We start from the raw sequence: 115,343 nt of genomic DNA on the forward strand, positions 1-115,343 counted from the left end.
TCACCACCCTCGAACACCACCTCGCGAAGCGGCCGGTCCAGATGACGGTCCAGCTCCGCACACACAGCGTCGAAGGCGTCCGCGAACACCGGATACGCCCCGTACAGCTCACGGCCCATACCCGAGCGCTGCGCACCCTGACCCGAGAACAACACCGCCAGACCACCGGGCGCGGTAGAACCAAGCACCACCCGGTCCCCGATGACCACCCCACGGTGATTCATCACCGCACGCGTCGTGACCAGCGAGAACCCGACGTCCACCGGGTTCCGATCCGCGGCGAACGCCGACAAGCGCTCCACCTGCGCCGAAAGACCCGCCTCGGACTTCGCCGACACCACCCACGGCACCACCGGCAACGACGAGGTACCTGCCACGTCCGCCGTCTCCGCCTCAGGAGCCTGCTCAAGGATCACGTGCGCGTTCGTGCCACTCACACCGAACGACGACACGCCCGCCCGTCGGCGCTCCCCCGTCTCCGGCCACGCCACCGACTCCGTCAGCAGCCGGACGTCGCCGGATTCCCAGTCCACCTGAGGCGTCGGCTCGTCCACGTGCAGCGTCTGCGGCAGCACACCGTGCCGCATCGCCATCACCATCTTGATCACCCCGGCCACACCAGCGGCTGCCTGGGTGTGGCCGAGGTTCGACTTGATCGAACCGAGCCACAGGGGCCGGCCCTCCGGACGCTCCTGCCCGTAGGTCTCCAGCAGGGCGTGCGCCTCGATCGGGTCGCCCAGCTTCGTCCCCGTGCCGTGCGCCTCCACCGCGTCGACCTGCGAGGCGTTGAGGCCCGCGCTCGTCAGGCCCTGCCGGATGACACGCTGCTGCGAAGGCCCGTTCGGTGCCGTCAGACCGTTCGACGCACCGTCCTGGTTCACCGCAGAGCCCCGGACGACCGCCAGGACCTCGTGACCGTTGCGCCGCGCGTCCGCCAGCCGCTCCACCACCAGGACGCCGACACCCTCCGACCAGCCGGTACCGTCGGCGGTCGACGAGAACGACTTGCACCGCCCGTCGCCTGCGAGGGCGCGTTGACGACTGAAGTCCACGAAGGTGCCGGGCGTCGCCATGACCGTCACGCCGCCCGCCAACGCCATCGTGCACTCGCCCTTGCGCAGCGACTGCACCGCCAGGTGCAGGGCGACCAGCGACGAGGAACACGCCGTGTCGACGGTGACGGCGGGGCCTTCGAGACCGAAGGTGTACGCGACTCGGCCCGAGACGACGCTGCCCGAGTTCCCGATGCCCAGGAAGGCTTCCACGCCCTCGGGCACTGCCGCGAGACGGGCCGCGTAGTCGTGGTACATCAGCCCGGCGAACACGCCCGTACGGCTGCCGCGCAGGGTGGCCGGGTCGATGCCGGCCCGCTCGAACGCCTCCCAGGAGGTTTCGAGGAGCAGCCGCTGCTGGGGGTCCATCGCGAGCGCCTCGCGCGGCGAGATCCCGAAGAATCCGGCGTCGAATTCACCCGCATCGTGAAGGAATCCGCCTTCCTCCGTGGCGGATTTCCCGTCCTGACCGGAGTCGGGCTCATAAAGATTGCCGAGATTCCAGCCGCGGTCGTCCGGGAATGCGGAGATACTGTCGGCGCCGGTGGCGACGAGTTGCCACAGGTCCTCGGGGCTCGCCACTCCACCCGGATACCGACAGCTCATTCCCACAATCGCAATGGGCTGCTGATCCTGGGCCTCGATGTCGCGGAGGCGCTGTCGCGTACGGCGCAGGTCTGCGGTCGTACGCTTCAGGTACTCACGGAGCTTCTCTTCGTTGTCCACTCAACCCAACCCGTCGCGGCGGCCAGCAGGTGAATTTCGACCCACCGTCAAAGGTCCGTCAACACGGAAATCGGCTCAGCGTCAGCGCGATTTCCTTACGGTTGTTTCGCGGTGCCGCTCATCCGAAGCACTCCGCAGCACTCGAATTGTTCCCCTTACTCGGGGAATCTACGGGGGCTCCGTAGAACCGGACAACCCCTAGGGGGTTGGCTCAGCCCCCTACCCCGAAGTCCCCCTACCCGGAATGCGCGCCACGGGCGAGGAGAACGGCACCGCGTAGGGACGACAGGCCGCCGAGCGCGGCGGCGCGTACCTGGGCGACAGGGTGGCCCGGCCGGGCGAGTGCGTGCGCTCGTTCGGCCACGGTGTCGGCGAAGCCGGGCAGTCCGTCGGCGAAGCCGCCGCCGATCACGGCCAGTGAGGGACGTATGAGCTCGTTGAGGTTGACGATCGCCACGGCGAGGGCGTCGCAGCTCTCTCCGATCGCCGTGACGGCCCAGTCCCGCTCGTGCCGCAGTCCTTCGGCGAGCTCGGCGAAGCCGACGGGCTCACCACGCAGGTGGCCGGCCCGGCTCAGGGTGGCCGGTCCGGAGGCGACGGCCTGTACGCACCCGCGGCGTCCGCAGCCGCACCTCGGTCCCTTGGGGTCGACGATCACGTGGCCGACCTCGCAGGAGCCTCTGGAGGTTCCGGGGCAGAGGCGTCCGTCAAGGACGATCCCGCCACCGATGCCGGTCCCGACACCGACGTAGACGACGTCCTGGCAGTCAGCTTCGTCCGCCTCCGCGAGGGCGGCGAGGTCTCCGTCGTCCGCCCAGAGCACGGCACTTCGAGGGAAGAGCGAATGGAGCGCGGCGCGAAGGTCCAGTCCCGTCCAGCTGGGGCGGCCCGGCCAGGTGGTCACCAGGCCGTCCGGGCCGACGGTCGCCGGCATGGCGACGCCGACGGCCTCGACGGGCTGCGGAGCGTCGTCGAGCAGCGCGCGGACGTTCCTGGTGAGAGCTTCCAGGTCGTCCGCGACACTGCTCGTCGGGGGCCAGGGGAACACCGCGCTGCGAGCGGTTGTCCCCCCGTCGGTCCGCAGGGCGACCTTGGTGCCCCCGACGTCGATTCCGAGAACGGTCACGCCGGCGAGGCGACGACGTCGAGGGTGAGGATCAGGTAGCGGGCGGTCATGCCCTTGTCGGCGGTGATACCGAAGGCGTACCGGTCGATCTTCGTCGTGGCGCGGAAGCTGATCCCGTCCGGCCCGCTCCGGGACTGCTCGATGAGGAGTTCCACCGGCCGGGTCGTGGCGCGGACGGTCAGTTCGCCGTGCAGGGTGTACGAGCCCTGGGCCTCGCGTACCGCGTCGGAGGTGAACGTGATGTGGGGGTGCGTCGCGGTGGCCAGGTACTTGTCCGAGCGTACGACGTCGTCCCGTGTTCCGTTGCCCGTGGTGAAGCTGTTGGCGTCGATGACGGCCGTCGCGCCGGATTCCGCGGCTTCGTCCGCGACCCGGATCTGGCCGCTGAGGACGGAGAAGGAACCGTCGACGCCCGCGAGGCCGAAGACATGTCGGGTACGGAAGGCGATGCTGCTGCGGCCGGGGTCGATGGTGTACGTGCCGGGGGCCGGCACGGTCAGGGCGTTCGCCTCTGTCTGGGACATCTCACTACCTCTGCAGGGGGTTCGGGTGGGGCGTGCGGAGAAGGGGAATGGACTTCAGCCGCAGTCGAGTTGGACTCGTTCAGTCTTGACCACATCACTGCGGAGATCCACAGGCAGGTCCTTTCGGCGTTTCACCTTGAGCTTGCGGTAGACGCGGGTGAGGTGTTGCTCGACCGTGCTCGCGGTGATGTGGAGCTTGCTCGCGATCTCGCGGTTGGTGCAGCCCATGACGGCCAGCGAGGCGACGCGCCGTTCCGAGCCGGTGAGTGAGGGGATCCCGTCGATGCCGGCGGAAGCCGTGTCGGGGCCGTTCAGGTCGCCCGTGGTCGCGAGGAGTTCCTTCGTCAGTGGACGGGCGTCGCACAGGTTGGCCACGTGCCAGGCCCGCCGGGAGACCATGCGGGCCCGCCGGTACTCCTCGAGCTCGTGGTGGCTGCGACTGAGGTCGACGAGGGCTCTGGCCTGCTCGTAGCGGTCGCCGCAGTCCTCCAGCAGATCGAGCGCCTCCGTGAGCAGTTCGGGACGTCTGGCGGCGGGGCTCGTCGCCGCGAGGAGCCGCAGGGCGGAGCCACGGGCGCGCGGTCTGTCCGTGCCCGCCCCGGCCAGCTGGTCGTGGAGGAGCCGCCTGGCCTGGTCCCGGTTGCCGAGGCGGAGCCATGCCTCCGCCGCGCCGGTTCGCCACGGTATGAGGGCCGCGGCGTCGAGGCCCCATGTGCGCAGGAGTTCGCCGCAGGAGATGAAGTCGGCGAGCGCGGCGTGCGGGTGATCGGTGGCGAGGTAGTAGTGGCCGCGGGCGTGGAGGTAGTGCAGCCCGTAGCGGCTCTGGAACATGGCGTCGGTCGCGGAGAAGGTGAGGTGCTTCGCGGCTTCCTCGTAGTGGCCCATCCTTGTCAGGGCGAGGACGAGGCTGCCCAGCGGGAAGCCGATCGCGACGCCCCACGCCTGGGGCGGAAGCTGGGTCAGAGCCTGTCGCGCGTGCTCGGCCCCCGCTGCCAGGTCGCCCTGCCTGACGTCGATCTCGGCACGTGTCGCGTAGGCCATCGCCACCCAGACGGGGGCCTCCCGTGACCCCGCCTCGGCCAGCAGGTTCTCGCACTGTTCGGCCGCGCTGCGCAGGCGTCCCGCACAGATCAGGACGAGCAGGGCCAGCTGTACGGCTTCCTCGGTCCAGGGCGAGGTACGGCCCAGGCCCAGGCCGAGGCCGTCCAGGACCCGTTCGGCGCGGTCCGCGGTCGGCTCACCGGGCCCGTGGGTCAGCAGGCCTGCCAGTTCGGCGGCCGACCGCAGCCACGGATCGCCGCGGGGGTCGGCGAAGGTGGGGGTCCCGTCATCGGCAGGGACGGGCCCCTGGTGTCTGCGGGCGAGCTGGGGATGGGTGGCGGCCAGCCACAGTTCGGTGTTCCGCTTCGGTGCGGTCTGCGGCGTCCGGTCCGTGTCGGGCCGGGCTCCGCGGATCCGTTCGAGAACGGTCTCGGCCTCGCCCCTGCGTCCGTGCCAGAGCAGGTGCCGGAGCAGGACCAGCAGGTCGCAGTGGCCCAGTTGGCCGGTGCCCGCCGCCGCGGTCAGCGGGGTGAGATGACGCGCGGCCGCCGCGGGGTTGAGTTCCCATTCGGCCTGGGCCAGTCGTGCTCTGATGCCCGGCCGCTCCTGCTCGTCGCCGCAGGATCTGTGGGCGAGTGCGAGGCAGTCCGTCGCGAGCCGGGCCCTGCCCCCGAGCAGTGCCTGATCGGCGGCCTCCAGCAGTACCCGGACCGCCCAGGGGCCCTGGGTGTGCCTGGACTCCACGAGGTGGTGGGCGACGGTCATGGCCGACGCTCCCCGTGCGTGCATGAGCTGTGCGGCCCGGCGGTGCAGAGCCGCCCGGTCCGGGGCCTGCAGGCCGTCGAGGATGGTCGAGCGGGCCACCGGGTGGCGGAACACACCGTTGTCGGTCAGACCGGCCGCGTCCATGTGGTGGAGGGCGCGGCCGACCGCCTCCGTGTCGGCTCCGGCCAGTTGGGCCAGCTCCTTGACGGTCCCCTCCTCGTCGAGGACCGCGACGGCGCGAGCCACGTGCGCGATCGCGGGCTTGTCCCGGTACAGGCAGTTGAGCAGGGCCAGCCCATAACCCTGGGCACGTGCCTCACCCGCGATGTGATGGTCCTCGATGAGGGCGTGCAGGAGCAGGGGGTTGCCGCCGCTGATCCGGAAGAAGTCGTCCGCGTCCCACGGGTCCGTACCGTCCCCCGGGGGCTGCGGCGGGGCCTTGTCCTCCAGCTCGAAGGAACGGCCGGCGGGCCGGCCCCGGAGCACCTCGGCCACGCCTGCCCGGGTGAGCGGTGCCAGGCGCAGCCGGTGGAACTGCGACTGGCGTCGGAGTTCGGCGCGGAACGGGCTGTGCTGTGCCCCGAGTTCCGCGTCCTCGGTCAGGACGGCCAGGATTCGCGCCGATCCGATCCTGCGGACGATGTGGAGCAGGCAGTGCAGGGATGACTCGTCGGCGTGCTGGACGTCGTCGACCGCGATCAGTACCGGGGATTCCGCGGCCAGGTCGAGCAGTACGACGCCGAGGCCCTGGAAGATCTGGACGGCTTCCGGTTCGACGGTGTCGTGGTGGGTTCGCGACAGTGCGTCCGAAGCCGCCCCCTCCTTCAGCAGCTGTGAGGCGCGGTCCGCGATGTCCAGGGGCAGGCTGGCGCTGTGCAGCAGTTGGGTCAGGACACCGAAGGGCAGGGTGCGCTCAGCGCGCGAGCACGTCGCGCGGAGCACGACGACGTCACTCGACGCGCGCTCGGTGAACACCCGCAGCAGTTCGGTCTTGCCCGTGGTGACCGGCCCGTCGAGCACGACGACGTGCCCCCGTCTTCCGCGGCACTCGTCCAGCAGCCCGTCCAGATACCGCACATGCTCGTCACGCTCGACCAGATGCACCCTTCGACCCCTGCCCTTGCACGCTGTTGCTGTCCCAGCACGGCCCCTCGTCCGGGGCGTACTCAGATCGTCGGTTTCCGGGCGACCGCGATCACGTAGTCGATGGTGGCCAGCTCCTTCTTCAGCAGTTCCTGGTCACTCCAGTTCTGGCTGATTCCCTTGTACTGGGTGGGCGTGACCAGGTTCTTGTATTCCGGACTCTCGATCTTGTTCACCATGAACGTGCGGTACTGCTCCCAGACCCGGTCCCGGATCGAGTCGACGCGGTTCTCCTCGAAGCCGGCCTTCGCCAGCTTCTCGGCGTAGACCCCGGAGGTGTACCAGTTCTCCTCGTCGTAACTGAGGAGAATCCAGCTGAGCGCACGGGACTTGAGTTCCTTGCGTACGACCGCGTCGTGTGTCGGAAGGACGTCGGCGACGGCGAGTACGCCGCCGGGCCGCAGGACCCGGAAGGCTTCTTCGAAGAACGCGCTGCGCGGGTAGAAGTGAAATGCGGATTCGAGGGCGACCACCTTGTCGAACGTGTTGTCCGGGAAGGGGATGTCGGTGGCGGATCCCTGCTGGAATTCGAGTCGGTCCTCGAGTCCCTCCGCCTTGGCACGGGCTCGGGCGGCCTCTATCTGGTGCGGGGTGATGTTCAGGCCGTGGATCTTCTTGGGCTGCCTGTTGCGGACCCAGGAGAAGTCCTGGTCTCCGTAGCCGAATCCGAGGTCGAGCACGGTGTCGCCGGCCTCTATGCCGGCGGCGTCGCCCAGCCGGGTGGCGAGTTCCTCCGCGGCATCGTCGAGGCTGACGCATCCGTCGTTCCAGTAGCCGAAGTTGCAGTACGTGGTGGTGCGGTCCACGAACTCGAAACTGGGCGGCATGAACTGGTAGAGGCGCCGGGTCCGCTTGACGGGGTCACCCGTCGAGATCATCTGGATGAGCTTCCCGAACTGCTTGGCCGCTTCCAACATGGAGGTACTGCCTTTCGTGGGGTGGGTGGGGAGGTTCAGGTGGTGGTCCGGCCGAGACGGGCGCGCAGGTCGGCGATGAGCTCGACCAGGTCGTCGGGGCTGTGGGCGGCGCCGAAGAGGTAGAAGTCCGGGCGTACGAGCATGCCGATCGCACCGCCCGTTCCCGGGCCGGGCAGCCCGGCCAGGTAGGGCAGATAGAGGTCCTCGGTGTCGACGACCGCGTGTTCCCCCGCCTTCTCGGGCGCGGTCCCTGCGGGCAGGACCTGTACGAGGTGGCAGTCGAGGGTGTCGAGGAGGGCCAGGTCGGCGGTGCCGAGGAGCAGGCGCGGGTCCTCGGTGCAGAGCAGGACGAAGCCGGTGCCGACGACGTCGTCGAGGAGCCCCCGGGAGCCGCCGCGTGCCACCTCCGCCTGCGGGACGAGCGGGCCGGCCGATCGTGGGGCCCCCTCGGCGGTGGGGGCCCCGGTGCGCAGGAAACCGCCGCTGAGGGAGTCGGCCAGCGAGGGCCCGTCAGGGGCGGCCTGGGCCCGGCCGCCGCGGGCGCGCATACGCGCGGCGAGCATGAAGGCGTCACGCCCCGCCGCGGCGGCGCGGTCGGTCTGGCAGATGACGTTGCCCAGCGCGATCGACGTCTCGATGGCGGGCCGTACGTGTGCGCTGCGTTCGACGGTGTAGGTGTCGAGCAGTTCGTCGTCGGCACGGCCGTCCAGGACGAGGTCCAGCTTCCACGCCAGGTTGGCGGCGTCGCGGAAGCCCGAGCACATGCCCTGCCCGACGAAGGGCGGCATGACGTGTGCGGCGTCGCCGGCGACCAGCAGCCTTCCGGAGCGCCACTGGTCGGCACAGGTGCCCTGGGTGGTGTAGACGGCGTGCCTCTCGAGGGTGGCGTTGTCCGGAGTGAGGCCGAACAGCCCCAGCAGCTGCCACACGGTCGTCACCCGCCCGAGTTCCTCGACCGTCTCGCCGGGCATCCGCATGAACTCCCAGCGTCGGTGGCCGGGACCTGCGGAGACCGCGGTCCTGGGCCGTGCGGGGTCGCAGATCTGGAGGTTGTTGGGCGTGTACTCGCGTTTGTCGTGGGTGACGACGTCGCAGATGAGCCAGTCGTGAGAGAACCCGTAGTCGGTGACCGTCGTCTCGATGTGCCTGCCGACGAAGCTGTTTGCGCCGTCGCAGCCGATGACCCAACGGGCCCCGTACGTGTGCCGGTTGCCGTCGGCGTCCTCCGCGACGACCTCCACGTGGTCCTCGTGGCCGGTCAGTTCGACCGCGGTCCGTCCGCGGTGGACGGTGACACCGGGGAGTTCGGCGCCGCGTGCGGCGAGGGCGGCCTCCAGCCCGGGCTGGTACATCGACGTGGACTCGGGCCAGCCCGACGGGCTCTTCCCGGGCACCTCCATGTGGATCAGCGTCTGGCCGCGGGCGTTCTGCCACACGTACTCGCCGGTGGGTTCCCGGACGCAGTCGAGGCGGTCGGCGACACCCACGGAGGCGAGGATGCGGGCCGCCTCGCCGTCGTACGCGACGGCGCGGGGCATCGGATAGGGCTCCGGCCACCGCTCGACCACGGTGACCGTGCGGCCGTACTGGGCGAGCAGGATCGCCGCCAGCTGGCCCACCGGCCCGTATCCGACGATCAGCACATCGGAGTTCACCACGTCTGTATCTCCCTGAACGCTGCAGCGGGGACCCGAAACGGTGTTCAGGACGACCCCAGTTCCTTGTCGATGAGCCCGAAGATCTCGTCGTCGGAGGCCGTGTCGAAGTCGAACGCGTCGTCCTCGTCGTCGATGCGGCCCGCGGGCCCCCAGGTGGAGGTCAGCGCTTCCAGCCGCGACAGCCGCGCCATGAGCTCGGTCCGCAGCTCCTCATCGGGGTCCGCGTGTGCGAACGCCGCTTCCAGCCGGTCCAGTTCGTCGGCCAGCATCAGCGGCTGCGCACCGGCGGCCGGCGTGGCGGGCCGTTCCGGGCGGAGCCGCTCGGTCAGGCACCGGGCCAGCGCGAGGGGGGTCGGGTAGTCGAAGACCAAGGTCGCCGGCAGCCGGACCCCGGTGGCGCCGACGAGCCGGTTGCGGAGCTCCACCGCCGTCAGGGAGTCGAATCCGACGTCCTTGAACGCCTGGTCGGAGTCGATGGTCCCGGTGGAACCGTGACCGAGCACGGTCGCCGCCTCGGCGCGTACCAGCTCCAGCAGCGCGGACTCCAGATCCGCCGCGTCCAGGCCGGTCAGTTCCTCCGTCCGGACGCGTGCCGCGTCGAAGGCGCCACCGCGTGAGCTCTTACGGGTGGCGCGCGTCAGGCCGCGCAGCAGCGGCGGTACGGCGTCGGCTTCCGTGCCGTACGCCCGTAGGTCGAGCTTGGCGGGCATCAGCTTCGCGTGTCCCAGGCGCAGTGAGGTGTCCAGCAGCGCCATGCCCTCCCGTGAGGTCAGGGCGTCCATGCCGCCGCGCCGGCCACGTTCCAGTTCCGCAGTGCCGAGGGTGCCGGTCATGGTGGAGGCCTCGGCCCACAGTCCCCAGGCGAGGGACGTCGCGGGCAGCCCCTGGGTGTGCCGGTACTGGGCCAGGGCGTCCAGGTAGGCGTTGGACGCGGCGTAGTTGGCCTGGCCGGGTGTGCCGAGGAGGCCGGACGCCGAGGAGAACAGCAGGAAGACGGCCGGTCCGGTGTCCCGGGTCAGGTCGTGCAGGTGCCATGCCGCGTCGGCCTTGGGCCGCAGCACGGTGTCCAGACGCTCGGGGGTGAGCGCCGTGAGCACCCCGTCGTCCAGCACACCCGCGGCGTGTACGACACCGGTGAGGGGCCGTTCGGCGGGGATCGCCGCGAGGACGGCCGCGAGTGCCTCGCGGTCGGCGACGTCGCAGGCGGCGAACGTCACGTGGGCGCCCAGTGCGGTGAGTTCGGCGTCCAGGGCGCGGGCCCCGGTGCTGTCCCCGCCACTGCGGCTGACCAGCACGAGGCTGCGAACACCGTGTTCGGCGACCAGGTGCCGGGCGACCAGTGCGCCCAGGGTTCCGGTGCCGCCGGTGATCAGGACGGTTCCTTCCGGGTCCAGCGGCCGTCCCTCGGCCGGTGTCTCGGCGGGGACGCGTGCCAGCCTGGGCACCCGTGCCTCACCGGCCCGGACTGCGAACTGCGCCTCCCCCGAGGCGACGGCTCGCGGCAGGGCACTTCTCGAACAGACCTCGGCGTCGATGTCGGCGAGGACGATGCGGTCCGGGTTCTCCGACTGGGCGGCACGCACCAGGCCCCACACGGCGGCGGCGGCCGGGTCGGTGCCGGGCAGGCACGCGTCACGGGTGAGCACCACCAGCCGTTCGGATGCGGGCCGCTCCTCGTCCAGCCAGGACCGTACGGCGTGCAGAGCCCGCCCCAGCAGGTCCCGGACCCTGCCAGGGCCTTCTCCGGCCGGCGTGTCCGTGAGGTCGACGTACTCCAGGCGCTGTGACGGATCGGAGTGTTCGGGCACCGGCACGGACGGCCAGTCGAGGTGGAACAGCCGGTCGTACGTCGACGGCCCCGTGTGCGTCCGGTCGGCGGACACCGGGCGGAAGACAAGGGACTCGACGGACAGCACCGGCAGGCCGTCCGCGTCGGTGGCCTCCAGGGCGAAGGCGTCCGGACCCGCAGGGGTCACCTTGACGCGCAGGGCGCAGGCGCCCGAGGCGTGCAGGGTGACACCGGTCCACGCGAACGGCAGGAGGAGCGTGCCCTGTCCCATGCCGGCCAGTGCGCCGAAGCTCGCGGCGTGCAGCGCCGCGTCGAGCAGCGCGGGGTGGAGGCCGAACTGCCGTGCGTCGTCCTCGTGGTCCTTGGGCAGGGCGACCTCGGCGAAGATCTCCTCGCCACGGGTCCACACGGACCGCAGGCCCCTGAAGGCCGGCCCGTAGACGTAGCCCGCCTCCGCCATGGAGGGGTAGAAGTGCTGGGAGTCGACGAGCCCGGCGCCCCGGGGCGGCCACTCGGCGGAGAGGGGCAGCGGTTCCGTGACGTCCTCGGCCAGCAGGCCGCCCGCGTGTCTGGTCCAGGGGGCGTCGGGGTCCGCGTCGGCGGGACGGGAATGGACGCCCACGGGACGGCGGCCGGTCGCGTCCGGTGCGGACACCGCGACCTGCAGCTGCACGGCGGCGTGGTCGGGCAGCACGAGGGGGGTTTCGATGACGAGCTCTTCGAGCACCGGGTACCCGGCCTCGTCGCCCGCCCGCACGGCCGCCTCCACCAGCGCGGTGCCGGGCACCAGGACCTGTCCGCCCACCTGGTGGTCGGCTAGCCAGCCATGGGTGGACACGGACAGCCTGCCGGTGGCGAGCACCCCGTCGCTGTCCGGCAGCGTGACGGTGCCGCGGAGCAGCGGGTGGCCGGCGTCGGTGAGGCCGGCCGCCGCCGCGTCCGGTGTGGCACCGGCCGGGTTCAGCCAGTAGCGCCGGTGCTGGAAGGCGTACGTGGGCAGGTCGACCCTGCGTGATCCGCTGCCCTCGAACAGGGCCGCCCAGTCCACCGGCACGCCCCGGACGTGGAGCTGCGCGAGGGCGGAGACGACCGCTTGCGGTTCGGGCCTGTCGCGTCGCAGGGTCGGGACGGCGGCGACTGTGTCGCTGACGTCGCTGAGGCAGTCCTGGACCATCGCGGTGAGGACGCCGCCCGGGCCGAGCTCCAGGAAGGTGTCGACGCCCTGGCTGTGCAGGGTGCGTACCGCGTCGTGGAACCGCACCGGCCGCCGCACCTGGTCGATCCAGTGGTCCGGGTCGCACAGGACGTCGGAGCCGGTCGCTTCCGGGGTGCTGGTCGACACGACGGGGATGCGGGGCGCCTCGAAGCGGAGCTTCTCCACCACCGCGCGGAACGGGTCGAGCATCGGGTCCATCAGCGGCGAGTGGAAGGCGTGGCTGACCCGGAGCCTCCGGGTCTCGGTACCGCGCGCGGTGAACTGCGCCGCCAGCTCCTGAACAGCCTGCTCGTCACCTGAGAGCACCACGGCGGACGGCCCGTTGACCGCCGCGATGCCCGCCCGGTCCTCCAGACCCGCGAGCAGGGGCAGCACCTCGTCCTCGGACGCGGCCACAGCGATCATGGAGCCACCTGCGGGCAGGGACTGCATGAGTGCCCCGCGGGCGGCGACCAGCGCGCAGGCGTCGGCCAGCGACAGGACGCCGGCGACGTGTGCGGCGGCGATCTCACCGACCGAGTGTCCGGCGACGGCGTCGGGCCGCACACCCCAGGACTCCATCAGGCGGAACAGGGCCACTTCGACGGTGAACAGGGCCGCTTGGGCCGTCGCCGTCTGTTCCAGCGGCGCGGGGTCGCTTCCCAGGAGGACGCTGTGCAGTGGCCGTTCCGAACGGGGGTCGAGCTCCGCGCACACCGTGTCGAAAGCCTCGGCGAAAGCGGGGTAGGCGTCGTACAGTTCGCGCCCCATGCCGAGACGCTGCGCGCCCTGGCCGGTGAACAGGACGGCGGTCAGGCCACCCGCGTGCGTGCCCTGCACGAGGGGTGCGGCGCTTCGGCCGTGCGCCAGCGCGCGCAGCCCGGGCAGCGGGTCCTCACCGTCGCCGGCCACGAGGACCGCGCGGTGTTCCAGGTGCGAGCGTGGGGTGAGGGAGTAGGCGACGTCGGCGGGTTCGGGAGCGTCGGGCCGCTCCAGTACGGCCACCAGGCGTGCGGCCTGTGCGGACAGAGCCTCCGGGGTACGTGCGGCGAGCAGCCACGGGACGGCCGGCAGGGGCCTGCGCGCCTCGGGGGCGGCCGGTCCGCCGACGGGTGGCTGCTCCAGGATCACGTGCCCGTTGGTGCCACTGATCCCGAAGGAGGACACCCCGGCCCGCCGGGGCCGGTTCAGGTCGGGCCAGTCCCGTGCCTCGGTCAGGAGCTCCACCGCGCCCGAGGCCCAGTCGATGTGCGGAGAGGGTTCGTCGACGTGCAGGGTCCGGGGCAGTACGCCGTGGCGCATCGCCATCACCATCTTGATCACACCGGCCACACCGGCTGCGGCCTGTGTGTGACCGATGTTGGACTTGAGGGAGCCCAGCCACAGCGGCCGGCCCTCGGGCCGGTCCTGGCCGTAGGCCGCCAGCACCGCGTGTGCTTCGATCGGGTCGCCCAGCGTCGTACCCGTGCCGTGGGCCTCCACGACGTCCACTTCCGGCGCGGTGAGGCCCGCATCGGCCAGCGCCTGGCGGATGACACGCTGCTGGGACGTCCCGTTGGGCGCGGTCAGTCCGTTGCTCGCGCCGTCCTGGTTGATCGCCGTGCCGCGCACCACGGCCAGGACGGGGTGCCCCTTGCGGCGGGCGTCGGACAGTCTCTCGACGAGCAGGAGCCCGGCGCCCTCGGACCAGCCGGTGCCGTCGGCGGAGGCGGCGAAGGCACGGCATCTGCCGTCCGTGGAGAGCCCGCGTTGGCGGGAGAACTCGACGAAACCGTCGGGGGTGGCCATGACGGTCACCCCGCCCGCCATCGCCAGGTCGCATTCGCCCGAGCGCAGCGCCTGGGCGGCCATGTGTAGGGCGACCAGGGAGGAGGAGCAGGCGGTGTCCACCGTGACGGCGGGGCCTTCGAGGCCGAGGGTGTAGGCGACCCGGCCGGACAGCACACTGGCCGCGTTGCCGGTGACGAAGTACCCCTCGGCTCCGCGCCGGGCCGGGCTCTGCCCCGTGCCGTAGTCCTGGTGCATGGCGCCGACGAAGACCCCTGTACGGCTGCCGTGCAGGGCCGCGGGGTCGATGCCGGCCCGCTCCACGACCTCCCAGGCCGTCTCCAGCAGGACGCGCTGCTGCGGGTCCATGGCCAGCGCCTCGCGCGGCGAGATGCCGAAGAAGGCGGCGTCGAAGTCCCCGGCCCCGTACAGGAAGCTGCCGTGCCGCACGTAGGACTTGCCGGTCCGCTCCGGATCCGGGTCGAAGAGGTTCTCGACGTCCCAGCCACGATCGGTGGGGAAGTCGGACACGGCGTCGCCGCCGCCCTCGACGAGCTCCCACAGGTCCTCGGGCGAGGCGATGCCGCCCGGCAGCCGGGCGCTCATGGCGACGATCACGATCGGGTCGTCGTCGCGCGCCCCGCCGGGGGCGGCCTGCGCCGTGACGGCCTGTTCCCCGAGCAGCAGGCCGCGCAGATGGGCGGCCAGGGCGGTGGGGCTAGGGTGGTCGAAGACGATCGTGGACGGCAGGGCGAGGCCCGCCTCGGCAGCCAGGCGGTTGCGCAGGTCGAGTGCGGTCATGGAGTCGAAACCCTGGTCGCGGAAGGCGCGGGTCGCGTCCACGGCGGCAGCTCCGGAGTGACCGAGCACGGCGGCGGACTGGGCCCGCACGAGGTCGAGCACCAGCCTGTCGCTCCCGGGGCCGGTGAGTCCGGCGAGGGTCCCGGCCGGCCTCGGTGTGTCGTGCTGCTCCTTCTCGTCCGTCCTCGTGCCCCGCACCCCCGGCACATCGGCGATCAGCGGGCTGGGACGGGACATGGTGAACGCGGCGCCGAAGCGCTGCCAGTCCATGTGCGTCACGGACACGCAGGTGTCGTCGTTCTCGACGGCGCGTATCAGCGCCGAGACGGCGGTGGCGGGTTCCATCTCGCGGACACCCGCCCGGCGGAGCCGTTCGGAGGCCCCGTCGCGCGCTCCGAGCCCGATGCCGCCGCCCCAGGCGCCCCAGGCGACCGAGGTCGCCGTGCGCCCCTGGGCTCGGCGCCGCTCGGCGAGGGCGTCCAGGAAGGCGTTGGCCGCGGCATACGCGCTCTGGCCGCCGCCGCCCCAGACACCGGAGTTGGACGACATCAGGACGAACGCGTCCAGTGCGGCGTCCCCGAGGAGCTCGTCCAGGTGCGCGGCACCGGCCGCCTTGCCCGCGAGGACGCCGGCGAACTCCTCGGGTGTGGTGTCCGCGAGCAGGCTGTTCTGTCCCACGCCCGCGGCGTGCACCACCGCGGTGAGCTCCCCCGGCAACGACTCGAGGAGGAGGCGCACCGAGTCCCGGTCGGCGACGTCGCACGCGCTGAGGGTCACCTGCGCCCCCGAGGCGCGTATCTCGTCGGCCAGTCGCTCCGCCCCTGGTGCCTGCGGGCCGCGCCGGCCGGTCAGGACCAGGTGAGCGGCGCCGTCGGACGCGAGCCTGCGGGCGACCTCCGCGCCGACGCCTCCGGTTCCGCCGGTCACCAGGACGGTGCCGCGGGGGTTCCACGGGCGGACGGCGGGAGCGCCGCCCGTGGGCGCGGGCGTGAGGCGTCGGGCGAAGACCCCGGTCGGGCGGACGGCCAGCTGGTCCTCACCGTCCGTGCCGCTCAGGGCGCCGGCCAGCCGGCGCAGCGCCCGTTCGTCGAGGGTATGGGGCAGGTCCACCAATCCGCCCCAGCGGTGCGGATGTTCCAGTGCCACGACTCTGCCGAGTCCCCACACCATCGCCTGCGCCGGGCTGGTCTCCGGGTTGTCGGGACCCGTCGCGACCGCCCCGCACGTGAGCGCCCAGAGCGGGGCGTCGACACCGCTCGTCCCGAGGGCCGCCACGAGCGCGACCGTGGCGGCCAGGCCGGCGGTGTGTGCCGGGGATCCGGCCACGGCCCGTTCGTCGAAGGCCAGCAGGGAGAGCACTCCACTGATTCCGCCGGGCTGTGCGGCTTCCTCCCGGATGCGCGCGGCGAGCTCGCCCGCGTCGGTGTCCGGGGCGTTCACCTCCATCCGCACGCATACGGAACCACGGGTGCGCAGCCCGTCGAGGACACCGTTGGTGCGTTCGTCGGGACCGTTCGAGGCGGTGGGTGTCATCACCAGCCACCTGCCGGGCAGTTCGTCACGGGCGGAGCCGGGCAGGCGCTTCCAGGTCACCCGGTAGCGCCATGCTTCGCCGGCGGACCTCTCCCGGTGCTGCCGACGCCATGCGGCGAGCACCGGCAGCGCGTCGGTGACCGCGCCGAGCCCGTCGGCGTCGTCCTGGCCGCCCGCTGCCAGGGAAGCGGCCAGGGCCTCCAGGTCCTCGCTGTCGACGGCCTTCCAGAACGACGCCTCCAGGGGGTCCACCGGCGTTTCGGAGGCGTGGGTGCTCCGGTCCGACGACCCCTGCAGCCAGAAGCGGCGGCGCCGGAACGCGTACGTGGGAAGGTCGACGCCCGGACCCGACGACGTGGTCGGCCAGTTGACGGCCAGGCCGCGCACCCAGACCCCGGCGAGCGAGGTCAGCAGCCGCCGGGTGCCGCCGTCGTCCCTGCGCAGGGTGCCGACGACGGTGACGGCGCCGCCGCCCGCGTCCTCGGCGGTGGCCTGCACCGCCGGTACCAGGACGGGGTGTGAGCTGACCTCCACGAAGAACCCGAAGCCCTGTGCCAGGAGGGCGCGGATCGCCTCTTCCATCCTCACGGTCCCGCGGAGGTTGCGGTACCAGTAGTCGGCGTCCAGCTCGCGCGTGTCCATCCAGCGGTTGTGGACGGTGGAGTAGAACGGGATGTCCGAGCGGCGGGGGCCGATCGGCGCCAGTGCGCTCGCGAGGTCGGCCTCGATGCGCTCGACCTGGGCGGAGTGGGAGGCGTAGTCCACGGGGATCCTGCGCACCCTGACACCCTCGGCCGTCAGGTCTCCGGCCATGGCGTCCAGTGCCTCGGGTGCTCCCGCGACGACGACGGACGACGGCCCGTTGACCGCTGCGAGGGACAGCCGTGCCCCGTACGGGGCGCCGTCCAGCCACCTGCCCGCCTCCTCGGCGGACAGGGCGACCGACATCATGCCGCCCCTCCCGGCGAGATGTTGGGCGATGGCGCGACTGCGCAACGCCACGACCCGTGCCGCGTCCGGCAGGGAGAGCGCCCCGGCGATGCAGGCCGCCGCGATCTCGCCCTGCGAATGGCCGACGACCCCGTCGGGCTCGACACCATGGGACCGCCACACCTGTGCGAGCGAGACCATGACGGCGAACGACACGGGCTGTACGACGTCGACCCGGTCGAGGGTGGGTGCTCCGGGAACCTGCCGGACCACGTCGGACAGGGACCAGTCGACGTGCGGTGCGAGCGCTTCCGCGCACAGTGCCATGTGCTGCGCGAACACCGTCGACACGTCGAGGAGTTCGGCGCCCATCCCGGCCCACTGGGAGCCCTGGCCCGGCAGGACGAACACCACCTTGCCCTCGGTGTCGGCGGTGCCCGCGACGACAGACTTGGTGGGGCGCCCGGCGGCCACGGCGTCCAGCGCGGAGCGCGCCTCGTCGAGGTCGTCGGCCACCACGACTGCGCGCTGTTCGAGCGCGGCCCGGGTGGTCGCCAGCGCGTGGGCGACCTCGCCGAGTCCGAGTCGCGGACGGGTCGCGAGGTGCTCGCCGAGGCGCACGGCCTGGGCGGCGAGGGCCTGTCCCCCGCGCCCGGAGACCAGGAGCGGCAGGGGGCCGTGTCCCTCGCCCCCGCCCTTGTCACGTTCGCTCCCCCGGACGGTCTCGGGAACGTGCTCCAGGATGACGTGGGCGTTGGTGCCACTCACCCCGAACGAGGACACCGCCGACCGCCGGGGGCGTCCCGTCTCGGGCCAGTCGCGGGCCTCGGTCAGCAGTTCCACCGCGCCCGAGGTCCAGTCGACGTGGGGGGAGGGCGCATCGACGTGCAGGGTCCTCGGCAGCACGCCGTGCCGCATCGCCATCACCATCTTGATCACGCCCGCCACCCCTGCGGCGGCCTGGGCGTGCCCGATGTTCGACTTCAGGGAGCCCAGCCACAACGGGCGGTCCGCGGACCGGTCCTGCCCGTAGGTCGCCAGCAGTGCCTGCGCCTCGATGGGGTCGCCCAGGGTGGTGCCCGTCCCGTGCGCCTCGACGGCGTCCACCTCGTGGCCTTCCAGGCGGGCGTTGGCCAGCGCCTGGCGGATGACCCTGCGCTGCGCGGGTCCGCTGGGAGCGGTCAGGCCGTTGCTCGCGCCGTCCTGGTTGATCGCCGATCCACGCAGCAGTGCGAGCACGCGGTGCCCGTTGCGCTGCGCGTCCGAGAGGCGTTCGAGGAGCAGGACACCCACGCCCTCGGACCAGGAGGTGCCGTCCGCGGCCGCCGCGAATGCCTTGCACCTGCTGTCCGGTGCCAGGGCGCGCTGGCGGGAGAACTCGATGAAGGAGCCGGGCGTGGCCATGACCGCCGCGCCTCCGGCCAGCGCCATCGAGCATTCGCCGGACCGCAGTGCCTGCGCCGCCAGGTGCATCGCCACCAGCGAGGAGGAGCACGCGGTGTCCACCGTGATCGCGGGGCCTTCGAGCCCCAGGGTGTACGCGACCCGGCCGGAGACGACGCTGCCCGCGGTGCCCGTGCCGATGTAGCCCTCGACGCCCTCGGGGGCGTCGGTGCCGTAGTCGTGGTGCATGAGCCCGGAGAACACGCCGACGTTCTCGCCGCGCAGCGATGTCGGATCGATCCCCGCCCGCTCGAAGACCTCCCACGACGTCTCGAGGATGAGGCGTTGCTGCGGGTCCATCGACAGTGCCTCGCGCGGCGAGATCCCGAAGAAGTCCGCGTCGAAGTCACCCGCGTCGGGGAGGAAACCACCCTCGCGGACGTAGGTGGTGCCATGCCGGTCCGGGTCGGGGTCGTAGAGGGCCGCGACGTCCCAGCCACGGTCGTCGGGGAACGCCGTGACACCGTCCAGGCCGAGCTCGACGAGCTGCCACAGCTCCTCGGGGGAGGTGATTCCACCGGGCAGCCGGCAGCCCATGGCGACGATGGCGACCGGTTCGTCGGACGCCACTGCGGAGGGCGTCGGCGAGGTGACGGCCGGGGCGTCGCCGAGCAGCAGTGAACGCAGGTGGCGGGCGAGGGCCACCGGAGTCGGATGATCGAAGGCGACGGTCGCCGACAGGCGCAGGCCGGTGGCCCCGGTCAGTGCGCCCCGCAGCGCGACGGCCGCGACGGAGGTGAAGCCGAGTTCCTTGAACGCCCTGTCCGCACCGACGGTTGCGCCCTCCGGCAGGTCCAGCACGCGGGCCGCGTGGGCGCGCACGAGCTCCAGGAGCACCCGTTCCCGCTCGTTGTCCGCGACGGCCAGCAGTTGTTCCCGCAGTGCCGCGCTGCCGGCCTCGTCCGGGGCGGGCGCACGCGGGGTCAACTCGATGACGCCCCGCAGTGGCGCGGGGACCTCGTCGGTGTGCAGCGTCGCGGAGTCCAGCCGCATCGGCACCAGGACCGCGTGGTCCACGGTCCGGGCGGCGTCGAACATGGCGCGGCAGTCGTGCGCGGTCAGACGGCCGACGCCGGCGGGCGTCGCCGTCCCCGTGTCTCCGTCGTACGCCTCGGAGGGCCCCCAGGCCAGGGACAGCGCGGCGTGTCCGGCGGCACGGCGGTTCTGTGCCAGTCCGTCGAGGAAGGCGGCGACAGCGCCGTGTCCGGGTGAGTCGGCCGCACCGAGGAGACCGGCCGCCGAGGAGTGGAGGACGAAGGCGTCGAGGTTAGCGTCGAGGGTCAGTTCGTGCAGGTTCAGGGCTTGGAGTGCCGCCGTGCGCAGGGGGTCGTCCCCGGTTCCCGCACCTGCTCCCGGGGTGTGCACCACAGCGGTGAGGGGGCGCTTGATCCGGGTCAGTACGTCGGCGAGCGCCGCGCGCTCCGTGAGGTCACAGGCCGCCAGCACGACCCGGGCCCCGGCCCGGGTCAGCTCGGCCTCGAGCTCGACCGCGCCACGGTCGCGCGGGCCCTGTTCGCTGATCAGCAGGACGTGGCGGACGCCGTGCCCGATCACCAGGTGCCGTGCGGCCTCCGCCGCTGCGGTCCCGTCCGCACCGGTGATCAGCACCGTGCGCCGGGGGTCCGGCGCAGGTTCCCGTTCGCCGGGTGCGGGGGCGGCGGCACGGGTGAGCCTGGGCAGCAGAGCGATGCCGGAACGCACCGCGAACTGCGGTTCCGCGCCGGACAGCAGAGTGGGCAGCACCGCACCGGACCGCGCGTCGAAGACGTCCAGGTCGGCGAGGACGATGCGCCCGGGATGCTGCCTCTGGATGTCACGCAGCCGGCCCCACAGCGCTGCCTGCCACAGGTCGGGGATGTCCTCGTCGGACGCGGTGGCGACCGCCCGCCCGGTCGCGAGCAGCAGCCGGCCACCGCTGAACCGGTCGTCGGCCAGCCAGGCGTCGATGTGGTCCGTCAGCTCACGCACCACGCCGACGTCGTCGGCGGATCCCGCGACGGGGGCGAGCACCGTGACGTCCGGGGCCGCTTCACCGGTGGCGGACGGGGCGTCCAGCAGGGCCGTCGGACCGGAGTGCTGCGACACCAGCATGCCCTGGTCGATCAGTCCCGCGGTCAGCTCCTCCGTACCCGGGCCGACCAGCGCCCACCGGCAGGGGACCACGGGCGGCGGCGGTACCGAGGGCAGCGGGATCCAGTCCAGCCGGAACAACGACTCGTAGTGGCTGGCACCGGCCGCGCGCAGTCGCGCGGGCTGTTCGAGCAGGACGTGCCGGGTGATCTTGCCGGACGCCGTACGGGGCACCCGGGCGATCTCGTAGAGCTCCTCGGGCACCTTGTAGTACGAGAGTTCCTTGCGGCACGCCGCGAACAGAGCCTGCGGGTCCAGCCCTTCGGGCCCGGGGACCAGGCAGGCGACCGGCACCTCACCGAGCGTCTCGTGCGGTCGGCCGACGACGGCCACGTCCGCCACGCCGGGGACCCCTCGCAGGACCTCCTCGATCTCGCCGGGGTGGATGTTCTCCCCGCCGCGGATGATGAGTTCCTTGATGCGGCCGGTCACCGTGAAGTAGCCGGCCGCGTCGCGCCGGGCCAGGTCGCCGGTGCGGTACCAGCCGTGCCGGATCGCTTCGGCGGTGGCCTCGGGCTGGTTGTGGTAGCCGGCCATCACACTGGGCCCGCTCACCCAGACCTCGCCCTCGCGTCCCGCGGGGACGTCCTCGCCGGTCTCCGGGTCGACGAGCCGTACTCCGAGACCGGGCACCGGAAGTCCGCAGGAACCCTCGACCCGGGCGCCGGTCGGCCAGTTGATCGTGATGGAGCCGCAGGTCTCGGTGGATCCGTACGCGTCGAGCAGCGGCGCGCCGAAGGCCTCTTCGAAGGAGCGGCGCAGCGAAGCCGTGGTGATGGCGCCGCCGACGAGGCACATCCGCAGGTGGGGCGCCTTGAATCCCTGGCGGCGCGCTGCCCGCACCAGGTAGTGGTACATGGTGGGCACGCCGGCCAGGAAGGTCGCCGAGTCCTCGCGCAGGGCGTCCAGGACCTCCTCGGCCTCGAAGCCGTCCACGATCCGGGCCGTCGCGCCGACCGCGGTGACGCCCAGCACGCACGCGATGTGGGACAGGCTGTGGAACAGCGGCAGGGGCCACACCACCCGGTCCTCGGAGTTCAGTCCCGGTACGGGTGCGTAGCAGGCCGCCACCGACCAGAGGCAGTTGCGCTGGGTGGACAGGACGCCCTTGGGCCGGCCCGTGGTCCCCGAGGTGTAGAGCATCCACGCGAGGTCGTCCAGTCCCAGGTCGTCCCGCGGCCCGACGGCCGGTTCCGTACCCGCGAGCGTCTCGAAGCTCAGCGTCCCCGCGGGCGCGTCGCCCGTGACGACGACCCGCACGTCGCTCCGGTCCGCCAGGACCCGCCCCAGCTGATCGGCGTGGGCCGGATCGGTGATGACCACGCGCGCGTTGCTGTCCTCGAGCAGATACGCGAGTTCGGCGTCGGTGGCACGGGGATTGAACGGCGATCCGATGGCACTGGCCCTGACGACGGCCATGTAGCTCTCGATGACTTCGACACAGTTGCCGAGGAGGATCGCCACGCAGTCGCCCGGCTGCAGCCTCATCCGTGCGAGGTGACCGGCGATCCTTCCCGAGCGGCGCTCCAGCTCGGCGTAGGTCACGCTACGGCGGGCGTCCCGGAAGGCCACCTTGTCCCCGAACCGGTCGGCGTGCGCCTTGAGGAGTTCGGGCAGCGGCCGTATCAGTTCGGTACGCAGCATCTCACCACTCCGTCGGTCGGCGAGGCACCTCGCACGGCCGGTATCCGTTGCCACCCACGGCAGTGGGCGAGTCAGTGCCCAGTGTCGGGCGGGGCCTGTCCCCCGCCGTACCCCTAGCGGCCCCCTAGGGCATCCCTAACTCCGCGGGGTTCCGGTTTCCCCGGAACCGGGCAGGGCATCCGGTTCCGGGCGCTCCCGGGCCCCCCGGAACCGACCCGGCTCTCCCGGTGCGGGCGCCTTCCCCGGTCCCGTCGGGGGACCGGGAGGAGGCACCCGGCGGCGGGACGAGCCGGCCGTTCCGCACACGGCCGGCCGAGGGGACGTTCAGCCGGCTCCACCCGCCGGCCACAGCGCCAGCAGGTCCCCCGGCTTGTGGAGTACGGCGTCGGGCGACGCGGCAAGCAGCGCGGCCTCGTCCGTCTCCCCCCACAGCGCCGCCAGTGCGGCGACCCCCGCCCCGTGCGCGCTCTCTATGTCGGTGACCGCGTCCCCGACCATCACCGCGCTGTCGGGCTCGGCTCCGAGCAGTTCAAGTGCCTTGAGCACGATGTCCGGAGCGGGCTTCGGGTGAGCGATCTCGTCCGACCCGATCACGTGGTCGAAGAGCTCCAGGACTCCCAGCTGCGACAGCAGTGAACGCGCCCGCGGCCCGCTCTTGCCCGTGGCCACGGCGAGCCGGAATCCCCGCTCCCGCAGTGTGTGCAGCATCTCCGGCACCCCGTCGAACATGGGAACCAGGTGAGCCATCCGATAGCTCTCCCTGACGAAGGGCTCCTGCATCGCGAGCGGCAGATCCATGATGCGCATGATGTCGGGGAAGTACCGGCCCAGATGCCGGTTGTACTCCTCGAACGGCGCCGGCCCTTCGCCCACGACCTCCGCGTAGGCGATGGAGAACGCCTCACGCATCACCTCGGTGCTGTCCACCAGTACACCGTCGAGGTCGAACACCACCACACTTCTGGGGTGCTCCAGCGTACCCACGGCGGGCGTTTCCCCCGTCAGCCCCGTCATGCGCCTGTCCATCCGGTACTCCCTGGTCGCGTCGTGGTTCGGAACGGTCTGCCGGGCACTGGCGTAGAGACGCTCGATGACCCCGATGGTCCGGCGTGCGTCCGCCACGGCCCGCCCGGTCATGCCCGGGTCACCCAGCAACCCGGGCAGTTCGTCGAGCTGCCGGTCGTACTCCGCACCGATCTGCTCGGCTGCCAACGGCACCTGCGTCGTCTCACCGTCGACGGTGAACGTCAGGCTGGAGCCCCCCTCGCGGTTGGGGCTGAACCCGAAGGTGCAGCGCAGCGAGGCCACGCCCGCACTGCCCTCGACCGTGATCCGCGTGACGTCGCGCGCCTCGTGCGACGCCCAGCTCGCGCGGAGCGCCACGGAGACGCCGTCCTCGGTGAGCAGGAAGCCCCGGACGGTGTCCTCGACGTCGCCGCCTGCCGCGTTCTTGCCCGCAGTGGGGACACGATCGCGCCAGCCGGCCCGTGCTCCGGACGTGTTGACGAAGTCGTCGGACACCGCGCCGACCACCTGCGTCACCGCGGCAGGTCCCAGAACCGGCGCGACGCAGTCGAGCAGGTGCCATCCGAGGTCGACCAGTGCGCCGCCACCCGCAAGCCGGGCCTGCGTGAACCAGCCCCCGGAGTCCGGAACGCCACGCGCCCGTACCCAGGACACGTCGACGTGCCGGACCCGTCCCACGGCCGACACCCGTTCGTACAACGCCCGGACGTCGGCCCGGTACCGGGCCGCGCTGCCGGCGAGCAGCACCGCGCCTCCGGCGCGTTCCGCCTCCGCGAGCCGGTCGGCCTCGGCGGAGGTCAGGCACACCGGCTTCTCGAGGAACACGGGTATGCCCCGGGCCAGTAGTTTCTCGGCGATGTCGGCGTGCAGGTGGTTGGGCACGGCTACGACCGCGAGGTCGACGGTCCCGGACTCGATCTCCGCGACGTCACCCAGCCGCGGAACCCCCGTGTCCACGGGTCCTGCCACCGGGTCGACCACAGCCACGACTTCGAAGGCCGGATGCCCGGTCAGCCGGGGGAGCCAGATCTCCCGGCCCGCCCATCCCATCCCGACCACCACGACACGGACGGGCGCGTTCACGCCCCGGCCACGCTCTCGGCGACGACGGCGGCGATGTCGTGCATCTGCTGCTCGGTGCCCAGCAGGGTCCGGTGGTGCAACCAGACGGAGTCCCGGGTGAGCGCCTCGGAGTTCGGGCAGCGGCGCGCGATGTCCTCCACGGACTCCTCGGGAGCGGCGGACTCCCAGAAACCGTCGCTGCGGTAGATGGCGCGGAAACCGACGAACGCCGGGAGCCCACGCTCGATCAGGGTGTCCACGAGCGCGTTGCGACGCTCCTCACCGAGGTCGGGGACCCGGAACATGGCCATGTAGTGCGGATTGCGGTCGTTGCGCTCGTCCCTGGTCTGGGGTACGACACCGGGGATCTCGGCGAGCAGGCTCGCCAGCAGCGGCCAGCGGTCCTCACGCGTGTCGATCTGCCCCGCCAGACGCCCCAGTTGGGCCCGCAGGACCGACGCGCTGAACTCGTTCATCCGGAAGTTGGAGCCCGAGGTGTTGTGGAAGTACTTGCGGTCCGTCGGAGGCCGACCACAGCTGTGCCGCAGGAACGCGCTGTCGTACAGCTCACGGGTCGGGAAGGTCACCGCGCCCCCCTCGCCCGCGGTCATGAGCTTGCCGTTCTGGAAGCTGAAGGCGGCGACGGAGCCGAGCTCGCCGACCTTCTTCCCCTGCCACTGCGCACCGTGGGCATGCGCCGCGTCCTGCAGGATCGCCACACCCGCGTCGGCGGTCAGCTTCTCCAGCGCGTCCATGTCGGCGATCTGACCCGCCATGTGGACCGGCATCACGGCCTTGGTCCTGGGTCCCATCGCGGCGGCGACGGCGGCCGGATCGATGCAGTACGTCTCCAGGTCGACGTCCACCGGAACGGCCACCGCGCCCAGCCGCTGGGCGGCCTGCGAGGAGGAGATGAAAGTGAAGGCGGGAACGATGACCTCGGAGCCGGGGCCGACTCCGAGCACCTGGAGGGCGAGCTCCAGCGCATGCGTCCCGTTGGTCACCGCGAGGGCGTACGGGGCACCGTGGTATTCGGCGAACTCCTTCTCGAAGGTGTCGACCTCGCTCCCCCCGATGCGCCACCACTGACCCTGGTCGAGGGCGCGGACCAGTGCGCTCCGCTCCTCGTCCCCGTACTGCGGCCAGGCGGGGAATTCAAATGACTGCGGCGAAGGACCCATTGACTACACACGCTCCGAGTGAATTGAATCGACCTGGGCCATGAAACTAACGCAGCAATGCATTCACCCTTCCCCCTCCTCCTTCCCCTACCACCCCCCTATTCGCGTGCGGGACGACGGATCGTCGCCACGGATACCGGTGCGGGGGCGATGTGCCTGATGCAGCTGTGAACAGGGCGGGGATACGGTGTGCGGCGCTCTGCCGAGTCGACGACATGCGGATTTCGGGAACGGTTTCGTAAACGGTGACCAGCCGATACGTCGCCACTTCCGGAACCCCTACGGAAGTCTCACTGATGGTCATTCGGGAGCGCGACAGACCCGATGTTCGGGAATGTGCGGTGCGGGTTGTCCAAACGGGTCGCGAAGGAACGCCGGCCGGTCGTCATACCGTCGGAGGCGTTCGTGATCGGCGCTGTGGCCGTCTCCACCGAGCAGTCGCCGCAGTTCATGGCTGTCCGAGCAGCGCAGTGCGTGGGACGCCGCGCGAACCGTCCAGGCCCGCCTTCGGCGAACTCGGCCCGGACCGCGTCCGAGCCGCTCGACGGCCCCACGGAGCCGCGGCGCGGTGACGACGTCGCACCATTCCGCGCGTCGACACCTACCGGCACGCCGTCGCCGAGGACGGCGAGCGCTACCCGCTGTACGGCGCCGCCGCAGCCAACATCACGCCCTGCGCCTTCTGGCCGTACACCCCGGCAGAGCCGCCGGTCGCGGTCGACGACGACGGACCGCGCAACGTGCTCCGCGTGCAGAACCTGCGCGACGCGCCCACACCTCACCTCGGCGGAAAGACGCTGCGCCAGAAATTCGCGGACCGGTCCCGACTGCTGAGCGTCGACGACGGCGGGCACGGCGTCTACGTCCTCGGCGACACCCCCTGCGCGCTGAACATCACCACGCGCTACCTCGTCGAAGGCCGGATGCCCGACAAGGACACGCTCTGCCAGGCGAGTTGATCCCCGTACCGGACCCCCACGGCGCGGGAGCCAAGGGGCCCTGCCGACCCGGCGGCAGGGCCCCGACCGCCTCAGCCCTCGACCCATCCGCGGTTCTTGGCGAACTGCAGCAGTCCCTGGCGCACCTGGAGGATGTGCTCCGCGGTGAGCGCCGGTGCCGACTCCAGCAGCACCTCGGTGACGTCCCGTACGTACTCGTCCGAGCTGAGCACGTCGCACAGCACGTCGTCGCCGTCCGCCGTCTGCCTGCTCGGGGACACGAGAGCTCCCGCAGCACCGGACGCCGGGGCCGCGGTCGGCTCACTGCCGCCGCTGCCGGTGGCGAGGCGCACCGCCGAGGCCTTGAGTCCCCGGTCGCTCTGCTCGACCTCGAACTCGACCCTCAGACCGGGCCTGACGGACGCCTCCGGAATCCAGAGGTCGTTCACATGCAGAAAGACGTCCTCGCCACCGTGTTCCGGCGCGATGAATCCATAGCCCTTTGCGCTGTCGAACCGCACCACACGCCCGCTGACCATCAGAATCCGCCTCTCGAACAACCCCCCGGACCCCATGCCCGGGGACACCACTGCCGCTGCGGGGGCCGGCCCACCTACACCTGGTCCGGACGTGCCGCCGCGGCGTACCGGCCGCTGACGTCGCGGCCGTCATGAGCCACAGGTGACACCTGAGCCCTCGGTACCGGCCACAGCATAGTGTCAGTGGCACCAGCGGGCGGCGCTGCGCGAAGGCCGCTCGCCGCCGCGCGGCAGGTCGCCCCACGCGCCGGACGAGGTGTTCACGTGGCCCACGAAGAACGGGGACACGGTGGGGCGGGCGACCGGCCGTCAGCCGGGCAGCACCACAGTGCGCTGGGCCGAGAAGTCGCCCCACTTCCCGTCGGGGAGCCTGGGCCGCAGTTTGAGCGAGTAGCGGGTGCCCGGCGGGTCGGTGAGAGTGAGCCTGTACGTCGCGCGGCCCGAGGGCGGTGTGCCACCCCAGACGATGGTGGTGGTCAGCTTTCCGTTCAGGAACAGCTGGTACGCGGGAATCGTGCCGCCGGTGTCCGGCTGGTCCCAGGAGAGGTCGACCAGCGACTCCCCGGCCCGGGCCGTCACCTTCGTCCGCAGCCCGGTCGGCGCCGTGCTCGCGGGGGCGCCGGGTGCGGACGGGGTGGTGAGGTCGAGCGCGTCGCTGTCCGGCGAGGAGTGGTCGGCTGCGTCACGGGCGCGGACGGTGAAGGTGTAGACGGTGCCGGGCCGCAGCCCCGTGATCCGGGCCGTGGTCCGCGTTCCGGAGACGCTGTGGATCCTGGAATCCTCCTGGTAGACGTCGTACGAGGTGACGCCGACGTCGTCCGTGGAGCCACCCCAGGACAGGGTGACCGTCCGGCCGCTGTCCGCCCTGCCCCGTAGCTTCGACGGTCCGGTCGGCGCCTCCTCGTCGGCGGGGGCGGTCGCGGGTGTGGTGACGGTGGCGGCGGCGCTCGGGGCGGAGTGGTTTCCGGCGGCGTCGCGGGCCCTGACCGTGAAGGTGTAGGCCGTGGACGCGGTGAGCCCGTCGATGTCGGTCATCAGCGTGGCCGCGGCCACCGAGGCCGCCTTCCTCCCCTCACGGTAGACGTCGTAGCCGGTGACGCCCTTGTCGTCGGTGGACCGCTCCCACATGACGTGTACGGAGGTGGCGCTGCCGGCCTGGGCCGTCACCCCCTCGGGGACCGTCGGGTTCTCGGAGTCCGCTTCGGCGGATCCTCCACAGGCGGCGAGAGCGGCGAGGAGCAGCGCGGCGGGGCAGGCCAACGCGGTGCGTGCGTGGGGGCGTTGCACGGTGATGCCTTCCATCCGACGGCAATGGTCCAGACCTATATGCCATGCGGGTGCCGCCTCCGACAAGAGGGCGGACCGGAACATTCCGCGATGTCCGCGATGAGTTCCGGTCCCGAGGGGGGTCTTATGGGTATGGATACGCATGACGGAATCGCACCCGGACTCGATCTCGGACCGGCGGCGCGGCAGATCCGCGAACTGATCGGTGACATCGAGGACCGGCAGCTGTCCGGCCCGACACCCTGCCCCGACTACTCGGTGCGGGAGCTGCTCGGGCACCTCCTGGGACTGACCGCCGCCTTCCTCGACGCGGCACAAAAGAATCTCGGCCCGACGACCGACACGCCCCCGACGGCGGCCCTGCCGGTACTGCCCGCCGACTGGCGCACGGCGCTGCCACCCCTGCTGGACGAGCTGGTCGCGGCCTGGCGCTCACCCGCCGCGCTGGAGGGCATGACCCGGGCCGGCGGGATCGATCTGCCCGGCCAGGTCGCCGGAATGGTCGTACGGAACGAGTTGGTGGTGCACGGCTGGGACCTGGCCAGGTCGACGGGGCAGGCGTTCCGGGCGGACGAGGCGAGCCTGCGCTCGTCGGAGGCGATGCTGGCGCCCGGGGACGACGACAGGTCCGGCCCGGACGCGATCTTCGGCCCGCCGGTGCCCGTCCCGGCCGACGCGCCGCTGGCCGACCGGGTGATCGCGCTGAGCGGACGCCGGCCCGACTGGCAGCCGGGCGACTGAGGACGCAGCGCTCGGGCACGACGGTGGCGTCGCACCTGGGGCCGACGGTAAGGGGTCCGGGACTGCTCAGCTGGTGAAGAACTCGGTGATCTGCTGGGCCACCTGGTCCGCGTGCTTCTTGTGCACATGGTGACCGCCGCCCAGGGTGAGCAGCCGGCAGTCGGGGATGAGCGAGGCCATGTCGGCCAGCCTCCCCTGCGGCATGCTGCTCTCCGGACCCCCGGCGATCATCAGCGTCGGGGCGACGATCTGCCCCAGCTCCTGCTCCCACCGGGGATCCGGCTCGGCCACCTGGGCCCGGACGGCCGGCACGACGTTCTCGTCGTAGTCCACCGGGCCCGCGGGGCGGCTGTCGGCCACCAGCTGCCCCGGGAACGGCGGCGGGGTCTCGACCAGCACCAGTCGCTCCACCCGGTCGGCGTGCTCCTCGGCGAGCAGATAGGCGACCACGCCGCCCATCGAGTGGCCGACGAGGCCGACCCGGTCGAGCTCGCAGGCGTCGAGGAACTCCAGGACGTCGTCCCGCATCTGCTCGAAGCCGTACTCGTCGGGCCAGTCGCTCTCGCCGTGGCCGCGCAGGTCGATGGCGTACACCCGCCACTCCTCGCCGAGCAGGGTGCCGACGGCCTCCCAGCTCAGGGACGAGCCGCCGAGGCCGTGCAAGAGGACGACGGGCGAGCCGAAGGGGTCACCCCAGGTCCGATACGCCAGCCGCACTTCGCCGACGTCCACAACAGACTGATCTTCCATATCGCGAACGCTACAGGCGCCCCGCCCCGGTCGGGACCGCCCCCTGCCTGGCAGGCTTGGTGCGTGAAACACAGGCGCCCCGCCCTCGCCGCCGTCGCGGCCCTCGTCCTGACCGGCTGTTCCGGAACCGGTTCCCCCTCCCCCGAGACGGGTCTCGACGACCCCGCGAAGAAGGACATCGCCATGCGGCTGGTGTCCAGCGCGGAGAACTCCACGCTGGACTGGAAGGCCCAGTACGGCTACATCGAGGACATCGGCGACGGCCGCGGCTACACCGCCGGCATCATCGGGTTCTGCTCCGCCACCGGCGACCTGCTGAAGGTCGTCGAGCGCTACACGGCGAAGCGCCCGGGCAACGCGCTCGCGGACTTCCTTCCGGCACTGCGCGCGGTGAACGGCAGTGACTCGCACGAAGGGCTCGGCGCCGCCTTCGCCCACGCCTGGGCGGAGGCGGCGGCGGATCCGCGTTTCCGGGCCGCGCAGGACGCGGAGCGGGACAGCTCGTACTTCGATCCGGCGGTCGAGCGCGCCGAGGCCGACGGGCTCAGCGCCCTGGGGCAGTTCGTCTACTACGACGCCTATGTGATGCACGGGTACGCCGACGCCGAGGGCACGGTCGGCTTCCGCACGATGCGCGCGCAGGCCCTCGCCGAGGCCGATCCGCCGTCCGGGGGAGGTGACGAGGAGGCCTATCTGAACGCCTTCCTCGACGCCCGGGTGGCCGCGATGCGCAAGGAGCCCTCACACAGCGACACCAGCCGGGTGGAGACCGCCCAACGCGTCTTCGTCAGGGAGGGGAGGCTCCAGTTGGAAACCCCCCTGGTGTGGAAGGTCTACGGCGAGCGCTTCCGCATCGACGGAAGCTGAAGTGCTCGGGTCCGTCCGTGCACGGGGGTTACGACGCGCTCCGACCTCTGGTAGGAAAGTTTACTAACAGAATATCGGAACGACGAACTCCTGCTGGAGGACCGGTGCATCACCCCCACAACAGCACCTCACGTCGCACCACCCGATTCACCCGCACCGTCGGATTCACCGTGCTGGCCCTCGGGCTGACCTTCACGGCGATTCCGGCCATCGCCCACGCCGGCGCCCCCACGCCGCCGGCCGCACACCTGGAGGCAGCAGCGACCGGTCTCGACGACCCCGCGAAGAAGGACATCGCGATGCAGCTGGTGTCCAGCGCGGAGAACTCCACGCTGGACTGGAAGGCCCAGTACGGCTACATCGAGGACATCGGCGACGGCCGCGGCTACACCGCCGGGATCATAGGGTTCTGCTCCGGCACCAGCGACATGCTCGGTCTGGTGGAGCTGTACACGGAGCGGAAGCCGGGCAATGTCCTGGCGTCGTACCTGCCCGCCCTGCGGGACGTGAACGGCACCGATTCGCACGAGGGGCTCGACCCCGGTTTCACCGGCCACTGGGCCGAGGCCGCGGCGGACGACGCGTTCCGGCAGGCCCAGAACGACGAGCGCGACCGGGTGTACTTCGACCCGGCCGTGCGCCAGGCCAAGGCCGACGGCCTCGGCACGCTGGGGCAGTTCGCCTACTACGACGCCATCGTGATGCACGGCGGGGGCGGCGACAGCACCAGCTTCGGAGCCATCCGGCAGATGGCCCTGGCCGAGGCGAGCCCGCCGTCGCAGGGCGGTGACGAGGTGGCCTACCTCGACGCGTTCCTCGACGCACGGGTGTGGGCGATGAAGCAGGAGGAGGCCCACTCCGACACCAGCCGGGTGGACACGGCCCAGCGGGTGTTCCTGCGGAACGGCAACCTGGATCTGGACCCGCCGCTGGACTGGCAGGTCTACGGCGACAGCTTCCACATCGGCTGACACCACCCGCAGGGTGCGCGTACGGATCCCTGCCGTGGGTCTCCGTACGCGCACCGAGGGGTCAGTGGGCGACGGGCAGGGCCATCGGATCCTTGGGCTGTTCGCTGTCCGCGGCTTCCGTCCCCGGCTCCGCGTCGGGCGTCCGGCCCCAGTGGTTGAAGGCCAGGTTCAGGACGATCGCCACCACGCAGCCGGTGGAGATGCCCGAGTCCAGGACGACGAGCAGGTCCTCGGGGAAGGCGTGGTAGAAGTCCGGAGCCGCGATCGGGATGAGGCCGATACCGACGGCCGCCGCGACGATCAGGGCGTTCTCGCCCTTCTCCAGGGCCGCGGTCGCCAGGGTCTGGATACCGCTCGCGGCCACCGACCCGAAGAGCACTATGCCCGCGCCCCCGAGGACCGGAAGCGGTACGAGGGCGATGACGGACGCGGCCACGGGGACCAGCCCGAGCAGCACGAGGATCGCCCCGCCCGCGGCGACGACGAACCTGCTGCGGACCTTGGTCATGGCGACCAGCCCGATGTTCTGGGCGAACGCGCTGCACATGAAGCCGTTGAAGAGCGGGCTCACGGCGCTGCCCAGGGTGTCGGCACGCAGTCCGCCCTCGATGGTCCGCTCGTCCGCGGGGCGGCCGACGATCTTGCCGAGGGCCAGCATGTCGGCGGTGGACTCGGTCATGCAGACCAGCATCACGATGCACATCGAGATGATGGCCGCGATCTCGAACTGCGGTGCGCCGAAGTGGAACGGCGTCGGGAAGCCGACCACGTCGGCGTCGCCCAGTGCCCCGAAGTCGGTGATGCCGGCGGGGATGGCGATCAGGGTGCCGATGACCAGGCCGAGCAGGATGGCGATCTGCTGGAGGAAGCCCCGCAGCAGTTTGCGCAGGGCGAGCACGATCACGAGCGTGACGGCGGCCATCGTGATGTTCGTCGTCGAACCGTAGTCGTCGGCGGCCGCGTTGCCGCCCTGCGACCAGTTGAAGGCGACCGGCAGCAGCGAGACCCCGATCAGGGTGATGACCGTGCCGGTGACGACGGGCGGGAAGAACCGCACCAGCTTGCAGAAGTACGGCGCGAGGACGAAGCCGAGGAGGCCGGCGACGATGATCGCGCCGAAGATGACGGCGATGCCGTCGTGTCCGCGGTCCTTGCCTATCGCGATCATCGGGGTGACCCCGGCGAACGAGACGCCGTTGACGAACGGCAGCCGGGCGCCTATTCGCCAGAAGCCGAGCGTCTGGAGCAGGGTGGCTATGCCCGCGGTGAAGAGGCTCGCCCCCATGAGGAAGGCGGTCTCCTCGGCGCTGAGACCCACGGCGGGCCCCACGATCATGGGCGGGGCCACCACCCCCGCGTACATCGCGGCCACGTGCTGCAGACCGCTGGTGAACATCCGCAGGGGCGGAAGCTTCTCGTCGACCGGATGCTTCCGGCCGTGCTCCTCGACTGCGCTTGCGTCGGCCGCGCTTCCTTCGGCTGCGCTTCCTTCGGCCGCGCTTCCTTCGACTGCGTTCTTACGAAACCTGGGCGTAGCTGCCACGGCTTCCTCCGGTCGGGTACACGTCGGACGACGTGGGTGTCAGGGAGGTGGTGCGGAGTGGTGCGTTGGTGCAGGTCGTGCAGCTGGTGCGGGCAGCTTGGAGCTCACCTGTGCGGGTGCGCGTACGCGACGTACGCGCACCCGCACAGGCTGCCGTCGACCCTGCTGGGTCCACGGCGGCCGGCCGAGGGCCGTCCCCCTCGGCCGGCCTGTCAGGGGGCGCGGAGCATCAGGCTCCGGCCGCGATCCGGGCCAGTCGCCCGGCCTCGTCACGGGTCGCGCGCGCGATGGCGTCCTCGTCCACCGTGGTGAGGTGGTTGTCCTCGACGACGGTTCTGCCGTTGACGAGGGAGAGGGTGACGGGGGCAGCGGCACCGAGGACCAGTGCGGTCACGGGGTCCGCGATGGAGGCGTGGGCGAGGGTGTCCATCTTCCACAGCACGAGGTCGGCGAGCTTGCCTGGCTCCAGGGAGCCGATCTCGTCGGCCCGGCCGAGCACCCTGGCTCCGCCGTACGTTCCGAGGCGCAGCGCCTGACGGGCGTTCAGCGCCTTCTCGCGGTGGGCGCCGAGGCGGTTGACGAGGAGGGCGTTGCGCAGTTCGGTGTGGAGTTCGCCGGACTCGTTGGAAGCGGTGCCGTCGACGCCGAGCCCGACCGGCACACCGGCGGCGAGCATGTCGGGGACTCGGGCGATGCCCGCGGCGAGACGGGCGTTGGAGGACGGGCAGTGCGCGACGCCGGTGCCGGTGCGGGCGAAGGCGGCGATGTCGGAGTCGTTCATGTGGACGCAGTGCGCCATCCACACGTCGTCACCGAGCCAGCCGGTCGACTCGAAGTAGTCGGTCGGCCCCATCCCGAACAGCTCCTTGCAGAACTGCTCCTCCTCGACGGTCTCCGAGCCGTGGGTGTGCAGCCTCACGCCACGACGACGCGCCAACTCCGCTCCCTGTCGCAACAGTTCGGTGGACACCGAGAACGGCGAGCAGGGGGCGACCGCGATCTGTGTCATCGCGCCGAACGAGGTGTCGTGGTGCTCGTCGATGGTCGCCTCGGTGGCGGCGAGCGCTCCGTCGAGGGTTTCCACCGCGAAGTCCGGCGGCAGTCCGCCGTCCTTCTCGCTGCGGTCCATGGAGCCGCGGGCGAGGGTGAAGCGTACGCCCATGTCGCGGGCGGCGCCGATGATCGCGCCGGACAGGTCGCCGGAACCGCGGGGGTAGACGTAGTGGTGGTCCATGGCGGTGGTGACCCCGCCGCGGGCCATCATCGCGAGCGAGCCCTGGGCGGCCGCGCGGGCCATCGGCTCGTCGATGCGCGCCCACGTCGGGTACAGCGCGACCAGCCAGTCGAAGAGGTTGTGGTCGGTAGCCAGGCCCCGGGTGATCCACTGGTAGAAGTGGTGGTGGGTGTTGACCAGGCCGGGCGTGACGAGGTGCCCGGTGCCGTCGATGCGGCGTACGACACCGGTGAGGCCCTCAGGTGCCTTGCCGGCACCGACGGCCTCGATGCGGTTGTCCGCCACGACGATGTGCCCCGAGGCGTACTCGGTGTCGTGGGCGTCGACGGTGGCGATGGAGCAGTTCTCGATGACGGTGCGCTGAATGGTCCTTGTATCCGCCGTAGTTGCCATGGTGCTTCCCTCTTCTGTCTCTGGCGATGTGGGCACGGCAGGACCCTAGGAGGATTTGAGTGCCACAGCGTTACGGCTGTGGGTGCCGAGATGATGGAAGAACAGATTGAGCAGGACCGCCACGAGGGCTCCCGCGCTGATCCCTGAGCCGAGCACGGTCTGCGCCCAGGAGGGGAATCCGGCGTAGAAGGCGGGCGCCGCGAGCGGGATGATGCCCGCGCCGAGTGCCACCGCCACGAGGATGATGTTGGAGCTGTCGTCGAGTCCGGCCTCGGACAGGGTCCGGATGCCGCTGACCGCGATCGAGCCGAACAGGACGATGCCGGCGCCTCCGAGCACGGGCATCGGAACCAGTGAGACGATCGCCCCGAGCACGGGGAAGGCGCCCAGGACCAGCAGCGCACCGCCGGCCGCGGCGACCACGTAGCGGCTGCGTACCCGGGTCAGCGAGACGACGCCGACGTTCTGGGCGAAGGCGCTGGTGGGGAAGCCTCCGAAGACGGGGCCCAGGAGGGTGGCGATGCCGTCGGTGCGCAGACCCCGCGTGATGGTGGCGCCGTCGGTGCGCCGCTCGCAGATCTCGCCGAGCGCCAGCATTCCGGCTGACGACTCCGTCATCAGTACCAGCATCACGATGCACAGGGAGAGGATCGCGGCGGGCCGGAATTCGGGTGCGCCGAAGGCGAAGGGTGTGGGCAGGGCGGCGACGGGCGCGGACCCGAGTGCGGAGAAGTCGGCGAGTCCGAAGGGGACGGCCGCGACGGTTCCGACGAACATGCCCGCGAGCAGGGCGACCTGCTTGACGAAGCCACGTCCGAAGCGCTGGATCAGGAGGATGACGACGAGGGTGAAGGCGGCGAGCGCCAGGTACTTCATGGCGCCGAAGTCGTCGGCGGTGGCGTCGCCTCCCTGGGCCCAGCCGACGGGCACCGGCATCAGGGTGACGCCGATGAGGGTGATGACTACGCCGGTGACGAGCGGGGGGAAGAAGCGCAGGAGGCGTCCGAAGAACGGGCCGACGGCCAGGCAGAAGACGCCTGCGACGAGCACCGCTCCGTAGATCGCGGGGAGTTGACGACCGGGGGCACTCGTCTCCGCGATGGCGAGCATCGGCGCGATCCCGGCGGAGGACGCCGCGTTGACGAAGGGCAGCCGGTTCCCGGCGAAGCGTCCGGCACCGAGGGTCTGGACGAGGGTGGCGAGCCCCGCGATCAGGAGACTCGCCGCGATCAGCCGGGTCATTCCGGCCGGGTCGAGTCCCACGGCCTGCCCGATGATGAGCGGAGGGGTGACGACGCCCGCGTACATGGCGGCGATGTGCTGGAGCGCGGCGGGGACGAGCCGCGAGGGCGGGAGCTTCTCGTCCACCGGGTGCACTGCCGTTCCGGCAGCGGTCGGTGGGGCGGTACACGGGCCTTTCGCCGGCCCCGTTGCAGGCTGTGCCATGGGATTTCCCTCCGGGATGACCGGCCCTCGCCCCGCGGGGGCGGGGGCCGGTTCAGCACCGCGTCAGAGGTTGGTCATGTCGACCGGGATCTTCGGCTCGACGCCGTCCCGGAGCACCGTCGCCTCGATGAGACCGTACGGGCGGTCGGCCGCGAAGTAGACCTCGTTGTCGTTCTCGAGGCCGAAGGGCTCCAGGTCCACGAGGAAGTGGTGGTTGTTCGGCAGGGAGAAGCGGATCTCGTCGATCTCGCTGCGGTTGTCGATGATGCGGGAACCCATCTGGTACAGGGTCTGCTGGAGCGAGAGGGAGTACGTCTCCGCGAAGGCCTGGAGCATGTGCTTGCGCGTCTGCTCGTAGGACTTCTCCCAGTTCGGCATGCGCTCTTCGTCGCTGGTCCAGTTGTAGCGCCACCTGGCGGAGACGTCGGTCGCGAGGATGCGGTCGTACGCCTCCTTCAGCGTCGTGTACCTGTCCTTGACGTAGCCCCAGAACTCCGAGTTGGTGGAGTTCAGCACGGTGAGGTCCTTGAGGCCGGAGACGACCTCCCACTTCTCACCGTCGAAGGTGATCTGGGTGGTGCGCGTCTGCTGGCCCTTGCGGACGAAGGAGTGCTTGACCTCGTCGGCACCGATGAACTTCGAGTTGCCGTCGGAGGTCGCTATACGCTCCCAGCCGTACTCCTCGATCCTGATCCTGGCCACCTTGATCGGCTCCTGCGAACTCACGAAGTGCCGGGCGAGGTGGATGCCGAACTGCTCGGCCGACTCGATGCCGTGCTCCTTGGCGAAGGCGAACACCGTGTTCTTGGTGGTGTCGGTCGGCAGGACGTTGGCGTTGGAGCCGGAGTAGTGGACGTCGTCCATGTCGCCGGAGAGGGCGACCGAGACGTTGAGGTCCTTGATGTGGTGGGTGTCGCCGTCCCGCGTGATCCTGACGACGCGGTTCTCTGCTTTGCCGTACTGGTTCTGGCCGAGAATCGTGGGCATTGTCTGCTAGCTCCCTCGGTAAACGGAGTAGCCGAACGGGTTGAGCAGCAGCGGTACGTGGAAGTGCTCGCCCGGAGTGACGGCGAATGCGATCACCACCTCCGGGAAGAACGCGCCGCTGTCCCTTACGCGGGGGGCGTCCTGCTGCGCCTCGGCTTGTTTCTTCGCGGTGAAGTACGACTCGGTGTCGAAGACGAGCCGCACGTGGGTGGTTCCTTCCGGCAGGGCCGGCAGGTCTTTGCAGCGCCCGTCCGCGTCGGTCGCGGATCCGCCGAGCGCCACGTACTGCGCGTCGCCGCCGCTGCGGGCGGCCAGGGAGACGGTGACGGCTTCGGCGGGACGGCCGATGCTGGTGTCCAGGATGTGGGTGGACACCGAAGCGGTGGTGTCGGTGCTCAAGACCGTCACGCTCCTTGTTCTCGGAAGGGCTGTACGAGGTCCTGGTCCTCAGGAGTCCTGTACGAGGCGGGTCAGCCGGATGCGGTTGATCTTGCCCAGCTCGGTGCGGACGATCTCCCTCTCCTGCTCGGGCGAGTTCCCGGTGCGGGCCTTCACCGCGTCGCGCATCTGCTCACCGGTGGCTCCGGTGGCGCAGATCAGGAAGACGTGTCCGAACCGTTCCTGGTAGGCCAGGTTGAGTTCGAGCATCTCCGCCTTGAGCTCCTCGGACGCACCGGCCATCCCCCGCTGCTCACGGGCGGAGGCCGGGTCCCCCGGCTTGGGGCGGCCGATCGGTGGATGGCCGGCCATCGCCTCGGCCAGGTCCTCCGCGGAGAGCTCGGCCACGGCGGCGTCACTGGCGGAGAACAGGGCTTCCTTGCCGGTGTAGGGCCGGCGGGCTAGGACGGTGCGGCCCCACGCCGCGCTTGCACACACCTCGTGCAGCTCGGCTGCGGCCTCCTCGGCCGCCAGGGTGTTGAACCGGGCGAGGCCCGGTGTGGAGCTCGTAGTCACGGGAGCCTCCGTGGCTTTTCGGCTGTGCGTTGTCGGGCTGCGGACAGCTAACGCCCTTCACAACACCACGTCAACAGTTTGTTGAAATTCCGCGAACAGATGATGCCGCCGCCCGAGTTTCCGGACGACGGCATCGGCACCTGGGATCGGCTACTCACCCTTGGCCGCGTTGTCCCGGTTCAGATAGTTGTAGACGGTGAAGCGGCTGACGCCGAGCGCGCCTGCGACGGTCTCGACGCCGTGCCGCACCGAGAAGGCGCCGCGCGCCTCGAGGCTGCGCACCACGCCCTGCTTGGCCTTGCGGTCCAGTTCGGCGAGCGGCATTCCGTGCCGCCGCTCCATGGCGGCCAGGATGTGGTCGAGCGATTCCGAGAGCTGCGGGAGCCGCACCGCTATGACGTCCGCCCCCTCCCAGGCGAGCACCACGTCATCAGGGGTGGCCTGCCCCGGGTCGAGCAGTTCGGCGCCCATGGCGTCGACGAGCGGCTTCACCGCGAGGACCAGGGGGTGGTCGGCCGGTCCGGTCACGGGGTGTCCTCCCCGATCACGTTGAGCTGGAGGGACACCCGTGTGGCCCCCGAGGCCAGGGCCTTGCGCAGCAGGGAGTCCACCGCCGTGAGGACCTGGTCGGCGTGCCCTTCGGCCGTGTTCCCGAAGGGGCCCACGTCCACGGCGTCCAGGTCGGCGGTCTGGATGACCTCGCGGGCCACGACCGCGTGAGCGGGTGCCTCGTCGAGATCGAAGGGCTCGGTGGTGAATTCCACCCTCAAGCGCACGGTGCCTCCCTCATGTCCCGCCGCGTCCGTCGGCTCGCACGGCTCGTCCCGACCCTAAGGCACGGACCTCCCGCACCGAGGGGCTCACCGGCGCCGCGCCCCAGGATCTCGAGCCGGCCGCCTGACCAGGCACATCCGGGCGGGCTCGGAGCGGGGGGCGAGCGGGCCGCCACCCCACCCCCGGGCGTCCGGAATCCGGCTCCCCCTTGACAGCCTCACCACCAGCCAGGCAATCTTCCGTTAGGCAGAAACAAACTTCCGCAATACGGAAGGAGCGCATGATGGGCCACTCGGACCAGCGCTTCGATGTGAACCTCTCGATCCTCTTCACCGAACTCCCGCTCCTGGAGCGTCCCGCGGCGGCCGCCGCCGCCGGCTTCACCGCGGTCGAGCTCTGGTGGCCCTGGATCGAGACCCCCGCCCCGGCGCAGGCCGAGCTCGACGCCCTGAAAAAGGCGCTCGACGACGCGGGAACACAGCTGGTGGGGCTCAACTTCTACGCGGGCCGGCTCCCCGGCCCGGACCGCGGGGCGCTTTCGCTGCCCGGCGAGGAGTCGGACCGCTTCCGCGCCAACATCGGCGTGGCGGCGGACTTCGCGGCCTCCGTCGGCTGCAAGGCGCTCAACGCTCTCTACGGCAACCGCGTCGAGGGCGTGGACCCGGCCGCCCAGGACGAACTCGCCCTGGAGAACCTGGTCCTGGCCGCCAGGGCGGCCGACCGCATCGGGGCGACCCTCCTGATCGAGACCCTCAACGCCACGGAGTCGCCGCTCTACCCCCTGGTCAGCGCACCGGCGGGCGTCGAGGTCGTCGACCGCGTCAACGAGGCGACGGGCCTGGGCAACGCCGCGTTCCTGCTCGACCTCTACCACCTGTCGATGAACGGCGAGGACCTCAGCCAGGTGATCAAGGCGTACGCCGCGAAGACCGGTCACGTCCAGATCGCCGACAACCCGGGGCGCGGCGCGCCCGGCACCGGCTCGCTCCCGCTGGAGGGGCTCCTCGACGAGCTGGCCGAAGCCGGTTACGACGGCTGGGTCGGCCTGGAGTACAAGCCGAGCGACCGCACGGGCGCCGAGTCGTTCGCGTGGCTCGCCGCCGAGCACCGGCCGGCCCGCTGAGGGCTCCCGCCCCACGTTCACACGCTTACCGGAAGGCACCCTCATGAGCAGCAACCTCCCCAAGGTCGCCTGGATCGGACTCGGCATCATGGGCTCCCCCATGTCCGAGAATCTGGTCGAGGCCGGGTACCGGGTGACCGGCTACACCCTGGAGCAGGACAAGGTCGACCGGCTCGTCGCGGCGGGCGGCACGGGGGCCGCCTCGATCGCGGACGCGGTTCGCGACGCCGACGTCGTCATCACCATGGTCCCGGCGTCCCCGCAGGTCGAGGCCATCGCGTACGGCCCCGACGGCATCCTGGAGAACGCCAGGCGGGGTGCCCTGCTGATCGACATGTCGTCGATCACCCCGCAGACCTCCGTGGACCTGGCATCGAGCGCGAAGGACAAGGGCATCCGTGTACTGGACGCCCCCGTGTCCGGGGGCGAGGCAGGCGCGATCGAGGCCGTCCTGTCCATCATGGTCGGTGGCGAGCAGACGGACTTCGACGCCGCCCAGCCCCTGCTCCAGGCGTTGGGCAGGACGATCGTGCTGTGCGGCCCCCACGGTTCCGGCCAGACGGTGAAGGCGGCCAACCAGCTGATCGTCGCGGTCAACATCCAGGCGTGCGCCGAGGCCGTCGTCTTCCTGGAGAAGTCCGGCGTCGATCTGGCCGCCGCACTCGACGTACTGAACGGTGGTCTCGCCGGCTCGACGGTCCTGACCCGCAAGAAGGACAACTTCCTCAAGCGCGACTTCGCTCCGGGCTTCCGGATCGACCTGCACCACAAGGACATGGGCATCGTGACGGACGCCGCCCGCAACGTCGGCGCGGCACTGCCCGTCGGCGGGGTCGTGGCCCAGCTGGTCGCCTCCCTGCGCGCCCAGGGCGACGGCGGGCTCGACCACTCGGCGCTGCTGCGCTCCATCGAGCGGCTCTCCGGCTCCCAGGTCTGACATCCCGGCCCCACCCGGGGCCCCTGAACTCCGGGTCGCGGCGGCGCTGACACCTGTCCTGTCGCGCCCAGGCGCCGTCGCGGCCCGGAACCCCTTCCTCCAATTTCAACAAACTGTTGACGCGTCGATCCAGGCTTATCTACGCTCCTGAAGCCGTCAGCAGCCCCGTACGGAAGGCCTCCATGTCCCAGCGTGTGCTCACGACCGAGTCAGGCGCCCCGGTCGCCGACAACCAGAACTCCGCCACGGCCGGCGCCGGCGGGCCGATCATCGTCCAGGACCAGCACCTGCTCGAGAAGCTCGCCCGTTTCAACCGTGAGCGCATCCCGGAGCGCGTCGTCCACGCGCGCGGCTCCGGTGCGTACGGCTACTTCGAGGTGACCGACGACGTCACCGGTCTCACCCGCGCCGACTTCCTCTCCGAAGTGGGACGCCGCACCGAGACCTTCCTCCGCTTCTCCACGGTCGCCGACTCCCTCGGCGGCGCGGACGCCGTACGCGACCCCCGCGGCTTCGCCCTCAAGTTCTATACGAACGAGGGCAACTACGATCTCGTCGGCAACAACACCCCGGTGTTCTTCGTCAAGGACCCGGTCAAGTTCCCCGACTTCATCCACTCCCAGAAGCGGGACCCGTTCACGGGCCGCCAGGAGCCTGACAACGTCTGGGACTTCTGGGCACACTCCCCGGAGGCCACCCATCAGATCACGTGGCTGATGGGCGACCGGGGTATCCCAGCCTCGTACCGTCACATGAACGGCTACGGCTCGCACACCTACCAGTGGACGAACGCGGAGGGCGAGGCCTTCTTCGTGAAGTACCACTTCAAGACGAACCAGGGCGTGCGTTCCCTCTCCGCCGAGCAGGCCGCCGAACAGGTCGGCAAGGACGCCGACTCGCACCAGACCGACCTGCTCCAGGCCATCGAGCGGGGCGTCAACCCGTCCTGGACGCTGCACGTACAGGTGATGCCGGCCGCCGAGGCCGCCGACTACCGCTTCAACCCTTTCGACGTCACGAAGGTGTGGCCGCACGCCGACTACCCGCTGCGGCGCGTGGGCCGTCTGGTGCTGGACCGCAACCCGGACAACGTCTTCGCCGAGGTGGAGCAGGCCGCGTTCTCGCCGAACAACTTCGTCCCCGGCATCGGCCCTTCCCCGGACAAGATGCTGCAGGGCCGGCTGTTCGCGTACGCCGACGCGCAGCGCTACCGGCTGGGCGTCAACCACACCCAGCTGCCGGTCAACGCGCCGAAGGCCGCCGTCGTCGACAACTACGGCCGCGACGGGCTGCACGCGACGCGTCACGGCTCACGCCGGGACAAGAACTACGAGCCCAACTCGTACGCCGGACCCTCGCAGACCGGTGAGGCGCCGGCCGCCCCGCTCGCCGTGCACGGCTGGACGGGTACGCACGAGGTGCCCGCTCACACGAAGGACGACGACTTCTTCCAGGCGGGTGAGCTCTACCGGCTGATGTCGGCGGACGAGAGGAACCGCCTGATCGCCAACATCGCTGGAGGCCTCTCGCAGGTCACCCGCGACGACGTCATCGAGAAGAACCTCTCCCACTTCCACGCCGCCGACGCCGAGTACGGCAAGCGCGTGGAGGAGGCGGTCCGCGCCCTGCGCGAGGACTGAGCCTCCCTCCCAGGGCCCTGCCCGTGCCGCGCACCCGGATGAGGGACAGCGCGCGGCACCGGCAGGACGGGACCGCGGCGGCGGACGACGCCAGTGCGGTGGCGAAGGGCCGGGCGGCCCGGCTCCAGACCTGAAGGAACCGCGCCGCCCGCCGCCCACGCCCGCCGTCGCGGTCGCCGTGGCACACGACAGCAGGGGTGCGGTGTACGCCGGTTCGGCGTGCACCGCACCCCTGCTGTCGTGGCGTGCCGCCACTCCCCCATCCGCTCCACCGCAGGTCACCCGGGGTCATCCCGCGTCCGGGAGGTCCTCGCCGGGCAGGTCGAACAGGCGTTGCGAGCGTTGCCCGTTGAAGAGCCGCAGAGCCGTGACCCACGGCCAGTGGTCCTCGGGCTCCAGACGGGGGCACGCGATGCGGTGCGGAATACGGCACCTGGCGCCGGGCAGCGGCTCCGCGTCCCACAGGTTCAGTGCGGTCCCGGCCGAGGTGATGATCCATCGTCGCCGAGGGGGGACGGTGTGGGCCGGGACGAGGATGCGGGGCTCCAGGAGGATCCAGTGCCCGGCGTACTCGGTGGCGTACCGGTCCTGCGGGAGGTCGCAGAACGGGCACTCGGGCGGTGCCGGTGGTCGTGGGGCGGTGGCCCCTTCGAGGAGCGCGTGGAAGGCTGCCGTCAGGTGGTCGGAGTCGCCGTCGGGTCGGTCCGGGCAGGACGCGGTGTTCTCGGTGTCCCCCATGGACCAAGGATCCGGGCGGGCCTCCGGGTTCGCATAGGACGCGATCCGGCCGCACCGGTTGGTGCGCGAGCCCTTCGGTGGGCCGGAGGGAACCCCGTGAGGCGCACGGGGACTCCGGAGGCTCACAGGGCGGGGCCTGTCGTCGCCCACACCTGCTTCGCTGCGGGCGGGCGCACCGGGGCCCGGCCCGCGGCCGGCTCCCGGACCAGGGAGCGGGCGGGCCGGGCCCCAGGGGTTCCGGCGGCGGCTGCGGCGTCAGGACACCGTCAGCGCCCGGATCGCGGTCGGCGCGTGGCCCGGTTCGGATGCCACGTCCTCGAACTCGTTCACCGACGCGATGTCGCTCCCGCTCATCGAGATGTTCGTGACCCGCTCCAGGATCGCCTCGACGACGACCGGGACCCGGTGCTCGGCGGCGAGCTTCTTCGCCTCCTCGAAGGCCGGCAGCAGCCGGTCGGGCTCCGTGACCCGGATCGCCTTGCAGCCCAGGCCCTCCACGACCTTGACGTGGTCCACGCCGTAGACGCCCAGCTCCGGGGAGTTGAGGTTCTCGAACTCCAGGTTGACCTGGAAGTCGATGTCGAAGTTGCGCTGCGCCTGCCGGATGAGCCCCAGGTAGGAGTTGTTCACCAGCACGTGCACGTACGGGATGCGGTGCTGCGCGCCGACGGCGAGCTCCTCCAGCATGAACTGGAAGTCGTAGTCGCCCGAGAGGGCGACCACGGAACCGTCCGGGTCGGCCGTGGCGACACCCAGCGCGGCGGGGATCGTCCAGCCGAGCGGCCCGGCCTGACCGCAGTTGATCCAGTGGCGCGGGCGGTAGACGTGCAGCATCTGCGCGCCGGCGATCTGGGAGAGGCCGATGGTCGAGACGTACCGGGTCTCGGGGCCGAACGCCCGGTTCATCTCCTCGTAGACCCGCTGCGGCTTCAGCGGCACGTCGTCGAAGTGCGTACGGCGCTGCAGCGTGGCCCGCCGTTCCTGCGTGGACGCGGCCCACCGTGAGCGGTCCTTCAGCTTGCCCGCCGCCACGAGTTCCCGCGCCACCTCGACGAAGAGCGCCAGTGCCGCCTTCGCGTCGGAGGCGATACCGAGGTCGGGGGCGAAGATCCTGCCCAGCTGGGTGGGCTCGATGTCGACGTGGACGAAGGTGCGGCCCGCGGTGTAGACGTCCAGCTTGCCGGTGTGGCGATTGGCCCAGCGGTTGCCGATGCCGAGGACGAAGTCGGACTCCAGGAAGTTCGCGTTGCCGTAGCGGTGCGAGGTCTGCAGGCCGACCATGCCCGCGTTCAGCTCGTGGTCGTCGGGGAGGATGCCCCAGCCCATCAGGGTGGGGACGACCGGGACGCCGGTCAGCTCGGCGAACTCCACCAGGAGGGCGGAGGCGTCGGCGTTGATGATGCCGCCGCCCGCGACGATCAGCGGGCGCTCGGAGGCGTTCAGCATCTCGACGGCCCGCTCGATCTGCCGGCGGCTCGCGGCGGGCTTGTGCACCGGCAGCGGCTCGTACAGCTCGGGGTCGAACTCGATCTCGGTGAGCTGCACGTCGATCGGCAGGTCGATGAGGACAGGCCCCGGTCGGCCCGTGCGCATCAGGTGGAAGGCCTGCTGGAAGACCCCCGGGACCTGCGCGGCCTCCAGGACGGTGGTCGCGGCCTTCGTCACCGGCGCGGCGATCGACGCGATGTCGACCGCCTGGAAGTCCTCCTTGTGGAGGACGGCGGTGGGCGCCTGGCCGGTGATGCAGAGGATCGGGATCGAGTCGGCGATGGCCGAGTAGAGGCCGGTGATCATGTCGGTGCCGGCGGGACCCGACGTGCCGATGCAGACACCGATGTTACCGGCCGCGGCCCGGGTGTAGCCCTCCGCCATGTGGGAGGCGCCCTCGACGTGGCGGGCGAGGGTGTGCTGCACCCCGCCGGATGCCTTGAGGGCCGCGTAGAACGGGTTGATCGCCGCACCCGGCACACCGAACGCGTTGCTGACGCCTTCGCGCTTGAGGATCTCAACTGCCGCTCGGGCAGCGGTCATACGAGGCATGAGTGCTCCTGCTCGGACCTGGTGGAGTCGGGCTCTGTCGCGCCACCTGAGAGCACCAATTCCGCATTACGGAAATTTAGTTCTGCTATACGGAATCAATTTAGGGCGGGCCGCCACGACCGTCAAGGGAGGAGGGGGAGACGGCGGAACCCATCGGGCCGAAGTGCGCAATTCCCTCCCCCGGGCGTCGCTCCTGGTGGACGATGGGGACACACGACGGAGTCACCGCCGCGGCGGCGGGAGGAAGGGGCGGCACGTGGAGTCCGTACCGGTGCGCTGCCCGGCCTGCCACCGGGAGCACGCGTTCGTCACGCCGGTGTATCCCTGCCCGTGCGGCTCCCCGACCGCCCCGCCGCTGATGCGCGGCGCGCCGGCCGTACCCATCACGCACCGCACCTGGAACGACGACTGGGTGAGTGTGCGGTGCCACTCCTGCGGGCGCCGCGACCAGTGGCCGCACCCCGAACTCTGCTGCCCGTGCGGTGCGGTGCTGCGCATACCCGTGCGCCCGGTGACCGCGCACGGCCCCACGCCGACGCCCGCCGCGCCGGGTTCGTCCGACCCCGCGCACATACCGGTGCCGCGCACGGCCGCGCACCCGAGGCCCTCGTTCCGCCCCCTGGTGATACGCACGGCCCGCGACGCGGTGAACACGGCGGCGCTGTACCTGAAGTGGCTGGGCTTCAGCGATGTGGTCGGGTCCGAGGTCCGGCCCAGCTGCCGGATCGACCTCAGGGCCGCCGGCCTCATCGCCCAGGTCGACGCGACCACGCGACCGACCGCCCCGCGCGACGTGGAGTGCCTCTGGCTGAACGCGCTGAACACCTCGGTGACAGGCGTACTGTTCTCCCTGGCCGGCTATACGGACGAAGCCCGCTCACGCGCCGACAACCTCGTCGTCCCGCTGTTCGTCCTGGACCTCACCAACACCCCGCAGCCGGTGAACGGGGCCGCCGACGAGTTGATCAGCGTCGGTCCGTGACACCCGGACCCGGTCGCATGATTTCGGTCACCTGTGCCCCGCCGACCGCATATGTTCGAGCTGTTGTCATTATGAGGACGTAGAGTGAAGACATGCTCTTAACTCTCCGGCATATCACCCACCCCACACCCGATCTGACGGCCCAGCCCGCCCACCCCTCGGCCGTCGAGGCCAACGACGCGATCCGCGCACTCGTCGACTCGCGGGCCGGTCAGGACTGGACTCCGGTGGAGGCCGCCGAGTACGAGGTGTTGCTCATCGAGTGGGCGGCCGCGACCCAGGGCATAGGCTCCGGCGTCATCGAGGCCGCCTGACCCGGCGGCCCCCGGCGCGGTCTACGCGCCGTACCCCTCCCGCAGTTCGACCTTCCGGACCTTGCCGCTGACGGTCATCGGGAACGCCTCCAGGATCCGCAGCCCGCGCGGGATCTTGTAGTGCGCCAGCTGTTCACGGCAGTACGCGCCCAGCTCGTCGAGCGTGGGCGGATCGGCCGGGTCACGGGGAATGACGCAGGCCAGGATCTCCTCGCCGTACCGGTCGTCCGGCACCCCGACCACCTGGACGTCCGCGATCTTCGGGTGACCGTAGAGGAACTCCTCGATCTCACGGGGATACACGTTCTCGCCGCCACGGATGATCATGTCCTTGATCCGGCCGACGATCTGGACGTAACCGTCCTCCCGCATCACCGCGAGGTCCCCCGTGTGCATCCAGCGTCCCGCGTCGACGACTTCGGCGGTCCGCTCCGGCTGTTCCCAGTAGCCGAGCATCACGCTGTATCCCCGGGTGCACAGTTCACCGGCCTCGCCGCGCGGCAGGGTCACACCGGTCACCGGGTCGACGACCTTCACCTCGGTGTGGGGCATCACCCGGCCCACCGTTCCCGTGCGGCGCTCCAGGTCGTCCTCCCGGCGGGTCTGGGTGGAGACGGGCGAGGTCTCCGTCATGCCGTAGCAGATGGACACCTCGTCCATGTGCATCTCCGCCACGACCCTCTTCATCACCTCGACGGGACAGGGCGATCCGGCCATGATCCCGGTGCGGAGCGAGGAGAGGTCGTACGAGGCGAAGCCGGGGAGGCCGAGCTCCGCGATGAACATCGTGGGCACGCCGTAGAGCGAGGTGCACCGCTCCTGCTGGACGGCGGCCAGCACCGCGGCGGGCTCGAAGGCGGGTGCGGGGATCACGATGCAGGCGCCGTGCGAGGTGATGCCGAGGTTTCCCATGACCATGCCGAAGCAGTGGTAGAACGGCACGGGCAGACAGACCCGGTCCTGTTCGGTGTAAGCGACCAACTCCCCGACGAAATAGCCGTTGTTGAGGATGCTGTGGTGGGAGAGCGTGGCGCCCTTGGGGAAGCCCGTGGTCCCGGAGGTGTACTGGATGTTGATCGGGTCGTCGCAGGACAACTCCGCTTCGCGGGCCGCCAGCTGCCGCGCGGTCACCGCCCCTGACGCGGCGGTCAGTTCGTCCCAGGACGGGTCGCCGATGTGGTGGACCGACCGCAGCCCGGGACAGTTCCCGCGGACCTGGGCGACGAGAGCGCGGTAGTCGCTGGTGCGGTGGGCGAGCGAGGCGATCAGGACGGAGATCCCGGCATGCTTGAGCACGTACTCCAGTTCGTGCGCGCGGTAGGCGGGATTGATGTTGACCAGGACGGCACCGATGCGTGCCGTGGCGTACTGCACGAGAACCCATTCCGGGCAGTTGACCGCCCAGATGCCGACCCGGTCGCCCTTGGCCACCCCCGACGCCATCAGCCCGCGGGCCAGTTCCTCGACGGCGGCGCCGAACTCGTCGTAGGTCCAGCGGCGTCCGGAGACGACGTCGACCAGGGCCTCACGCTCCCCGAACGCCTCGATCGCCCGGTCCAGGTTGCGACCGATGGTGTCGCCGAGCAGCGCGGTGTCGCCGGTGCCGTGCGCGTAGGAGAGACCGCTCATCGCACGTCCCCCTCGTCGAACTCGGTGCCGGTCCCCTGCGCCGTGCGCTCGCGCAGCTCGATCCTGCGGATCTTCCCGGAGACGGTCTTGGGCAGTTCGGCGAACTCCAGGCGGCGGATGCGTTTGTACGGGGCGAGGACCGAGCGGGAGTGCTCGAACAGCACCTTCGCGGTGCCGGGCCCCGGCTCCCAGCCCTCGGCGAGCACGACGTACGCCTTCGGGACGGAGAGCCGCACCGGGTCGGGCGAAGGCACGACCGCGGCCTCGGCGACCGCCTCGTGCTCCAGCAGGGCGCTCTCCAGCTCGAACGGCGAGATCTTGTAGTCGGAGGCCTTGAACACGTCGTCGGCCCGGCCCACGTAGGTGATGTAGCCGTCCTCGTCCCGTGCACCGATGTCACCCGTGCGGTAGTAACCGCCCGCCATGGCCTCGGCCGTGCGCTCCGGGTCCCCGTGGTAGCCGGTCATCAGGCCGACGGGGGCCGCGGACAGATCGAGGCAGATCTCGCCGTCCGCCGAGCCCGGTTCGCCGGTGACCGGGTCGAGCAGCTCGACCTTGAACCCGGGACTCGGGCGTCCCATGGAGCCGGCCTTGAGCAGCTGTCCCGGTGTGTTGGCCACCTGCACGGCGGTCTCGGTCTGGCCGAAGCCGTCCCGGATGGTGACACCCCAGGCGCGTCGGACGCTCTCGATGACCTCGGGGTTGAGCGGTTCGCCGGCCGCGACGACCTCGCGCGGGGGTGTCTTCAGCTGTGTGAGGTCGGCCTGGATGAGCATCCGCCAGACCGTCGGCGGGGCACAGAAGCTGGTGATCGCCGAGCGGTCCATCTCCGCCATCAGCCGCGCGGCGTCGAACCGGGTGTAGTTGAAGATGAAGACGGTGGCCTCGGCGCTCCACGGCGCGAAGAGGTTCGACCACGCGTGCTTCGCCCAGCCGGGCGAGGAGATGTTCAGATGCACGTCCCCGGGCTTGAGCCCGATCCAGTACATCGTCGACAGATGGCCTACGGGGTACGAGACATGGGTGTGCTCGACCAGCTTCGGACTCGCCGTGGTCCCCGAGGTGAAGTAGAGCATCAGCGGTTCGTCGGCGTCCGTCTCCCGGTCCGGCGTGAAGCTCACCGGCGCGTCGTCGGCCCCGCTGTAGGAGAGCCACCCCTCGACGTCGGCGCCGACCGCGATCCGGGTGTAGTCGCCGGGCACCTCGTCGAACTTCGCGGTGTCCGCCGACCGTACGAGGACATGGCGGACCCGGCCGCGCTCGACCCGGTCCCGCAGGTCGGCCGGCCCCAGCAGGGGGGTGGCGGGGATGACGACGGCGCGCAGTTTCATCGCTGCCAGGGCCGTCTCCCACAGCTCGACCTGGTTGCCGAGCATGACGAGGATCCGGTCGCCCGCGGCCACGCCCTGCTTCCGCAGCCAGTTCGCCGCCCGGTCGGAGCGGGCGGCCATCCGGGCGAAGGACACCTCGGTGCGGCCGCCGTCCTCCTCCACGATGTGCAGGGCGGTGCGGTCGTTGTCCTCGGCGATGACGTCGAACCAGTCGAGCGCCCAGTTGAAGTGGGCGGGCCGGGGCCAGCTGAAGCCCTCGTACGCCGTGGTGTAGTCCTCACGGTGCTCGATCAGGAAGTCCCGGGCCGCCCGGAACGTCTCCGTCGCACTCGTTGCCGGCATGTGCCCTCCTCGTCGTGAACTGGTCCATTACCATCATGTGAACAGTGACCCAGATCTCACCACCCCCGAACAGGGGTGGGACCGACAGGGCGGAGAGCATCGGCGTGCCGGAAGCGGGCGAGGCGACCGAGCTGCGCGCGGCCCTGCTGGGGCTGCGCCGGACGAGCGGGCTGCCGGTGGTCTTCGGCGGGCTGCTGTCCGACGCCCGCCACGCCCTGATCGCCGAGCTGAGCGGGGCACAGACCCCGGCCCTGCGCGGGCTCGTCATCTCGGCGGGCAGCGGCCTCGGCGGCAAGGCGATCGCCCTGTCGCGGCCGTGCGCGGTCACGGACTACTCCTCGTCGCGCCACATCAGCCATGAGTACGACTTCGCGGTCGCGACGGAGGGCCTGCGCTCGGTCGTCGCGGTGCCCGTCGTCGTGCGGCGGGCGGTGCGCGGGGTGCTGTACGGGGCACTGCGCCAGCCGCTCACGCTCGGGGACCGTACGTTCGACGCGGTGGCCTCGGCTGCCCGGGACGTGGAGCAGGCCCTGGCCGTCCGGGACGAGGTGCAGCACCTGCTGGCGGCCACGCGGGAACAGATCGCCGATCCGGGCACGGGCCCCGGCACCTGGGAGGACGTCCGCGAGGCGCATCGCGAGCTGCGCGCCCTGGCGCCGAAGATCGTGGATCCGGCGCTGCGCGGCGAACTGCTCGCCGTGTGCGGGCGGCTCGCGTCCGCGGCGGAGGCGGACCGTGCTCCCTCGGCCGGGCGGGTGCGGCTGGCGCCGCGCGAGGTGGACGTGATCGCCTGCGTCGCGTCGGGCGCGACGAACTCGGCGGCGGCGGAACGCCTGGGGCTGCGGCCGGAGACCGTGAAGAGTTATCTGCGGTCCGCGATGCGGAAGCTGGGGGCGCACACCCGGCTGGAGGCTGTGGTGGCGGCGCGCCGGGCGGGTCTGCTGCCGTAGCCGGTCCCCCCGCGAGCCGGCTCACCCCGGCCGGGGCGGCTCAGTCCCCGAAGTCGACGAACGTGCCGAACCGGACGTCGTACGCGGGTGCCGGGGACATCACGGTCAGCAGGTCCACGGCCTCCTGGGTGATCTCCTCGCGGGTGGCCGGGGCGAGCTCGCCCAGGGCCTGGACGGTGACGACCGCCGTGTCCTCGGCCTCGTCGAGGCGCCAGAGCGCGGTCAGGAACCCGTCGGCCAGGACCGTTCCGTAGGACTGGTTGCCCACTCCGTTGCGCCCCCTGTACGCGGACGGGATCACCCGGGTCCGGTCGGCGTGGCCGAGCAGGATGTTGTCGAACTCGGGGAGGAAGCGCGCCGGGGCAGGGGTCTCGGGGTCGGGGCGCGGGGCCTCGGGCAGGTCGAAGAGCTCGACGCCGTTCTCGTCGCGGAAGGTGACCAGGCGGGGGCGCAGGCGGTCGAAGACCTCGCGCATACGGGTGAGCCCGGCCCACGTCTGCATGTCCTTCACCGAAGCGGGTCCGAAGGCGCCGAGGTAGCGCAGAACGGTCGCGTCGGGCGAGGCCGCCGGTCGCGAGGGGCTGCCCAGCCAGTGCTCGGCGGTCGTCAGGGAGACCTGCCCGCTGCGCCCCCAGAGCCCGCGGGGGGTGACCTGGACCAGCGGCAGCCGGCAGCGGGCGGCGACCGCGAGTGCCCGGGGGTCGGCTTGCGGCCAGTGGACGATCAGTTCCTCCCGCAGTTCTCGCATGGTGCGCGGCCGCTCCTCCACGAGGTCCCTGGCGAGTGAGGCGAGCCGGTCCAGGTCGACACCCGCGAGGCCGCTCCGGAACATGTTCAGCTCCCGGTCGCGCGCGGGCTGGACCAGGGGGCGCAGTGTGAGGGCGTCCTCGGCGGTGTGGGTGTGGATGGTGGAACGCAGGGTGACGATCCTGACCACCTCGCGGGACTCCATCAGCGCCGCGAGCGCGTCCGGGTCGAAGTTTTCCAGCCGGGAGAAGAGCTGGAAGTACGGCGGCCGGGTGTTCTGCGCCTGGAGGCCGACCAGACGGCTGACGGCGTCCCTGACCGGGAGGGCTGTGCGGCGCAACAGCAACTGCCGTTCCATCGTTGCCCTGTTGAGCGCACGGGTGGAGAGCACGGGAGCGTTCTTGGCGGCCATGGTCCGCAGACTACGCGGGGCCTTGGGCGGGGTGCGGAACGGGCGACACTCGCACGGCCCACGAAGCACCGGCGGGAAGGCACCGGCCCGCATGATGGGGCGGTGATCAGCGTCCTGTTCGCGGTCCTGACCGCTCTCAGCAACGGCACCGCCTCGGTGCTCCAGCGCCGCGCCGCCCTCGGGGTGCCCGACAGCGACGCGATGCGCCTGGCACTGATCGTGCGTCTGCTGCGGCAGAAGGTGTGGCTCGTCGGGATCGCTCTGGTGGTCGTCGCCGCGGTCTGTCAGGCCGTGGCCCTGGCCACGGGGCCCATCGCGGTGGTCCAGCCCATCTTCGTGATCGAGCTGCCCGCGACCCTGCTGGTCGCCGGCTTCGTCATGCGGGTGAGGGTGTCGCGGCAGGTCTGGTGCGGGGTGGCGGCCGTGACACTGGGTCTGGCACTCGGTATGGCGGCCGCCGCGCCGGTCGGCGGCAGCGACGACGTGCAGGGGGCCGCCTGGGTCCCGGCTCTTCTGGCGACCGGGGCCTTCGAGGCCGCACTGATCGCCACGGCGCTCGGCATCGGCGGAAACGCGCGGGCCGCGCTGTTGGGTCTGGCCGCGGCGTGCGGGTACGCGCTGACCGCCGCGCTGATGAAGGACGCCATGTCGCGGCTGGACGCCGGCGGCGTGGTCGGTCTGCTGACGGCGTGGCAGCTCTACGCCACCGCGGCGGCCGGGGTGGGCGCGCTGTTCCTCCTCCAGAACGCGCTCCAGGCCGGCTCCCTGGTGGCGGTGCAGCCGATGCTGACACTCGGGGACGCGCTGATCAGCATCGCCTACGGCGTGACCCTGTTCGGGGAGGAGCTGCGGACCGGGTGGTGGCTGCTCCCCCAGCTGGCCGGGGTGGCTCTGATCGCCGCCGGCTGTGTCGTCCTCGCCCGTTCCCCCTTGGCGACGGCGAACGCAGCCCCGCCACGCACGGATTGAACCCCTCAGGGGCGCCCCCGCGCCGGAACCTCCTCGCCGGGCGGCACCGGCCCGGGCGGGGTCCCGTCGCCGAACGGACGGCCGCCCAGCTGCGCACGGTGGTGGGGGGTCGGCCAGCCCGAGAGTTCGGGGCCGAGCGGCACGATGCCGGTCGGGTTGATACCGGTGTGCACCCGGTAGTAGTGCTGCTTGATGTGGTGGAAGTCGACGGTGTCGCCGAAGCCCGGGGTCTGGAAGAGGTCCCGTGCGTACGCCCACAGGACGGGGTCCTCGGCGAGCTTCGAGCGGTTGCACTTGAAATGCCCGTGATAGACGGCGTCGAAGCGCACCAGGGTGGTGAACAGCCGGATGTCGGCCTCGGTGATCGTGTCACCGACCAGGTAACGCTGCCCGGCGAGGCGTTCGGAGACCAGGTCCAGGCGGCGGAACACATCGGCGTACGCGGCTTCGTACTCACCCTGACCGGCGGCGAACCCCGCCCGGTAGACGCCGTTGTTGACGTCGCGGTAGATACCGTCCATCACGGTGTCGATCTCGTCGCGATGCCGCTGCGGGTAGAGGTCGGGGGCGCCGGGGCGGTGCAGCTCCGTCCACTCGGTGGCCAGGTCCAGCGTGATCTGCTGGTAGTCGTTGGTGACCAGGGCCCTGGTCGGCACGTCGACGATCGCGGGCACGCTGACCCCGCCCGGGTAGCCGTGTTCCCGGGCGTCGTAGGCCTCGCTCAGGTAGCCGATGCCGAGCACCGGGTCCTTGCCGCCCTCGTCGAGGGTGAAGCGCCAGCTGCGGTCGTCCTGGACGGGGTCGGCGACGGCCAGGGAGAGGACGCTCTCCAGCCCGAGCAGCCGCCGTGAGACCAGGGCCCTGCTCGCCCAGGGGCAGGCCCGGCTGACGACGAGACGGTAGCGCCCCGCCTCGACGGGCCAGCCGTCACGGCCGTCGGCGGTGACGCGGTCCGCGAAGTGGCTGCGGGAGCGCTTGAAGGGCTTGTGCCCGTACGAGGTGTTCCCGCCGGGTTCCCGGTCCTCGGTGTCGCTCATGGTGTTCCCTTCGGGGCGTCGGTGGCCTCGGGCGCCCGGGAGGACGCCTCGGGCCGTCTCCTTCCCCGCCTGCCCGCCGCGACGTCGGCCAGTGCCACGACGAGGCCCGCGAGGACGAACGCGACGGAGACGAGGAGCCCGTGGTCGTAGGCCGCCGCCCAGTCACCCGGTCCCAGCTGGGCGAAGAAGACCGAACCCACCGCGGCGATCCCGATGGCCGAGCCGACGCGCTGGCTGGTCTGGAGGGTTCCCCCGGCACTGCCCGCGTTGCCGACGGGCACCTCGGAGAGGGTGAGGGTCTGGTTGGGCGCGATGACGAGCCCGCTGCCCAGGCCGGCCAGCAGCAGCGGGGCCGCCATCGCGAGCCCGGCGCCCCTGCCCGGGACCAGGTGCGCGGCCAGGGCGGTGAGCCCGAGTCCGACGGCCACCATGGTGAGTCCCACGACGATGAGGGGCCTCCCGAACCTGCCGACCAGCCGGCCTCCGATGCTCGCCGAGGCGCCCGCTCCCAAGGCGAACGGGGTGATCGCGAGGCCCGCCTCCAGGGCGCTGTAGTCCAGCCCGGACTGGAGGTAGAGCGTGCTGATGAAGAAGATCGAGGTGAAGCCGGCGAAGTACAGCAGGATCATCAGGCAGCCCAGCCAGAAGGACCTGAGCCGGAAGAGTGAAAGGTCGAGCACGGGCTGGATGTTCCGTCGCGCGCAGCGGGACTCCCAGGCGACGAACGCCGTGAGCAGGACCGCGGCCACTGCCACGAGCAGCCACTTGCCGTTGCCCGGCCACTGCTGGGCCTGGACGAACGGCAGCAGCAGGGCGAGGACCCCCGCGCCGAGGAGCAGGACGCCGACCGGGTCCAGGTCGCGCGGGCGCACCCGGGTCGCCGAGGGGGTGTCGGGGAGCAGCCGCCGGGCCAGCAGGAGGCAGACGATCCCGATCGGCAGGTTGACGTAGAACACCCAGCGCCAGCCCTCCTGCGCGCCGGCACCCTGGATCAGCAGACCGCCCAGCAGTGGGCCGACGGCGGTGGAGATGCCGACCACGGTGCCGAACATGCCGAAGGCCCGGCCGCGCTCGCGTCCGGAGAACATCTGCTGGATCAGCGCGGAGATCTGGGGCGAGAGCAGTCCGCCCGCCGCCCCCTGGAGGAGCCGGGCGATGACGAGCCAGAGGCTGGACTGGGCGGCCCCGCAGGCGGCGGACGCCAGCGTGAACAGGGTCAGCCCCGCCATGAACACCGCGCGCCTGCCCCGCGCGTCGCCGAGGCGTCCGCCGGGGATGAGGACGAGCCCGAAGGCGAGCGCGTAGCCGGACAGCACCCACTGGAGGTCGGACTCGGGGGTGTCGAGGCCCTCCTTGATGGACGGCAGCGCCACGTTGACGATGGAGACGTCCAGCAGCGTCATGAACCCCGCCACCAGACAGACGGCGAGGGCACGCCAGCGACGGGGGTCGGAGGGGCCGGGGCCGGGCATGCCCGTGTCCCGGTGCTCCGTGCTCTCTGCCATGGTCCGCACCCTAGTTCGCGCCCGTCCGGACGTCGTCCCGGGCGCGCCGTAGGCGGGGTGGCGGGCCCCGGTCAGCGGTGGCCGGTTCCGACCCGGCGTGCCCGGCCCCATCCGGGGTACCGATCGGTCATGACTGTCGCCAAAACGAGCGTTCTGGTCCTGGACTGCGCCGAGCCGATCGAGCTCGCCGACTTCTACGCGAACCTCCTCGACGCGGAGGCGCGGATAGGGAGCGATCCTGACTTCGTCGAGATAGTGGGAAACACCGGGGTGCACCTGGCTGTCCGGCGCGACCACGGTTACGCGCCGCCGAGCTGGCCGCGCCCGGAGGACTCCCTTCAGGCGCATCTGCGCATCCTGGTGGGCCCGGAGGACATGGACGAGGCCGAGCGCGAGGCGATAGGTCTCGGCGCCCGGCCCGTTGACACGGGAGACGGCAACGGAGGTCCGCGTGACGTCCGGGTCTACAACGACCCGGCCGGGCACTCGTTCTCGCTGGCGGTGTATCCGGCCCCACCGTCGTCGGCAGGGCCGGCCTCGTAGGGGCGGGTTCCCCTCCGGGCCAGCGCTTCGGCCCGGGAAGGCGTTCCGTAGGATCCCAGGGTGACGACGGGGACAGGGACGACGACGGGGACCGGGGCGGCGTGGGCGGGGCCGCCGCCGAACGGGGCGGAGCGACTTCTGCTCGAGGCGGCGGGCGACCGGGAGGCGTTGCCGGCCGTACTGGCCACGAGCAGGCTCTTCGTACTCGTCGCCCGGCTGCACGCGGACACCCCCGGTTTCACTCCCCCGCTCACCGCACAGCCGGATCCTGCCGATCCGGGCCGGATGTGTGTCACGGTGCTGACGTCCGGCATGCTGCCGCCCTGGCATCCGGACTGGGTGTTCGAGGCGATCGGTGTCGACGAGCTCGTACGCCGGTGGCCGGACAAGGTGCGGTGGCTGGGGGTCAATCCGGGCACACCGTACGCCGCCACCCTCGAGGCCGGTGCGGGACGCCGCCGGGCGTGGCTGAAGGCCCACGCGCGGTCCGGCGGGCCTCCGGGCGGTCTGCTGCTGACCCACGGAGCCGGTCCGCTGCACGGGCCGGTCGCACACGGACTGGCCCTCGGCGCCCACCTGGCGGTGCACAACGGTCTCGTCTGGAACGACCTGGGCGCCGCCTACGAGGGGTACACGACGGACCGGGCACGGCTCCGTAGTCCCTGGGGCGTACTGAACCGCGCCGCCTACCGGGAGACCCTCGAAGCGCTGCTGGCGACCCGGCTGGTCGGCCGTACGCACGAGTCGGTGATCGGGATCCGCCGAACCCTCGCCGGGCGGCTGGGCCGCACCCCGACGGTTGCCGAGTGGTCCGAGGCGGTGACCGTCGAGATGACGCGCCGCCAGTCCACGGCGGCCGAGACGGCCGAGGCCCACGAGGCGCTGCGGCTGGCCGTCACGTACGAGGACAGGTTCCGTGCGGACGGTGCCCTCGGGCCGGGCGAACGGGTCGACACCCTGGCCGCCTTCGACTACGGGCGTGCGGTCAACGTCGTACGACTGGCGCTGGGGGCCCGCCTCTGCGATCCGCACGAGGCGGAACAGGCCGTGCTGCGGATCGGCGCCCTGGCCAAGCGTGCCTACGGTTCCTGGGCGCAGTTCTCCCTCGGCTACTCGCTGACCCGCGTGATGCACTTCGACGAGGACGACCCGTCCGGAGTGAAGTACGGGCAGTCGCTCGCGCAGCACCGCATCCTGACCCAGGCCCCCGACAGCCCCTACCGGAACATCGCATGGTGATGAACTCGCTGCCCCCCTTCCCCGGCAACCCTCATGGCGCCCCCTGGGTGCCGCCGTCCGTGACGGAGCATCTGCTGTACGAGGCGGGAGCGCGCGGCGACGCGGAGGCACAACTGCGCGTGCTGGCGGGCGAGGAGCTCTACATCGTCGCGCCGAGGGCAGAGGTGGACGCGGCTCCCGACATGGTCAGGTGGCGCTCGTACCGGGACGAGGCCGGCCGGAGCTGCCTGCCGGTGCTCACCCGGGGGATGCTGCCGCCCTGGCATCCGGACTGGGTGTTCCACGGTGTCTCCCTCAAGTGGATCGCGGAGACCGACTGGAGCGACCCCCATCAGCTGTTGTCCGTCAACGCGGGCACTCCGGCCCAGATCCTCTTCCCGGCGACGCCCCCGCACCGCGCGATGTGGCTGCGCTACCACGCGGAGAACGACCGCCCTCGGAGTGACCGGCTGATCGCGTTGCGCCACGGAGCGCTGCGCGGCCCCCTGGCCTACGGGCTGGCGTGCGGGGCGCATCTGGCGATCGGCAACGGTGTCCCGTGGAACGAGGTGGGCACCGCCTACAGGGAGTACTCGTGCGAGCGGGAGCAGCTCCGCGACTCCTGGGGCATCACCGGACCGAGCGGCTGGCGCAGGCAGTTGGACTTCCTGCTGGAAGCGCAGAACAGTCCGGCCGAGCCTGATTTCGTGCTCCGGGTGCGTGAACAGCTCAGGGGCGGGCTCGGCGAGCCGCCCTCCGCGGACTTGTGGCGCGAGACGGCCGCCGGGCACGCCCAGGACATCGGGGTGGGCCACGGCACGGTCAAGGACATCGAGGAGCTGGTGCGGCGCATCGTGAGGTACGAGGCGCGGTTCCGTGCCGACGGGCTGCTGCCGCCGGACGGCCGGGTCACCACGACGGTCGCCTACGACTACGGACGCGCCGTGAACCTGGCCAGGTGGGGGCTGTCCGCTCGTTTCTGCGTGCCGCACGAGGCGGAGCAGGCGATCGTGTACGCCGGTGCGCTGAGCAGATCGGCCTACCACTCCTGGGAGGAGTTCTCGGCGGGCTACGCACTGGGCCGTGTGCTGCGGTTCGACGGCGAGGACTACGGCGACTACTACCTGGACAACGTCACGGCGCACCGTCTGCTGACGGAGAGTGAGGGCAGCCCGTGGCGGAACCTCGCCTGGCGCTGAGTACGCGGCGCCCCCGCCGCGCGCCGCCGGTCGGTGGATGGCCGCCACGGCGAGCCCCGGGGGAGCTCAGCCTCGGGGACGCGCCGCGGAACACACGCCCTGCACCCGATATGACCTCGCATCACCAGGTGTGCGGCGCGCGTGGGGCGATGACGCCCGGAATTAACCTCCGGTCTCTTGCCACGGTCGGTCTACGCGCATAGTTTTTGGCCCTCACTACACATTTGGGGGCAGTTCCCGTGCACATAGCCAGACCCGGCTCCGCCCTGCTGGCCGCCGCCGTCGCCGTGACCCTGTCGGTGACCGCGCTGCCCGCCGCCTTCGCGGCACCGTCGACGTCGGCCGTCATCTCCGAGGTGTACGGCGGCGGGGGCAACTCCGGCGCGACGCTCACCCGTGACTACATCGAGCTGGCCAACGCCGGCCGGAGCCCCTTCGGCCTGTCCGGCTTCAGCGTCCAGTACCTGCCGGGCACCCCCTCCGCCGGATCGCTGTGGCAGGTCTCCGAGCTGTCCGGCGCCGTCGCGCCCGGTGGCCGCTACCTCGTCGCGCAGGCCGCGGGCACCGGCGGCACGGTGGCCCTGCCGGCCGCCGACGCGACGGGCACGGTCGCGATGTCGGCGGCGAGCGGCACGGTCGCACTCGTGTCCGGCACCGCCCCGCTCACCTGCAGGACCGCGGCGGACTGCGCCGCCGACACCCGGATCGTCGATCTCGTCGGCTACGGCTCCGCAGTCGTGCGCGAGGGCAGCGGCCCGGTGACGGGCGCCTCCGCGACCGCCTCCGTGGCGCGCGGCACGTCCCTGGCGGACACGGACGACAACGCCGCAGACCTCACCGCGGGCGCCACGACACCCGTCAACGCCGCAGGCGAGACCTCCGGCGGCTCCGGCCCGGGCGAGCCCGGCGGGCCCACCGAGCCCGGCACGGTGCGGGTCCACGACATCCAGGGAACGACCCGCCTCTCCCCGCTCGCCGGGCAGTCGGTCGCCGGGGTCCCCGGCGTCGTCACCGGCGTACGGACGTCGGGTTCGCGCGGCTTCTGGATCCAGGACACCGCCCCGGACGGCGACGCCCGCACGAGCGAGGGCCTGTTCGTCTACACCGGCTCGGCGGCACCCACCGTCGCCGTCGGCGACTCGGTCCTGGTCAGCGGAAAGGTCGCCGAGTACTACCCGGCCGCCGGTGCCCAGTCGCTCACCCAGATCACCGGCCCGTTGACCACGGTCCTGTCCTCGGGCAACGCCCTGCCGGATGCGGTCGTCCTCGATGCCGCCTCGGTGCCGGACGCCTATGTGCCGACGGCCGGGGGTGGTTCGATCGAGGCCCTCGCACTGGACCCCGCGGCATACGCCCTGGATCTTTACGAGTCGCTCGAAGGCACCCGCGTCACGATGGCCGACACCCGGGTGACGGGTGCGACGACCGCGTACGACGAGGTCTGGGTGACGGTGAAGCCGCGGGAGAACCCGACCCGGCGCGGCGGCACGCTGTACGCCTCCTACGAGGACCAGAACACCGGCCGCCTCAAGGTGATGTCGCTGAACGCCGCGCAGCCGGTCCCGGACGCGAACGTCGGCGACGTGCTGTCCGGCTCCACCACGGGTGTCGTCGACTACGCGTCGTACGGCGGATACAACGTGCAGGCCACCGAGTTGGGCGCGCTGAAGGACAACGGCCTGCGGCGCGAGGTGACGCGGAAGCAGAAGCGCAAGGAACTCGCCGTCGCCACGTACAACGTGGAGAACCTGGACGCGACCGACGATCAGGCCAAGTTCGACACGCTCGCCCAGGGCGTGGCGGTCAGCCTCTCGTCCCCGGACGTCGTGTCCCTGGAGGAGATCCAGGACGACAACGGTGCGGTGAAGGACGGCACGGTGGGGTCGGAGGCGACCCTTGAGCGCTTCACCGACGCGATCGTCGCCGCGGGCGGACCGCGGTACTCCTGGCGCTACGTCGCCCCCGAGGACGGCAAGGACGGCGGCGAGCCCGGCGGCAACATCCGCAACGTCTTCCTCTTCAACCCCGACCGGGTCGATTTCGTGGACCGCGCGGGCGGCGACGCGACCACCGCGGTGGAGGCGGTGAGGACGAAGAAGGGCGCCACTCTCTCCGTCTCGCCCGGCCGGATCAATCCCACGAGCACGGCCTGGGACGACAGCCGCAAGCCGCTGGTGGGCGAGTTCCGCTTCCGCGGCGAGCCGGTCTTCGTCATCGCCAACCACTTCGCCTCCAAGGGCGGTGACCAGTCCCTGCACGGCCGCTACCAGGAGCCGGTTCGCAGCTCGGAGACCCAGCGCGTGCGGCAGGCGGCGGAGGTCAACACCTTCGTCACGTCGTTGCTGAAGGCGGACAAGTCGGCCCGGGTCGTCACGCTCGGCGACCTGAACGACTTCGCCTTCTCCCCGACGATGACGGCGCTGACCAGTGGCAAGGTACTCAAGCCGCTGATCACGACGCTGCCCGCCGGTGAGCAGTACAGCTATGTCTACGACGGTAACTCGCAGACGCTGGACCACATCCTGACCAGCCCCGCGATCAGCCGCTTCGACTACGACGTGGTGCACATCAACGCGGAGTTCGCCGACCAGGCGAGCGACCACGACCCGCAGATCGTGCGGATCGATGTGAAGGGCCGGGGCCACCGGCACTGACACACCCGGGTGGCGGCCAGGCACGGGCCGCCACCCGGAACGCCGTCACGCCGTCACGCCGTCACGCCGTCACGCCGTCACGCCACGAACGGTGTTGCCACGACGTCTCGTTGACGATGCGGCAGCTTACGGCGACGTCGTACGCCGTGCCGGTCGGCCCGGGAGCGGGGGCGCAGCCGACGTGATCGGCGCCACAGTGGCCTCGCCGGCCCGCGCCTGGTGCGGAAGCCGCACCCCGGCGGGCTCGAGCGGCTGGTCCGTGAAGAAGCGGGTCACCAGGGCGGCGACCTCCTCGGACCGCTCCAGCACGACCCAGTGGTCGGATTCCGGCAAGGTGAGGAAGCGGCTGCCCTCGATCGTCCCGGCGAACTCCCGCTGCAGTTCCACAGACGTCACCGTGTCGTGCTCCCCCGCGAAGACGAGGGCCGGGACGCCCGACAGTCCGCCGGAGAAGTCGGGCCGGTCCCCCAGGGCCCGACGCAGCGAGTCGGCGGCATGCTCGGAGTGGGCGAGCGCGTGCAGGAACGAGCGCCGCACATAGCGCCGGGCGAGCTCCCGGCGGTGCACGGGCCGGTCCGGGTCCAGGCACATCAACCCGTCGGCGGCCAGTGCCGCGAAGCCCTCCGTGTCGCCCTCCGCCAGTGCCTGCGTCGCCCGGCGCCAGTAGGCCCGCCGGTCCTCACCGACATGCGTGGGGACGCCGCCCAGAACGAGCCGCGCGACGCGTCCCGGGTCGTGCCGGGCGCAGTCGAAGGCGACGGCCGCACCGTAGGAGAAGCCGAAGAGATTGATCCGGGAGGCGCCCAGGTCGTCGATGATCCCGGTGACCGCCGCGCGCAGGACCGGGGCGGCGGGGCCGGGTGGCAGGGGGTCGGCCGAGCCCATGCCGGGGAGGTCCGCGGTCACCACATCGGCGACCTGGCCCAGATGGTCGTCCATCTGCGGCCAGCCGAACATGCCCTGCAGCGCACCTCCGATCACCAGCACCGGTTCGGTCACCGGCGTTCCGCCGGCGGCCGGGTCGCGGGGCAGGACGCGATAGCCGTAACGCACCCCGTCCACCGTCAGTGAACGGATGATCTCCTCGGGCATGCTGCTCCTCGCTTCCCGTCAGGCTCTGGTGAGCACGAGCGCCGCGTTGTGGCCACCGAAGCCGAGCGAGGTCTTGACGGCACAGTCGAACACCGCGTGCCGGGCCTCCTTGCTCACCACCTCGACGGGGATCTCGGGGTCGGGTGCGTCGAGGTTGGCGGTCGGCGGGACAAGTTGGTGCTGGAGCGCGAGGACGGTCAGGGCGGCCTCGATACCTCCGGCGGCACCCAGGGCGTGGCCGGTCATGGCCTTCGTCGAGGTGACGAGGGGGTGCTCGCCCAGGACGCGGCGCAGCATGACCGCCTCGATGAGGTCGTTGGCGACGGTCGACGTACCGTGGGCGTTGACGTGGCCGACGTCGGAGGCGTCGAGGCCCGCGTCGGCCAGGGCGGTGCGCAGCGCCCTCTCGATGCCGAGGCCGTCGGGGTCGGGGGCCACGGCGGAGTGGGCGTCGCTGGAGGCCCCGTAGCCGGCGATCCGGGCACGGACCGTGGCGCCGCGGGCCCGTGCGTGCTCGGGGCGTTCCATCACGAGGAGGCCGGCGCCCTCGCCGACGACGAAGCCGTCGCGGTGCGAGTCGAAGGGGCGGCAGGCGGCCGTCGGGTCGTCGCGGCGCGTGGAGACGGCCCGCATCTGACAGGCGCTGGCGATCAGGAGCCGGGAGCGGACCGATTCCGCGCCGCCCGCGACGACGATGTCGCAGGCCCCGGCGCGGAGCATCTGGTGGGCCGTGCCGATGGCCACGGTGCCCGACGAGCACGCGGTGGAGACGGCCTGGCTCGGACCGTGGACGCCCAGGTCCATGGCGACGCTGCTGGCGGCGCCGTTGACGACACTCAGCGGGGCGAGCTTCGGGGAGACGCGCCGTGCTCCGCGCTCGCTGAGGGTGGTGTGCTGTTCGTCGTAGAACGGCAGGCCGCCGTGGGCGGAGCCGATGACCACGGCGACCCGTCCGCTGTCCCAGACCGCGGGGTCGAGTCCGGCGTCGGCGACCGCCTCGCGGGCGGCGATCACGGCGAGCTGGGAGAATCGGTCCATCAGCCGATGCACGGCGACGCCCAGGACGGCCCTCGTGTCGAGGCCTTCGACGGTGTACATGAAGTCGCAGGGCAGCCCGTCGAGTTCCGGCAGGTGCGGGACGGAGGGGGCGACCGCCGTGTCGCACACACCGCGCCACGCCTCGTCGACCCCCACCCCGGCGGCGGTGACCAGACCGATGCCGGTGACCGCCGCGCTGAACGGCTCGATGCCCGGACGTACGGGCACGCGTGCGAACGGCCCCCGGCCCGTCACGCGCCGGCCTTGCTGCACACGGCCTCGACCAGGCGGCCGACGGTGTCGCGCGACGACAGGACGACGTCCTCCAGATCGATGTCCATCCGGTCCTCGATGAGGAGCCGGAGCTCTTCCAGCGCGAGCGAGTCCAGTCGCAGGTGCCGGAGCGGCACCTCGGGCCGGATGGCGTCCGGGTCGGTTCCGAACCTGGTGACGAGCAAGGCGCTGATCTCTTCCGAGGTGCTCATGGGGACGCTCCTCCGCTCTCGGTACGCGGTGACGCCGGCCGCGTGGGGGGTGAGATGGCCATCGGGGACGCCGGCTGCTCGGGAGGGACCCTTTATACGCCTTCACGGCCGCCGTTCCCGACCCCGTTCCCCCGTGAGGAGTGGGGACGGCCAGGTGTGCGATTCCGCCGCGCCGCGACGGCGGGTGACACGATGGGCACGGACGTACGGACATGAGGCCCCGTCCGAGGACGGGCCCTCAGCGGCGACGGAGCGGATCGACGCGGCGGCACGGACCGAGTCTGCCGAACGGACCGCCCAGGGAGGCCGGTTTGTGCGAACCGACGGGGCGGAGCGTGGGCCGGCGGAGGGCTCCCGGCGGCGGCTCCGACGGCGCTGACCTGCACCGTGCCGGGAACGGTCCGAGGAGGCCGACGGGACTCCCCGCAGCAGGTTCTGAGCCGTACACTCCGCGATCATGACCTTCGAAACGGTGTACGCCGACGCCCCCGCCCCCGACGGACCCGCCCTCTTCCCGACCATGTCCACCATGCGCGCCATGCGCCGCCTCAAGCCGGACGCCGTCCCGGACGAGACGATCGACCAGCTGATACAGGCCGCCGTCTGGGGGCCGAGCGGCGGCAACATGCAGTGCTACGAGTACGTGGTCGTCACGGACCGCGCGGTCATGGCCGAACTCGCTCCGCTCTGGAAGCGGTGCGTGGACGCCTACCTCGCGACCACCGGCAAGCACGCCCCCAAGGGCATGGACGACGCGGCGTACGGGCGCATGGTGGCGGCGATCGAGCACCAGCGCGACCACTTCGCGGACACACCCGCTCTGATCATCCCCTGCTACAAGTTCCCGGAGCCGCAGTTCGACGAGGAGGGCCTGGGGGTCTACGCCGCGTCGCTCGGCCCTGCCGGACTCGAGCACATGACGGGTACTCAGGAACGTTTCCAGGCACTCGCGGAGGGCTCCTGCGTCTATCCGGGCGTCCAGAACATCCTGCTCGCGGCGCGGGCTCTGGGGCTCGCCGCGAACCTCACCATCTGGCACCTGATGCTGGAACAGGAGTGGAAGAAGGCCCTCGGGATCCCCTCGGACACGCACACCTTCGCCGCCATCCCGGTGGGGTGGCCGCAGGGCAACTTCGGGCCTGTCCGCCGCCGCCCGGTGGCCGACGTGGTCCACCGGGACCGCTGGTAGCGCCATCCGGGCGCCGTCACCCCCTGCCCGGGGTGGCGGCCCATCCGGCAGCCCGTCGGGCGCATGTCTGAAAGAGCAACTCCATTGGAGTGAAAGGGATTTGGACACACGGCGGCGTCGTTGTCATGCTCCGTGCAGATAGATAGCCTGTGCGGGCTCAGCGGCCCTCGGCCCACCCCACCGGTCCGGCGGCCTTCCTCTCCCCCACAGACCTGGAGCAGGTATGCCCCGACGCCCCGCCGGCCACACCCGAGGCCGCGCAGCCGTTCTTGCCTCTCTCACCGTCACCGCCCTCGTCGGCGCCGGCCAGCCGGCCGGCGCCGACTCCACCGGCACGGACTCCATGAACCGGGCCTTCGAGCAGGCCGCCGAGGAGTACGGCGTACCACGAGACCTGCTCGCCGCCGTCGGCTACGGCGAGACGCACCTGAACGGACACGCCGGACGGCCCAGCCAGGACAACGGCTACGGCGTGATGCACCTCGTCAGCAACCCCGTCAACCACTCCCTGGAGAAGGCCGCCGCGCTGACGGGTGAGTCCACGGCCGATCTGCGCGAGGACACCGGGGCCAACATCCTGGGCGGCGCGGCCGTCCTGCGCAGCCACGCGGACGCCCTGGGTCTGGACACGGCGGAGCGCTCGGACATCAACGCCTGGTACCCGGCCGTGGCCCGTTACAGCGGAGCCGAGGGTGCCGTCTCCGCCCTCTACGCCGACACCGTCTACACCTTCCTCGCCCAGGGCCTGCGGGCCACCGTGGCCGGCGGTGAACGGGTATCCGTCACCTCCCGCCCGGTCTCCCCGGACAAGGGCCCCCTCGCGAAGGCGGACGTCACCGCCCAGAGCCCCGACTACCCACCAGCGCTCTGGGTGGCCGCCAACTCCGCCAACTTCGCGACGGGTCGCACGGCCACGGTGGACAAGGTGGTCATCCACGTCACCCAGGGCTCGTACGCCGGGACCATCAGCTGGTTCCAGAACGCGACGTCGAAGGTCAGCTCCCACTACGTGGTCCGTTCGTCGGACGGCCAGATCACCCAGATGGTGCGCGACAAGGACACCGCGTACCACGCCAAGAGCGCCAACGCCTCGTCGCTCGGCATCGAGCACGAAGGCTTCGTCGACGACCCGTCGTGGTTCACCGACACGATGTACCGCTCCTCCGCGGCACTGACGACCTACCTGTGCGACCGGTACGGCATCCCCAAGGACCGGGCGCACGTCATCGGGCACAGCGAGGCCCCCGGGAACGACCACACCGACCCGGGCGCCAACTGGAACTGGACCTACTACATGCAGCTCGTCGGCGGCTCCAGCGGCGCCGACGGCCTGAGCTTCGGGGCGTACACGACCCAGAAGTCGGGCTCGACGGGCCCGCAGGTGAAGGCCGTGCAGACGCTGCTGAACCAGCAGGGTTACGAAGCGGGCACAGCGGACGGCGTGTTCGGCTCCGCCACCAGGAGCGCGGTGCAGGCGTTCCAGACCGCGCGTGGGCTCTCCGCCGACGGCACCGTCGGCCCGAAGACCTGGACCGCTCTGCTCTCCGCCGGCACCACGCCGACGCTCGTGACGGGCGCCTCGGGCGACGCGGTGAAGCGGCTGCAGCGGTCGCTGACCGCGGCGCTCGGCAGGACCGTGTCCGCCGACGGGGCCTTCGGCGCGAACACGGACAAGGCCGTCCGCGACTACCAGAGCACACGGGGCCTGTCGGCAGACGGCAGCGTCGGCCCCGACACCTGGGCCGCACTGCAGTCCGGACGCTGATCGCCGCCGCACCGTGGTCCGGTGCCCCCGCGCCTACCCCACCTCATGCCCCGCGCACGCCACGCCGGGACCTGAGGGCGAGCAGGCGCGGGGCACCGCCCGCACGCGCCGGAGCACACCCGGCGAGCGCTGGTGCGCCTTCCCCCGCACCAGGTCCACGGGCCAACCTGGGCCTCGTCGGCACCCGGCCGACGGGACTCGGAGGGCGGACGTACATGGCTCGCACGCAGTCGGCATGTGGAGCACTCACCCAGAAGGGCACGCGCTGCCGGCGTCTGGCGATGAAGGACGCCTCGCGGTGCGACCGGCACCGGGGTGACTGGTCGACGTACACCGTCGCGCGGCGCAAGGCCCTGGAGAAGGCGGCCCGCCGCAGGTGAGAACGGCGCGGCCGTACCGTACGACGGAGTGGTCCCGCACCCCCGTGCGGGATGCGGGACCACCTCGGCCGGACGGCTCAGCAGGTCACTTCAGACCGAAGGCCTTGATGATCTCCTGGTCGACGGCCAGGCCGCCGGGACCCTCGGCGTGTGCCCTGAGCGAGACCGAGGAAGCGCCCTCGGCAGGTGTCCGCAGCCCCGCGGTCCACTCACCCGGCGCGCCCTTGCGCAGCGCCACCGCGCTCCACGTCGCGCCCTCGTCGTAGCTGACGGACAGCGAGGCCTTGTCCGCCCTCACCGCCCCGTCCAGCCACGCCTGGGTGCCGGACCCGATGCCGACCTCCACCGGCTCGCCGGCCCTGACGTCACCGGCCAGATCGGTGTCCACGTCGTAGTCGAGCTGGAGCAGCGGGATGTCGGCCCGCTCGGTGCCGTCCGGCAGGGCTCCCGAGACGTAGCTCCACTCGGTGTGCGTGCGTGTGGAGGTCTTCCAGGCGGCCTCGTCCCGCACCGAGTCGATCACCAGGCGGTACGGCACCTTCGCGGCGGGCAGGTCCCCGATGTGACCGGCCCGTCCCGCACCCTTCTTGATCAGGGTGTCGCCCTGGTAGAAGGCGTAGGACGTGGTGTCGTACTCGTCCGCGGGCATCGAGCCGGTGTGGCCCTCACCCGAGTCCGTCCACGGCGTGATGTTGAACTGCATGTCGTCGTACGACGTACGGAACGGTCCCCAGTAGCCGGTGCCCAGGCGGGGGCCCGTGACCGGGGCGAACCAGTCGGCGCGGTAGGTGCGGCCCGCCGTGTAGTCGAGCTCGGGGCTGCGCATCTCGTGCGCCGTGTCGGTGGCGTCGGCGTTGAGCACGGAGTGGTTCTCGTACCAGAAGGAGGCGCCCGGGAGCGGGTTGACCCACTCGGTGCGGGTGCCCGGGAACTTCTCGTACTCCTCGAAGCCGAGGCCCGGCCCGTAGTCCGGGATGTCGTAGCGGTAGCCGCCGCCCAGGGTCGCCTTGTGGCCGTAGAAGGTGTTCTCCACCTTCGCGAGCTGACGGGACGACGGGGCGAAGGCCAGTGAGCGGTCCGGGATGGTGCCGTCGTGGCGGTCCACCAGGTCGTAGACGTAACCGGCGAACTTCCGCTGGTCGACGGAGAGCTTCTTGCCGCGCTGCGCCGCCTTGATCAGTGTTTCGCCGGCGACCCTCCGCACCGACGCGACCGGGATGGTGGTCTGCTCGCCGTACGGCGCGTAGCTCTCCATCGCGACCCCTCGGCCGTCGTTGACGACGAAGAGCGCCTTCGCGCCCGCGGCGAGTGCATGGGCCAGCCGTTCGGCGGGCGGGACGGCGTCGCTGCGGGTGACGACGACGGCCTTGCCCTTGACGCCGCGTCCCCTGTAGTCGGCTGCGGCACCGTTGCCGGCGTAGACCCCGGTGAGCTTCTGCTCGCTGTCCTCGGCGACGACCGAGCCGTTCTGCACCGTGACCGGGACGTCGTGACCGTCGGCCGTGAGGTCGATCAGTTCCTCGCCCTGGCGCCAGCGGGTGAGGAAGCTGAAGCCGCCCTGGGTGACCTTCTTCGTCGGGCTCGCCCACAGCTGGTCGTAGGTCGGCGGGATCTGGTAGGCGTCACGCTGGACGACGCCCTCGGGGGACGTACGGGCCATGTCGTAGCGCAGCTGCCGGGTCTCGGTCTCCTTCGGGGTGCGCACGCTCACCTTGCGGGCCTTCGAGGCGTCGAGGGTGACGGTGGTGGCCTTGTCGAGGATCGTCTCGGGGGCCGAGAGGAAGGCTACGGCCTTGGAGTCGGAGCGGTCGCCGTCGACGTCCGCCGAGGTCCAGGCGGTGTAATTGCCCGGGGGCAGCCGCAGGGTGGTCTCACCGGAGACCTGTACGAGGCCGAGCTCGGTGTCACCGAGCGCGGCGAGGACCACGGTGCCGTCCATCGGCTCGCCCGAGCGGTCGCGCAGCCGGAGCGTCAGGTCATGGAGCTCTCGCTCCTTGTTCACGGCGAAACCGGTGTGGGCCACCGTGGCACCGGACGCGTCGGTGGCGACGACCTGGCCGGAGAACCGGGTGTCTGCGGCGACCTTCGACGGGTCGATCGAGAGGACCGCCTCTGCGGTGGAGCCCGCCGGTACGGTCAGCTCCGACGCGGACAGCCTGTAGGCGGCCGCGTCCGTGTCGGTCGCCAGGTCGAGTGTGACGTCCTCGTCACCCGTGTTGCGGTAGGTGACGGTCCGTTCGGCGACCGCGTCGTCGGCGCTGTGCGGCCAGTCGTACGAAGCGGCCTCGACGGAGCCGGTGGCCTCGATCGTCGTGTCGACGGCGGCCTTCACGTCGAGGCGTCCGGTTCCCTGCTCGTACGGCGTGTAGCCGGGCAGCCGCTTCGAGGAGCTCATCAGCGCGTCCTTGACGCGCTGACCGGACCACTCGGGGTGCCGCTGCTTCAGGATGGCCGCGGCACCCGCGACGTGCGGGGTCGCCATCGACGTACCGGACATCTGCTGGTACATGCCCTCGACGCCCGGGACGGACTGGGAGGCCGCGGCGTTGATGTCGACGCCGGGGGCCGACAGGTCGGGCTTCAGACCGTAGGAGCGCACGAGCGGGCCCATGGAGGAGAAGTCCGCCCGGCCGTCCTGCTTGTCGACGGCTGCGACGGTCAGCGCGCTCGCGGCGGAGCCGGGCGAGCCGATGGTGCCGGCGCCGTAGGCGTTGCCCGCGGCGATCACGAACAGCGGGCCGCCGTCGGCGGACAGCGCGTCGACGGCCTGCGCCATCGGATCGGTCCCGTCGTCCGGGATGCTCGACCCGAGGCTCAAGGAGACGACGTCCGCGCCCTCGGCCTTCGCCCACTCCATGGCCTCGATGATGCCGGAGTCGGCACCGGATCCCCCGTCGCCGAGGACCTTGCCGACGAGCAGGTCGGCAGCGGGAGCGACACCCTTGGCGGCGCCGTCCGACGCCGCGCCCGAGCCCGCGACGGTGGACGCGACGTGCGTGCCGTGGCCGTTCCTGTCGTCGACCTCCTCGCCGGGGACGAAGCTCCTGGACTGCGTGACGCGGTCCTTGAGGTCCGGGTGCGTGGCGTCGACGCCGGTGTCGAGGACGGCGACCGTCGTGCCCTCGCCGTCGAAGCCTTCCGCCCATGCCTGCGGGGCGTTGACCTGTGGCACGGAGTCCTTGAGTGCGGCCTCGACCTTTCCGTCGAGCCACAGCTTGGAGATGCCCTTGTCCAACGAACGGCTCTTCCGCGTACCGGAGATGTCGCTCCAGAAGGCGCGGGCGTCGTCCTTGCCGGCCTTCAGGGCCACGCCGTCGACCGACTCCAGCCGGCGGACGGTCTTGCTGCCGCGCGGGGCGGCGGGCAGCGAACGCGCCGTGCTCGCAGGGTAGGTGGCGATCAGCGGGATGCCGCCGGAGCGTCGGTCGTCGTATCCCATGTCGACCAGCGTGGAGATGTTGAACAGCCGGCGGTCCAGCTTCTCCGCCGCGATGAGGGCGCTCGCCTCGTCGGGGATGACGTAGATGTCCTCCCCCGCCTGCTGCACGTGCACACCGCCTTTCGCGCCGTCGGGGCGGTCGACGGTGACGGTGTCCTGGTTGCCCGCGCCGTCCGAGTAGTGGACGACGTCGCCGGTGACCAGGGTGATGTCGTAGTCGCGAACGTCGGGTCCTCGGCGGTCCTCGGCGTTCGGCGGCTTCGGGACGGCGGTGGCGGACCCCGCCGCGGGAAGCAGGACGCCGCTCAGGAGCGCGACGGAGGTCGCTATGAGCAGAGCCCTGCGTCCCGCGCGAGCGGGTCTCGCCCGGCCGGGGACGGAGGAGAGGGAAAATGTCATGCAGCTGATCTACCGGTAAATCCGGTGCGGCGGACGGCCTCACCCCTGGCGTGAAACCGCCGTGGCGGCAACCCGCCCGGGATGGACGCCGACGGTGGGGCGGATCAGGCCACCGATGCCAGCGGTGTGCCGGTGTCGTGGTGGATCGGCGTGTGGGCCCCCTTCAGCGGCAGGCCGGTGCCGCCGCGCCGGTCCGCGACGATCTCCGCGGCGATGGAGAGCGCGGTCTCCTCCGGGGTCCGGGCTCCCAGGTCGAGGCCGATCGGCGAGTGCAGGGCGGCCAGTTGGTGTTCGGTGACACCGGCCTCGCGCAGCCTCTCGTTGCGCTCCAGGTGGGTGCGGCGCGATCCCATCGCCCCGACGTAGGCGACCGGCAGCCGAAGGGCCAGTTCCAGCAGCGGGATGTCGAACTTGGCGTCGTGCGTGAGGACGCAGAGCACCGTGCGCGCGTCGACGTCGGTGGTGGCGAGATAGCGGTGCGGCCAGTCCACGACGATCTCGTCGGCGTCCGGGAAGCGCGCAGCCGTGGCGAAGACCGGCCGGGCGTCGCAGACGGTGACCCGGTAGCCGAGGAAGCGGCCGGCCCGCGTCAGAGCCGCGGCGAAGTCGATGGCGCCGAAGACGATCATCCGGGGCGGCGGGACGCTCGATTCGACGAGGAGGGTGAGGGGACTGCCGCACCGGGATCCCCCGGCACCGATGACGACCTCTCCGGTGCGGCCCGCGTCGAGCATCGCGCGTGCCTCGGCCGCGGCCGTACGGTCCAGCTCGGGATGTCCGCCGAGCCCGCCCTCGTACGCGCCGTCGGAGTGCACCAGCAGGGGCTTGCCGAGCAGTTCGTCCGGGCCTTCGGTGACGCGGGCGACCGCCGCCGCGCTCCCCTCGGCGGCGGCCGCGAACGCGGCGGCGAACACCCGGCGCGCGGGGTCGTCCGCGCGCACCGGGGTCACCAGGACGTCGATGACGCCGCCGCAGGTCAGACCGACAGCGAAGGCGTCGTCGTCGCTGTACCCGAAGCGTGTCCGCACGGTCGTGCCGTCCTCGATCGCCTGGCGGCACAGCTCGTACACCGCGCCCTCCACACATCCGCCGGAGACCGAGCCGATGGCCGTGCCGTCGCTGTCCACGGCGAGGGCGGCGCCCGGCTGCCGGGGCGCGCTGCCGCCGACGGCCACCACGGTGGCCACGGCGAACGCGCGTCCCTGCCCGACCCACCGGTGAAGCTCTTCGGCGATGTCCAGCATGGCGTGTCTCCTTCTGAAGGTGCGGAGGGCGAGGGTGCGTCAGCTGACGCCCAGCCAGCTCTCGATGGGGTGGAGGGCGAAGTACACGACGAAGACCAGCGTCAGGACCCACATGAAGACGCCGACCTCGCGCGCCCTGCCCTGGGCGAGCCTGATGGCCGAGTACGAGATGACGCCCGCGGCGACACCGGTGGTGATGGTGTACGTGAACGGCATCAGGACGACCGTGAGGAAGACCGGTACGGCGACGGAGCGGTCGCCCCAGTCCACGTGCCGGGCGTTCTGCATCATCATGGCGCCGATGACGACCAGGGCGGCGGAGGCCACCTCGGCGGGCACGATCGCAGTGAGCGGGGTGAAGAAGAGGCAGGCCGCGAAGAAGAGCCCGGTGACGACGGAGGCGAGCCCGGTGCGGGCCCCCTCCCCGACGCCGGTCGCCGACTCGACGAACACGGTCTGGCCGGAGCCCCCGGCCACGCCGCCGATGGCACCGCCGGCGCCGTCGATGAACAGGGCCTTGGACAGGCCCGGCATCCGGCCCTTGTCGTCCGCGAGCTTCGCCTCCGTGCCGACCCCGATGATGGTGGCCATGGCATCGAAGAAGCCGGCCAGCACGAGGGTGAAGACGATCATGCCGACGGTCATGGCACCGACGTCGCCCCAGCCGCCGAACTCGACGTTCCCGAAGAGCGAGAAGTCCGGTGAGGAGACCGCGCCGCCGCTCAGTTCGGGAGGGCCGCTGCTCCATGCCTTCGGGTCGATGTCGCCGACGGCGTTGACGACGATCGCCGCCAGGGTGCCGACGACGATGCCGATCAGGATCGCGCCGGGGACGTTGCGCGCCTGCAGCATGAAGATCAGCAGAAGCGTCACGGCGAAGATGAGCACCGGCCAGCCGGCGAGTTCACCGGTCGGGCCGAGGGAAAGCGGGGTCGCGGTGCCCTGGTGGACGAAGCCGGCCTTGAAGAGGCCGATGAGCGCGATGAAGAGGCCGATCCCGATGGTGATGCCGTGCTTCAGCGCGAGCGGGATGGCGTTCATGATCAGCTCGCGGAGGCCGGTGACGACCAGCAGGCAGATCACCACGCCGTAGATCACACACATGCCCATGGCCTGCGGCCAGGTCATGGCCGGCGCGACCTGCGAGGCGAGCACACCGGAGACGCTGAGGCCCGCCGCGAGCGCGAGCGGGACCTTGCCGACGAAACCCATCAGCAGGGTGGTGGCGGCCGCCGCGAGCGCGGTGGCCGTGATCAGGCCGGGCTGGCTCAGCAGCCGGCCGTCGACGTCCTTGCCGCCGAGGATGAGCGGGTTGAGCAGGAGGATGTACGCCATGGCCATGAAGGTCGTGACGCCGCCGCGGACTTCGCGTGCGACGGTCGATCCGCGTTCGGATATGTGGAAGTACCGGTCGAGCCAGGACCGTCCGGCGGGAACGTGCGAGCCGGGGCCCGCGTCCTCCGCGCTGGTCCTGGGTTCCACGGACTGCTGGGTCATGTTGCCTGACTCCCAAGGTTCACAGGGGCACCCGCGTGGAGCTGTCGTGATTGCGGGATTTGGGATGACTGCGAGGCGCACGACCCGGGGGACGGCCCGAGGCGAACTCTGCGTGCAGATGGAGAGGTTGCGCGGTGGCTCCGGACGGCGCGCGGTGCGGGGAGGTGTGACGTTCACCGCAGGCGCACACCGCCCGGAGGGTCTTGAGGGTCCCGTCAGGTGCCGGTGATGTGCTCGGGGCGCACCGGCGTCCGATCGAGCTCCAGGCCCGTCGCGTTGCGGATCGCCGCGAGGACGGCCGGGGTGGACGACAGGGTGGGGGCCTCGCCGATACCGCGCAGCCCGTACGGGGCGTGGTCGTCGGCGAGTTCGAGCACGTCGACCGGGATGGTCGGTGTGTCGAGGATGGTGGGAATCAGGTAGTCCGTGAAGGACGGGTTGCGTACCTTCGCGGTCTTCGGGTCGACGATGATCTCCTCCATGACGGCGACACCCAGCCCCTGGGTCGTGCCGCCCTGGATCTGGCCCACGACCGACAGCGGGTTGAGCGCCTTGCCGACGTCCTGGGCGCACGCGAGCTCGATGACCTTGACCAGGCCCAGCTCGGTGTCGACCTCGACGACCGCGCGGTGCGCGGCGAAGGAGTACTGGACGTGGCCGTTGCCCTGTCCGGTGCGCAGGTCGAACGCCTCGGTGGGCCGGTGGCGCCACTCCAGCTCGACATCGACGCTCTCGTCCTCCAGCACGTCGGCGAGCGAGGCGAGCACCTCGCCGCCGTCGGTGACGACCTTGCCGCCCTCCAGGAGGAGTTCGGCGGTGGCCCAGGCGGGGTGGTACGTGCCGAACTTGCGGCGGCCGATCTCCAGGACCTGTTCCCGGACGGCCTCGCAGGAGTTCTTCACGGCACCCCCGGTGACGTACGTCTGCCGGGAGGCCGAAGTGGAGCCGGCCGATCCGACCTGGGTGTCCGCCGGGTGGATGGTGACCTGGTTGACCCCGAGCTCGGTGCGGGCGATCTGGGCGTGCACGGTGACGCCGCCCTGCCCGACCTCCGCCATCGCGGTGTGCACGGTGGCCACGGGTTCGCCGTTGATGACCTCCATCCGCACACGGGCGGTGGAGTAGTCGTCGAAGCCCTCGGAGAAGCCGACGTTCTTCAGGCCGACGGCGTACCCGACACCGCGCACGACGCCTTCGCCGTGGGTCGTGTTGGACAGGCCTCCGGGCAGCGCGCGTACGTCGACGGAGCTGCCCTCCGCGTCGGCCGACAGCCACTGCTGCTCGGGCGGCATGGGGCGCGCCTTGACGCGGCGCAGCAGTTCGGCGACGGGGGCCGGCGAGTCGACGGGCTGCCCGGTGGGGAGCAGGGTGCCCTGCTCCATGGCGTTCAGCTGCCGGAGTTCGACCGGGTCCATGTCCAGGGCCGCGGCGAGCTTGTCCATCTGAGCCTCGTAGGCGAAGCACGCCTGGACCGCGCCGAATCCGCGCATGGCGCCGCAGGGCGGGTTGTTGGAGTAGAGGGCGATCGCCTCGATGTCCACGTCCTCGACGACGTACGGCCCGACGGCGAGCGAGGAGGCGTTGCCGACGACGGCCGGGGAGGCGGAGGCGTAGGCGCCGCCGTCCAGCACGATCCGGCACTTCATGTGGGTGAGCTTGCCGTCCTTGGTCGCCCCGTGCTCGTAGTGGAGCTTCGCGGGGTGACGGTGGACGTGTCCGAAGAAGGACTCGAAGCGGTTGTAGACCATCTTGACGGGCTTGCCGGTGCGCAGCGCCAGCAGGCAGGCGTGGATCTGCATCGACAGGTCCTCGCGCCCGCCGAAGGCACCGCCGACGCCTGAGAGCGTCATGCGGACCTTGTCCTCGGGGAGGCCGAGTACCGGGGCGATCTGGCGGAGGTCGGAGTGCAGCCACTGGGTGGCGACGTACAGCTCGACACCACCGTCCTCGGACGGCACCGCGAGGCCGGACTCCGGGCCGAGGAAGGCCTGGTCCTGCATCCCGAAGACGTAGTCGCCGGTGACGATCACGTCGGCGCGCCCGGCGGCCGCCTCGGCGTCGCCCCGGACGATGGGCTGGCGGTGGACGATGTTGGGGTGGGGCACGTGCCCGATGTGGTGGTCGGCGCGGCCCTCGTGGACGAGCACCGCGCCGGGGGCGGTCGCGGACGCCTCGTCCGTGACGACGGGCAGTTCGGCGTAGTCGATACGGATCTTGGCGGCTGCTCGGCGTGCGGTCTCGGGGTGGTCGGCGGCGACGAGCGCCACGGGTTCGCCGTGGTGGCGGACCTTGCCGTGGGCGAGGACGGGGGTGTCCTGGATCTCGAGCCCGTAGTGCTTCATCTCGGCGGGCAGGTCGTCGTAGGTCAGCACGGCGTACACACCGGGGGTGGCGACGGCCTCGCCGATGTCGATGGAGCGGATCTCGGCGTGCGCGACGGTGGAGCGGAGCGTGTGGCCCCACAGCATGTCCTCGTGCCACATGTCCGAGGAGTACGCGAACTCGCCGGTGACCTTGAGGGTGCCGTCGGGGCGCAGGGTGGACTCGCCGATGCCGCCCCGGGTATTGGAGCCCTGGGTGATCCCGGTGGGGGTGCCGGCCGGTACGGTCGCGGCTCGTGGGTGCAGCGCCATGGCTATCGGACCGCCTCTTCCTGACGGGCGGCCGCGAGGCGGACCGCGTCGAGGATCTTCTCGTAACCGGTGCAGCGGCAGAGGTTCCCGGAGAGCGCCTCGCGGATGTCCTGGTCAGACGGGGAGGGCTGTTTCTCCAGCAGTTCGTCGGCGGCGACCAGCAGACCGGGGGTGCAGAAGCCGCACTGCACGGCGCCCGCGTCGATGAACGCCTGCTGGACCGGGGAGAGTTCGTCCGCCTCGGCGCTCCGCCCGTCGGTGGGCCTGGCCTGCCAGCGCTGGGCGGCGTCGATCGAGGTGCCGCAGCTGCCCGCCGCGCAGCCGGTGCCGGGGTGGGCGTCGTCGCGGTGCCTGGCGTAATCCGCGAGTCCCTCGACGGTGACGATCTCGCGGCCTTCCGCCTGGCCGGCCGCGACGAGACAGGAACAGACGGGCACGCCGTCGAGACGGACCGTACAGGAGCCGCATTCACCCTGCTCACAGGCGTTCTTGGAGCCGGGAAGCCCCATGCGCTCACGCAGGACGTACAGGAGGGACTCGCCCTCCCAGACGTCGTCCGCTTCCTGCTTCCGGCCGTTGACCGTGAAATTCACTCGCATGGTTAAGCAGCTCCTTCGAGGGTGCGTCCCGCTCCGCGGTACTGCTCCCAGGTCCAGCCCAGCGTGCGGCGGGCCATGATGCCGACGGCGTGCCTGCGGTAGGCGGCGGTGCCGCGTACGTCGTCGATGGGGTTGCAGGCGCCGGCGGCGAGCTGGGCGAACTGCTTGGCCACGGACGGCGTGATGATCTTCCCGCTCTCCCAGAACCCGCCCTCCTCCAGCGCGGCGTTCAGGAAGTCCTCGGCCTCCTTCGCCCGTACCGGGGTAGGGGCGGCGGAGCCGATGCCGGTGCGGACCGTGCGGGTGCCGGGGTGGAGCGCGAGGCCGAAGGCGCAGACGGCGATGACCATCGCGTTGCGCGTGCCGACCTTGGAGTACTGCTGCGGGCCGTCGGCCTTCTTGATGTGCACGGCCCGGATCAGCTCGTCCGGGGCGAGGGCGTTGCGCTTGACGCCCGTGTAGAAGTCGTCGATGGGGATCATCCGCGTCCCCCGTACGGACGCGGCTTCCACCTCGGCGCCTGCGGCGAGCAGCGCCGGGTGCGCGTCGCCGGCGGGAGAGGCTGTCCCCAGGTTGCCGCCGACGCCGCCGCGGTTGCGGATCTGGGGCGAGGCGACGGTGTGCGAGGCGAGGGCGAGGCCGGGCAGTTCGGCCCGCAGGTGCTCCATGACGGCGCTGTACGGCACGGAGGCTCCGAGGCGTACGGAGTCCGGGCCCACCTGCCACTCGGACAGCTCACCGATGCGGTTGAGGTCCATGAGGTGCTCGGGCCGCCGGTGGTCGAAGTTGATCTCGACCATCACGTCGGTGCCACCCGCGATGGGCACAGCCGTCGGGTGCTCGGCCTTGGCGGCGAGCGCCTCCTCCCAGCTGGCGGGGCGAAGGAAGTCCATTGAGCGGCTCTCTTCTTCTCGATCGGGTCGTTCGGCTGGGGCTGGGGACGGCCGGCCCGCCGGCCTGCCCGCCTTGGACGGGGGCCGTTCCTGTGTTCTTGACGCAGTGTGTGACCCAGTACACAAGGCTTGCTCCACTCGGTGCAGTCACCGAAACCATGAAGGAACTGGCTGGTCCTCATCCGTGTCTTGTAGATTCGAACGAATGGCGGGTACCGGTGACCTCACCGCAACTCACAGGTGACCTCCGCCGCCCCCACGCACCCACGAAGAGATCGGCGGCAATCGACCATGCGGCTGCGCGCACTGCTGGACACCGAGGCCATGGGGCTGCGGCTGCTCGGCGGCGAGGACGAACTGGACCGGCCGGTCCGGGGAGTCATGACGACCGACCTGCGCGACCCGAGCCGCTATCTCTCCGGCGGGGAGCTGGTCCTCACCGGGCTGGCCTGGCGCCGGGACGACTCGGACTCGGAACCGTTCGTCCGGATCCTGGCGAACGCCGGGGTCGCCGGTCTGGCGGCGGGCGAGGCGGAGCTCGGGGCCGTGCCCGACGATCTGGTCGAGGCGTGCCTGCGGCACCGGCTCCCCCTCTTCGCCGTCGACGAGACGGTGGCGTTCGCGACGATCACCGAGCACGTCGTGCGCCAGGTCTCCGGCGAGCGGGCCGGAGACCTGGCGGCGGTCGTCGACCGCCACCGCAGGCTGATGACGTCCGGCCCGGCCGGCGGCGGTCCCGACGTGGTCCTCGACCTGCTCACCTCCGACCTGGACCTGCACGCCTGGGTCCTGTCCCCCACGGGCCGGCAGATCGCCGGGGCCGGCGAGCCGCTGCCCCCGCAGGTCGGGGCGGAGCTGGCGGGGCGGCATCTCGCGGCGACCCGCACCGGCCGTCCGGGGCCGCACCGGGCGGAGGTGGACGGCACGGCCTACTCCCTGTTCCCGGTCCGTGACACCGCGCGGAGCACCCTGCCGGCCCCGTCCCGCGATGTGCGGGAGACGGTGCTCTCGGACTGGCTGCTGGCCGTGGCGGCCGACGCCGGCGAATGGCCGGCGGCCCGTCTGGACCTGCTCCAGGGTGTCACCCAGCTCATCGCGGTCGAACGGGACCGCCGCGACGCCGCCCGCTCGGTACGCCGCAGGCTCGCCCAGGAGGTCCTGGAGCTGGTCCAGGCGGGCGCCGCGCCCGCCGAGATCGCGGCCAGGCTGCGGGTCGCCGCCCCGGTCCTGCTGCCGGGCCTCGGCACGGCACCGCACTGGCAGGTCGTGGTCGCCCGGGTCGAGTGGGCGGCGGACGGTACGCACCTGTCGGGCGGCCGGGCCGCGCAGGCCCTGCTGGAGGAGATCCTGGTCGATCCGGCGGTGACCGGCCCGGACTCGGTGGACCGGATCGCCGTGGCACACACGGATGACGAGGCCATCGCCCTCGTACCGCTGACCGCGCTCGCCCCTCGGGGCTCCGACGGGCCGCACGCCCGGGAGGAGTCCGACGCTCCGGAGCCGCGGGAGGCCGCGCTGCATGCCGATGCCCTGCTCTCCGCCGTGCGCGCGCCGCTCTCCGCCGGCCTCGCGGACGACGGCCGCCTGACACTGGGTGTCAGCGCCGCCGTTCATTCGGCCGAAGGGCTGCGCGGCGCGCTGGAGGAGGCCAGACACGCCCGCCGGGTCGCGGCGGCCCGGCCGGGCCCGGTCTGTGCGGCGGGCCACCACGAACTCGCCTCTCACGTCCTGCTGCTGCCCTTCGTCCCCGACGACGTCCGCCGCGCCTTCACCGCCCGGCTCCTGGACCCGCTGCGCGACTACGACCGGCGGCACCGCGCGGAGCTGATCGAGACGCTGGAGGCGTTCCTGGACTGTGACGGATCCTGGACCCGCTGCGCGGCCCGGCTGCACCTTCACGTCAACACACTGCGCTATCGCGTCGGACGTATCGAGCAGTTGACGGGACGTGACCTTTCGCGCCTCGAGGACAAGCTCGACTTCTTCCTCGCCCTGCGTATGAGCTGACTCCCCGGGGCTACCGGAGCCCTCCCGGGCTCCCGGCGATTGTGAAATCTTTCACCTGACATCGATCCGACCCCTTGGCCCGGCGTGCCATTCCGTGCTGAGATGCGCGCAGACCCTGGCCGACCGGCGGCAGCCGGCCGGCCTCCACAGCTCGAAGGCGCGCTCGGGGAGGGCAATGTGGCGCATACCGCCATGTCTGGTTCCGGAACGACAGCAGATGACGATCCGCCGCTCCAGACAGCGGTATGGCGGCTGCGCTCACGCGCCTGCTGGACGGACGCCGCCGCACTGCTCGCACCCCGGGCCGCCACCGACCCCGCCGCCGCCCTCCAGCGGACCTCGCTGCTCATCGAGCGGTGCCTCTACGCGGGCATCGGCTGGACCGACGCGGAGGACGCGCTGCGGACAGCCGAGGCGCTCGCCCAGGACGACACCGAGCGCGGGGCGGCCGCCTGCGAGCGCGGCTATCTCGCGTACGCCTCGACCCTGCTCGGCGCGCGCGACCGGGCCGACGAGGCCAGCGTGGCGCTCAGCAGGGCCGCGGCCCTGCTCTCCCCCGCGGCTCCCGGCCGCCCCCTGCTGGACTTCCGCCGGGGCCTGATCGCCCAGAACATCGCCGACTCCCCCCAGGCGGCGCGCGCCGCCTACCGCAGGGCGCACGCCGGCGCCACGGCCCGGGGTGACGAGCTCCTGCTCTCCTTCACCTGGCGGCATCTCGCGTCGATCTCCCTGCGTGAGGGTGAGCTCGCCGAGGCGCGGCACGGCTTCGCGGAGTCTCTGCGCATAAGGGAGGAGCTGGGCTATCTCGTGGGGACTGCCCCGGCGCTCATCTCGCTCGCGGACGCCGAGCCGGCACCCGAGGCGGCTGCCCGGCTGCGCGCCGAGGCGGGCCGGCTGTTCCGGCTGCTGGGCGGCGTGCCGACCTGGCTCGCCCCCCGGCTGGATCCGCCGGCCCCGGAGACCGCCGAGGCGAACTGACACGGCCGGACCCGCCGGGCGGGCACACGTCAGGCGGGCCGCCGGGCGCGTGCCGGCACGCGCCCGGCGGGTTCGGCGGGCCTTTCCCGGCTCCTGGGCCCGGCGGCCTCAGGCTTGCGATCCGCTGAAGTGGTCGCCGACGAGGGACCGCACCACCGCGAGGTCCCGTGCGATGAGGGCGTCCAGCAGCGCGATGTGCTCAGCGGCGTCGGCGAGCAGGTCGGCCCGTCGGTCGACGGGGCCGTTCACCAGTGGCCACTGGGACCGGCGGTGGAGGTCGTCGGCGACCGACACGAGCTGCTGGTTGCCGGACAGCGCCAGCACGGCCCGGTGGAAGGCCCGGTCGCTCTCCGCGTAGGCCGCCCGGTGCCCGACGGTTGCCGCCGCGACCGTGGCGTCGGCCAGCGGGCGCAGCGCGCACCAGCCGGCCTCCGGAACGGTACGGGCGAGACGCAGCATGACCGGGACCTCGATCAGGGCGCGCAGCTCCGCCAGCTCCGCCAGCTCGCGGGGACCCCTCTCGCTGACCCGGAAGCCGCGGTTCGGCACGACCTCGACGGATCCCTCGGCGGCCAGCTGCTGCATCGCCTCGCGCACCGGGGTCGCGGACACACCGAAGCGGGCGCCGAGCGTGGGAGCACTGTAGACCTGCCCGGGGGCCAGCTCGCCGCCGACGAGCGCGGCACGCAGGGCGTCCAGGACCTGCCCCCGTACGGAGTGCCGCTGGACGACCCGGGGCGCGGGCGGCTCGCTGTGGGTGTGCTCACCGCGAGCCTGCTCGGGCACGCGCACGTCGGGCGGGGTGCCCGGGGACGTGTACGGCCGCGCGTCCTCACGCGCTCTGCCCTGCTCCACCGGGACCTCCTCCGACCGGCGGGCCGACTCGCCTGCGCCGGCCCCCCGTGCACGATAGGCGGAGCGGGCCCCAGTTCAAACACCGATCACTTCGGGTAAGGTAAGGCTTACCTGCAAGAAGCTCGTGATTCGGTGGTCCTTGAATGACCGTGCCCGCTCTGCTCGCCGCCACAGCCCCGTCCCCACTGACGACGTCGTACGCCCGGCTGGCCGAAGTCTTCCCCGGACTGCGCGCCGAGATGCTGCCCGATGACGCCGCGGCACCTTCGGGCAGCGGATGGGTCGGCGCCGCGGAGCTCGCGGCGGGCGGTGCCGCACTGGACGAGTTCATGGCCTGGGACGAGGCACAGGTCCTGCGGGACTACGGCATGCGGGCGCGCCCCGACGTGGTGGCGAGCTTCGCCCTGCACCGCTACGCGTGGCCGGCCTGCCTCCTGGTGACCCTGCCGTGGTTCACGCACCGCCGGGTGCCGCGGATCCCCGTCGAGGACGTCTCCTTCCACCGGGGCCTGGGCCATCTGATCCTCCGTGTACGCGAGTTCGCCTGCCTGCCCGACGACCCGGCGGCCGGTACGCCCGGCGCCCGGGTCGTCCCGGACGAGTCGGCGCTGCGGGCCGAGGTCCTGGACTCCGTGGCTCAGCACATCGGCCCGGTGCTGGACGGCTTCCGGCCGCGCATGCGGCGCGGGAAGCGGGCCCTTTGGGGCATGGCGACCGACGAGATCGTCGAGGGCCTCTGGTACATCGCCCACCTGCTCGGCGAGGAGGCGCGCGCGATGCGGGAGCTGGAACTGCTGCTCCCGGGCACCACCAAGCCGTACGTGGGCACGGCGGGCTTCCGGGAGCTGACCGGACCCGACGGCGGATCGCTCCCGACGCGCACCCGCGCGAGCTGCTGCCTCTTCTACACCCTGCGGCCCGAGGACACGTGCGTCACGTGTCCGCGCACCTGCGACGCCGACCGCGTCCGGAAGCTGGCGGCCGCCGCCTGATGCGTACGGCGGCTCACACCACCCGGGCGGGCGACCAGAATTCGAACACAACTCAGCCTGTCCGAGACGGAGTTCGGACTCATTGCACCCAACGGGTTATCCAATCCGCCCGATAGGGTCTGCGTACCCCGAAAGCGCGTGAGCGAGGCAGCATTTCGGCCAGAATGGCGCCCGGAATGCCCTACGTGACGCAAGGGACCGCGCATGAGACTGACCGACATCTCGCTCGACTGGTTGCTTCCGGGCGCCGTACTGCTCGTGGGGGTCCTGGCGGCGGTGACGGTGGTCGCACGCGGCAAACGCGCCGCTGAGAAGGCCTCGGCCGACGACAACTGGGAACGCAGCGAGGAGCGCCGCAGGCGCAAGGAGGCTCTCTACGCCACCGCCTCGTACGTCCTGCTGTTCTGCTGCGCGGCGGTCGCCGCCGCCCTCTCCTTCCACGGGCTCGTCGGCTTCGGCCGGCAGAACCTCAACCTCTCCGGAGGCTGGGAGTACCTCGTCCCGTTCGGCCTCGACGGAGCCGCGATGTTCTGTTCGGTGCTCGCGGTGCGCGAGGCCAGCCACGGTGACGCCGCGCTGGGATCCCGGCTGCTGGTGTGGACGTTCGCCTGCGCCGCCGCCTGGTTCAACTGGGTGCACGCACCGCGTGGCATCGAGCATGCGGGCGCACCCCACTTCTTCGCGGGGATGTCGCTCTCTGCCGCTGTGCTGTTCGATCGCGCCTTGAAGCAGACCCGCCGCGCGGCACTGCGCGAGCAGGGCCTGGTGCCCCGCCCGCTGCCGCAGATCCGGATCGTACGGTGGCTGCGCGCCCCCAGGGAGACCTTCGGCGCCTGGTCGCTGATGCTCCTCGAGGGCGTACGCACCCTGGACGAGGCCGTGGACGACGTGCGCGAGGACCGGCAGGAGAAGGAGCAGGACAGGCATCGCCGAAGGGACCAGGCGAAGTTGGACAGGGCCCAGATCAAGGCCCTGAACCGGCAGAACCGGGTATGGGGGCGTGGCGTCCGGATCGGCCACCAGATGGACGCCCAGGCCATCGCTGCACGCACACCCGGCGTCGGCGGCCCGGCGGCCGTGGAACCCGCCACGACAGAACCAGGACAGTTGCCTCTTCGACCCCGGCCGTCGCTGCAAGCAGCGAACGGCTCGGCTCCCAGGAGCACTCCGGCTCAGACCATGAGCGGTGATCCCGGCATCGTCGACCTCACCGCCGAGGACGACGCCCAGGCCCTGCCGCGGCTCGACTCGCTGGAACAGAAATTGAAGGACCTGGAGCAACAGTTCGGCTGAGCGTCAGGACCTCCCGGCGTTCAGCTCGAACCAGACCACCTTGCCCAGCGCCTGCATCGTGACTCCCCAGGAGTCCGCCAGGCTCTGGACGAGCAGCAGCCCCCTGCCATGCGTACCGTCATCGGCGTTCGGTACGTACGGCGCGGGCTCCTGTCCGGTCACGAAGTCGCGCACCTCCACCCGCAGTCGCGCGGGTGCGGAGGTGACCGTGACCACAGCACCGTTCCTGGTGTGGATGAGGGCGTTCGTCACCAACTCGCTGAGCAGGAGCTCCGCCACATCCGTCTCCTCCGGCCGTCTGCGATAGCGCAGGAACTCCCGCAGAGCCGCGCGCACCTCCCCCACGCCCGACAGATCGGTGTGCCCGAGTCTGCGGCGCAGCCGCACCGGCGGGCTCTCCTGTCTTTTCGTCATGTCCCCCGCACGCACGCTGAATCGGCCTCCCTGGATTCCGTTTCATGACGTCATGTCTCGAACACCTTCGCGGGATGCATGCCCCCACAGCGGAGCTGTCACGCGTCCGCGGGCGTCAACATATGAACGAGCGGGCGCACGACCCCGGGCGGACGACCGGCGCGTCACTTTTCCGTACCCACGGTTAACTTCCAAAAAATTCACTCGTGTTGGCGTTGACGAATGGCCATCTACGCGCGTCATCATGGTGGGCATGCGAATCCCCCCACGGATCACCACGCTCGGCGGCATCGCCGCCCTCCTGTCCGTCCTCTTCGTCGGCGGGCCCGTCACCGCGTCCGCCGCGACGGCTCCCTCGACCGCCGCGGTCGGCAGTGTCTGCTACTCGGCGCTGCCCTCGCAGGCCCACGACACGCTCGAGCTCATCGATGCCGGCGGCCCGTTCCCGTACGAGCAGGACGGCACCGTCTTCCAGAACCGGGAAGCGCTGCTGCCGAGCCGGAGCACGGGCTACTACCACGAGTACACGGTCATCACGCCCGGCTCCTCGGACCGCGGGGCCCGTCGGATCGTGACGGGTGAGGAGACCGAGGAGGACTACTACACCGCGGACCACTACGAGTCCTTCGACCTCGTCGACCACGACTGCTGATCCGCACCCCCGGTCCGGTCCGCGCCGTAGTCCCCCACCTGCGGCGCGGACCATCGGACCGGCCTTCGGGCAAGCCGTCGGACCGGCGTTCGGAGAGACGCGCTTGTACGCTCCACGCATGACCGTGACCTATGTGATCGACGGCTCCGGGATCACCGGCCTGGACAGCTTCTGGGATGTGGTCGGCGAGGCGGTGAACGGCCCCGGTGGCTTCTTCGGCCGCAACCTCGACTCCTTCGCCGACTGCCTCAGCGGTGGTTTCGGCACCCCGGAGGACGGCGACTTCGTCGTCGAGTGGCGCGACCACACACGCTCCGCCCTCGCTCTGGGCCACGAGGAGACAGCCCGCCGGCTGGAGCGACTGCTCCCGCGGGTGCACCCCACCAACAGGGCGCGCGTCGAGCGGGAACTGGCCGAAGCCCGGGCGGGCCGCGGTCCGACGCTCTTCGACCAGCTGGTCGAGATCATCCGGGAGCGGACCCGGCCGGGAACGCTACGGCTGACGTGAGCCCGTACGACCGCCCGGCACCGCCGGCCCCGCTCAGGGCCGCGGCACGTTACGGAGGTTGGAGCGGGCCATCTGGAGCATCCGCCCCACTCCGCCGTCCAGCACGATCTTGCTGGCGGAGAGCGCGAAGCCGGTGACCATGTCGGCGCTGATCTTCGGCGGGATGGAGAGGGCGTTCGGATCGGTGACCACATCGACGAGTGCCGGCCCCCTGTGCTTGAAGGCCTCCTTGAGCGCGCCCTCCAGCTGCTTGGGCTTCTCCACCCGGACCCCGTAGGCCCCCGCGGCCCGCGCGATCGCCGCGAAGTCGGGATTCTTGTTGGTCGTGCCGAACGAGGGCAGTCCCGCCACCAGCATCTCCAGTTCGACCATGCCGAGGGAGGAGTTGTTGAACAGCACGACCTTCACCGGCAGGTTGTACTGGACGAGCGTGAGGAAGTCGCCCATCAGCATGGTGAATCCGCCGTCGCCGGACATCGACACGACCTGCCGGTTCCGGTCGGTGAACTGCGCCCCGATCGCCTGGGGCAGCGCGTTCGCCATCGAGCCGTGGCTGAAGGAACCGATCACCCGTCGCCTGCCGTTGGGCGTGAGATAGCGGGCGGCCCACACATTGCACATGCCGGTGTCGACGGTGAACACCGCGTCCTTGTCGGCGATCTCGTCGAGCACCGAGGCGACGTACTCCGGGTGGATCGGGACGTGCTTCTCGACCTTGCGGGTGTAGGCCTTGACCACGCCCTCCAGCGCGTCGGCGTGCTTCTTCAGCATCCGGTCGAGGAACTTGCGGTCGGTCTTGACCTTCACCCGCGGGGTCAGACAGCGCAGCGTCTCACGCACGTCGCCCCAGACGGCGAGATCGAGCTTGGAACGCCGGCCCAGGCGCTCGGGGCGCACGTCGACCTGGACGATCTTCACGTCGGTCGGGAGGAACGCGTTGTACGGGAAGTCGGTGCCCAGCAGGATCAGCAGGTCGCACTCGTTGGTGGCCTCGTAGGCGGCGCCGTAGCCGAGCAGCCCGCTCATTCCCACGTCGTACGGGTTGTCGTACTGGATCCACTCCTTGCCGCGCAGCGCGTGGCCGACCGGGGCCTTCACACGCTCGGCGAACTCCATGACCTCGGCGTGCGCGCCCGCTGTTCCACTGCCGCAGAACAGCGTCACCCGTTTGGCCTGGTCGATCATGGCGCAGAGCTTGTCGATCTCCTCGTCGCCGGGCCTCACCGTGGGCCGCGAGGTGACCAGGGCGTGCTCGATCGACTTCTCGGGAGCCGGCTGCGAGGCGATGTCACCGGGCATCGACACGACGCTGACCCCACCGCGGCCGATCGCGTGCTGGATCGCCGTCTGGAGCAGCCGCGGCATCTGCTGGGGGTTGGAGATCATCTCGTTGTAGTGGCTGCACTCCTGGAAGAGCAGCTCGGGATGGGTCTCCTGGAAGTAGCCGAGGCCGATCTCGCTCGACGGGATGTGCGAGGCGAGGGCCAGCACCGGTGCCATGGAGCGGTGGGCGTCGTACAGGCCGTTGATGAGGTGCAGGTTGCCGGGACCGCAGGATCCGGCACAGGCGGCGAGGGTGCCGGTGATCTGGGCCTCGGCACCGGCCGCGAACGCGGCGGTCTCCTCGTGCCTGACCTGGACCCACTCGACGGCGGCATGACGCCGGATGGCGTCGACGACGGGGTTGAGGCTGTCACCGACGACGCCGTACAGCCGTTTGACCCCCGCCCGCACGAGGATGTCGACGAACTGTTCCGACACGTTCTGCTTGGCCATGGGTGAGCACCCTCTCTGCCTCCGGCTGTCCGTGTCTCCATCAACCCACGGCGTGCCGGGTTACGCCTCCCAGACCGCGGCGCCCGTACGGTCGTCGGCGTACCCCCTGGTCCTGAGCTGGGTGTCCGCCAGGTAGGCGGGCAGCCCCGGCGGGCCGCCGGCCCAGCGCCGGGCGAGCTCTGCGGCGAGCTCCGGCTCACCGCGCATCGGTTCGGCCAGGCCACTTCCGCAGAGCAGCAGCGTGTCCCCCGGCCGGGCGACGGAGGCACGGAAGCGGAAGGGCTCCGCGGGCGGGGGCGGAGCGCTCCCGGCGTACGGGGCGTGCGCAGTGGTGATCTGCAGGTCCATCGTCAGGCGGTCCCCGTCCGGGCTCTGCTCGCCCGCGACGCCGCCGGCCGGGGGGAGCACGGGGTCGAGGTCCTGCCAGACCCCGTCACGGAGGCGGAAGAGTCCGCCCGGCCCGACGCCGAAGAAGACGCGGGTGCGGCACTCCGGGTCGGCTGACAGCAGCAGACAGCGCAGCCCGGTGCTGTACGCGGACGCTTCGAGGCCGAGCTCCGCTGCGCGGGCACGCAGCCTGCCGCAGGTGCGGTCGGTGAGACGGTGCAGCCCGGACCTGAGGTCACCTCTGCGGCCCTCCCGTATGTCGTCGGAGAGCCGGGCGTGGCTGCGGGCGACGGCTCCGCCGATCCAGCGACAGGCGTCGACGGCGGCGAGGCGTGCCTGTCCCGCGTCCCGGGCTCCGCCGGCCACCGCGACCAGGACCAGGGCGCTGTCCCCGGTGCCGAAGCGTGCGGTGAGCAGGGCGTCCCGCCGCGGCTCACCGCGGAAGCGCGCGGAGTCCCCGCGCACGGACGCGGCCCGCAGGGTGTACGTCCCGTACCGGGCGCCGTCGAGGACGGTGTCGGGGACGAGGCCGTCGATGTCGTCGGGGCCGGATTCCGGCAGGGCGGCGGGATCGGCGTCGTAGGTGGGGGGCCGGTCCCCGATGTGACCGACGACCGGGCGCGCGGGCGGCTCGGGTGTGACCGCCGTGGCCGGTGGCTCCGGGGGTGGAGGCGTGGCGGGCGGCGCCGCGAAGGTCTGCGGACGGGAGGGCCCGGCAGGGGGCTCCCAGGGGGCGCGGCCGGCCGGCACGGTACGCGGGAGCGGCGGTTTCATGGCCCGGTCCGCTTCCGGGGAGCGCGGATCGGGCAGCGGCACCACGGCGACCGGAGGGTCCGACCGGCCGGCGTCCGGACCGGTCACGGCGTCCGACACCGAGTCGAAGCGGTCGTCGAGACTGTCGGCCGCACTGCCCGGCCCGGTGTCCGGCGCGGTCTCGTCGTACAGCCTGCGCCACCAGTGGTCCTCTTGGGCGGCGGGCTTCTCCCCCTGCTGGCTCATGAACATAGTGTCGACCGCTCGGGGCGTACGAAACGGGTCATCCGCAAAGTGGCCCGGATTCGGCACCGCGGGGTGACCCGCCGGACGTCCCCACCCCCCACGGGAAGGTCGTCCGGCGGGCCGGTCCGTGTGATCGGCCCGCCGCCCGAAGGGCGGTCGTTACCGCGGTGGCGACAGATTGTCAGAGAGACGGGTGCTACGGGGCATGATGAGCCCGGCGGGTTTGCGCCGTGGCCGTTTTCCGCCACTGCGCATTTCCGTCCGACGGGCGCGGGAACGCGCGAGCACGATCCGGGGAGGGCCGAGCATGCTGTCAGCGATAGGTCTCGACGAGAGACAGGAAGCGGCCTACCGGGCACTGCTCGCGGTGGGTGCCGCGGAGCTGACCGGACTCGCGCGTCGGCTGGCCCTGCCGGAGGCGGACACCGAACGGGCTCTGCGCCTGCTGGAACAGCAGGGGCTCGTGGCCCAGTCGTCGTCGCGGGCGGACCGCTGGGTCGCCGCGCCTCCCGGGGTCGCGCTGGGCGCCCTGCTGACCCAGCAGCGCCATGAGCTGGAACAGGCGGAGCTGGCCTCGGCCCTGCTCGCCGAGGAGTACCGGGCCCAGGCGGCCGAACCCGCGGTGCACGACCTGGTGGAGGTGGTGACGGGCGCGAGCGCGGTCGCCCACCGGTTCCATCAGCTCCAGTTGGGGGCCTCGTCCGAGGTCTGCGCGCTGGTGACGGGCAAGCCGATCGCGGTCACGGGGATGGAGAACGAGTCCGAGGAAAGAGCGGCGATGCGGGGGGTGTCCTATCGCGTGGTGGTCGAGCGCGACGTGCTCTCGCTGCCGTCCGGGATCGTGGAGCTGTCGGCGGCGCTGAGCCGCGACGAACAGTGCCGGGTGGTCGACCGGGTACCGACGAAGCTGGTGGTGGCCGACGGCACGCTGGCCATGGTGCCGCTGACCGGCCGGGGAGCCGAGCCTGCCGCCCTGGTGATCCACGCCAGCGGGCTGCTGGAGTCCCTGATGGGCCTTTTCGAGGCGGTGTGGCGGGACGCGATGCCGCTGCGGCTCGGCGGGAGCGGCATCTGCGAGGAGAGCGGTCCGGGTGCGGATCCGACCGATCTGGAGATCCTCTCGCTGTTGCTCGCCGGTCTGACCGACGCGAGCGTGGCGAAGCAGCTGGACCTGGGGCTGCGGACCGTGCAGCGGCGGGTGAAGGGGCTCATGGAGCTCACCGGGGTCACCACCCGTCTACAGCTCGGCTGGCACGCGTACGAACGTGGCTGGGTGGCCCGCGCGCCACGCTGACCTTCCGCTCCCTGTCCTCCGGCCTGCGGCTCCGCCCGCTCGGGGGGCCCGTGCTGACGGGCGGGACCCGGCGTACTCCTGCACGCTGGTCGAATGAGTGTGTGGCAGCTCGTTGCCGTGGGGGCGGTGATGCTGCTCGGCCTGGTCGGCGTGCTGGTGCCGGGTGTGCCGGGGCAGGCGATCGTCTGGGCCGCGGTGCTGTGGTGGGCGCTGACGGACCCGACCCCGGTCGCCTGGGGTGTACTGATCGGCGCGACGTGCCTGCTGCTGCTGAACCAGGCGCTGAAGGCTGTGCTGCCCTCGCGGCGCCCCCGGGAGTCGGGAGCGCCGCGCAAGACGCTCATGGCCGGCGGGATCGCGGCCATCGTCGGCTTCTTCGTGGTGCCGGTGGTGGGCGGGGTCCTGGGATACGTGGGCGCGGTGTACGGCGCGGAACGCCTGCGTCTCGGCAGCCGCGCGGCGGGCTGGACCTCTCTCAGGTCGGTGATGCGGGCGACGGGGTACTCGGTGCTCGTGGAGCTCTTCTGCTGCCTTCTGGCGGTCGGGGCGTGGCTGGGCGCGGTCATCTGGGGCTGAGGACCAGGGTCCCGGGCGGCTGCCGCCGTCCGGGACCTCCCGGCCGTACCCGTCAGCGCGTCCTGCCCCGCTTCATCTCCATGGCGGCCCGGCCCTCCGCTCCCCTCCGCTTCCACTCGCGCCGGGTCTCGGTGCGCAGCCGGGCGTCCGTCTTCGCCGCGATGCGGTGGTTCTCGCGGAGCAGCTTGCGGTAGCTGTCGAGACGCCGCTCGGACAGCGCCCCGTCCTCGATCGCGCCGAGCACGGCACAGCCGGGCTCGGACTCGTGGGCGCAGTCGTGGAAGCGGCACTGTCGCGCCAGGGCTTCGATCTCCGAGAAGACCTGGCCGACTCCGGCCTCCGCGTCCCAGAGACCCACCCCCCGCAGCCCGGGGGTGTCGATGAGGACACCGCCCCCCGGCATCACGAGGAGGTTGCGCGTCGTGGTGGTGTGCCGCCCCTTGCCGTCCACCTCGCGCGCTTCCTGGACGTGCATCACGTCCTCGCCGAGCAGAGCGTTGGCGAGGGTCGACTTGCCGGCGCCGGAGGTCCCGAGCAGCACGCTCGTACCACCGCCGACGATCGCGCCGAACACGTCGACGCCCTCGCCCGTGGCGGAGCTGACCGGGAGCACCTGCACCCCGGGCGCGCTGCGCTCGATGTCCTCGACGAGGTGGGACAGGACGGCCACGTCCGGGACCAGGTCGGACTTGGTCAGCAGCACGACCGGGTGCGCCTCGTGACCCGCGGACCGGGCGCCGTCGCCGAGCAGGGCGGCGCCGGCGGTGCTGGACATGGCCAGCGCCAGGAACCGTTCCAGCCGCCCCAGGTCCAGCTCGACCGCGAGAGAGACGCAGATGACGATGTGATCGATGTTGGTGGCGAGCACCTGCCCCTCGGAGCGCTGCGACGACGTCGAGCGTACGAAGGCGGTGCGACGGGGCAGGAGCGTACGGACGAACTGCGGGTCGCCGCCGGGGTCGACGGCCACCCAGTCGCCCGTACAGACGATCCGCATCGGGTCACGGGGCACCACGAACGCCGTGTCCGCCCTGACGACGCCGTCCGCGGTGACGACGTCGCACCGACCGCGGTCCACCCGCACCACGCGCCCCGGCAGGAGTCCCTGCTCGGCGTACGGGGCGAAGGTGGCGGCCCACGCGTCGTCCCAGCCGTACAGGGCCAGCGGGTGCGACGGAGCCGAAGCCTGGGAAATGGAGAAAGACAAGGGAAACCCTTCACAAGGGCGGCCCCGGCACCGCGCGTTCAGGCGCGGAGGGAAAGGATGAAGGTCAGCCGGCAGCCGCAGGGGTGGGAACGATGCGCTTCGGGTCGTGGGCAGTGCCCACCGCAACGACAGTCATCAATGTCCTCACCTCCTGGTTCCTCGAACTGCGCACACCCTAGTCCGGCGGCTCCCCGGACCGTCAACAGGTTTTCCGGGAAACGGCGCCCGCACGGCGGATTGGGGCGACTTGGAAGAGATATACCCGAACAGGTGATACGCGTACACAAGGACCGGTCTCGGGCCGTTAGTGTGCCGGACATGACCTCACCCAAAGCCGCCACCGCCCCTTATTCACCGGCCCAGTTGGGCACACAGATCCTGATCGGCTGGAGCGGGTCGAACCCCGGAACAGGACGTGAGACCGCCTTCCTGCTCACCTATTCGCTCGGCGACGGCCCGGACGGGCCGGAGGTCGGCGCGAGCGCCATGCACACGGCGCTGCAGCGCAGCGGACTGCGGGTGGGAGGCGAGACGCTGGACGCCTCGGACCTGCCGAACCTTCCCGTCAAGCTGCTCGTCCAGGCCGGACAGGCCGTCCTGACGATGCCTCACTTCAAGGCGCAGTACACCGTGCCGCGCGAGTGGCTGGACGTGGCGCTGTCGGAGGGCAAGGTGCACGGGATGTTCGCCACCCGCCCGTGGCCGGTGGCCGTCCCCGGACAGCCGGTCTCCGAGGAGCTGCTGAGGTCCTTCGTTGGCGACCCCGAGATCATCAGGACCTCCGCCCACTGCCTCATGCCGGTGCGCAGCCTGGGCTGATCCGGCCCGCGCTCCCCTTCCGCACGGCGATGCCCACCACCCCCGTGGAGTGGTGGGCATCGCCGTGCGAGGGGACGAGGGACCTCGGACCTCACAGCGGAGTGCGGGCGGTCCAGGGCGATACGCCCCGGGCCGCCCGCACTCAGTGGTGTCAGTTGTTGCCGACGCCGTTGCCCGAAAGCACCGGGATGTCACTCAGGATGTGCGAGAGCGGCTCGTCACCCTTGGCCTGGGTGGAGTTGTCCGCACACTGCTGGTTCTGCGGGTTGGACAGGACATTGACGTCCTGGACCGCGATCGGAACGAGACCGATCAGCGAACCGACGTTGGCCTTCACCGGCAGAGCGATGCAGGGCTTGTTCAGCGAGCCCTGCACGAGGCTGAGCTGCGGGCTCTGGTCGCCCTTGGTGGAGCTGTTGCCGTACTCGGACTCGGCACCGTTGCCGTTGACGGTCGTGGTGCCGTGGTCGTCACCGATCGCCATCGCCGAGGGAGCCGCGGCGGCGGACAGACCGAGGAGGGACACAGCCACAGCGGCGCCGGCCATAATCTTCTTCATTGCGCTTCACCTTTCGGAGCGTCCCGTTGTGGAACGTACTGAGTAACCTCAAGCGGAGGTTTTAGTTCCGCTACACCACTCGAACGAGTCTGATCCGGTTCCGGGACCACGGGGCCGTTACCCGCCGCTCGCCTCCGCGCGGGCGGCGGGGACGAAGACGACTTCCCGGCCTCGCCCTGAACCGGGGGCAGCCGGCGGGCCGGACGACGCGCCCGTCCGGCCCGGCCCGGCGTCGCGCCGTTCCGCGTCCCGCCATTCGGCGAGCAGCCGGTCGTAGATGGGCGTGGAACTCTCCGGCAACCGGTCGCGGCCGGACGCGTGATGACTGTCGTACGGGTCCATGAGGCGCACCTACCCGGACGCCCGCGGGGCGTCGGCCGCGACTGGGGCAACCGGCCCAATTCCCGCACTATCGGGCTACCCGACGGGCAGACCGGCGGAAGGTCCGGACGCGTCGGACAGACGCGTGGGGCCGCCCCGTCCGGGCGGCCGACCAACGGTCGGTGGCGTCTCGGACGGAGCGGCCCCACGCGTCTTCACGAACTACGACTAGGCGTGCAACGGTGCACCCTGGCCGGGAGGGGCACAGGGGGTGCCGGAGTCGCGTGGTGTCAGTTGTTGCCCGCGCCGTTGCCGGAGAGCAGCGGGATGTCGTTGAGGATGTGCGACAGCGCCTCGTCACCCTTGGCCTGGGTGGAGTTCTCGGTGCACTGCTGGTTCTGCGGGGAGGACAGAACGTTGATGTCCTGGATGGAGACCGGGACGAGCCCGAGGAGCGAGCCCACGTTGGCCTTCGCCGGCAGGGCGATGCAGGGCTTGTTGAAGGAGCCCTGGATCAGGCCGATCTGCGGGCTCATGTCGCCGTGGGTGCTGCTGTTGCCGTAGTACTGGTCGGAGCCGTTGCCGTTGACCGACGTCGTGCCGGTGTCGTTGCCGATCGCCATGGCCGAGGGGGCCGCGGCGGCGGAAACACCTGCGACGGAGGCGGCGACTGCCGCGGACGCCAGAATCTTCTTCATCATGAACGTGCCCTTCTGGAATTTCTCTGTTGCCCGCCTGTCCGGAGCGAACTGAACAACTCCGTCCGGGCGGTTTGGGTTGCGCCACTTCACTCGAACGATTCCCCGGGCCGGTGATCAGCGCCCCGCACCCGGACTCCGCACGGCGAATCGACGCGACACGAGAGGGTGGCGCCGCGGTTCAGCCGCCGAGCGGCAGCCCACCGATCAGCGGGCCGGCCCCCTCGGCGACGCCGGTGACCGTCTTCGCCGACCTGCTGACCGTGCCGTCCTCCCGGACCTGGCCCGCGGTTTCCCCGACCGCGTCCACCAACGGGTTCACCACCTGGTCAGGGACCGTCGGCACCGTGGAGGTCAGTTCGTTCACGCCCCCGGTGAGACTGATCCGGGGGGCTGTCGGGGTGGTCGCGGCCACAGCGGGAGCGGCCGCCCCGAGAGCGGCCACGGAACCTGCGACGAGGGCTACGGTCTTCGCGTACTTCACTTTCCCAAATCCCTTCTCCGGCGGCATCCGCCGCCTTTGCCATGGACAACGGTCAAGCGGCGCACGGGGAAACTGGGAGCGACAGGATTTCCCGTGCACGGCAAAGAAGGCCCTGGAGCGCCACTTGGGCTCCAGGGCCTTCTCATGACGAGCTGTCGGCTCGATCGGCAGGGGTCAGCGGTTGACGCAGAAGTTGCCGAACGCCGGGTTGAGCGCACCGATGATGCTCACGGTGTTACCGCAGATGTTGATCGGGATGTGGATCGGGGCCTGCACGACGTTGCCGGACAGGAACCCCGGGGAGTGGGCGGAAACGGCACCGGCGCCGGAGTCGGCCATGGCCGGGGAAGCGGCACCCAGCGCCAGCAGGGTTCCGGCGGCGACGGCGGCAACCTTGGTGTACTTCACGTTCGTCCCTTTCTGCAGCGGAGTCCTGGACGGACACGTCTTTCGTGCCGCACGGGCGGTTGTCTGAATGCGCCCGTGACTCCGGAGTTGTCATCCGTAGCGATTCATGGGCGGCATCGGAACACCTTGACAGCCGTTTTCCGGAAAACCGCCCGAATGCTGCAGGTCCGGGCCGCACGATGGAGGAGTATCGGCGGCCCGGACCGGACGGTGGGGCTCGGTCAGCGGTTGCCCGCACCGTTGCCGGAGAGAACCGGAATGTCCGAAAGGATGTGCGAGAGCGGCTCGTCACCCTTGGCCTGGGTGGAGTTGTCCGCGCACTGCTGGTTCTGCGGGTTGGACAGGACGTTGACGTCCTGGACCGCGATCTTGGCCAGATGCGCGAGGGAAGCCAGGTTGGCCTTGACCGGCAGGGCGATGCAGGGCTTGTTCAGTGAGCCCTGCACGAGGCTGAGCTGCGGGCTCTGGTCGCCCTTGGTGGAGCTGTTGCCGTACGCGGCCTCGGCACCGTTGCCGTTGATCGACGTCGTACCCGTGTCGTCGCCGATCGCCATGGCGCTGGACGCCGAGAGGCCGAGGATGGAGGCGGCGACGGCGCCCGTAGCCAGAACCTTCTTGATCACGATGAATCCTTCTCATACCGAGTGTCGTACCGAGTGCCCCGCAGCGGAGCGCCCTGATCAACTCGGCACCGGCCGTTTGGTTTCCCCCGTTCACCCGAATGCTCGCAACCGACTCGCGGCGAACACCCGTACGTGACCCTTTCGGGTGGTTACACAATTTCCACCGATCTCCAAGTTTCCCCCGCAACCCTCGCGTCGTTAGGAAGTCGTCCGCGTCGATGGAATGACCGCCATCAGGGTCACCGCCCACGCGAATTTCCCGGAGAAGGGCATGTAATGCGACAGGTTCTGAACAAAAGCATGATCGTCATGGCGGCGGCGTCGGGCATCCTGACCGCCGCCGGCGGTTACGCGCACGCCGACTCCTCGGCCGACGGGGTCGCCGCCAATTCGCCCGGTGTCGGCTCGGGCAACGCAGTGCAGGTCCCGGTGCACGTCCCGGTCAACCTCTGCGGCAACACCGTGAACGTGATCGCCCTGCTGAACCCGGCCTTCGGCAACGCCTGCGCCAACGTCAGCTCGAACGACAGGCACGGCGACGACGACGCGTACGGCGACGAGCGCGGCGAAGGCCGGGGCCACAAGGGCTCCGGCGCGAGCGCCGACGGCAAGGCGGTCGGTTCCCCGGGCGTTCTCTCCGGCAACCTGGTGCAGGCTCCGGTGCACGTCCCGGTGAACGCCTGCGGCAACAGCGTCGATGTCGTCGGCGCACTGAACCCCGCGTTCGGCAACTCCTGCGCCAACGAGGACGGTTACGACCACGGCAACCCGCCGGTGAAGCCTCCCACCGAGGAGCCGCCGACGGTCACCCCGCCGACCGAGGAGCCCCCCACCGAGGAGCCGCCGACCGTCACCCCGCCGACCTCCAAGCCGCCCGTCGAGGAGCCGCCGGCCGGTAACCCCGGCCCGAACACGCCTGACACGCAGCTGGCCCAGACCGGTGCCGCCGACATCGGCCTGGCCGCCGGTGCGAGCGCGGGGCTGCTGCTGGGGGGCGCGGTGCTGATGCGCCGCACCCGCGGTTCGCGCAACTAGTTCCGCACAGTACGCAAGGGCCGCCGCGCAGCGCAGATGCTGCGGGGCGGCCCTTCCGCGTGGGCGGGGCAGGTGCGGGAAAGCGTGTCAGGCGCGGGACAGGCCCGCCCGGTCCAGGTGCGCGGCGATCGCGCTCGTCTCCGCCGCGTCCAGCCTGCGCATCGGCGGGCTCATCACGTTGGTCGCGATGACTCCGCGCAGCATCAGGGCAGTCTTGAAGGCGCCCAGCCCCGCCGCCGTCGCCGATGCGGTACCCGGTGCGGCGGCTCCGACGATGTCGAACAGCCCGACGAGACGGTCCTGTTCGGCCGTCGCGGCGGCCCAGTCCCCCCGTAGGGCGGCCTCGTGGAGCCGCACGTAGCCGTGCGGGTCCACGTTGCCGAGGCCGGGCACCGACCCGTCCGCCCCGCTCAGCATCATCGCGTCGACCACCAGTTCGTGACCGGTCAGGACCGAGAAGCCCGGGAGCGCCCGCGCGCCGATGGCCAGTCGGCGGAAGGCTCCGTCGTCCCCGCTGGAGTCCTTCACACCGGCGAGCACCCCGTCGGCGGCCAGTGCGAGCAGCATCTCCGGGTCGAGCTTGCTGTGGACGCACACCGGCACGTCGTACGCGAGGAGCGGAACGTCCACGGCTGCCGCGATGTCCCGGAAGTGGCGGTCGATCTCCGTGGGATGGGTGCGGGTGTAGAAGGGGGCGGTGGCGACGACCGCGTCGGCGCCGAGACCGGCCGCGGCGCGAGCCCGCTCGATCGCCCGGTTGGTGGTGGTCTCGATGGCGCCGACGAGGACCGGCACCCGGCCCGCCGCGGCCGAGGTGATCACCTTGATGACCTCGTCCTGCTCGGCCGGCGTCAGGTAGGCGGTCTCGCCGGAGCTGCCGAGGGCGAAGAGTCCGCTGACGCCCCCGTCGAGGAGGTGGCCGACGACCCGTTCCAGGGAGGCCGTGTCCAGTTCGCCGTCCGCGGTGAGGGGGGTGACTACGGGCGGGATGACTCCGGAGTAGGTGGTGGAGGTGGTCATGCGGTGCTCCTTGCGGGCTGTACGGGGATCGGGCCCCCGGCCGGCGACGGTGTTGCGGGTTGGGGGTGGACGCAGTGCCAGCGGTGTCCGCCGGGTCCGGAGGTATCCGCCGGGAAGGCCGTGGCGCACGCCTCACCGGCCTTCCAGCAGCGGGTGGTGAAGGGGCAGCCGGGCGGCGGGTTGGTGGCGGAGGGTACCGGGCCGGTGAGCACGACCCGGTCCGTCGCCTCAAGCAGGCTGGGCGTGGCGGAGAGCAGCGCCTTGGTGTAGGGGTGCCTGGGGGCCTGTGCGACGTCGGCGGCCCGGCCCTCCTCGACGATGCGGCCGAGGTAGAGGACGGCGATGCGGTCGGCCAGGTAGCGCACGGTCTGGATGTCGTGCGAGATGAACACCATGCCGAGGCCCAGGCGTTCACGCAGGTCGACGAGGAGGTTGAGGACCTGGGCGCGTACGGAGACGTCGAGTGCTGAGGTGGGCTCGTCTGCGACGATCAGTTCCGGTTCGAGTGCCAGGGCTCGGGCGATCGCGACCCGCTGCCGCTGGCCGCCGGAGAGCTGTCCGGGCAGGGCTGCGAGGGTGTGGCCGGGCAGACCGACCAGGCCGAGCAGTTCCTCGACGCGGGCCTCGCGGGACTCCCGGGTGCCGCGCCGGTGCACGTCCAGGGGGTCACGGAGGATCTGGCGGACCGTGAGGCGCGGGTTCAGGGCGGTGGAGGGGTCCTGGAAGACGACGCCCACAGCCGATCCGAAGTCGTTGCGCCGCTGGGCGCCCGGCATCGCCCAGAGGTCCCTGCCGTGGAAGAGGACCTCTCCCTCCGTGGGTTTCTGCAGACCGGTCAGCACGCGCGCGAGCGTGGACTTGCCGCAGCCGGACTCGCCGACCAGTCCCACGATCTCGCCGCGTCGGACCTCGAGTGTCGCGTCGGTGAGTGCGTGGACGGCGTCGCGGCTGAAGAGTCCTCCGCTGCGTGCCTTGTGGCGTACGTGGACACCGTCGAGCCTGATCACAGGGCGCTCCCTTCCAGCTGTTGTGCCAAGGTTCCGGCCGGGTGGTGGCAGGCGAAGCCGTGGTCCTTCGTGGTGCCGCGGTCCGTGAGCGCCGGTGCCGTGCCTCGGCAGACTTCGCTCGCGAAGGCGCAGCGTCCCGCGAAGCGGCATCCCTCGCCGAAGCCCTGGGGTGCGGGGACGACTCCGCGGATCTGGTGCAGCCGGTCGGCGCCCGCCTCCAGCGAGACGACGGAGCCGAGGAGGCCCCGGCTGTAGTGGTGGACCGGGTCGGTGAGGACCGAGCGGGTGTCGCCGACCTCCGCGAGGCGGCCCGCGTACATCACGGCGACCCGGTGCGAGAGGTCACCGACGAGGGCGAGGTCATGGGAGACCAGCACCATGGCGAAGCCGAGTTCGTCGCGGAGCCTGATGAGGAGCTCGACGATCTGGGCCTGGACGGTGACGTCGAGGGCGGTGGTCGGTTCGTCCGCGATCAGGAGGCGGGGGCTGCGGGACAGGGCCATGGCGATGAGGACGCGCTGGCGCTGGCCGCCGGAGAGCTCGTGCGGGTAGCTCCTCAGGGTGCGTTCCGGTGCGAGGCCGACGAGTTCGAGTAGTTCGGCCGGCGTCTTCGTGCCGCCGCGCGAGGTGAGCTGCCGCAGCTGGGTGCCGACGAGTACGGACGGGTTGAGGGAGGAGAGCGCGTCCTGGTAGACCATCGCGATCTCTGGCCCCATCAGAGCGCGGCGTTCCTTCGGCGGGAGCTTCAGCAGGTCCTGGCCGCGGTAGAGGATCTCGCCGCTGACCTCGGCGTTGCGGGCGAGGAGCCCCATGACCGCGAGGCTGGTGATCGACTTGCCGCACCCGGACTCGCCGACCAGACCGAGGGTCTCTCCCTCGTGGACGGTGAAGTTCAGACGGTCGACGACGGGGATGTCGCCGTAGCGGTCCGGGAACCGGATGGCCAGGTCGCGTACGACGAGGAGTTCGTCGGCGTCCTCGGGTACCGGGGTGACGACGGTGCCGGTGGCGTGGATGTGCCGGGCGAGCTCGGCGAGGGCGGCGTCGATGTCGACGGTGGAGGCGGCCTCGACCGGGTCCGGTGCCGTGGTGGTGGCGGAACCCTTGACGGCGCTACGGCCCTTCGGCGCGGCGGAGGCGTCGGTGAGGCCCTCGGAGAGGATGTTGAGCGCGAGGACGGTGATCAGCAGGGCGAGGCCGGGGAAGAAGGTGGCCCACCAGCCGCCGGCGAGGAGGATCTGCCGCCCGTAGGCGAGGACGCTGCCCCAGCTGGGGTCGGGGTCCTGCACTCCGGCGCCGATGAAGGAGAGGCTGGCCTCGAAGATGATGGCCTCGGCGACCATGACGGTCGCGAACACCATGACCGGGGCCATGCAGTTGACGGCGACGTGGCGGAGCACGATGTAGCCGCGGCGGGCCCCGATGACCTTCTCGGCGGCGACGTAGTCCTCCCCGTACTGGGCGAGGACGTTGGCGCGTACGACGCGGGCGAGCGAGGGCGTGTAGACGAAGGCGATGGTGAAGATGATCACCGGGACGCTGGTGCCGAACACGGCGACGAGGACGGCGGCGAGCGCGATCGGCGGGAAGGACATGACGATGTCGAGGGTGCGCATGACGGATTCGTCGCCGAGCCTGCGCGTGGTGGCGGCGAGGGATCCGAGGACCGAGCCGGCGACCAGGGCGGCGGCGGTCGCGCCGAGACCGATGACCAGCGAGTAGCGCGAGCCGTGCACCACGCGGGCGAAGACGTCGCGTCCCGCGCGGTCGGTGCCGAACCAGTGGTCGCCGCTCGGGGCCTGGACGGGGGTGCCGGTGGTCAGCGGGTCCTGGGTGAGCAGGGGGGCGAGTACGGCGCCGAGTACGACGACGACGAGTACACCGAGGGCGATGCGGGAGGTGACCGGGAGGGCGCGGAAGGCGATGCCCGGTCGGGAGAGGGTGGTGGCCGAACGGCCCGTGGCGAACATGTCACACCGTCCTGATGCGCGGGTTGACCAGCAGGTAGAGCAGGTCGACGATGACGTTGACCACCAGGAAGGTGATGGCGATGGTCAGTACGGTGCCCTGGACCAGGGCGACGTCGCCGCCGGTGACACCTTCGAGGATGAGTTTGCCCATGCCGGGCAGGTCGAAGATCGCTTCGATGACGACGGCTCCGCTGAGCAGGTAGCCGACCTTGACCCCGAGCACGGTGAGCGGGGTGACGAGCGCGTTGCGCAGTACCGAGCGGACCACCAGGAGGACCGGGAGGCCGTTGCCCTGTGCGGTGCGGACGTAGTCGCGGTCGAGCTCGGCGACCATGGAGGTGCGGACGAGCCGGGCCAGCGAGGCCGCGACGGGCACCGCGAGCGAGACGGCCGGCAGGACCATGGTGGTGAGCCAGCCGCCGAGGGAGTCGGCGGGGTTGGTGTATCCGCCGGTCGGGAAGATCCGGGTGTTCAGGGCGAACTGCTGGATGAGCAGGACGCCGAGCCAGAACGACGGGACGGCGACCCCGGCCATGGACAGGATCCGGAACAGCTGGTCGGGCCAGCGGTCGCGGTACATCGCGCCGAGGACTCCGCCGACGACGGCGAGGGCGACGGCGAGGAGCAGGCCGAGGAAGGTGAGCTGGAGGGTGAGCGGGAAGGCCGCGGTGATCCGGTCGATCACGGGCTGGCTCGGCGGGACGGTCATCCCCAGGTCGAAGTGGAGCAACTGGCCGAGGAAGTCGAAGTAGCGTACGGGCAGCGGGTCGTCGAGCCCGTTGGCCTCGGCGAAGGCCGCGCGGGCCTCTGGGGTGGCGCTCTCCCCGAGCGCGTTGAAGGCCGGGTCGACCGGCGAGAACTGCAGCACCACGAAGACCAGCAGCGCGATGCCGAGGATCATCACCGGCATCATCGCGACGCGGCGCAGCGCGAGCCGGAGAAAAGCAACCATCGTCGGGTTCCTTGCGATTGGGCGGACGGCTGGTCCGGGCCGCCGGAGGGCGGCCCGGACCGGGCGTGGTCGTCAGGCGCGGCTGACGTCCACGAAGGACAGGCCCGTGGTGGGCAGCGGCTCGAAGCCGGGCAGCGCCTTCTCGTTCCAGGCGGTGGGCAGCTTGCGGTGGAGGATCGGGTAGAGCGCCGCCTCCTCCGCCACGATGTCGGTGATCTGCCCCCACAGCTGCTTGCGCGTGGCCTCGTCGGCGGCCTGGGCGGCCTTGTCGAGGAGCTGCTTGACCTGCTTGTACTCGGCGGTCCCTGACCAGCCGTAGCGCTTCTCCGGCCAGAAGCCGTAGTAGAACCAGCGCATCAGGAGGTCCACGTCGTTACCGAACACCGAGGGGTCGCCGGGGGCGACCATGACCTCGAAGTCCCCCGCGTCGACCTTGGCCCACTGGGCCGGGGACTGGGCGATGTTCAGGGTGGCCTCGATGCCGGCGGCCGCCCAGCTCTCCTTGAGCAGCGGGGCGATGTCCTTGACCCATCCGGTGTCGGTGGTCAGGACGGTGAACTTGAGCTTGTCCACGCCGGCTTCGGTGAGCAGCTCCTTCGCCTTGGCCACGTCGTAGGTGTAGACGGTGGCGGCCTTGTGGTGGTCGGGGTGGGTCGAGGGGACGTACCCGGTCGCGGCCGCCGCGTTGCCGACCATCGCGGTGGAGATGATCTTCTCGGTGTCCAGCGCGTAGTGCAGTGCCTGGCGGACCCGCTTGTCGGCGAACCTCTTGTCGGTGGTGTCGAACATGAGGAAGAGGAGCCCGAAGGACTGCACGGACTCGGTCCTCGTCGTGGCGGAGAGCCTTTTGACGTCGATGTACGGGACGTCCTCGATGGCCTGGACGCGGCCCGACTCCATGGCGCTGACGCGGGCCGACTGGTCCGACATCAGGCGCCAGATCATCTTCTTGGCCTTGGCCGGGTGGGGGCCGTTGTACTTGTCGTACTCCGCGAAGACGATCTTGTCCTCGCGCGTGGCCTCGACGAACCTGTAGGGCCCCGAGCCGACGGGCTTCGCGTCGAATCCCTTGACGTCGGCCTCGACGATCTTCTTCGGCACGATGCGCGCGACGGCGATGCGGGAGGGGAAGAGCGCGAAGGCGTACTTGAGCTTGAACTCGACCGTCCTGGTGTCGACGGCGGTGATCGTGTCGATGAAGGGCACGAACTGCGCCATCAACGACGAGTTCTTCGGGTCCAGGATGCGTTCGAAGCTGAAGACGACGTCCTCGGCGGTGACCGGTGAGCCGTCGTGGAAGGTCGCGCCCTCCCGGAGGGTGGCCCGGTAGGTGGTGGCGTTGATCTTCTTCGGCATCTCGGTGGCGAGGGTGGGACGCGCCACGAGCGTCGCCGGGTCGAGATCGACCAGGCCTTCGAAGATGTGCATGTTGGCCGCGTACGGCGTGGCACCGGAGGTGATCATCGGGTCGAAGCCGGTCGACAACGGGTACGACAGACCGGCCTCGATGGTGCCGTTGCCGTCACCCTTGCCTGCCGCGCCGTCCGCGGTCGAGGAGGGCCCGCCGCACGCGGAAAGACCTGCCGTGATGGCTGCGGCCGCGCCGATGGCACTGGTGTAACGCAGGAAGGTGCGGCGCTCGACGCCGGCTGGCCTCAGCTCGGGCACGGGTCCTCCAAGGGACGTTGGGGTCTCGGAACAGGTGGAAAGCGACCGTTTTCGACGGCTGTCGGGATGCCGGGAACCGATCGAGCATCAGACGTCAGATGTCTGATGCCTTGATAGCGTGGGAACGTAGCTTGACAATCGAGAGGGGTCAAGAGGTGGGGAGTTCACATATGTCCGGCACGCGACCCGGTCGCACCCTGTTGCGGCAGGAAGTGGTCGAGGGCATCAAGCGCTACATCCTCGACGAGCGGCTGCGCCCCGGGGACCCGCTCCCGACGGAGCCGGCGCTGTGCGAGGCGCTCGGAGCCAGCCGTTCCAGTGTTCGGGAGGCCGTCAAGATCCTCGCCGCCCTCGACATCGTCGAGGTGCGGCACGGCCACGGGACGTACGTCGGCCGGCTGAGCCTGTCCGCCCTGGTGGAGAGCCTCACCTTCCGCGGCCTGCTCTCCCCCGACGACGACTTCCAGGTGATGGCCGACCTCGTCGACGTGCGTGAGCTGTTCGAACGCGGCATGGCCGACAGGATCATCTACTCGCTCAGCACCGAGCAGCTCGACGGCCTGGAGGACCTGGTGGCGACCATGCGCGCCACCGGTTCGGGCGAGGGGCACGGCTTCGTCGCCGCGGACCGCGCGTTCCACGCGCTGCTCGTGGCCCCCTTGGGCAACGACCTGATCGGCCAGCTCTCGATGGCCTTCTGGGACGTCTACACGATCGTCGCACCCCACCTGGACGGGTTCACGCACGCCGACGAGACGGCGACGATCGCCGCCCACCAGAACATCGTGGACGCCGCCCGGGCGGGCGACGTCACCGCGTTCCTGAAGGCGCTCGACGAGCACTACGCGCCCGTCAGGCGGCGGATCGCCGAGGCCAGGTCGCGCGGGGAGGGCCAGACCTGACCGCGCGCGTCCCGCCTCCCGCCCCGCCGCCGGGGCGTCCGGGGCGGGAGATGCCACCCCCGGCACACCCTTGACGTCCGGCCACAGCGCTCCCTAGGGTCCAGTTTGCCAGCAGGACATCTGACGTCTGCTGTCCAGCCGCTTCCCTTACGCCAGGAGGGCACAGCCATGCCGTCGGCCGATCTCCCGCTCGACGAATGCCGCGCCTACCGGCCCGTGCTCCCGCTGCCCGGCGGCTTCGACGCCTTCTGGTCCGGCACTCTGGGCGAGGCCCCTCTCGGCGACGCCGCGGGCAAGCCCCGGTACAGGGAGGTCGACTGCGGGCTGCCTCGCATCCGTACGTACGACGTGAGCGTTCCGGGGTACGGCGGTCGCCCGGTGCGCGGCTGGCTGCACATGCCCGTCGGCGCCACCGAACCGCTGGGCTGTGTCGTCGAGTTCCTCGGGTACGGGCGCGGCAGGGGTCTCGCGCACGAGGAGCTGATGTGGGTCTGCGCCGGATACGCGCACCTGGTGATGGACACCCGGGGACAGGGGTGGTCGGCGGCGGGCGGCGTCACCGCGGACACCGATCCGGGAGCGGCCGGGGCGGTGCCGGGGTTCCTCACCCGGGGTGTCGAGAGCCCCGAGACGTACTACTACCGGCGGGTGTTCACCGACGCGGTCCGGTGCGTGGAGGCGATGCGTGAGCATCCCGAGGTCGATCCGGCCCGCGTGGTGGTGACCGGGGTGAGCCAGGGCGGCGGCATCGCGCTGGCCGTGTCCGGGCTGGTGGAGGGGCTGGCCGGGGTGATGCCGGACGTGCCGTTCCTGTGCAACATCGCCCGGGGCGCACGGATCTCCGGAGCGCCGCCGTACACCGAGATCGCCGCCTACCTCCGGCTCTACCGCGACCGCGCCGAGACGGTTTTCCGCACCCTGTCGTACTTCGACGCGGCACACCACGCCACCCGGGCGACCGCGCCCGCCCTGTTCTCCATCGCGATGATGGACGAGATCTGCCCGCCCTCCACCTGTTTCACCGCCTACAACCACTACGCGGGCCCAAAAGATCTGCGTGTCTACGAGTTCAACGGGCACGAGGGCGGCACCGCGTACCACCGGGCGGAGCAACTGGCCTGGGTGCACGCCCTGTTCGCCGACCTCCCGGCCGGGCGTACCGCCCCCTCCTGACCCCGGAAGCTCTGTTCGCGGACGTCTCCGCGCCTGGGCACCCGCAGCCGGGTGCGCGCCCCGCCCGCCCCCCCCCCCTGACGCGCCGGCCGATCGCGCCGAGCGCTCCGCTCCATCTCCGTACCTCTCCCCCTCACGAGAAGAGAGACCGTTCATGCAGCGCAGAGTCACCTTCGCCATGCTGTCGGCCGCCGTCCTGGTGGCCACCGCGGCCGGTACCGTCCACGGCGCCCCCACCGTCGCGGCCGGGGCCGGGGAACTCACCTCCCAGGACATCGCGACCCAGGGGGCCGGATCCCCCTACTACCGCATCCCCGCGCTGACCACCTCCGTCAAGGGCACCCTCCTGGCCGCCTACGACTCCCGCCCCACGCTCGGCGACCTGCCCGGCAACCTGGGGGTCGTGCTGCGGCGCAGCACCGACGGCGGGGCGACCTGGCAGGCGCAGCAGGTGGTCCGCAAGGAGGCCGCGCCGAAGGGCTTCGGTGACCCGAGCCTGCTGGTGGACCGCACCACGGGCCGGATCTTCGTCTTCTACGCCGCCTCCGTGAACCAGGGCTTCCTCGGTTCGGCCACGGGCAACGACGAGACCGACCCGAACGTCCTCCAGGCCGACTACAGCTACTCGGACGACGACGGGGTGACTTGGACGCACCGCCGCATCACCCGGCAGATCAAGAACCCGGCCTGGGGCGGCATGTTCGCGGCCTCCGGCGAGGGCATCCAGGTGCGCAACGGCACGTACAAGGGGAGACTGATCCAGCAGTACGCGATCCGGAACAGCGGCGCCAACTACGCGGTCAGCGCGTACAGCGACGACCACGGCGACACGTGGCGCATGGGCAACCCGGTGGGCCCGGGCGGCGACGAGAACAAGACGGTCGAGCTGAGCGACGGACGGATCATGCTCAACAACCGCTCCGCGCCCTACCGGACGATCGCCTACTCCACCGACGGCGGGGTCAACTACACGCCGTTCACCCAGGACACCGACCTGCCGGACCCGGCGAACAACGGCTCGGTCATCCGCTACGCCCCGGACGTCGCCGCCCCCGACCCCAAGTCCTCGTGGCTGCTGTTCAGCAACACGGAGAGCACCTCCTCCCGGAGCAACCTCACGGTGAAGATGTCCTGCGACAACGGGAGGACCTGGCCGATCCGGAAGGTCGTCGATCCCGGGAGCGCCGCGTACTCGACGCTGACGCGGCTGCCGGACGGCCGGCTGGGTCTGCTCCACGAGCGGGACGACTACAGGAACATCACCTACTCCTCCTTCGACCTCCAGTGGCTCGGCGGCACCTGCGCGGACATCACCCTCACCCCGCCGGCCACGATGAAGGCGGGTGCCGGCGCGGAGGTCACGGTCCGGGTCGTCAACCGGATGGACGTGAAGCGCTCGGCGGGCACGCTCGGTCTGACCGTGCCCTCGGGCTGGACGACCTCGCAGGTGGCGTTCCCGGCGCTCCGGCCGGGTGAGGGCGCGAACGTCAAGGTCCCGGTCACGATCCCGGCCGGAGCCTCCGGCGACCACAAGCTCACCGCGACCTACCGGGCCGACGGCAAGCAGGCAGCCGGCAGCCGGACGGTGACCGTGACCCCGTAACGCCCCGCCACGAGGGAGGTGTTGCTCCCCTCGTCGCACGCATTCGGCTGCGACGATGGGGGCCGGCACCTCCCGGGACGACGGACAGGCGGCAGCGGCATGGCGGCGACGGGTTCACGGATGGGCGTGGTCGGCGGCAGCATCGCCGGGTGCGCGATGGCGGTCGCGGGCATCAGGGCGGGTGCGGAGGTCACCGTCTACGAGCGCAGCGACGGCGAACTCCGGGACCGGGGGTTCGGGATCGTCATCCCTCCCCCGCTGCACCGTCAAATGGTCGACACGGGCTACCTGGACGCCGCCATGCCGACCGCCCCCGTGGCGACCAGGGTCTGGCTGACCCGGGTGCCCGGGGAGCGGTCGGCACGCGAGTTCGCCCGCCAGCCCAGTCCGGTCACCCCGTGCAACTGGGGTCTGTTGTGGGGGTCGCTGCGTGCCGCCACCGCCGGGGCGCGCCACCACCGCGGGCGTCCCGTCACCTCGGTAGGGCGGAACTCCGCCGGAGGGGCCGTCGTCCGGACGGCCGAGGGCGAGGACGCGTACGACATCGTCGTGGGCGCGGACGGCCACCGTTCGCTCACCCGCGGCGTCCTGGCCCCGGACCTGCGGCCGTCCCCGGCCGGGTACACGGTGTGGCGCGGCACGCTTGCGACGGGCGTGTTCGCGGAGCACCGCCGGCCTCGGGAGCTGTTGCGCAGCGCCTGGGTGACGATCGGTTTCCCCGGTGGGCACGGCATCTTCTACCTGATCCCCAAGGGCGGGCATGCCGGGCCCGACGAACGTCTGCTCGCGTACGCGATCTACGCGACCCCGCCCGGCGGGTCGCCCGCCGGGACCGGGTACGTACGGCAGCTGGCGGACGAGCACTTCCCCCGGGAGTGGGCGGACATCGTGGCTCGCGGCGAGCACACGGCCATGACCTGCCATCCCGTCGCCGACCTGCACGCGCCCCTCGCCGCGGATCCGCCGTTCCTGCTCGCGGGCGACGCCGCGGGGGTCACCCGCCCGCACACGGCGAGCGGGGCGGTCAAGGCGCTGCAGGACGCCCTCTGTCTGGAGCAGGCGCTGCGGACGTCCGCGTCACCCGCCGACGCGCTGCGGCGCTACGCCCGCGAGCGGACCCCGGAGGGGGCCAGGCTGGTGGAGCTGGGCCGCAGGCTCGGTCGCGCGCAGGTGGAGTTGGCACCGGACTGGACCGCGATGGACCAGGGTTCGGTGGACGCGTGGTGCCGCGCCACCCTCGCGGGCACGAGCAGCTACCTCTACGCGGACACCGACTGAGGTTCGAGCCGGCACCGGATGCCGTCGAAGTGGGTGCGCATCGCGCGCACCGCTCGCGCGCCGTCGGCGGCCGCGACCGCCTCGACGATCTCGTGGTGCTGGGAGCAGGTGACGGCCGGGTCCTGGTGGCCGTCGTCGACGTCCTCGCGCACCCGGTCCATGGCTGCCCAGAACGCGTCCAGCACCTCGCTGAGGAGGTGGTTGTCGAGCGAGGCGTAGAGCGCGAGGTGGAAGGCGCGGTCGGTGGCCCGGGCGACCCGGCCGCCTTGCGCGGCCTCGGCCTCCATCGTCGCCACGAGGGCCCTCAACACGGCCAGGTCCTCCGCCGGGACGCCTGCGGTGACGGCGCCGACCAGTCCGGTCTCCAGCGCCTCACGCACCTTCATCAGTTCCAGCAGCCCGGGTTCGCCCTGCCGGTGCCGCACGGCGGCCCGGAAGGCCAGCCCCTCCGCGAAGGGTGACAGGGAGAGCGAGCCGACGAAGGTCCCGTAGCCGCGCCGGATCTCGACGACGTTCATGGCCTGGAGCGCCTTGAGCGCCTCGCGCACCGAGACGCGTCCGGCGTCGAAGTGCTCCATCAGCTCGGTCTCGGTGGGCAGCGGGTCGCCCGGTCCGAGCCTGCGTTCGAGGATCAGTTCCTTGATTCTTCGCTCGATGTCCTGAGCCATGGTGGGGCGGGCCACAGCGGTCCTCCTGAGGTGTCGCCGGCCACCGGCACCTCTTGACCGGCCGCCGGGGCATCTGTTTATGGTGAGTCCAGACATAGGACATCTTACGTCTCACGTCTCTGTCCTGTCTTCCCTTCCGACGACGGACCGGCGCACCGATCAAGCTGGAGCTCTTCACCATGTCCCTGACCGCACCGCTGCACGGCGTCGTACCGCCGGTCTGCACCCCGCTCGACGACCGCGGGGAGGTCGACACGGCCTCCCTCACCCGGCTCGTCGGCCACCTCGTCGACGGCGGTGTGCACGGGCTCTTCGCCCTCGGTTCGACCAGCGAGGTCGCCTATCTGACCGACGCCCAGCGCGCCACCGCCCTGGAGACCGTGGTCACCGCCGCCGCCGGGCGCGTCCCGGTCCTCGCGGGGGTCATCGACACGACCACCGCCCGGGTCACCGAACACGCCCGGACCGCCGCGGAGCTCGGCGCGGACGCCCTCGTGGCGACCGCGCCGTTCTACACCCGTACGCACCCGAAGGAGACCGCCGGGCACTTCCGCCGGCTGCGCGCCGCGGTCGACCTGCCGCTGTTCGCCTACGACATCCCGGTGGCCGTGCATTCCAAGCTCTCCGCCGCCCTGGTGCGTGAGCTCGCCGAGGACGGCACCCTCGCCGGCCTCAAGGACAGCAGCGGTGACGAGGGCGGGCTGCGCAGGCTCGTCGTCGAGCTCGGCGGGCGCGAGGGCCGGGCCCGGGGTCCCGTGCCGCACTTCAGCGTGCTGACCGGCTCCGAGCTCACCGTCGACGCGGCGCTCCTGGCCGGGGCCGACGGTGTCGTGCCCGGCATCGGCAACGTGGACCCGGCCGGCTACGTCCGGCTCTACGACGCGGCGCGCGCCGGTGACTGGGTGCTCGCCGCCCGGGAGCAGGAGCGGCTCGTCGAGCTGTTCGCCATGGTCGACGTCGGTCCGGAGCAGGACATGGGCCGCAGCTCCTCGGCGCTCGGCTCCTTCAAGGAGGCGCTGCGGCTGCTCGGTGTCATCGACAGCGGTGCCACCGCCTTCCCGCAGATCCCGCTCTCCGCCGAGTCCGTCGCCCTCGTCGCCGAGCGACTGCGCGGCGCCGGTCTGCCGCCGGTCCGATGAACAGCCGTCCGACAGGCACCGCTCCGACCGGCACCGGTCCGAAGAGCGCGGCGGCGACCGGGGCCGTGGTGATCGGCCTCGACCTCGGCGGCACGAAGATCGCCGCCGCGCTCTTCGCCGACGACGGCAGGGTGCTGGCCCGGCACACCCGGCCCACCCCGGCCAGGGACGGCGCGGCGGCGGTGCTCGACGCGCTCGCCGCGGCGGCCGCGGAGGTGGACCCCGACGGGCGGGCCACCGCCCTGGGCATCGCCGCCGCAGGGGTCGTCGACCCCCGCAGCGGCATGGTCACCAGTGCCACCGACTCGATCAGCGGCTGGGCGGGCACCGCGCTCGGCACCGGCCTCGCGGACCGCACGGGGCTGCCGGTGGCCTGCGACAACGACGTACGCGCCACCGCCGGGCCGGAGCTCGCCGCGCTGGCGGGCCGCCACGGTTCGCTGCTCTTCGCCGCCGTGGGCACGGGAGTGGGCGGTGCCCTCGCCGTCGACGGGCGGATGCTGCACGGCGCGTCCGGCATCGCCGGCCACATGGGCCATCTGCCCAGTGCGGAGGCGGCGGGGCTGCCCTGCACCTGCGGTGCCACCGGACACCTGGAGGTCATCGCCTCCGGTCCGGGCATCACCGCGCACTACGAGCGGCTCACCGGCGCACCGGCAGGCCGGCTCGAAGCGGTCGCCGCCCGCGCCGCCCGGGGTGAGCGAGCCGCCGTACACGCCATCACCACGGGGGCGACCGCGGCCGGACGGGTGCTCGGCGGGCTCGCCAACGCTCTCGGCCCCGACCGGGTCGTCGTCGGCGGCGGGGTCCCCCGGATCGGCGCCCTCTACGGCGACGCGCTGACCGCCGCCTTCACCTCCGAGCTGATGCCGCCGCTGCGCGGTCTCGTCCCGGAGCCCCCTCTCTTCGGCCACGACGCCGCCGTACTGGGCGCCGCCGCCCTGACCACCATCCTTCCCCTCCACCACCCGGGAGCACTCCGATGACCGCACAGGACCTGGCCGACGCCCTCCGGGGCCGGCTGATCGTCTCCTGCCAGGCGCCCCCCGGCGACCCGATGCGGGAGACCTCCACTCTCGTACGCCTCGCCCTCTGCGCCGTCGCCGGCGGCGGCTCCGCGATCCGGGCCAACGAGCCGGAGGTCGTCGCCGCGATCGCAGAGGCCGTGGACCTGCCGGTCATCGGTCTGTGGAAGGACGGCGACACCGGTGTCTACATCACCCCGACCGTCCGGCACGCCCTGGCGGTCGTCGCGGCCGGTGCGGCCGTCGTCGCCGCGGACGCCACCGACCGGCCGCGCCCCGACGGCTCCACGTTCGCCGAGCTCGTCACCGCGGTGCACGCGGCGGGCGCCCTGGTCATGGCCGACGTCTCCACGCTCGCCGAGGGGATCGCCGCCGCCGGGCAGGGGGCGGACCTCGTCTCGACGACCCTGTCCGGCTACGTGCCGGGGACACCGGTGCGGACCGGCCCCGACCTGGACCTTGTGACATCTCTCTCGGCCGCGGTCTCTGTACCGGTCGTCGCCGAAGGACGTATCAATACCCCGGAGGAGGCCGCCGAGGCCATGGCCCGCGGCGCCCACAGCGTCGTGGTCGGTACGGCCATCACCGCTCCCACCGCTTTGACCTCCCGCTTCGTCGCCGGCCTCGCCCGGCCCTGAGCAGCCCTCACCACTAGGGACGGCGACCCGGCGACGGGACGCCGTCCCCGCACCAGGAGCGCACCGTGCAGAAATCCCCCTCCACGCTCCCCTGGTACCGCGAGGTGAGCGGTACCCGGTGGAAGTCCTTCTTCGCCGCCTGGATCGGCTACGTCCTCGACGGCTTCGACTTCGTTCTCATCACCCTCGTCCTCACCGAGATCAGCGACGACTTCGGGCTGAGTACGGTGCAGGCCGCCAGCCTGATCTCCGGAGCCTTCATCACCCGATGGCTCGGCGGGGCCGTCCTGGGAGCCATCGGCGACCGGTACGGCCGCAAGATCTCGATGGTGCTGAGCATCCTGCTCTACTCCCTGGGCACCTTCGCGTGCGGGTTCGCCTGGGACTACAACAGTCTCTTCGTCGCCCGGCTGGCCATCGGCATGGGCATGGCCGGTGAGTACAGCGCCAGCGCCACGTACGTCATGGAGAGCTGGCCGGCCCGGGTCCGCAGCCGCGCGAGCGGCTTCCTGATCTCGGGGTTCTCGGTCGGCTCGGTCCTCGCCGCCCAGGTCTACAACTGGGTGGTCCCCTCGCTCGGCTGGCGGTGGATGTTCTACCTGGGCCTGATACCCATCGCGGTCGCGCTGTGGATGCGCAGGGCTCTGCCGGAGGCCGAGGAGTGGACCGCGGACGTCGCGGAGCGGGACGCCAAGCCCAACCCGTTCCGGCCGCTGTTCCGGACCCCGCGGCTCGCCCTGGTCAACACCGTCCTGGTGGTGGCCGCGACGCTCTCGCTCTTCCTGGTCTTCACGCCGGGCGGCGAGGGTCTCGTGCCGGTGCTGTCGGTGGTGGCGGGCCTCTCCCTCGCCGCGTTCGCCGTGCAGCTGGGCGGACGCCGGGGCTGGCTGCTGTACGTGTCGATGATCGTGACGCTGTTCTTCGCGTTCCTCTACTCCTGGCCCATCCAGGCGCTGCTGCCCACCTATCTGAAGACCGAGCTGGGGTACACCACCGACCAGGTCACCGACGTCCTCTACTTCGCGGGCTTCGGAACCATGGCCGGCTGCTGGGCGGCGGGCTTCCTGGGCGACTGGATCGGGGCGAAGAAGGCGTACGCGCTGACGCTGCTGGCCTCGCTGGCCTTCGTGTACCCGGTGTTCGCGGTCAAGGACAACCTGCTGGTCCTCGGCTGCCTGCTGTTCCTGCTGCAGGCCACGAGCTTCGGCATCTCCGGGCTGCTGCCCCGGTACATCGGCGGCCACTTCCCGACGGCCGGCCGGGGGGCCGCACTCGGCTTCACCTACAACGTGGGGGCGCTCGGCGGTGCCGTGGCCCCGGTGCTCGGAGCACACCTGGCGTCCGGCATGGACCTGGGACAGGCACTCGCGGTGCTGACGTTCGCGGGGACGGTGATCGTGGCGCTCCTGGTCGGCTTCGACGTGCCCGCGCGGCTGAACCGGCTGACGGACCCCGACGCGCAGAAGGACCATCTGGCCGCGCAGGAGCCGGCGGCCGAGCCGGCGAAGGCGGACCGCGTCGGATAGCACTCCTCCACGCCGAAGGCGCCCGCCCGGAGTTCCGGGCGGGCGCCTTCGCGCGGGTGCTGCTGGACACCCCTAGGGATAGAAGTGCGTCAACGACTCGGCGACGCAGGCCGGCTTCTCGGAGCCCTCCAGCTCGAAGGTGAAGCCCCGCGTCATCTGTACGCCGCCCCGCGCGACCTCGCTCACCCCGGTGACGGTGGCGTGCAGGCGGACCCGGCTGCCGACGGGGACGGGTGCCGGGTGGCGGACGCGGTTGACCCCGTAGTTCAGCGCGCGTCCCACGCCGCTCACCTGGAGCAGTTCACCGAACATCGGGATGCCCCAGCTCAGCACCATGTAGCCGTGCGCGATGGTGCGCCCGTACGGGCCGGCGGCGGCGCGTTCGACGTCGGTGTGGATCCACTGGTGGTCCCCCGAGACGTACGCGTAGGCGTCGATCAGCTCCTGGGTGACCTCCTTCCACTCCGAGCGCCCGAGGTCGCGCCCGCCGAGGGCGAGGATCTCCGGGATGCCGTGCGCGGTCAGAGGCATGGGCGGTACTCCGTTCTGCGTGTGCGGGTGGTCAGGCGGTGACGGGCGCGGTGCGCGCCGCGGTGGCCGGCTCCGCGGCGAGCTCGTCGTGGTTGGGACGCTTGAGCAGGAGGAGCATGCAGCCCAGGGTCAGCGCCACCTGGAAGACGGCGTAGGCGATGACGGCGGTGATGGAGCCGGTCCGGTTGAGCAGGAACTGGCCGATGATCGGGGTCGTGCCGCCGAGCAGGGTGCCGCAGAGCTGGTAGCAGAGCGAGATGCCGGTGTAGCGCAGATGGGCCGGGAAGCGGCTGGCCAGCATGCCGGCGAGGGCCGCGTAGTAGAGGCAGTGCGGGATGGTGGCGACAGCGACGCCGAGCATCGCGAGGCCGTAGTTCTCGGTGCTGATGAGGACGAACATCAACGGCATCAGGATCAGTTCCGGCAGCAGCATCACGGTCACCGCACGGGACCAGCTCTTCATCCGGGTGGCCAGGAGGGCACCGAAGGGCTGGACGATGATCTGGGTGACGTTGGCGACGAGGATGATCGTCAGGAACGAGCTGCGGTCGAAGTCGAGCGACGTGGTGGCCCAGGACAGGGCGAACGTCGACTTGAAGTACGTCGCGGACAGGCCGATCGTGCAGGCGCCGATGCCGAGGACGATCAGCATCGGGTGACTGCGCAGGACCTCGGTCAGCGGAAGCTTGGCCACTTCCTTCTTCTCGATCAGCTTGGCCATGGCCGGGGACTCGGCGACCTTCAGGCGGACCAGCAGGCCGACCATCACGAGTGCGGCGGAGGCGAGGAACGGCACCCGCCAGCCCCAGGAGACGAACGCGTCGTCGGGCAGCTGGCTGATGGCGAGGAAGCTCAGGGTGGAGAGGGTGTTGCCGACGGGCGATCCCTGCTGGGCGAACGCCCCGTACAGCACCGACTTGCCCTTGGGGGCGTGCTCGGAGGCGATCAGGACGGAGCCGCCCCACTCCCCGCCGAGGCCGATGCCCTGGATCATGCGGATGCAGACCAGCAGGATCGGGGCGGCGACGCCGATGGAGGCGTAGCCGGGGAGCAGGCCGATCGCGGTGGTCGAGACGCCCATCAGCAGCAGGGTGATGACGAGCGTCTTCTTGCGGCCGAGCCGGTCGCCGTAGTGGCCGAAGATGACGCCGCCGATCGGGCGGGCGAGGAAGCCGACCCAGAAGGTGGCGAAGGCGACCAGGGTGCCTATGGGGCCTTCGAGTTCGGGGAAGAACACCTTGTCGAAGACGAGCGCTGCCGCGGTTCCGTAGATGTAGAAGTCGAACCACTCGATGGTGGAGCCGATGAAGGCTCCGAACCCTGCGCGGTTGGCGGCTTTCGTTCGCTCGCGTGCGGTTGCGGTGGTCGCACTCATTGGTGGCTCCCGTGAACATCGTTGATCAAGCGGATGGGGGCACGACTGACCGGGGCGTCGCCCGAGACGCCCTGGATCGCGTGGTGGAGAGGGGACGGAATGTGCGGGACGGGGAGGGGTGTTCAGGGGGCGATGCGTTCGAA

92 protein-coding genes (1 of these 92 running past the window's edge) are annotated in these 115,343 nt (G+C 71.4%); 36 read left to right on the forward strand and 56 right to left on the reverse strand.

The genetic code is table 11. The features are described from left to right. From JOC24_RS21885 to JOC24_RS21930, 9 genes are all read right to left on the reverse strand, one after another. A partial coding sequence (locus JOC24_RS21885; protein WP_205022059.1) for a type I polyketide synthase occupies positions 1–1,778 on the reverse strand: 1,778 nt, incomplete at its 3' end. A gap of 235 nt (positions 1,779–2,013) precedes the next feature. After that, positions 2,014–2,904, reverse strand: a complete 891-nt coding sequence (locus JOC24_RS21890) for an ROK family protein (protein WP_205022060.1) — start codon at positions 2,902–2,904, stop codon at positions 2,014–2,016. After that, on the reverse strand, positions 2,901–3,428 hold the full coding sequence (locus tag JOC24_RS21895) for a YceI family protein (protein WP_205022061.1): 528 nt from the start codon (positions 3,426–3,428) through the stop codon (positions 2,901–2,903). The genes JOC24_RS21890 and JOC24_RS21895 overlap by 4 nt, the downstream gene beginning before the upstream one ends. A 54-nt stretch (positions 3,429–3,482) precedes the next feature. Beyond that, positions 3,483–6,338: a helix-turn-helix transcriptional regulator gene (locus tag JOC24_RS21900; RefSeq protein ID WP_205022062.1), complete on the reverse strand. Its 2,856-nt coding sequence runs from the start codon at positions 6,336–6,338 to the stop codon at positions 3,483–3,485. Between the two features lie 62 nt (positions 6,339–6,400). Beyond that, complete coding sequence (locus tag JOC24_RS21905) at positions 6,401–7,294, reverse strand: SAM-dependent methyltransferase (RefSeq protein ID WP_205022063.1); 894 nt, start codon at positions 7,292–7,294, stop codon at positions 6,401–6,403. Between the two features lie 35 nt (positions 7,295–7,329). Beyond that, positions 7,330–8,952: a bifunctional 3-(3-hydroxy-phenyl)propionate/3-hydroxycinnamic acid hydroxylase MhpA gene (locus JOC24_RS21910; protein WP_205022064.1), complete on the reverse strand. Its 1,623-nt coding sequence runs from the start codon at positions 8,950–8,952 to the stop codon at positions 7,330–7,332. Positions 8,953–8,996: 44 nt separating this feature from the next. Next, positions 8,997–22,184 (reverse strand): type I polyketide synthase, encoded by a 13,188-nt coding sequence (locus tag JOC24_RS21915; protein ID WP_205022065.1) that lies wholly within the window; start codon positions 22,182–22,184, stop codon positions 8,997–8,999. 324 nt (positions 22,185–22,508) lie between these two features. Beyond that, a complete protein-coding gene (locus JOC24_RS34045) occupies positions 22,509–24,293 on the reverse strand; it encodes an HAD-IA family hydrolase (protein WP_307792747.1) in 1,785 nt (594 codons plus the stop codon). Beyond that, positions 24,290–25,453, reverse strand: coding sequence for a DegT/DnrJ/EryC1/StrS family aminotransferase (locus JOC24_RS21930; RefSeq protein ID WP_205022066.1), 1,164 nt, complete (start codon positions 25,451–25,453; stop codon positions 24,290–24,292). Before JOC24_RS21930 ends, JOC24_RS34045 begins: the two co-directional genes overlap by 4 nt. Before the next feature lie 641 nt (positions 25,454–26,094). On the opposite strand from JOC24_RS21930, the gene JOC24_RS21935 reads away from it, so the two are divergent. Further along, positions 26,095–26,412 carry an alpha/beta hydrolase gene (locus JOC24_RS21935; RefSeq protein ID WP_239580833.1) on the forward strand — a complete coding sequence of 106 codons (318 nt, stop codon included), beginning with the start codon at positions 26,095–26,097 and terminating at the stop codon, positions 26,410–26,412. A 71-nt stretch (positions 26,413–26,483) separates the two neighbouring features. On the opposite strand, the gene JOC24_RS21940 is transcribed toward JOC24_RS21935, so the two are convergent. Together JOC24_RS21940 and JOC24_RS21945 are read right to left on the reverse strand one after the other, a co-directional pair. Then, positions 26,484–26,930, reverse strand: a complete 447-nt coding sequence (locus tag JOC24_RS21940; RefSeq protein ID WP_205022067.1) for a cold-shock protein — start codon at positions 26,928–26,930, stop codon at positions 26,484–26,486. 309 nt (positions 26,931–27,239) lie between these two features. Continuing rightward, the gene (locus tag JOC24_RS21945; RefSeq protein ID WP_205022068.1) at positions 27,240–28,232 is read right to left on the reverse strand and encodes a fibronectin type III domain-containing protein; all 993 of its coding nucleotides are present in this window, start codon (positions 28,230–28,232) and stop codon (positions 27,240–27,242) included. 117 nt (positions 28,233–28,349) lie between these two features. Here JOC24_RS21945 and JOC24_RS21950 point away from each other — a divergent pair, with 117 nt between their 5' ends. After that, positions 28,350–28,958 carry a TIGR03086 family metal-binding protein gene (locus JOC24_RS21950; RefSeq protein WP_205022069.1) on the forward strand — a complete coding sequence of 203 codons (609 nt, stop codon included), beginning with the start codon at positions 28,350–28,352 and terminating at the stop codon, positions 28,956–28,958. Between the two features lie 66 nt (positions 28,959–29,024). On the opposite strand, the gene JOC24_RS21955 is transcribed toward JOC24_RS21950, so the two are convergent. Continuing rightward, the gene (locus tag JOC24_RS21955; protein ID WP_205022070.1) at positions 29,025–29,708 is read right to left on the reverse strand and encodes an alpha/beta fold hydrolase; all 684 of its coding nucleotides are present in this window, start codon (positions 29,706–29,708) and stop codon (positions 29,025–29,027) included. A gap of 63 nt (positions 29,709–29,771) precedes the next feature. On the opposite strand from JOC24_RS21955, the gene JOC24_RS21960 reads away from it, so the two are divergent. Further along, positions 29,772–30,575, forward strand: coding sequence for a chitosanase (locus JOC24_RS21960; protein ID WP_307792748.1), 804 nt, complete (start codon positions 29,772–29,774; stop codon positions 30,573–30,575). Between the two features lie 104 nt (positions 30,576–30,679). Continuing rightward, positions 30,680–31,546 (forward strand): chitosanase, encoded by an 867-nt coding sequence (locus JOC24_RS21965; protein WP_307792749.1) that lies wholly within the window; start codon positions 30,680–30,682, stop codon positions 31,544–31,546. Positions 31,547–31,607: 61 nt separating this feature from the next. Here the strand turns inward: JOC24_RS21965 and JOC24_RS21970 are convergent, their stop codons facing one another. The 8 genes from JOC24_RS21970 to JOC24_RS22005 form a co-directional block, all read right to left on the reverse strand. Next, the gene (locus JOC24_RS21970) at positions 31,608–33,089 is read right to left on the reverse strand and encodes a nucleobase:cation symporter-2 family protein (RefSeq protein ID WP_205022071.1); all 1,482 of its coding nucleotides are present in this window, start codon (positions 33,087–33,089) and stop codon (positions 31,608–31,610) included. Between the two features lie 229 nt (positions 33,090–33,318). Beyond that, a complete protein-coding gene (locus JOC24_RS21975) occupies positions 33,319–34,716 on the reverse strand; it encodes an 8-oxoguanine deaminase (RefSeq protein WP_205022072.1) in 1,398 nt (465 codons plus the stop codon). Positions 34,717–34,761: 45 nt separating this feature from the next. Beyond that, positions 34,762–36,162, reverse strand: coding sequence for a nucleobase:cation symporter-2 family protein (locus JOC24_RS21980; protein ID WP_205022073.1), 1,401 nt, complete (start codon positions 36,160–36,162; stop codon positions 34,762–34,764). 63 nt (positions 36,163–36,225) lie between these two features. Next, positions 36,226–37,149 carry a factor-independent urate hydroxylase gene (pucL, locus tag JOC24_RS21985; protein ID WP_205022074.1) on the reverse strand — a complete coding sequence of 308 codons (924 nt, stop codon included), beginning with the start codon at positions 37,147–37,149 and terminating at the stop codon, positions 36,226–36,228. A gap of 6 nt (positions 37,150–37,155) precedes the next feature. Continuing rightward, entirely contained in the window at positions 37,156–37,548 is a 393-nt protein-coding gene (gene uraH / locus JOC24_RS21990; RefSeq protein WP_205022075.1) for a hydroxyisourate hydrolase, read from the reverse strand. Between the two features lie 48 nt (positions 37,549–37,596). Beyond that, entirely contained in the window at positions 37,597–38,103 is a 507-nt protein-coding gene (gene uraD / locus JOC24_RS21995; protein ID WP_205022076.1) for a 2-oxo-4-hydroxy-4-carboxy-5-ureidoimidazoline decarboxylase, read from the reverse strand. A 150-nt stretch (positions 38,104–38,253) separates the two neighbouring features. Then, positions 38,254–38,631 carry a helix-turn-helix domain-containing protein gene (locus tag JOC24_RS22000; RefSeq protein ID WP_205022077.1) on the reverse strand — a complete coding sequence of 126 codons (378 nt, stop codon included), beginning with the start codon at positions 38,629–38,631 and terminating at the stop codon, positions 38,254–38,256. Further along, on the reverse strand, positions 38,628–38,879 hold the full coding sequence (locus tag JOC24_RS22005; RefSeq protein WP_205022078.1) for a YkoF family thiamine-binding protein: 252 nt from the start codon (positions 38,877–38,879) through the stop codon (positions 38,628–38,630). The genes JOC24_RS22000 and JOC24_RS22005 overlap by 4 nt, the downstream gene beginning before the upstream one ends. A 281-nt stretch (positions 38,880–39,160) precedes the next feature. Between JOC24_RS22005 and JOC24_RS22010 the strand changes: the two genes are divergently transcribed. The 3 genes from JOC24_RS22010 to JOC24_RS22020 all read left to right on the forward strand — a co-directional run bounded on the left by JOC24_RS22010 (position 39,161) and on the right by JOC24_RS22020 (position 42,577). Next, on the forward strand, positions 39,161–40,000 hold the full coding sequence (locus tag JOC24_RS22010; protein WP_205022250.1) for a TIM barrel protein: 840 nt from the start codon (positions 39,161–39,163) through the stop codon (positions 39,998–40,000). Between the two features lie 43 nt (positions 40,001–40,043). Further along, positions 40,044–40,937, forward strand: a complete 894-nt coding sequence (locus JOC24_RS22015) for a 2-hydroxy-3-oxopropionate reductase (RefSeq protein WP_205022079.1) — start codon at positions 40,044–40,046, stop codon at positions 40,935–40,937. A gap of 182 nt (positions 40,938–41,119) precedes the next feature. Beyond that, complete coding sequence (locus JOC24_RS22020) at positions 41,120–42,577, forward strand: catalase (protein WP_205022080.1); 1,458 nt, start codon at positions 41,120–41,122, stop codon at positions 42,575–42,577. A gap of 288 nt (positions 42,578–42,865) precedes the next feature. Here JOC24_RS22020 and JOC24_RS22025 read toward each other — a convergent pair whose 3' ends face one another. Both JOC24_RS22025 and gcl read right to left on the reverse strand, forming a co-directional pair. Beyond that, the gene (locus JOC24_RS22025) at positions 42,866–43,315 is read right to left on the reverse strand and encodes a DUF6083 domain-containing protein (RefSeq protein ID WP_205022081.1); all 450 of its coding nucleotides are present in this window, start codon (positions 43,313–43,315) and stop codon (positions 42,866–42,868) included. Positions 43,316–43,570: 255 nt separating this feature from the next. Next, the gene (gene gcl, locus JOC24_RS22030; protein WP_205022082.1) at positions 43,571–45,355 is read right to left on the reverse strand and encodes a glyoxylate carboligase; all 1,785 of its coding nucleotides are present in this window, start codon (positions 45,353–45,355) and stop codon (positions 43,571–43,573) included. Between the two features lie 256 nt (positions 45,356–45,611). On the opposite strand from gcl, the gene JOC24_RS22035 reads away from it, so the two are divergent. Together JOC24_RS22035 and JOC24_RS22040 are read left to right on the forward strand one after the other, a co-directional pair. Further along, positions 45,612–46,337, forward strand: a complete 726-nt coding sequence (locus JOC24_RS22035) for a hypothetical protein (protein WP_205022083.1) — start codon at positions 45,612–45,614, stop codon at positions 46,335–46,337. Between the two features lie 92 nt (positions 46,338–46,429). Further along, the gene (locus JOC24_RS22040) at positions 46,430–46,651 is read left to right on the forward strand and encodes a hypothetical protein (RefSeq protein ID WP_205022084.1); all 222 of its coding nucleotides are present in this window, start codon (positions 46,430–46,432) and stop codon (positions 46,649–46,651) included. 21 nt (positions 46,652–46,672) lie between these two features. Here the strand turns inward: JOC24_RS22040 and JOC24_RS22045 are convergent, their stop codons facing one another. Together JOC24_RS22045 and JOC24_RS22050 are read right to left on the reverse strand one after the other, a co-directional pair. Then, on the reverse strand, positions 46,673–48,280 hold the full coding sequence (locus JOC24_RS22045) for an AMP-binding protein (protein WP_205022085.1): 1,608 nt from the start codon (positions 48,278–48,280) through the stop codon (positions 46,673–46,675). Further along, positions 48,277–49,953, reverse strand: coding sequence for an AMP-binding protein (locus JOC24_RS22050; protein WP_205022086.1), 1,677 nt, complete (start codon positions 49,951–49,953; stop codon positions 48,277–48,279). The genes JOC24_RS22045 and JOC24_RS22050 overlap by 4 nt, the downstream gene beginning before the upstream one ends. Positions 49,954–50,057: 104 nt before the next feature. Between JOC24_RS22050 and JOC24_RS22055 the strand changes: the two genes are divergently transcribed. Beyond that, positions 50,058–50,903, forward strand: coding sequence for a response regulator transcription factor (locus JOC24_RS22055; RefSeq protein WP_205022251.1), 846 nt, complete (start codon positions 50,058–50,060; stop codon positions 50,901–50,903). Positions 50,904–50,943: 40 nt separating this feature from the next. Here JOC24_RS22055 and JOC24_RS22060 read toward each other — a convergent pair whose 3' ends face one another. After that, entirely contained in the window at positions 50,944–52,062 is a 1,119-nt protein-coding gene (locus tag JOC24_RS22060; RefSeq protein WP_205022087.1) for a winged helix DNA-binding domain-containing protein, read from the reverse strand. Between the two features lie 102 nt (positions 52,063–52,164). Here JOC24_RS22060 and JOC24_RS22065 point away from each other — a divergent pair, with 102 nt between their 5' ends. Beyond that, a complete protein-coding gene (locus JOC24_RS22065; protein WP_205022088.1) occupies positions 52,165–53,031 on the forward strand; it encodes a DMT family transporter in 867 nt (288 codons plus the stop codon). A gap of 5 nt (positions 53,032–53,036) precedes the next feature. Here the strand turns inward: JOC24_RS22065 and JOC24_RS22070 are convergent, their stop codons facing one another. Further along, positions 53,037–54,068, reverse strand: coding sequence for a glutathione S-transferase family protein (locus JOC24_RS22070; RefSeq protein WP_205022089.1), 1,032 nt, complete (start codon positions 54,066–54,068; stop codon positions 53,037–53,039). Further along, entirely contained in the window at positions 54,065–55,573 is a 1,509-nt protein-coding gene (locus tag JOC24_RS22075; RefSeq protein ID WP_205022090.1) for an MFS transporter, read from the reverse strand. The genes JOC24_RS22070 and JOC24_RS22075 overlap by 4 nt, the downstream gene beginning before the upstream one ends. 129 nt (positions 55,574–55,702) lie before the next feature. Here JOC24_RS22075 and JOC24_RS22080 point away from each other — a divergent pair, with 129 nt between their 5' ends. From JOC24_RS22080 to JOC24_RS22095, 4 genes are all read left to right on the forward strand, one after another. Next, complete coding sequence (locus tag JOC24_RS22080) at positions 55,703–56,116, forward strand: VOC family protein (RefSeq protein ID WP_205022091.1); 414 nt, start codon at positions 55,703–55,705, stop codon at positions 56,114–56,116. Positions 56,117–56,176: 60 nt separating this feature from the next. Continuing rightward, on the forward strand, positions 56,177–57,355 hold the full coding sequence (locus JOC24_RS22085; protein WP_205022092.1) for a DUF1266 domain-containing protein: 1,179 nt from the start codon (positions 56,177–56,179) through the stop codon (positions 57,353–57,355). Continuing rightward, positions 57,349–58,533: a DUF1266 domain-containing protein gene (locus JOC24_RS22090; RefSeq protein ID WP_239580820.1), complete on the forward strand. Its 1,185-nt coding sequence runs from the start codon at positions 57,349–57,351 to the stop codon at positions 58,531–58,533. Before JOC24_RS22085 ends, JOC24_RS22090 begins: the two co-directional genes overlap by 7 nt. Positions 58,534–58,772: 239 nt before the next feature. Continuing rightward, entirely contained in the window at positions 58,773–61,187 is a 2,415-nt protein-coding gene (locus JOC24_RS22095) for an endonuclease/exonuclease/phosphatase family protein (RefSeq protein WP_205022093.1), read from the forward strand. Positions 61,188–61,313: 126 nt separating this feature from the next. Here JOC24_RS22095 and JOC24_RS22100 read toward each other — a convergent pair whose 3' ends face one another. Genes JOC24_RS22100 through JOC24_RS22110 form a run of 3 tightly spaced genes read right to left on the reverse strand, consistent with a single transcriptional unit; the run spans position 61,314 to position 63,802 of the window. Continuing rightward, positions 61,314–62,279, reverse strand: a complete 966-nt coding sequence (locus JOC24_RS22100; protein WP_205022094.1) for an alpha/beta fold hydrolase — start codon at positions 62,277–62,279, stop codon at positions 61,314–61,316. An 18-nt stretch (positions 62,280–62,297) separates the two neighbouring features. Then, positions 62,298–63,572 (reverse strand): beta-ketoacyl-[acyl-carrier-protein] synthase family protein, encoded by a 1,275-nt coding sequence (locus JOC24_RS22105; protein ID WP_205022095.1) that lies wholly within the window; start codon positions 63,570–63,572, stop codon positions 62,298–62,300. After that, positions 63,569–63,802 (reverse strand): acyl carrier protein, encoded by a 234-nt coding sequence (locus tag JOC24_RS22110; protein ID WP_205022096.1) that lies wholly within the window; start codon positions 63,800–63,802, stop codon positions 63,569–63,571. The genes JOC24_RS22105 and JOC24_RS22110 overlap by 4 nt, the downstream gene beginning before the upstream one ends. A 457-nt stretch (positions 63,803–64,259) precedes the next feature. Here JOC24_RS22110 and JOC24_RS22115 point away from each other — a divergent pair, with 457 nt between their 5' ends. From JOC24_RS22115 to JOC24_RS22125, 3 genes are all read left to right on the forward strand, one after another. After that, positions 64,260–64,991 carry a nitroreductase family protein gene (locus tag JOC24_RS22115; RefSeq protein ID WP_205022097.1) on the forward strand — a complete coding sequence of 244 codons (732 nt, stop codon included), beginning with the start codon at positions 64,260–64,262 and terminating at the stop codon, positions 64,989–64,991. Positions 64,992–65,214: 223 nt separating this feature from the next. Continuing rightward, positions 65,215–66,756, forward strand: a complete 1,542-nt coding sequence (locus tag JOC24_RS22120; RefSeq protein ID WP_205022098.1) for a peptidoglycan-binding protein — start codon at positions 65,215–65,217, stop codon at positions 66,754–66,756. A gap of 215 nt (positions 66,757–66,971) precedes the next feature. Beyond that, entirely contained in the window at positions 66,972–67,136 is a 165-nt protein-coding gene (locus JOC24_RS22125; RefSeq protein WP_205022099.1) for a hypothetical protein, read from the forward strand. Positions 67,137–67,221: 85 nt separating this feature from the next. On the opposite strand, the gene JOC24_RS22130 is transcribed toward JOC24_RS22125, so the two are convergent. The 6 genes from JOC24_RS22130 to JOC24_RS22155 form a co-directional block, all read right to left on the reverse strand. Further along, positions 67,222–70,974, reverse strand: a complete 3,753-nt coding sequence (locus JOC24_RS22130) for a S8 family serine peptidase (RefSeq protein WP_205022100.1) — start codon at positions 70,972–70,974, stop codon at positions 67,222–67,224. A 104-nt stretch (positions 70,975–71,078) separates the two neighbouring features. Continuing rightward, complete coding sequence (locus JOC24_RS22135; protein WP_205022101.1) at positions 71,079–72,218, reverse strand: XdhC family protein; 1,140 nt, start codon at positions 72,216–72,218, stop codon at positions 71,079–71,081. Positions 72,219–72,257: 39 nt separating this feature from the next. Next, on the reverse strand, positions 72,258–73,715 hold the full coding sequence (locus JOC24_RS22140; RefSeq protein WP_205022102.1) for an NCS2 family permease: 1,458 nt from the start codon (positions 73,713–73,715) through the stop codon (positions 72,258–72,260). Positions 73,716–73,930: 215 nt separating this feature from the next. Beyond that, a complete protein-coding gene (locus tag JOC24_RS22145; protein WP_205022103.1) occupies positions 73,931–76,348 on the reverse strand; it encodes a xanthine dehydrogenase family protein molybdopterin-binding subunit in 2,418 nt (805 codons plus the stop codon). A 2-nt stretch (positions 76,349–76,350) separates the two neighbouring features. After that, on the reverse strand, positions 76,351–76,947 hold the full coding sequence (locus JOC24_RS22150; protein ID WP_205022104.1) for a (2Fe-2S)-binding protein: 597 nt from the start codon (positions 76,945–76,947) through the stop codon (positions 76,351–76,353). Between the two features lie 2 nt (positions 76,948–76,949). Then, positions 76,950–77,840: an FAD binding domain-containing protein gene (locus tag JOC24_RS22155; RefSeq protein ID WP_205022105.1), complete on the reverse strand. Its 891-nt coding sequence runs from the start codon at positions 77,838–77,840 to the stop codon at positions 76,950–76,952. A 291-nt stretch (positions 77,841–78,131) separates the two neighbouring features. Between JOC24_RS22155 and JOC24_RS22160 the strand changes: the two genes are divergently transcribed. Together JOC24_RS22160 and JOC24_RS22165 are read left to right on the forward strand one after the other, a co-directional pair. Continuing rightward, entirely contained in the window at positions 78,132–79,847 is a 1,716-nt protein-coding gene (locus JOC24_RS22160) for a PucR family transcriptional regulator ligand-binding domain-containing protein (RefSeq protein ID WP_205022106.1), read from the forward strand. Positions 79,848–80,039: 192 nt separating this feature from the next. Continuing rightward, positions 80,040–80,825 (forward strand): hypothetical protein, encoded by a 786-nt coding sequence (locus JOC24_RS22165; RefSeq protein ID WP_205022107.1) that lies wholly within the window; start codon positions 80,040–80,042, stop codon positions 80,823–80,825. A gap of 108 nt (positions 80,826–80,933) precedes the next feature. Here JOC24_RS22165 and JOC24_RS22170 read toward each other — a convergent pair whose 3' ends face one another. Continuing rightward, positions 80,934–81,680: a GntR family transcriptional regulator gene (locus tag JOC24_RS22170; protein ID WP_205022108.1), complete on the reverse strand. Its 747-nt coding sequence runs from the start codon at positions 81,678–81,680 to the stop codon at positions 80,934–80,936. Positions 81,681–81,823: 143 nt separating this feature from the next. On the opposite strand from JOC24_RS22170, the gene JOC24_RS22175 reads away from it, so the two are divergent. Both JOC24_RS22175 and JOC24_RS22180 read left to right on the forward strand, forming a co-directional pair. Next, the gene (locus JOC24_RS22175; protein ID WP_205022109.1) at positions 81,824–82,672 is read left to right on the forward strand and encodes a (2Fe-2S)-binding protein; all 849 of its coding nucleotides are present in this window, start codon (positions 81,824–81,826) and stop codon (positions 82,670–82,672) included. Positions 82,673–82,876: 204 nt separating this feature from the next. Next, on the forward strand, positions 82,877–83,965 hold the full coding sequence (locus JOC24_RS22180) for a DUF2637 domain-containing protein (RefSeq protein ID WP_205022110.1): 1,089 nt from the start codon (positions 82,877–82,879) through the stop codon (positions 83,963–83,965). A 3-nt stretch (positions 83,966–83,968) separates the two neighbouring features. Here JOC24_RS22180 and JOC24_RS22185 read toward each other — a convergent pair whose 3' ends face one another. Continuing rightward, the gene (locus tag JOC24_RS22185; RefSeq protein WP_205022111.1) at positions 83,969–84,379 is read right to left on the reverse strand and encodes an ATP-binding protein; all 411 of its coding nucleotides are present in this window, start codon (positions 84,377–84,379) and stop codon (positions 83,969–83,971) included. Between the two features lie 253 nt (positions 84,380–84,632). Here JOC24_RS22185 and JOC24_RS22190 point away from each other — a divergent pair, with 253 nt between their 5' ends. Together JOC24_RS22190 and JOC24_RS22195 are read left to right on the forward strand one after the other, a co-directional pair. Then, complete coding sequence (locus JOC24_RS22190; RefSeq protein WP_205022112.1) at positions 84,633–85,031, forward strand: guanyl-specific ribonuclease; 399 nt, start codon at positions 84,633–84,635, stop codon at positions 85,029–85,031. A 118-nt stretch (positions 85,032–85,149) separates the two neighbouring features. After that, the gene (locus tag JOC24_RS22195) at positions 85,150–85,539 is read left to right on the forward strand and encodes a barstar family protein (RefSeq protein WP_205022113.1); all 390 of its coding nucleotides are present in this window, start codon (positions 85,150–85,152) and stop codon (positions 85,537–85,539) included. Between the two features lie 33 nt (positions 85,540–85,572). Here JOC24_RS22195 and JOC24_RS22200 read toward each other — a convergent pair whose 3' ends face one another. Further along, positions 85,573–87,315 (reverse strand): pyruvate dehydrogenase, encoded by a 1,743-nt coding sequence (locus tag JOC24_RS22200; RefSeq protein ID WP_205022114.1) that lies wholly within the window; start codon positions 87,313–87,315, stop codon positions 85,573–85,575. A gap of 60 nt (positions 87,316–87,375) precedes the next feature. Further along, positions 87,376–88,701 carry a protein phosphatase 2C domain-containing protein gene (locus tag JOC24_RS22205; protein ID WP_205022115.1) on the reverse strand — a complete coding sequence of 442 codons (1,326 nt, stop codon included), beginning with the start codon at positions 88,699–88,701 and terminating at the stop codon, positions 87,376–87,378. Between the two features lie 307 nt (positions 88,702–89,008). On the opposite strand from JOC24_RS22205, the gene JOC24_RS22210 reads away from it, so the two are divergent. Together JOC24_RS22210 and JOC24_RS22215 are read left to right on the forward strand one after the other, a co-directional pair. Beyond that, positions 89,009–89,995 (forward strand): helix-turn-helix transcriptional regulator, encoded by a 987-nt coding sequence (locus JOC24_RS22210; RefSeq protein WP_205022116.1) that lies wholly within the window; start codon positions 89,009–89,011, stop codon positions 89,993–89,995. A 93-nt stretch (positions 89,996–90,088) separates the two neighbouring features. After that, positions 90,089–90,571 carry a DUF456 domain-containing protein gene (locus JOC24_RS22215; protein ID WP_205022117.1) on the forward strand — a complete coding sequence of 161 codons (483 nt, stop codon included), beginning with the start codon at positions 90,089–90,091 and terminating at the stop codon, positions 90,569–90,571. Between the two features lie 52 nt (positions 90,572–90,623). On the opposite strand, the gene rsgA is transcribed toward JOC24_RS22215, so the two are convergent. Continuing rightward, positions 90,624–91,778, reverse strand: a complete 1,155-nt coding sequence (gene rsgA / locus JOC24_RS22220; RefSeq protein ID WP_205022118.1) for a ribosome small subunit-dependent GTPase A — start codon at positions 91,776–91,778, stop codon at positions 90,624–90,626. A 318-nt stretch (positions 91,779–92,096) separates the two neighbouring features. Here rsgA and JOC24_RS22225 point away from each other — a divergent pair, with 318 nt between their 5' ends. After that, a complete protein-coding gene (locus JOC24_RS22225; protein WP_205022119.1) occupies positions 92,097–92,597 on the forward strand; it encodes a DUF5949 family protein in 501 nt (166 codons plus the stop codon). A gap of 151 nt (positions 92,598–92,748) precedes the next feature. Here JOC24_RS22225 and JOC24_RS22230 read toward each other — a convergent pair whose 3' ends face one another. The 6 genes from JOC24_RS22230 to JOC24_RS22255 form a co-directional block, all read right to left on the reverse strand. Then, positions 92,749–93,156, reverse strand: coding sequence for a rodlin (locus JOC24_RS22230; RefSeq protein ID WP_205022120.1), 408 nt, complete (start codon positions 93,154–93,156; stop codon positions 92,749–92,751). A gap of 117 nt (positions 93,157–93,273) precedes the next feature. Beyond that, a complete protein-coding gene (locus JOC24_RS22235; RefSeq protein WP_205022121.1) occupies positions 93,274–93,498 on the reverse strand; it encodes a hypothetical protein in 225 nt (74 codons plus the stop codon). Positions 93,499–93,767: 269 nt separating this feature from the next. Continuing rightward, positions 93,768–94,178 (reverse strand): rodlin, encoded by a 411-nt coding sequence (locus JOC24_RS22240; RefSeq protein ID WP_205022122.1) that lies wholly within the window; start codon positions 94,176–94,178, stop codon positions 93,768–93,770. A 178-nt stretch (positions 94,179–94,356) separates the two neighbouring features. Further along, the gene (locus JOC24_RS22245; protein WP_205022123.1) at positions 94,357–94,659 is read right to left on the reverse strand and encodes a hypothetical protein; all 303 of its coding nucleotides are present in this window, start codon (positions 94,657–94,659) and stop codon (positions 94,357–94,359) included. A 174-nt stretch (positions 94,660–94,833) separates the two neighbouring features. Beyond that, positions 94,834–95,067, reverse strand: coding sequence for a chaplin (locus JOC24_RS22250; RefSeq protein WP_205022124.1), 234 nt, complete (start codon positions 95,065–95,067; stop codon positions 94,834–94,836). A gap of 221 nt (positions 95,068–95,288) precedes the next feature. Beyond that, the gene (locus JOC24_RS22255) at positions 95,289–95,690 is read right to left on the reverse strand and encodes a rodlin (RefSeq protein WP_205022125.1); all 402 of its coding nucleotides are present in this window, start codon (positions 95,688–95,690) and stop codon (positions 95,289–95,291) included. 276 nt (positions 95,691–95,966) lie between these two features. Here JOC24_RS22255 and JOC24_RS22260 point away from each other — a divergent pair, with 276 nt between their 5' ends. Beyond that, the gene (locus JOC24_RS22260) at positions 95,967–96,725 is read left to right on the forward strand and encodes a chaplin (protein ID WP_205022126.1); all 759 of its coding nucleotides are present in this window, start codon (positions 95,967–95,969) and stop codon (positions 96,723–96,725) included. An 87-nt stretch (positions 96,726–96,812) separates the two neighbouring features. Here the strand turns inward: JOC24_RS22260 and JOC24_RS22265 are convergent, their stop codons facing one another. The 5 genes from JOC24_RS22265 to JOC24_RS22285 all read right to left on the reverse strand — a co-directional run bounded on the left by JOC24_RS22265 (position 96,813) and on the right by JOC24_RS22285 (position 103,342). Then, the gene (locus JOC24_RS22265; protein ID WP_205022127.1) at positions 96,813–97,745 is read right to left on the reverse strand and encodes a dihydrodipicolinate synthase family protein; all 933 of its coding nucleotides are present in this window, start codon (positions 97,743–97,745) and stop codon (positions 96,813–96,815) included. Next, positions 97,742–98,752 (reverse strand): oligopeptide/dipeptide ABC transporter ATP-binding protein, encoded by a 1,011-nt coding sequence (locus JOC24_RS22270; RefSeq protein WP_205022128.1) that lies wholly within the window; start codon positions 98,750–98,752, stop codon positions 97,742–97,744. The genes JOC24_RS22265 and JOC24_RS22270 overlap by 4 nt, the downstream gene beginning before the upstream one ends. Next, complete coding sequence (locus tag JOC24_RS22275) at positions 98,749–100,722, reverse strand: dipeptide/oligopeptide/nickel ABC transporter permease/ATP-binding protein (RefSeq protein ID WP_205022129.1); 1,974 nt, start codon at positions 100,720–100,722, stop codon at positions 98,749–98,751. Before JOC24_RS22275 ends, JOC24_RS22270 begins: the two co-directional genes overlap by 4 nt. Position 100,723: 1 nt before the next feature. Then, complete coding sequence (locus tag JOC24_RS22280; protein ID WP_205022130.1) at positions 100,724–101,674, reverse strand: ABC transporter permease; 951 nt, start codon at positions 101,672–101,674, stop codon at positions 100,724–100,726. Positions 101,675–101,746: 72 nt separating this feature from the next. Beyond that, entirely contained in the window at positions 101,747–103,342 is a 1,596-nt protein-coding gene (locus JOC24_RS22285; RefSeq protein ID WP_205022131.1) for an ABC transporter substrate-binding protein, read from the reverse strand. 170 nt (positions 103,343–103,512) lie between these two features. Here JOC24_RS22285 and JOC24_RS22290 point away from each other — a divergent pair, with 170 nt between their 5' ends. From JOC24_RS22290 to JOC24_RS22305, 4 genes are all read left to right on the forward strand, one after another. Continuing rightward, positions 103,513–104,244, forward strand: a complete 732-nt coding sequence (locus JOC24_RS22290) for a FadR/GntR family transcriptional regulator (protein WP_205022132.1) — start codon at positions 103,513–103,515, stop codon at positions 104,242–104,244. A 168-nt stretch (positions 104,245–104,412) separates the two neighbouring features. Further along, the gene (locus tag JOC24_RS22295) at positions 104,413–105,417 is read left to right on the forward strand and encodes an acetylxylan esterase (protein WP_205022133.1); all 1,005 of its coding nucleotides are present in this window, start codon (positions 104,413–104,415) and stop codon (positions 105,415–105,417) included. A gap of 154 nt (positions 105,418–105,571) precedes the next feature. Continuing rightward, positions 105,572–107,020: an exo-alpha-sialidase gene (locus tag JOC24_RS22300; RefSeq protein WP_205022134.1), complete on the forward strand. Its 1,449-nt coding sequence runs from the start codon at positions 105,572–105,574 to the stop codon at positions 107,018–107,020. A gap of 99 nt (positions 107,021–107,119) precedes the next feature. Beyond that, positions 107,120–108,298, forward strand: coding sequence for an FAD-dependent monooxygenase (locus tag JOC24_RS22305; RefSeq protein ID WP_205022135.1), 1,179 nt, complete (start codon positions 107,120–107,122; stop codon positions 108,296–108,298). Here JOC24_RS22305 and JOC24_RS22310 read toward each other — a convergent pair. Next, positions 108,280–108,981 (reverse strand): FadR/GntR family transcriptional regulator, encoded by a 702-nt coding sequence (locus JOC24_RS22310; RefSeq protein WP_205022136.1) that lies wholly within the window; start codon positions 108,979–108,981, stop codon positions 108,280–108,282. The two genes, JOC24_RS22305 and JOC24_RS22310, sit on opposite strands and share 19 nt — an antisense overlap. Before the next feature lie 164 nt (positions 108,982–109,145). On the opposite strand from JOC24_RS22310, the gene JOC24_RS22315 reads away from it, so the two are divergent. From JOC24_RS22315 to JOC24_RS22330, 4 genes are all read left to right on the forward strand, one after another. After that, positions 109,146–110,105, forward strand: a complete 960-nt coding sequence (locus JOC24_RS22315; RefSeq protein WP_205022137.1) for a dihydrodipicolinate synthase family protein — start codon at positions 109,146–109,148, stop codon at positions 110,103–110,105. Then, on the forward strand, positions 110,102–111,091 hold the full coding sequence (locus JOC24_RS22320) for an ROK family protein (protein ID WP_205022138.1): 990 nt from the start codon (positions 110,102–110,104) through the stop codon (positions 111,089–111,091). Before JOC24_RS22315 ends, JOC24_RS22320 begins: the two co-directional genes overlap by 4 nt. Next, on the forward strand, positions 111,088–111,768 hold the full coding sequence (locus JOC24_RS22325; RefSeq protein ID WP_205022139.1) for an N-acetylmannosamine-6-phosphate 2-epimerase: 681 nt from the start codon (positions 111,088–111,090) through the stop codon (positions 111,766–111,768). Before JOC24_RS22320 ends, JOC24_RS22325 begins: the two co-directional genes overlap by 4 nt. Positions 111,769–111,833: 65 nt before the next feature. Continuing rightward, positions 111,834–113,294, forward strand: a complete 1,461-nt coding sequence (locus JOC24_RS22330; protein WP_205022140.1) for a sialate:H+ symport family MFS transporter — start codon at positions 111,834–111,836, stop codon at positions 113,292–113,294. Positions 113,295–113,366: 72 nt separating this feature from the next. Here the strand turns inward: JOC24_RS22330 and JOC24_RS22335 are convergent, their stop codons facing one another. The 3 genes from JOC24_RS22335 to JOC24_RS22345 all read right to left on the reverse strand — a co-directional run. Beyond that, on the reverse strand, positions 113,367–113,825 hold the full coding sequence (locus tag JOC24_RS22335; protein ID WP_205022141.1) for a MaoC family dehydratase: 459 nt from the start codon (positions 113,823–113,825) through the stop codon (positions 113,367–113,369). Between the two features lie 31 nt (positions 113,826–113,856). Continuing rightward, positions 113,857–115,200 carry an MFS transporter gene (locus JOC24_RS22340; RefSeq protein WP_205022142.1) on the reverse strand — a complete coding sequence of 448 codons (1,344 nt, stop codon included), beginning with the start codon at positions 115,198–115,200 and terminating at the stop codon, positions 113,857–113,859. A gap of 122 nt (positions 115,201–115,322) precedes the next feature. Then, on the reverse strand, positions 115,323–115,343 hold the final stretch of the coding sequence (locus JOC24_RS22345) for an acetyl-CoA C-acetyltransferase (RefSeq protein ID WP_205022143.1). Its footprint extends 1,206 nt past the window's final position; only the last 21 of its 1,227 coding nucleotides appear in the window; its start codon lies beyond the right edge, outside the window; it ends in the stop codon at positions 115,323–115,325.

Origin of the sequence: Streptomyces sp. HB132, assembly GCF_016909575.1 — a bacterium.
In the GTDB taxonomy this organism is placed as follows: domain Bacteria; phylum Actinomycetota; class Actinomycetes; order Streptomycetales; family Streptomycetaceae; genus Streptomyces.

Coding starts and splice junctions, on each gene's coding strand:
- JOC24_RS21895 (WP_205022061.1), bottom strand. CDS start 3,428: ATGTCCCAGACAGAGGCGAACGCCCTGACCGTGCCGGCCCCCGGCACG.
- JOC24_RS21905 (WP_205022063.1), bottom strand. CDS start 7,294: ATGTTGGAAGCGGCCAAGCAGTTCGGGAAGCTCATCCAGATGATCTCG.
- JOC24_RS21915 (WP_205022065.1), bottom strand. CDS start 22,184: ATGCTGCGTACCGAACTGATACGGCCGCTGCCCGAACTCCTCAAGGCG.
- JOC24_RS21930 (WP_205022066.1), bottom strand. CDS start 25,453: ATGGGTCCTTCGCCGCAGTCATTTGAATTCCCCGCCTGGCCGCAGTAC.
- JOC24_RS21940 (WP_205022067.1), bottom strand. CDS start 26,930: ATGGTCAGCGGGCGTGTGGTGCGGTTCGACAGCGCAAAGGGCTATGGA.
- JOC24_RS21945 (WP_205022068.1), bottom strand. CDS start 28,232: ATGGAAGGCATCACCGTGCAACGCCCCCACGCACGCACCGCGTTGGCC.
- JOC24_RS21950 (WP_205022069.1), top strand. CDS start 28,350: ATGGATACGCATGACGGAATCGCACCCGGACTCGATCTCGGACCGGCG.
- JOC24_RS21955 (WP_205022070.1), bottom strand. CDS start 29,708: ATGGAAGATCAGTCTGTTGTGGACGTCGGCGAAGTGCGGCTGGCGTAT.
- JOC24_RS21975 (WP_205022072.1), bottom strand. CDS start 34,716: ATGGCAACTACGGCGGATACAAGGACCATTCAGCGCACCGTCATCGAG.
- JOC24_RS21980 (WP_205022073.1), bottom strand. CDS start 36,162: ATGGCACAGCCTGCAACGGGGCCGGCGAAAGGCCCGTGTACCGCCCCA.
- pucL (WP_205022074.1), bottom strand. CDS start 37,149: ATGCCCACGATTCTCGGCCAGAACCAGTACGGCAAAGCAGAGAACCGC.
- JOC24_RS22010 (WP_205022250.1), top strand. CDS start 39,161: ATGGGCCACTCGGACCAGCGCTTCGATGTGAACCTCTCGATCCTCTTC.
- JOC24_RS22015 (WP_205022079.1), top strand. CDS start 40,044: ATGAGCAGCAACCTCCCCAAGGTCGCCTGGATCGGACTCGGCATCATG.
- JOC24_RS22020 (WP_205022080.1), top strand. CDS start 41,120: ATGTCCCAGCGTGTGCTCACGACCGAGTCAGGCGCCCCGGTCGCCGAC.
- JOC24_RS22025 (WP_205022081.1), bottom strand. CDS start 43,315: ATGGGGGACACCGAGAACACCGCGTCCTGCCCGGACCGACCCGACGGC.
- gcl (WP_205022082.1), bottom strand. CDS start 45,355: ATGCCTCGTATGACCGCTGCCCGAGCGGCAGTTGAGATCCTCAAGCGC.
- JOC24_RS22040 (WP_205022084.1), top strand. CDS start 46,430: ATGCTCTTAACTCTCCGGCATATCACCCACCCCACACCCGATCTGACG.
- JOC24_RS22045 (WP_205022085.1), bottom strand. CDS start 48,280: ATGAGCGGTCTCTCCTACGCGCACGGCACCGGCGACACCGCGCTGCTC.
- JOC24_RS22050 (WP_205022086.1), bottom strand. CDS start 49,953: ATGCCGGCAACGAGTGCGACGGAGACGTTCCGGGCGGCCCGGGACTTC.
- JOC24_RS22060 (WP_205022087.1), bottom strand. CDS start 52,062: ATGGCCGCCAAGAACGCTCCCGTGCTCTCCACCCGTGCGCTCAACAGG.
- JOC24_RS22070 (WP_205022089.1), bottom strand. CDS start 54,068: ATGAGCGACACCGAGGACCGGGAACCCGGCGGGAACACCTCGTACGGG.
- JOC24_RS22075 (WP_205022090.1), bottom strand. CDS start 55,573: ATGGCAGAGAGCACGGAGCACCGGGACACGGGCATGCCCGGCCCCGGC.
- JOC24_RS22080 (WP_205022091.1), top strand. CDS start 55,703: ATGACTGTCGCCAAAACGAGCGTTCTGGTCCTGGACTGCGCCGAGCCG.
- JOC24_RS22090 (WP_239580820.1), top strand. CDS start 57,349: ATGGTGATGAACTCGCTGCCCCCCTTCCCCGGCAACCCTCATGGCGCC.
- JOC24_RS22100 (WP_205022094.1), bottom strand. CDS start 62,279: ATGCCCGAGGAGATCATCCGTTCACTGACGGTGGACGGGGTGCGTTAC.
- JOC24_RS22110 (WP_205022096.1), bottom strand. CDS start 63,802: ATGAGCACCTCGGAAGAGATCAGCGCCTTGCTCGTCACCAGGTTCGGA.
- JOC24_RS22115 (WP_205022097.1), top strand. CDS start 64,260: ATGACCTTCGAAACGGTGTACGCCGACGCCCCCGCCCCCGACGGACCC.
- JOC24_RS22120 (WP_205022098.1), top strand. CDS start 65,215: ATGCCCCGACGCCCCGCCGGCCACACCCGAGGCCGCGCAGCCGTTCTT.
- JOC24_RS22125 (WP_205022099.1), top strand. CDS start 66,972: ATGGCTCGCACGCAGTCGGCATGTGGAGCACTCACCCAGAAGGGCACG.
- JOC24_RS22130 (WP_205022100.1), bottom strand. CDS start 70,974: ATGACATTTTCCCTCTCCTCCGTCCCCGGCCGGGCGAGACCCGCTCGC.
- JOC24_RS22135 (WP_205022101.1), bottom strand. CDS start 72,218: ATGCTGGACATCGCCGAAGAGCTTCACCGGTGGGTCGGGCAGGGACGC.
- JOC24_RS22140 (WP_205022102.1), bottom strand. CDS start 73,715: ATGACCCAGCAGTCCGTGGAACCCAGGACCAGCGCGGAGGACGCGGGC.
- JOC24_RS22145 (WP_205022103.1), bottom strand. CDS start 76,348: ATGGCGCTGCACCCACGAGCCGCGACCGTACCGGCCGGCACCCCCACC.
- JOC24_RS22150 (WP_205022104.1), bottom strand. CDS start 76,947: ATGCGAGTGAATTTCACGGTCAACGGCCGGAAGCAGGAAGCGGACGAC.
- JOC24_RS22155 (WP_205022105.1), bottom strand. CDS start 77,840: ATGGACTTCCTTCGCCCCGCCAGCTGGGAGGAGGCGCTCGCCGCCAAG.
- JOC24_RS22160 (WP_205022106.1), top strand. CDS start 78,132: ATGCGGCTGCGCGCACTGCTGGACACCGAGGCCATGGGGCTGCGGCTG.
- JOC24_RS22165 (WP_205022107.1), top strand. CDS start 80,040: ATGTCTGGTTCCGGAACGACAGCAGATGACGATCCGCCGCTCCAGACA.
- JOC24_RS22175 (WP_205022109.1), top strand. CDS start 81,824: ATGACCGTGCCCGCTCTGCTCGCCGCCACAGCCCCGTCCCCACTGACG.
- JOC24_RS22180 (WP_205022110.1), top strand. CDS start 82,877: ATGAGACTGACCGACATCTCGCTCGACTGGTTGCTTCCGGGCGCCGTA.
- JOC24_RS22185 (WP_205022111.1), bottom strand. CDS start 84,379: ATGACGAAAAGACAGGAGAGCCCGCCGGTGCGGCTGCGCCGCAGACTC.
- JOC24_RS22190 (WP_205022112.1), top strand. CDS start 84,633: ATGCGAATCCCCCCACGGATCACCACGCTCGGCGGCATCGCCGCCCTC.
- JOC24_RS22195 (WP_205022113.1), top strand. CDS start 85,150: ATGACCGTGACCTATGTGATCGACGGCTCCGGGATCACCGGCCTGGAC.
- JOC24_RS22200 (WP_205022114.1), bottom strand. CDS start 87,315: ATGGCCAAGCAGAACGTGTCGGAACAGTTCGTCGACATCCTCGTGCGG.
- JOC24_RS22205 (WP_205022115.1), bottom strand. CDS start 88,701: ATGAGCCAGCAGGGGGAGAAGCCCGCCGCCCAAGAGGACCACTGGTGG.
- JOC24_RS22210 (WP_205022116.1), top strand. CDS start 89,009: ATGCTGTCAGCGATAGGTCTCGACGAGAGACAGGAAGCGGCCTACCGG.
- JOC24_RS22215 (WP_205022117.1), top strand. CDS start 90,089: ATGAGTGTGTGGCAGCTCGTTGCCGTGGGGGCGGTGATGCTGCTCGGC.
- JOC24_RS22225 (WP_205022119.1), top strand. CDS start 92,097: ATGACCTCACCCAAAGCCGCCACCGCCCCTTATTCACCGGCCCAGTTG.
- JOC24_RS22230 (WP_205022120.1), bottom strand. CDS start 93,156: ATGAAGAAGATTATGGCCGGCGCCGCTGTGGCTGTGTCCCTCCTCGGT.
- JOC24_RS22235 (WP_205022121.1), bottom strand. CDS start 93,498: ATGGACCCGTACGACAGTCATCACGCGTCCGGCCGCGACCGGTTGCCG.
- JOC24_RS22240 (WP_205022122.1), bottom strand. CDS start 94,178: ATGATGAAGAAGATTCTGGCGTCCGCGGCAGTCGCCGCCTCCGTCGCA.
- JOC24_RS22260 (WP_205022126.1), top strand. CDS start 95,967: ATGCGACAGGTTCTGAACAAAAGCATGATCGTCATGGCGGCGGCGTCG.
- JOC24_RS22265 (WP_205022127.1), bottom strand. CDS start 97,745: ATGACCACCTCCACCACCTACTCCGGAGTCATCCCGCCCGTAGTCACC.
- JOC24_RS22275 (WP_205022129.1), bottom strand. CDS start 100,722: ATGTTCGCCACGGGCCGTTCGGCCACCACCCTCTCCCGACCGGGCATC.
- JOC24_RS22280 (WP_205022130.1), bottom strand. CDS start 101,674: ATGGTTGCTTTTCTCCGGCTCGCGCTGCGCCGCGTCGCGATGATGCCG.
- JOC24_RS22290 (WP_205022132.1), top strand. CDS start 103,513: ATGTCCGGCACGCGACCCGGTCGCACCCTGTTGCGGCAGGAAGTGGTC.
- JOC24_RS22295 (WP_205022133.1), top strand. CDS start 104,413: ATGCCGTCGGCCGATCTCCCGCTCGACGAATGCCGCGCCTACCGGCCC.
- JOC24_RS22300 (WP_205022134.1), top strand. CDS start 105,572: ATGCAGCGCAGAGTCACCTTCGCCATGCTGTCGGCCGCCGTCCTGGTG.
- JOC24_RS22305 (WP_205022135.1), top strand. CDS start 107,120: ATGGCGGCGACGGGTTCACGGATGGGCGTGGTCGGCGGCAGCATCGCC.
- JOC24_RS22315 (WP_205022137.1), top strand. CDS start 109,146: ATGTCCCTGACCGCACCGCTGCACGGCGTCGTACCGCCGGTCTGCACC.
- JOC24_RS22320 (WP_205022138.1), top strand. CDS start 110,102: ATGAACAGCCGTCCGACAGGCACCGCTCCGACCGGCACCGGTCCGAAG.
- JOC24_RS22325 (WP_205022139.1), top strand. CDS start 111,088: ATGACCGCACAGGACCTGGCCGACGCCCTCCGGGGCCGGCTGATCGTC.
- JOC24_RS22335 (WP_205022141.1), bottom strand. CDS start 113,825: ATGCCTCTGACCGCGCACGGCATCCCGGAGATCCTCGCCCTCGGCGGG.
- JOC24_RS22340 (WP_205022142.1), bottom strand. CDS start 115,200: ATGAGTGCGACCACCGCAACCGCACGCGAGCGAACGAAAGCCGCCAAC.